The 113,802-nt window shown below is 68.0% G+C and carries 103 protein-coding genes, 1 tRNA gene and 1 pseudogene (1 of these 105 only partly in view); 58 read left to right on the top strand and 47 right to left on the bottom strand.

What is annotated here, in order from left to right:
- The 7 genes from AC1DZQ_RS00525 to manD form a co-directional block, all read left to right on the top strand.
- Positions 1–508 carry the final stretch of an ABC transporter substrate-binding protein gene (locus AC1DZQ_RS00525; protein ID WP_476961622.1) on the top strand. 788 nt of this gene lie to the left of the window's left edge, so 508 of the gene's 1,296 nt are visible here — the last part of the coding sequence; its start codon lies off the left edge, out of view; the stop codon is at positions 506–508.
- Between the two features lie 128 nt (positions 509–636).
- Complete coding sequence (locus AC1DZQ_RS00520) at positions 637–1,605, top strand: carbohydrate ABC transporter permease (protein WP_476961621.1); 969 nt, start codon at positions 637–639, stop codon at positions 1,603–1,605.
- Positions 1,602–2,519, top strand: a complete 918-nt coding sequence (locus AC1DZQ_RS00515) for a carbohydrate ABC transporter permease (RefSeq protein WP_476961620.1) — start codon at positions 1,602–1,604, stop codon at positions 2,517–2,519. Before AC1DZQ_RS00520 ends, AC1DZQ_RS00515 begins: the two co-directional genes overlap by 4 nt.
- Before the next feature lie 7 nt (positions 2,520–2,526).
- The gene (gene dgoD, locus AC1DZQ_RS00510; RefSeq protein ID WP_476961619.1) at positions 2,527–3,675 is read left to right on the top strand and encodes a galactonate dehydratase; all 1,149 of its coding nucleotides are present in this window, start codon (positions 2,527–2,529) and stop codon (positions 3,673–3,675) included.
- Positions 3,669–4,505 carry a bifunctional 4-hydroxy-2-oxoglutarate aldolase/2-dehydro-3-deoxy-phosphogluconate aldolase gene (locus AC1DZQ_RS00505; RefSeq protein WP_476961618.1) on the top strand — a complete coding sequence of 279 codons (837 nt, stop codon included), beginning with the start codon at positions 3,669–3,671 and terminating at the stop codon, positions 4,503–4,505. The genes dgoD and AC1DZQ_RS00505 overlap by 7 nt, the downstream gene beginning before the upstream one ends.
- Entirely contained in the window at positions 4,502–5,527 is a 1,026-nt protein-coding gene (locus AC1DZQ_RS00500; protein WP_476961617.1) for a sugar kinase, read from the top strand. Before AC1DZQ_RS00505 ends, AC1DZQ_RS00500 begins: the two co-directional genes overlap by 4 nt.
- Before the next feature lie 147 nt (positions 5,528–5,674).
- Positions 5,675–6,904, top strand: coding sequence for a D-mannonate dehydratase ManD (manD, locus tag AC1DZQ_RS00495; protein WP_476961616.1), 1,230 nt, complete (start codon positions 5,675–5,677; stop codon positions 6,902–6,904).
- A gap of 139 nt (positions 6,905–7,043) precedes the next feature.
- Here the strand turns inward: manD and AC1DZQ_RS00490 are convergent, their stop codons facing one another.
- From AC1DZQ_RS00490 to AC1DZQ_RS00480, 3 genes are all read right to left on the bottom strand, one after another.
- Positions 7,044–7,253: a hypothetical protein gene (locus tag AC1DZQ_RS00490; protein WP_476961615.1), complete on the bottom strand. Its 210-nt coding sequence runs from the start codon at positions 7,251–7,253 to the stop codon at positions 7,044–7,046.
- Between the two features lie 200 nt (positions 7,254–7,453).
- Positions 7,454–8,626 (bottom strand): cyclase family protein, encoded by a 1,173-nt coding sequence (locus AC1DZQ_RS00485; RefSeq protein ID WP_476961614.1) that lies wholly within the window; start codon positions 8,624–8,626, stop codon positions 7,454–7,456.
- A complete protein-coding gene (locus tag AC1DZQ_RS00480; RefSeq protein WP_476961613.1) occupies positions 8,623–10,284 on the bottom strand; it encodes a purine-cytosine permease family protein in 1,662 nt (553 codons plus the stop codon). Before AC1DZQ_RS00480 ends, AC1DZQ_RS00485 begins: the two co-directional genes overlap by 4 nt.
- A 232-nt stretch (positions 10,285–10,516) precedes the next feature.
- Here AC1DZQ_RS00480 and AC1DZQ_RS00475 point away from each other — a divergent pair, with 232 nt between their 5' ends.
- Entirely contained in the window at positions 10,517–11,299 is a 783-nt protein-coding gene (locus AC1DZQ_RS00475; RefSeq protein WP_476961612.1) for a phosphatase PAP2 family protein, read from the top strand.
- Between the two features lie 84 nt (positions 11,300–11,383).
- Here AC1DZQ_RS00475 and AC1DZQ_RS00470 read toward each other — a convergent pair whose 3' ends face one another.
- A complete protein-coding gene (locus AC1DZQ_RS00470; RefSeq protein ID WP_476961611.1) occupies positions 11,384–11,932 on the bottom strand; it encodes a TspO/MBR family protein in 549 nt (182 codons plus the stop codon).
- A 122-nt stretch (positions 11,933–12,054) separates the two neighbouring features.
- Here AC1DZQ_RS00470 and AC1DZQ_RS00465 point away from each other — a divergent pair, with 122 nt between their 5' ends.
- Positions 12,055–13,584 carry a glycoside hydrolase family 1 protein gene (locus tag AC1DZQ_RS00465; protein WP_476961610.1) on the top strand — a complete coding sequence of 510 codons (1,530 nt, stop codon included), beginning with the start codon at positions 12,055–12,057 and terminating at the stop codon, positions 13,582–13,584.
- Between the two features lie 21 nt (positions 13,585–13,605).
- On the opposite strand, the gene AC1DZQ_RS00460 is transcribed toward AC1DZQ_RS00465, so the two are convergent.
- Positions 13,606–14,673: an App1 family protein gene (locus AC1DZQ_RS00460; RefSeq protein WP_476961609.1), complete on the bottom strand. Its 1,068-nt coding sequence runs from the start codon at positions 14,671–14,673 to the stop codon at positions 13,606–13,608.
- A 73-nt stretch (positions 14,674–14,746) separates the two neighbouring features.
- Positions 14,747–15,517 (bottom strand): DUF72 domain-containing protein, encoded by a 771-nt coding sequence (locus tag AC1DZQ_RS00455; protein WP_476961608.1) that lies wholly within the window; start codon positions 15,515–15,517, stop codon positions 14,747–14,749.
- A 126-nt stretch (positions 15,518–15,643) separates the two neighbouring features.
- Between AC1DZQ_RS00455 and AC1DZQ_RS00450 the strand changes: the two genes are divergently transcribed.
- The 3 genes from AC1DZQ_RS00450 to AC1DZQ_RS00440 all read left to right on the top strand — a co-directional run bounded on the left by AC1DZQ_RS00450 (position 15,644) and on the right by AC1DZQ_RS00440 (position 18,873).
- Entirely contained in the window at positions 15,644–17,497 is a 1,854-nt protein-coding gene (locus tag AC1DZQ_RS00450) for a glycoside hydrolase family 15 protein (protein WP_476961607.1), read from the top strand.
- A gap of 154 nt (positions 17,498–17,651) precedes the next feature.
- Entirely contained in the window at positions 17,652–17,960 is a 309-nt protein-coding gene (locus AC1DZQ_RS00445) for a hypothetical protein (RefSeq protein ID WP_476961606.1), read from the top strand.
- Between the two features lie 151 nt (positions 17,961–18,111).
- Positions 18,112–18,873, top strand: coding sequence for an SDR family oxidoreductase (locus AC1DZQ_RS00440; protein ID WP_476961605.1), 762 nt, complete (start codon positions 18,112–18,114; stop codon positions 18,871–18,873).
- 45 nt (positions 18,874–18,918) lie between these two features.
- On the opposite strand, the gene AC1DZQ_RS00435 is transcribed toward AC1DZQ_RS00440, so the two are convergent.
- From AC1DZQ_RS00435 to AC1DZQ_RS00425, 3 genes are read right to left on the bottom strand one after another with little or no spacing between them, the layout of a single operon-like run.
- A complete protein-coding gene (locus AC1DZQ_RS00435) occupies positions 18,919–19,338 on the bottom strand; it encodes a sterol carrier family protein (protein WP_476961604.1) in 420 nt (139 codons plus the stop codon).
- 16 nt (positions 19,339–19,354) lie between these two features.
- A complete protein-coding gene (locus AC1DZQ_RS00430) occupies positions 19,355–20,371 on the bottom strand; it encodes an asparaginase (RefSeq protein WP_476961603.1) in 1,017 nt (338 codons plus the stop codon).
- 36 nt (positions 20,372–20,407) lie between these two features.
- A complete protein-coding gene (locus AC1DZQ_RS00425; RefSeq protein ID WP_476962025.1) occupies positions 20,408–22,006 on the bottom strand; it encodes a molybdopterin-dependent oxidoreductase in 1,599 nt (532 codons plus the stop codon).
- Between the two features lie 370 nt (positions 22,007–22,376).
- Here AC1DZQ_RS00425 and purD point away from each other — a divergent pair, with 370 nt between their 5' ends.
- Positions 22,377–23,687 carry a phosphoribosylamine--glycine ligase gene (gene purD / locus AC1DZQ_RS00420; protein WP_476962024.1) on the top strand — a complete coding sequence of 437 codons (1,311 nt, stop codon included), beginning with the start codon at positions 22,377–22,379 and terminating at the stop codon, positions 23,685–23,687.
- 47 nt (positions 23,688–23,734) lie between these two features.
- Positions 23,735–24,661, top strand: coding sequence for a phosphoribosylaminoimidazolesuccinocarboxamide synthase (locus tag AC1DZQ_RS00415; RefSeq protein WP_476962023.1), 927 nt, complete (start codon positions 23,735–23,737; stop codon positions 24,659–24,661).
- Between the two features lie 24 nt (positions 24,662–24,685).
- Here AC1DZQ_RS00415 and AC1DZQ_RS00410 read toward each other — a convergent pair whose 3' ends face one another.
- Positions 24,686–25,951, bottom strand: a complete 1,266-nt coding sequence (locus AC1DZQ_RS00410; protein WP_476961602.1) for a helix-turn-helix domain-containing protein — start codon at positions 25,949–25,951, stop codon at positions 24,686–24,688.
- A 130-nt stretch (positions 25,952–26,081) separates the two neighbouring features.
- On the opposite strand from AC1DZQ_RS00410, the gene AC1DZQ_RS00405 reads away from it, so the two are divergent.
- Entirely contained in the window at positions 26,082–26,300 is a 219-nt protein-coding gene (locus tag AC1DZQ_RS00405; protein ID WP_476961601.1) for a hypothetical protein, read from the top strand.
- Positions 26,301–26,466: 166 nt separating this feature from the next.
- On the opposite strand, the gene AC1DZQ_RS00400 is transcribed toward AC1DZQ_RS00405, so the two are convergent.
- The 5 genes from AC1DZQ_RS00400 to AC1DZQ_RS00380 all read right to left on the bottom strand — a co-directional run bounded on the left by AC1DZQ_RS00400 (position 26,467) and on the right by AC1DZQ_RS00380 (position 34,053).
- Positions 26,467–26,543, bottom strand: a tRNA-Pro gene (locus AC1DZQ_RS00400).
- 129 nt (positions 26,544–26,672) lie between these two features.
- Positions 26,673–28,577 carry an ABC transporter ATP-binding protein gene (locus AC1DZQ_RS00395; RefSeq protein ID WP_476961600.1) on the bottom strand — a complete coding sequence of 635 codons (1,905 nt, stop codon included), beginning with the start codon at positions 28,575–28,577 and terminating at the stop codon, positions 26,673–26,675.
- A complete protein-coding gene (locus AC1DZQ_RS00390) occupies positions 28,574–30,397 on the bottom strand; it encodes an ABC transporter ATP-binding protein (protein ID WP_476961599.1) in 1,824 nt (607 codons plus the stop codon). The genes AC1DZQ_RS00395 and AC1DZQ_RS00390 overlap by 4 nt, the downstream gene beginning before the upstream one ends.
- Positions 30,398–30,816: 419 nt before the next feature.
- Positions 30,817–31,764 carry a metallophosphoesterase gene (locus AC1DZQ_RS00385; protein ID WP_476961598.1) on the bottom strand — a complete coding sequence of 316 codons (948 nt, stop codon included), beginning with the start codon at positions 31,762–31,764 and terminating at the stop codon, positions 30,817–30,819.
- 3 nt (positions 31,765–31,767) lie between these two features.
- Positions 31,768–34,053 (bottom strand): transglycosylase domain-containing protein, encoded by a 2,286-nt coding sequence (locus AC1DZQ_RS00380; protein ID WP_476961597.1) that lies wholly within the window; start codon positions 34,051–34,053, stop codon positions 31,768–31,770.
- Between the two features lie 37 nt (positions 34,054–34,090).
- On the opposite strand from AC1DZQ_RS00380, the gene AC1DZQ_RS00375 reads away from it, so the two are divergent.
- Genes AC1DZQ_RS00375 through AC1DZQ_RS00365 form a run of 3 tightly spaced genes read left to right on the top strand, consistent with a single transcriptional unit; the run spans position 34,091 to position 35,767 of the window.
- A complete protein-coding gene (locus tag AC1DZQ_RS00375) occupies positions 34,091–34,246 on the top strand; it encodes a DUF4177 domain-containing protein (RefSeq protein ID WP_009359196.1) in 156 nt (51 codons plus the stop codon).
- A gap of 2 nt (positions 34,247–34,248) precedes the next feature.
- Positions 34,249–34,839 carry a RidA family protein gene (locus AC1DZQ_RS00370; protein ID WP_476961596.1) on the top strand — a complete coding sequence of 197 codons (591 nt, stop codon included), beginning with the start codon at positions 34,249–34,251 and terminating at the stop codon, positions 34,837–34,839.
- A 16-nt stretch (positions 34,840–34,855) separates the two neighbouring features.
- Positions 34,856–35,767 (top strand): NUDIX hydrolase, encoded by a 912-nt coding sequence (locus AC1DZQ_RS00365; RefSeq protein ID WP_476961595.1) that lies wholly within the window; start codon positions 34,856–34,858, stop codon positions 35,765–35,767.
- 382 nt (positions 35,768–36,149) lie between these two features.
- On the opposite strand, the gene AC1DZQ_RS00360 is transcribed toward AC1DZQ_RS00365, so the two are convergent.
- Positions 36,150–36,827, bottom strand: coding sequence for a Crp/Fnr family transcriptional regulator (locus AC1DZQ_RS00360; RefSeq protein ID WP_011693220.1), 678 nt, complete (start codon positions 36,825–36,827; stop codon positions 36,150–36,152).
- Between the two features lie 214 nt (positions 36,828–37,041).
- Here AC1DZQ_RS00360 and AC1DZQ_RS00355 point away from each other — a divergent pair, with 214 nt between their 5' ends.
- Positions 37,042–38,226 carry a MarP family serine protease gene (locus tag AC1DZQ_RS00355; RefSeq protein WP_476961594.1) on the top strand — a complete coding sequence of 395 codons (1,185 nt, stop codon included), beginning with the start codon at positions 37,042–37,044 and terminating at the stop codon, positions 38,224–38,226.
- Positions 38,227–38,277: 51 nt separating this feature from the next.
- On the opposite strand, the gene AC1DZQ_RS00350 is transcribed toward AC1DZQ_RS00355, so the two are convergent.
- The 3 genes from AC1DZQ_RS00350 to acs all read right to left on the bottom strand — a co-directional run bounded on the left by AC1DZQ_RS00350 (position 38,278) and on the right by acs (position 42,153).
- Positions 38,278–39,354: a DUF2332 domain-containing protein gene (locus tag AC1DZQ_RS00350; protein WP_476962022.1), complete on the bottom strand. Its 1,077-nt coding sequence runs from the start codon at positions 39,352–39,354 to the stop codon at positions 38,278–38,280.
- Positions 39,355–39,442: 88 nt separating this feature from the next.
- Positions 39,443–39,919, bottom strand: a complete 477-nt coding sequence (aroQ, locus tag AC1DZQ_RS00345) for a type II 3-dehydroquinate dehydratase (protein WP_476961593.1) — start codon at positions 39,917–39,919, stop codon at positions 39,443–39,445.
- Between the two features lie 203 nt (positions 39,920–40,122).
- On the bottom strand, positions 40,123–42,153 hold the full coding sequence (gene acs / locus AC1DZQ_RS00340; protein WP_476961592.1) for an acetate--CoA ligase: 2,031 nt from the start codon (positions 42,151–42,153) through the stop codon (positions 40,123–40,125).
- A gap of 431 nt (positions 42,154–42,584) precedes the next feature.
- Here acs and AC1DZQ_RS00335 point away from each other — a divergent pair, with 431 nt between their 5' ends.
- From AC1DZQ_RS00335 to AC1DZQ_RS00325, 3 genes are read left to right on the top strand one after another with little or no spacing between them, the layout of a single operon-like run.
- Complete coding sequence (locus AC1DZQ_RS00335) at positions 42,585–44,003, top strand: hypothetical protein (RefSeq protein WP_476961591.1); 1,419 nt, start codon at positions 42,585–42,587, stop codon at positions 44,001–44,003.
- A gap of 47 nt (positions 44,004–44,050) precedes the next feature.
- Positions 44,051–44,884, top strand: a complete 834-nt coding sequence (nth, locus tag AC1DZQ_RS00330) for an endonuclease III (protein ID WP_476962021.1) — start codon at positions 44,051–44,053, stop codon at positions 44,882–44,884.
- Entirely contained in the window at positions 44,881–45,561 is a 681-nt protein-coding gene (locus AC1DZQ_RS00325) for an NUDIX hydrolase (protein ID WP_476961590.1), read from the top strand. The genes nth and AC1DZQ_RS00325 overlap by 4 nt, the downstream gene beginning before the upstream one ends.
- 67 nt (positions 45,562–45,628) lie before the next feature.
- Here the strand turns inward: AC1DZQ_RS00325 and AC1DZQ_RS00320 are convergent, their stop codons facing one another.
- Together AC1DZQ_RS00320 and AC1DZQ_RS00315 are read right to left on the bottom strand one after the other, a co-directional pair.
- The gene (locus AC1DZQ_RS00320) at positions 45,629–45,889 is read right to left on the bottom strand and encodes a YegP family protein (protein WP_476961589.1); all 261 of its coding nucleotides are present in this window, start codon (positions 45,887–45,889) and stop codon (positions 45,629–45,631) included.
- Positions 45,890–46,032: 143 nt separating this feature from the next.
- Positions 46,033–47,775: a bifunctional 3'-5' exonuclease/DNA polymerase gene (locus AC1DZQ_RS00315; protein WP_476961588.1), complete on the bottom strand. Its 1,743-nt coding sequence runs from the start codon at positions 47,773–47,775 to the stop codon at positions 46,033–46,035.
- A gap of 135 nt (positions 47,776–47,910) precedes the next feature.
- Here AC1DZQ_RS00315 and ssd point away from each other — a divergent pair, with 135 nt between their 5' ends.
- From ssd to AC1DZQ_RS00275, 8 genes are all read left to right on the top strand, one after another.
- Entirely contained in the window at positions 47,911–49,020 is a 1,110-nt protein-coding gene (gene ssd, locus AC1DZQ_RS00310; protein WP_476961587.1) for a septum site-determining protein Ssd, read from the top strand.
- Entirely contained in the window at positions 49,017–50,357 is a 1,341-nt protein-coding gene (locus tag AC1DZQ_RS00305; protein ID WP_476961586.1) for a TadA family conjugal transfer-associated ATPase, read from the top strand. Before ssd ends, AC1DZQ_RS00305 begins: the two co-directional genes overlap by 4 nt.
- 209 nt (positions 50,358–50,566) lie before the next feature.
- Positions 50,567–51,250, top strand: a complete 684-nt coding sequence (locus AC1DZQ_RS00300) for a hypothetical protein (protein WP_476961585.1) — start codon at positions 50,567–50,569, stop codon at positions 51,248–51,250.
- A gap of 13 nt (positions 51,251–51,263) precedes the next feature.
- Positions 51,264–51,875, top strand: a complete 612-nt coding sequence (locus AC1DZQ_RS00295; RefSeq protein WP_476961584.1) for a type II secretion system F family protein — start codon at positions 51,264–51,266, stop codon at positions 51,873–51,875.
- A gap of 335 nt (positions 51,876–52,210) precedes the next feature.
- The gene (locus tag AC1DZQ_RS00290; RefSeq protein ID WP_476961583.1) at positions 52,211–53,917 is read left to right on the top strand and encodes a hypothetical protein; all 1,707 of its coding nucleotides are present in this window, start codon (positions 52,211–52,213) and stop codon (positions 53,915–53,917) included.
- Between the two features lie 282 nt (positions 53,918–54,199).
- Complete coding sequence (locus AC1DZQ_RS00285; protein ID WP_476961582.1) at positions 54,200–54,481, top strand: DUF4244 domain-containing protein; 282 nt, start codon at positions 54,200–54,202, stop codon at positions 54,479–54,481.
- Between the two features lie 89 nt (positions 54,482–54,570).
- Positions 54,571–54,948 (top strand): TadE family type IV pilus minor pilin, encoded by a 378-nt coding sequence (locus AC1DZQ_RS00280; RefSeq protein WP_476961581.1) that lies wholly within the window; start codon positions 54,571–54,573, stop codon positions 54,946–54,948.
- A complete protein-coding gene (locus AC1DZQ_RS00275; protein WP_476961580.1) occupies positions 54,945–55,400 on the top strand; it encodes an Rv3654c family TadE-like protein in 456 nt (151 codons plus the stop codon). The genes AC1DZQ_RS00280 and AC1DZQ_RS00275 overlap by 4 nt, the downstream gene beginning before the upstream one ends.
- 152 nt (positions 55,401–55,552) lie before the next feature.
- Here the strand turns inward: AC1DZQ_RS00275 and AC1DZQ_RS00270 are convergent, their stop codons facing one another.
- Both AC1DZQ_RS00270 and AC1DZQ_RS00265 read right to left on the bottom strand, forming a co-directional pair.
- Positions 55,553–57,979, bottom strand: coding sequence for a DEAD/DEAH box helicase (locus AC1DZQ_RS00270; RefSeq protein WP_476961579.1), 2,427 nt, complete (start codon positions 57,977–57,979; stop codon positions 55,553–55,555).
- 189 nt (positions 57,980–58,168) lie between these two features.
- Positions 58,169–58,861, bottom strand: coding sequence for a GNAT family N-acetyltransferase (locus AC1DZQ_RS00265; RefSeq protein ID WP_476961578.1), 693 nt, complete (start codon positions 58,859–58,861; stop codon positions 58,169–58,171).
- A gap of 117 nt (positions 58,862–58,978) precedes the next feature.
- On the opposite strand from AC1DZQ_RS00265, the gene trhO reads away from it, so the two are divergent.
- The gene (trhO, locus tag AC1DZQ_RS00260) at positions 58,979–59,872 is read left to right on the top strand and encodes an oxygen-dependent tRNA uridine(34) hydroxylase TrhO (RefSeq protein ID WP_476961577.1); all 894 of its coding nucleotides are present in this window, start codon (positions 58,979–58,981) and stop codon (positions 59,870–59,872) included.
- A gap of 5 nt (positions 59,873–59,877) precedes the next feature.
- On the opposite strand, the gene AC1DZQ_RS00255 is transcribed toward trhO, so the two are convergent.
- From AC1DZQ_RS00255 to AC1DZQ_RS00245, 3 genes are all read right to left on the bottom strand, one after another.
- Entirely contained in the window at positions 59,878–60,645 is a 768-nt protein-coding gene (locus AC1DZQ_RS00255; RefSeq protein ID WP_476961576.1) for a DUF6994 family protein, read from the bottom strand.
- A gap of 316 nt (positions 60,646–60,961) precedes the next feature.
- Entirely contained in the window at positions 60,962–61,507 is a 546-nt protein-coding gene (locus AC1DZQ_RS00250; RefSeq protein WP_476961575.1) for a DUF6023 family protein, read from the bottom strand.
- A gap of 112 nt (positions 61,508–61,619) precedes the next feature.
- Positions 61,620–62,078 (bottom strand): hypothetical protein, encoded by a 459-nt coding sequence (locus tag AC1DZQ_RS00245; RefSeq protein ID WP_476961574.1) that lies wholly within the window; start codon positions 62,076–62,078, stop codon positions 61,620–61,622.
- A gap of 190 nt (positions 62,079–62,268) precedes the next feature.
- On the opposite strand from AC1DZQ_RS00245, the gene AC1DZQ_RS00240 reads away from it, so the two are divergent.
- Positions 62,269–63,063, top strand: coding sequence for a MerR family transcriptional regulator (locus tag AC1DZQ_RS00240; RefSeq protein WP_476961573.1), 795 nt, complete (start codon positions 62,269–62,271; stop codon positions 63,061–63,063).
- 220 nt (positions 63,064–63,283) lie between these two features.
- Entirely contained in the window at positions 63,284–64,840 is a 1,557-nt protein-coding gene (locus tag AC1DZQ_RS00235) for a DUF7059 domain-containing protein (protein ID WP_476962020.1), read from the top strand.
- Between the two features lie 126 nt (positions 64,841–64,966).
- Here AC1DZQ_RS00235 and AC1DZQ_RS00230 read toward each other — a convergent pair.
- A pseudogene (locus AC1DZQ_RS00230) lies at positions 64,967–66,097 on the bottom strand (MFS transporter); the annotation flags it as partial.
- A 190-nt stretch (positions 66,098–66,287) separates the two neighbouring features.
- On the opposite strand from AC1DZQ_RS00230, the gene AC1DZQ_RS00225 reads away from it, so the two are divergent.
- From AC1DZQ_RS00225 to proC, 7 genes are all read left to right on the top strand, one after another.
- Complete coding sequence (locus AC1DZQ_RS00225) at positions 66,288–66,992, top strand: ArsR/SmtB family transcription factor (RefSeq protein WP_476961572.1); 705 nt, start codon at positions 66,288–66,290, stop codon at positions 66,990–66,992.
- Between the two features lie 193 nt (positions 66,993–67,185).
- Positions 67,186–69,924 (top strand): type I DNA topoisomerase, encoded by a 2,739-nt coding sequence (gene topA / locus AC1DZQ_RS00220; protein WP_476961571.1) that lies wholly within the window; start codon positions 67,186–67,188, stop codon positions 69,922–69,924.
- Positions 69,925–70,040: 116 nt separating this feature from the next.
- On the top strand, positions 70,041–70,541 hold the full coding sequence (locus AC1DZQ_RS00215; RefSeq protein WP_476961570.1) for an SseB family protein: 501 nt from the start codon (positions 70,041–70,043) through the stop codon (positions 70,539–70,541).
- 92 nt (positions 70,542–70,633) lie between these two features.
- Complete coding sequence (locus AC1DZQ_RS00210; RefSeq protein WP_476961569.1) at positions 70,634–71,638, top strand: Ppx/GppA phosphatase family protein; 1,005 nt, start codon at positions 70,634–70,636, stop codon at positions 71,636–71,638.
- 112 nt (positions 71,639–71,750) lie between these two features.
- Entirely contained in the window at positions 71,751–72,092 is a 342-nt protein-coding gene (locus AC1DZQ_RS00205; RefSeq protein ID WP_476961568.1) for a YciI family protein, read from the top strand.
- Between the two features lie 22 nt (positions 72,093–72,114).
- Positions 72,115–73,410, top strand: coding sequence for an RNA polymerase sigma factor (locus AC1DZQ_RS00200; protein WP_476961567.1), 1,296 nt, complete (start codon positions 72,115–72,117; stop codon positions 73,408–73,410).
- 423 nt (positions 73,411–73,833) lie between these two features.
- Complete coding sequence (proC, locus tag AC1DZQ_RS00195; RefSeq protein ID WP_476961566.1) at positions 73,834–74,667, top strand: pyrroline-5-carboxylate reductase; 834 nt, start codon at positions 73,834–73,836, stop codon at positions 74,665–74,667.
- Positions 74,668–74,715: 48 nt separating this feature from the next.
- Here the strand turns inward: proC and AC1DZQ_RS00190 are convergent, their stop codons facing one another.
- Together AC1DZQ_RS00190 and AC1DZQ_RS00185 are read right to left on the bottom strand one after the other, a co-directional pair.
- The gene (locus AC1DZQ_RS00190; RefSeq protein WP_028277721.1) at positions 74,716–75,354 is read right to left on the bottom strand and encodes a potassium channel family protein; all 639 of its coding nucleotides are present in this window, start codon (positions 75,352–75,354) and stop codon (positions 74,716–74,718) included.
- A gap of 40 nt (positions 75,355–75,394) precedes the next feature.
- Positions 75,395–76,825 (bottom strand): TrkH family potassium uptake protein, encoded by a 1,431-nt coding sequence (locus AC1DZQ_RS00185; RefSeq protein ID WP_476961565.1) that lies wholly within the window; start codon positions 76,823–76,825, stop codon positions 75,395–75,397.
- Positions 76,826–76,942: 117 nt separating this feature from the next.
- Between AC1DZQ_RS00185 and AC1DZQ_RS00180 the strand changes: the two genes are divergently transcribed.
- Together AC1DZQ_RS00180 and AC1DZQ_RS00175 are read left to right on the top strand one after the other, a co-directional pair.
- Entirely contained in the window at positions 76,943–78,166 is a 1,224-nt protein-coding gene (locus AC1DZQ_RS00180; RefSeq protein ID WP_476961564.1) for an acetoin utilization protein AcuC, read from the top strand.
- Between the two features lie 81 nt (positions 78,167–78,247).
- The gene (locus AC1DZQ_RS00175; protein WP_476961563.1) at positions 78,248–78,775 is read left to right on the top strand and encodes an ArsR/SmtB family transcription factor; all 528 of its coding nucleotides are present in this window, start codon (positions 78,248–78,250) and stop codon (positions 78,773–78,775) included.
- A 560-nt stretch (positions 78,776–79,335) separates the two neighbouring features.
- Here AC1DZQ_RS00175 and AC1DZQ_RS00170 read toward each other — a convergent pair.
- Entirely contained in the window at positions 79,336–80,685 is a 1,350-nt protein-coding gene (locus tag AC1DZQ_RS00170; RefSeq protein WP_476961562.1) for an alpha-hydroxy acid oxidase, read from the bottom strand.
- Positions 80,686–80,859: 174 nt separating this feature from the next.
- Here AC1DZQ_RS00170 and AC1DZQ_RS00165 point away from each other — a divergent pair, with 174 nt between their 5' ends.
- The 4 genes from AC1DZQ_RS00165 to AC1DZQ_RS00150 all read left to right on the top strand — a co-directional run bounded on the left by AC1DZQ_RS00165 (position 80,860) and on the right by AC1DZQ_RS00150 (position 84,060).
- Positions 80,860–81,936 (top strand): Ig-like domain-containing protein, encoded by a 1,077-nt coding sequence (locus AC1DZQ_RS00165; protein WP_476961561.1) that lies wholly within the window; start codon positions 80,860–80,862, stop codon positions 81,934–81,936.
- Between the two features lie 287 nt (positions 81,937–82,223).
- Positions 82,224–83,336, top strand: a complete 1,113-nt coding sequence (locus AC1DZQ_RS00160) for a 3-deoxy-7-phosphoheptulonate synthase (protein ID WP_476961560.1) — start codon at positions 82,224–82,226, stop codon at positions 83,334–83,336.
- 198 nt (positions 83,337–83,534) lie between these two features.
- Positions 83,535–83,756, top strand: a complete 222-nt coding sequence (locus tag AC1DZQ_RS00155; protein ID WP_018775046.1) for a helix-turn-helix domain-containing protein — start codon at positions 83,535–83,537, stop codon at positions 83,754–83,756.
- A 205-nt stretch (positions 83,757–83,961) separates the two neighbouring features.
- Positions 83,962–84,060: a 30S ribosomal protein bS22 gene (locus AC1DZQ_RS00150; protein ID WP_003792170.1), complete on the top strand. Its 99-nt coding sequence runs from the start codon at positions 83,962–83,964 to the stop codon at positions 84,058–84,060.
- A gap of 121 nt (positions 84,061–84,181) precedes the next feature.
- On the opposite strand, the gene AC1DZQ_RS00145 is transcribed toward AC1DZQ_RS00150, so the two are convergent.
- Positions 84,182–85,000, bottom strand: coding sequence for an HAD family hydrolase (locus AC1DZQ_RS00145; RefSeq protein WP_476961559.1), 819 nt, complete (start codon positions 84,998–85,000; stop codon positions 84,182–84,184).
- 131 nt (positions 85,001–85,131) lie between these two features.
- On the opposite strand from AC1DZQ_RS00145, the gene AC1DZQ_RS00140 reads away from it, so the two are divergent.
- On the top strand, positions 85,132–85,404 hold the full coding sequence (locus AC1DZQ_RS00140; protein ID WP_476961558.1) for a glutaredoxin family protein: 273 nt from the start codon (positions 85,132–85,134) through the stop codon (positions 85,402–85,404).
- Between the two features lie 74 nt (positions 85,405–85,478).
- Positions 85,479–86,174, top strand: a complete 696-nt coding sequence (locus AC1DZQ_RS00135; protein ID WP_018775049.1) for a redox-sensing transcriptional repressor Rex — start codon at positions 85,479–85,481, stop codon at positions 86,172–86,174.
- A gap of 80 nt (positions 86,175–86,254) precedes the next feature.
- Here AC1DZQ_RS00135 and AC1DZQ_RS00130 read toward each other — a convergent pair whose 3' ends face one another.
- The 3 genes from AC1DZQ_RS00130 to AC1DZQ_RS00120 form a co-directional block, all read right to left on the bottom strand.
- Positions 86,255–87,145, bottom strand: coding sequence for a Yip1 family protein (locus AC1DZQ_RS00130; protein WP_476961557.1), 891 nt, complete (start codon positions 87,143–87,145; stop codon positions 86,255–86,257).
- A 239-nt stretch (positions 87,146–87,384) separates the two neighbouring features.
- Positions 87,385–88,119 carry a hypothetical protein gene (locus AC1DZQ_RS00125; protein WP_476961556.1) on the bottom strand — a complete coding sequence of 245 codons (735 nt, stop codon included), beginning with the start codon at positions 88,117–88,119 and terminating at the stop codon, positions 87,385–87,387.
- A 210-nt stretch (positions 88,120–88,329) separates the two neighbouring features.
- On the bottom strand, positions 88,330–88,878 hold the full coding sequence (locus AC1DZQ_RS00120; RefSeq protein ID WP_476961555.1) for a YceI family protein: 549 nt from the start codon (positions 88,876–88,878) through the stop codon (positions 88,330–88,332).
- A gap of 213 nt (positions 88,879–89,091) precedes the next feature.
- Between AC1DZQ_RS00120 and AC1DZQ_RS00115 the strand changes: the two genes are divergently transcribed.
- The 5 genes from AC1DZQ_RS00115 to ccsB are packed head-to-tail and all read left to right on the top strand — an operon-like array spanning position 89,092 to position 94,037.
- On the top strand, positions 89,092–89,757 hold the full coding sequence (locus AC1DZQ_RS00115; RefSeq protein WP_476961554.1) for a histidine phosphatase family protein: 666 nt from the start codon (positions 89,092–89,094) through the stop codon (positions 89,755–89,757).
- 2 nt (positions 89,758–89,759) lie between these two features.
- Positions 89,760–90,380, top strand: coding sequence for a TlpA family protein disulfide reductase (locus AC1DZQ_RS00110; protein ID WP_476961553.1), 621 nt, complete (start codon positions 89,760–89,762; stop codon positions 90,378–90,380).
- Between the two features lie 11 nt (positions 90,381–90,391).
- The gene (locus AC1DZQ_RS00105) at positions 90,392–91,147 is read left to right on the top strand and encodes a cytochrome c biogenesis CcdA family protein (protein WP_476961552.1); all 756 of its coding nucleotides are present in this window, start codon (positions 90,392–90,394) and stop codon (positions 91,145–91,147) included.
- Positions 91,147–92,919: a cytochrome c biogenesis protein ResB gene (resB, locus tag AC1DZQ_RS00100; protein ID WP_476961551.1), complete on the top strand. Its 1,773-nt coding sequence runs from the start codon at positions 91,147–91,149 to the stop codon at positions 92,917–92,919. The genes AC1DZQ_RS00105 and resB overlap by 1 nt, the downstream gene beginning before the upstream one ends.
- The gene (gene ccsB, locus AC1DZQ_RS00095; protein ID WP_476961550.1) at positions 92,919–94,037 is read left to right on the top strand and encodes a c-type cytochrome biogenesis protein CcsB; all 1,119 of its coding nucleotides are present in this window, start codon (positions 92,919–92,921) and stop codon (positions 94,035–94,037) included. Before resB ends, ccsB begins: the two co-directional genes overlap by 1 nt.
- Positions 94,038–94,299: 262 nt before the next feature.
- Here ccsB and AC1DZQ_RS00090 read toward each other — a convergent pair whose 3' ends face one another.
- Together AC1DZQ_RS00090 and AC1DZQ_RS00085 are read right to left on the bottom strand one after the other, a co-directional pair.
- Positions 94,300–95,289 carry a hypothetical protein gene (locus AC1DZQ_RS00090; RefSeq protein ID WP_476961549.1) on the bottom strand — a complete coding sequence of 330 codons (990 nt, stop codon included), beginning with the start codon at positions 95,287–95,289 and terminating at the stop codon, positions 94,300–94,302.
- A 515-nt stretch (positions 95,290–95,804) separates the two neighbouring features.
- Positions 95,805–96,233, bottom strand: coding sequence for a PLD nuclease N-terminal domain-containing protein (locus AC1DZQ_RS00085; protein WP_476961548.1), 429 nt, complete (start codon positions 96,231–96,233; stop codon positions 95,805–95,807).
- Positions 96,234–96,385: 152 nt separating this feature from the next.
- On the opposite strand from AC1DZQ_RS00085, the gene AC1DZQ_RS00080 reads away from it, so the two are divergent.
- The gene (locus AC1DZQ_RS00080) at positions 96,386–96,709 is read left to right on the top strand and encodes a DUF4229 domain-containing protein (protein WP_476961547.1); all 324 of its coding nucleotides are present in this window, start codon (positions 96,386–96,388) and stop codon (positions 96,707–96,709) included.
- 83 nt (positions 96,710–96,792) lie between these two features.
- Here AC1DZQ_RS00080 and AC1DZQ_RS00075 read toward each other — a convergent pair whose 3' ends face one another.
- The 5 genes from AC1DZQ_RS00075 to AC1DZQ_RS00055 all read right to left on the bottom strand — a co-directional run bounded on the left by AC1DZQ_RS00075 (position 96,793) and on the right by AC1DZQ_RS00055 (position 101,157).
- Complete coding sequence (locus AC1DZQ_RS00075) at positions 96,793–97,674, bottom strand: 1,4-dihydroxy-2-naphthoate polyprenyltransferase (RefSeq protein WP_476961546.1); 882 nt, start codon at positions 97,672–97,674, stop codon at positions 96,793–96,795.
- A gap of 67 nt (positions 97,675–97,741) precedes the next feature.
- Positions 97,742–98,902 carry an AMP-binding protein gene (locus tag AC1DZQ_RS00070; RefSeq protein ID WP_476961545.1) on the bottom strand — a complete coding sequence of 387 codons (1,161 nt, stop codon included), beginning with the start codon at positions 98,900–98,902 and terminating at the stop codon, positions 97,742–97,744.
- An 8-nt stretch (positions 98,903–98,910) separates the two neighbouring features.
- A complete protein-coding gene (locus tag AC1DZQ_RS00065; RefSeq protein WP_476961544.1) occupies positions 98,911–99,864 on the bottom strand; it encodes a 1,4-dihydroxy-2-naphthoyl-CoA synthase in 954 nt (317 codons plus the stop codon).
- 21 nt (positions 99,865–99,885) lie between these two features.
- On the bottom strand, positions 99,886–100,326 hold the full coding sequence (locus tag AC1DZQ_RS00060; RefSeq protein ID WP_476961543.1) for a VOC family protein: 441 nt from the start codon (positions 100,324–100,326) through the stop codon (positions 99,886–99,888).
- A gap of 69 nt (positions 100,327–100,395) precedes the next feature.
- Positions 100,396–101,157 carry a lysostaphin resistance A-like protein gene (locus AC1DZQ_RS00055; RefSeq protein ID WP_476961542.1) on the bottom strand — a complete coding sequence of 254 codons (762 nt, stop codon included), beginning with the start codon at positions 101,155–101,157 and terminating at the stop codon, positions 100,396–100,398.
- 188 nt (positions 101,158–101,345) lie between these two features.
- Between AC1DZQ_RS00055 and AC1DZQ_RS00050 the strand changes: the two genes are divergently transcribed.
- Positions 101,346–102,998: an ABC-F family ATP-binding cassette domain-containing protein gene (locus tag AC1DZQ_RS00050; RefSeq protein ID WP_476961541.1), complete on the top strand. Its 1,653-nt coding sequence runs from the start codon at positions 101,346–101,348 to the stop codon at positions 102,996–102,998.
- Positions 102,999–103,256: 258 nt separating this feature from the next.
- Complete coding sequence (locus AC1DZQ_RS00045) at positions 103,257–104,714, top strand: amino acid permease (protein ID WP_476953032.1); 1,458 nt, start codon at positions 103,257–103,259, stop codon at positions 104,712–104,714.
- A gap of 107 nt (positions 104,715–104,821) precedes the next feature.
- On the opposite strand, the gene AC1DZQ_RS00040 is transcribed toward AC1DZQ_RS00045, so the two are convergent.
- From AC1DZQ_RS00040 to AC1DZQ_RS00015, 6 genes are read right to left on the bottom strand one after another with little or no spacing between them, the layout of a single operon-like run.
- Entirely contained in the window at positions 104,822–105,643 is an 822-nt protein-coding gene (locus AC1DZQ_RS00040; RefSeq protein WP_476961540.1) for an aldolase/citrate lyase family protein, read from the bottom strand.
- A complete protein-coding gene (hpaH, locus tag AC1DZQ_RS00035) occupies positions 105,628–106,413 on the bottom strand; it encodes a 2-oxo-hept-4-ene-1,7-dioate hydratase (protein WP_476961539.1) in 786 nt (261 codons plus the stop codon). Before hpaH ends, AC1DZQ_RS00040 begins: the two co-directional genes overlap by 16 nt.
- 1 nt (position 106,414) lies before the next feature.
- Positions 106,415–107,503, bottom strand: coding sequence for a 3,4-dihydroxyphenylacetate 2,3-dioxygenase (hpaD, locus tag AC1DZQ_RS00030; RefSeq protein ID WP_277526464.1), 1,089 nt, complete (start codon positions 107,501–107,503; stop codon positions 106,415–106,417).
- 48 nt (positions 107,504–107,551) lie between these two features.
- On the bottom strand, positions 107,552–109,066 hold the full coding sequence (hpaE, locus tag AC1DZQ_RS00025) for a 5-carboxymethyl-2-hydroxymuconate semialdehyde dehydrogenase (RefSeq protein WP_476961538.1): 1,515 nt from the start codon (positions 109,064–109,066) through the stop codon (positions 107,552–107,554).
- A gap of 56 nt (positions 109,067–109,122) precedes the next feature.
- Positions 109,123–109,830 carry a GntR family transcriptional regulator gene (locus AC1DZQ_RS00020; protein WP_476961537.1) on the bottom strand — a complete coding sequence of 236 codons (708 nt, stop codon included), beginning with the start codon at positions 109,828–109,830 and terminating at the stop codon, positions 109,123–109,125.
- The gene (locus tag AC1DZQ_RS00015) at positions 109,823–111,301 is read right to left on the bottom strand and encodes a fumarylacetoacetate hydrolase family protein (protein ID WP_476961536.1); all 1,479 of its coding nucleotides are present in this window, start codon (positions 111,299–111,301) and stop codon (positions 109,823–109,825) included. The genes AC1DZQ_RS00020 and AC1DZQ_RS00015 overlap by 8 nt, the downstream gene beginning before the upstream one ends.
- 236 nt (positions 111,302–111,537) lie before the next feature.
- Between AC1DZQ_RS00015 and AC1DZQ_RS00010 the strand changes: the two genes are divergently transcribed.
- Both AC1DZQ_RS00010 and AC1DZQ_RS00005 read left to right on the top strand, forming a co-directional pair.
- The gene (locus AC1DZQ_RS00010; RefSeq protein ID WP_476961535.1) at positions 111,538–113,469 is read left to right on the top strand and encodes an FAD-binding monooxygenase; all 1,932 of its coding nucleotides are present in this window, start codon (positions 111,538–111,540) and stop codon (positions 113,467–113,469) included.
- 146 nt (positions 113,470–113,615) lie between these two features.
- Positions 113,616–113,802 (top strand): hypothetical protein (locus tag AC1DZQ_RS00005; protein ID WP_476961534.1); only part of this gene is annotated, 187 nt, incomplete at its 3' end.

Below are 113,802 nucleotides of genomic sequence, written 5' to 3'. Positions count from 1 at the left end.
CACCCAGGGCAAGGCCGCTTTCTACACGGAGGCCGACTCGCTCTACAAGAACGCCACCGACCCGGCCAAGTCCAAGGTTGCCGACACCGTCGGCTTCGCCGCGCTGCCGGCAGGCCCCGCCGGTTCCAAGCCGTACAACATCCCGTCCTGGGGCCTCGCAGTCAACCAGGCCTCAAGCAACCAGGACAACGCCTGGAAGTTCATCCAGTGGGCCACCAGCAAGGAACGCACCCTCGAGGCACAGAAGGCCGGTGTCCCCGGACCGCGCACCTCGGTCTGGGCTGACCAGGCCGGAACCTCTACCTACCCGAAGGACCTCGCCGAGGCCATCTCCGCCAGCGCCAAGAACGGCGTCGGGCACGACCGTCCCCAGGTTGTCACCGTAGGCAAGGCCCGCGAAATCGTGGGCGGCCCGATCGTGGCCACCATCACCGGCTCTGACTCGTCCGCCGCAGCCGACACGGCGCACGACGCCTTCCAGAAGTTCCTGGACACCGAAAAGAAGTAGCGCGGCCGGCGCGATACGCGCCTGATGCACTACCCGCGTGACGCACCATCGAGCCCGGCGGGACGGCAGTCCGCTGCCGTCCCGCCGCGGCCAGCTCTTCACTTCACCCCCAACTCCTTAGGTGAACCATGTCTGTATTGACCCCACCCCGCAGCGCGCAGTCCCAGCCGCCGTCCGGCCGGAAGGCCCTCCGCACCCCCAATGCACGCGAGAACTTCTCCGGCTGGGCCAACCGGCACCGCAAGTGGCTCTTCGCCGCCCCCGCCATGATCTTCGTCGGCGTCCTGATCGTCTTCCCCCTGGCCTGGACCCTGTACCTGAGCCTGACCGATTCGCAGGGCTCTGTCCGGGCTGCCTCCGAGTTCGTCGGCCTGCAGAACTACCTCACGGTCCTGTCCGACGTCGAACGCTTCTGGCCCGCCGTCGGCCGCACGCTGAGCTTCACCGGCGTTGCCCTCGTCTGCGAAGTGGTGCTCGGCATGTGCATCGCGCTGCTGCTGTGGCGCCCGTTCCGCGGCGAAAAGTGGGTTCGCGTGGCCATCCTGCTCCCGCTCGTCGCCACCCCCGTGGCGGTCGGCATGATGTGGCGGCTGATCTTCGATCCCAACATCGGCTTCGTCAACCAGTTGCTCGGCATGGTCGGCATTCCCGCCCAGCCCTGGCTCTCCGGCCAGGACACGGCGCTCGGCACCACCATCTTCATGGACGTGTGGCAGTGGACCCCCATGGTGGTCCTGATCCTGCTGGCCGGCCTGACCTCCCTCTCCGAGGAGCCCGACGAGGCGGCCCGGATGGACGGCGCCAACGCCTTCCAGCGCTTCTTCTTCATCACGCTGCCCCTCATGATGCCGACCGTGATCGTCGCCATCCTGCTCCGGGGCATCGACGCCCTGAAGACCTTCGACATCCTCTACGCCACCAAGGGCAAAGGCGGCGGATCCTTCCACGAAGTCGAGACGCTCAACGTCTACGCCTACGGGCTGAGCTTCGACTACAACCAGTACGGGCTCTCCTCCGCGGTGCTGATCCTGTTCTTCATGATCATCATCGGCTCCATGTGGCTGCTGACCATGCGCAAGAAAGCGGTAAGCAAATGACCGTCCTGTCCCAAAACACCGAAGATACTGAAAACACCGCACCCCAAACCGCCACCGCCCAGCCCGGTCCGGCCAAGAGGGCGCCGCGCCCCCGGAAGCCGCTGGGCACCCGCGCGTACAAGGTGTTCCGCGTCGCCGCCCTGGTGGCCGTGGTGCTGTTCCTGATCGCCCCGCTGCTCTGGATGCTGCTGGCCTCCCTCAAGACCAACGTGGACATTTACGACACCGGCAAGTCGTTCTTCTTCACCCCCACGTTCGAGAACTACGCCAATGTGCTGCAGCGGAACAACTACTTGGTCTTCATCTTCAACAGCTTCTGGGTGGCCTTCGTCTCCACGGCCCTGTCCCTGGTCCTCGGCGTGCCCGCAGCCTACGCCATGAGCCGGTTCACGATGCACCGCTCGGCCCTCGTGGTCCTGATGGCCCGCGTCATCCCCGGCGTCTCCCTGTTGGTGCCCTGGTACTACGTCTTCTCCAACCTGAAGATGGTGGGCGGCTTCGAGGTCCTGATCCTCAGCCACATGTTCGTCGCGCTGCCGCTGATCGTGTACATCATGATGAGCTACTTCGATTCCCTGCCGCTGGAGCTGGAGGAATCGGCCCAGGTGGACGGCCTCACCCCGATTGGCGCGTTCCGCCGCATCACCCTGCCGCTCTCCGTCGCCGGCATGGCCACCGCCGGCATCCTGTCTTTCATTTTCTCGTGGAACAACTTCATGTTCGCCCTGGTGCTCTCCGGCTCCAAGACCAAGACCCTGCCGGTCGCGATCTTCGACTTCGTCTCCTACGCCAGCATCGACTGGGGCGGACTCATGGCGGCCGCCACCGTGGTCACCATCCCGATCATGATCATTGCGCTCTTCACGCAGAAGTACATCGTCTCCGGCATGACCGCCGGCGCGACCAAGGGCTAGGCAGCACATGACACTCATCAGCAGGGTTGAAACGTTCCTCGTCGCGCCGCGCTGGCTCTTCGTCCGGATCGAGACTGAGAGCGGGATCGTCGGCTGGGGCGAGGCGAGCTGCGAAGGCCGCAGCGAAACCGTGCGCACCGCCGTCGAGCAGCTCTCGGAGCTGCTTATCGGCAACGATGCGCTCCGGATCGAGGACCACTGGCAGGTCATGACCAAGGGGTCCTTCTACCGCGGTGGGCCCATCCTGGCCAGCGCCGTGTCCGGCCTGGACCAGGCGCTCTGGGACATCGCGGGCAAGCATTTCAACACTCCCGTGCACCAGCTCCTGGGCGGCCACGTCCGGGACCGGATCCGGATGTACGGCTGGGTGGGCGGGGATGAGCCCAATGAGGTGGCCGACCAGATCAGTGCACAGCTGGAGGTCGGGCTGACGGCCGTCAAGATGAACGCCAGCGGCCGGATGAGCCCCATCGCCTCCGTGGCCGAGCTCGACGGCGTCGTCCGCCGGGTGGCCGCGGCCCGTGAGGTCCTCGGAGACCACCGCGATGTCGCCGTCGACTTCCACGGCCGCTTCAGCCTCGCCAACGCCCGCCGGGTAGCGCCACTGCTGGAGCCGTACCGGCCCTTCTTCCTCGAAGAGCCGGTGGTTCCGGAAAACACGCACCTGCTGCGCGAGTTCACCTCCTCCACGACGACGCCGGTCTCCACCGGCGAGCGGCTCTACAGCCGGCAGGAATTTCTGCCCGCGCTGCAGGCCGGCATCGCCGTGGCCCAGCCCGACCTCTCCCACGCCGGCGGCATTACCGAGGTCCGCAAGATCGCCTCGCTCGCCGAAATCTACGAGGTCCAGCTCGCCCCGCACTGCCCGCTGGGCCCGCTGGCGCTCGCCGCCTGCCTGCAGGTGGGCTTCGCGACGCCCAACTTCCTGATCCAGGAACAAAGCATCGGCATCCACTACAACCAGGGCGCCGAAGTCCTGGACTACGTGGTGGACAAGTCCCCGCTGAAGTTCGTGGACGGACACATCGAACGGCTCACCGGCCCGGGCCTGGGCATCGAGATCGACGAGGCCGTGGTCCGTGCCGCGGACAAGCGCGGCCATGCCTGGCGGGGTCCCGTCTGGCGGCACCCCGACGGCGCCTTCGCCGAATGGTGAACGCCGGAACGGTAAACGGCGGAACGGAAAACGCCGGAACGGAAAACGCCGGAACGGAAAACGCCGGAACGGAAAACGCCGGAACGGAAAACGCCGGAACGGCGAACTCCGGAACGGAAAATGCTGCCCTGTTTGCCCCGACGAAGGAGAAACCTGACATGGAGAACACCCTGACGCCCGAACGGCTGCTGGCCGGCATCCAGGAAAGCCGGCTGGTGGCAATCGTGCGCGGCACGGACGGTGCGGCCGCCGCGAAGGCAGCCCTCGCGGCGATGGAGGAGGGCTTCCGGTACGTCGAAATCGCGCTCACCACGCCGCGGGCCCTCGAGGCGATCAGCGAAGTCCGCGCGGCCGCCCCTGCGGGCTGCTTCGTCGGCGCCGGAACGGTGCTGACGGCCCAGGACGTTGCCAGCGTCGCCGACGCGGGCGGCCAGTTCATGGTGACCCCGTCGCTGGCAGAATCGATCGCCGAATCGGCCCGGCTGGGACTGCCTGTGCTCGCGGGTGCGCTGACCCCCAGCGAGGCCCACGAAGCCATGCGCCGCGGCGCCACCGCGATCAAGCTCTTCCCAGCTTCCATCGGCGGGCCGGGCTACCTCAAGGCGCTCCGCGATCCGTTCCCCGGAATCCCTTTCATCGCCGTCGGCGGCGTCGGGTTGGAGGAAGCCGCGGGCTACTGGGAAGCCGGCGCCATTGCCGTGGGGCTCGGCGGACCGCTGTTCGGCGACGCCGGCTCCGGCGGCGACCTCGCCCCGATGCGGGAGCGGGCCCGCGGTTTCGTGGCGCTGGCCGCCGGGTTCGGCCGCCCGCGCGCGGAGAGCCTGCGGTGACGGCCGCCGTCGGCCCCGTTTTGGCCGCGGAGCCCGTTGACCTGCTGACTTTTGGCGAGTCCATGGTCTCGCTGCGGTCCGCCGGTCCGCTGTCCGCCGGCGGCAGCCTGGGCATGCACGTGGCCGGGGCCGAATCGAACGTCGCGGTCGGGGTCGCCCGGCTCGGTCACAGCGTCGCCTGGGCCGGGGTGGTCGGCGCCGACCCGCATGGGGAGTACATTCTGCGGCAGCTGCGCGCCGAGGGAATCAGGCTGCGGCACCGGATTGACGCCGCGCGGAACACCGGGGTGATGTTCCTCGAACAACGCACCGCGGACGTCACCCGTGCCTTCTACTACCGCGCCGGGTCCGCCGGGTCCACCCTTGGCCGGGAGGACCTGGACCGTGCCCTGACGGCCGGTGCCCGGATCCTGCATCTGACCGGCATCACTGCCGCCCTCAGCCCCGACGCCCGGAAGGCCGTGGAGTACGCGGCCGAGCGCGCCGCCGCTGAAGGCATGGAGGTCTCCCTCGACGTCAATTACCGCAGCAAGCTCTGGACCCGGGCGGAGGCCCGCGCTGCGCTCACGCCGCTCGCCCGGCACGCCAGCATCGTGATCGCCTCCGACGACGAGCTCGGGCTGGTCGCGGCCGCGGTGGGTGCCGGCCCGGAGAGAACGTCGCAGCCCGACGCCGGAACGGACGGCGCCGAAACAGCGATGGCCGCCGAACTGCTGGAGCGCGGGGTCCGTGAAGTCGTGGTCAAACGCGGCGCCGCCGGCGCCGGCGTCCACACCGCCGGCGGGCGCTGGGAAGTGCCCGCCGTGCCCGTGACCAGCATCGATACCGTGGGGGCCGGGGACGCCTTCACCGCCGGCTACCTTTCCGCCCTGCTCGACGGCGCCGACATCGCCGGCCGCCTGCAGCGCGGCGCCCTGGCGGGAGCCTTCGCCGTCAGCACCGCCGGGGACTGGGAAGGCCTGCCCGGCCGCGCGGAGCTGGCACTGCTCGGGACCACGCCGAGCGGAACCACCCAGCGCTGAGCCCCGGCTATACGTCCACCGCGGGCGGCCAGCCGGGCCGACGGCCGCTGTTTCCGCCCCCGCCCCCGCCCCCACTGTTTCGGCCGGCGCCGCGCCGTGGGCGCCGGGCAACTAAGACACCCCCGTAAGACCAGAAAAGGACCTGTTGTGAAAATCATTGCCGCTGAAGTGTTCGTCACCAGCCCCTCCCGGAACTTCGTGACCCTGCGGATCACCACCGAGGACGGCGTGACCGGGATCGGCGACGCGACCCTGAACGGCCGGGAGCTCGCGGTCGCGGCGTATTTGAAGGAGCACGTCGCGCAGCTGCTGATCGGCAAGGACCCGCACCGGATCGAGGACACCTGGCAGTTCCTCTACCGGTCCTCGTACTGGCGCCGCGGCCCGGTGACGATGGCCGCGATCGCCGCCGTCGACATGGCCCTGTGGGACATCAAGGGCAAGCTCGCCGGGATGCCGGTCTACCAGCTCCTGGGCGGGGCGTCCCGGAACGGGCTGCGCGCGTACGGGCACGCCTCCGGCGCGGACCTGCCCTCGCTCTTCGACTCGGTCCGCGAGCACCTGGAACTCGGCTACAAGTCGATCCGGATCCAGACCGCGGTCCCCGGGATCAAGGCCGTCTACGGCGTCGCGGCCCAGGCCCAGGCCTCCGGCGAACGCTACGACTACGAACCGGCCGGCCGGGGCGCGTTCCCGCAGGAGGAGGACTGGGACACCCGCGCCTACCTCCGCCACCTGCCCACCGTGTTCGAGGCGGTCCGGAACGAGTTCGGCCCGGAAATCCCTTTGCTGCACGACGGACACCACCGGATGACCCCGATCCAGGCCGCGAAGCTGGGCAAGGCGCTGGAACCCTACGACCTGTTCTGGCTCGAGGACTGCACCCCGGCCGAGAACCAGGAGGCGCTGCGCCTGGTCCGGGCCCACACCACCACCCCGCTGGCGATCGGGGAGATCTTCAACACCGTCTACGACTACCAGACCCTGATCAAGGAACAGCTGATCGACTACATCCGGGCCGCGTCCACCCACTTCGGCGGGATCAGCCCGCTGAAAAAGGTAATGGACTTCGCCGCGCAGTACCAGATCAAGTCCGGCTTCCACGGCCCCACCGACATCTCCCCGGTCGGCTTCGCCGCGCAGCTGCACGTCGGCCTGGCGATCCACAACTACGGCATCCAGGAATACATGCAGCACTCGGATAAGACCAACGAGGTCTTCGAACAATCCATGACCTTCGTCGACGGCTACCTCCACCCCGGCGACAAACCCGGCATCGGCGTCGAATTCAACGAAGAAGCCGCCGCCGCCTACCCCTACCAGCAGGCCTACCTGCCCTACAACCGCCTCGTCGACGGCACCGTCCATGACTGGTAAACCGGCCATGACTGGTGACCCGGCCATGGCTGGGGGCGGTTCCTGAAACACCAAAAAGGTCCCGGGCGGCGAGTCGATGCTCTGCCGCCCGGGACCTGGCTCTTTTGAGTCCGGCTCTCAGCGTCCGGTTTGCTGGTGGCTAGTGAACGAGCTCGCGGGTCATGCCGAAGGGGACCTGGTCGGAGAGGGCCGCGGTGTAGTGGCCCGGCTTGTGCCGCGTGAGCAGAATGCCGTGCGTCCCCGTGGTCATGGCGAGCTGCTGCAGCCCGCGGACGGCGTCGTTGAGTCGTTCGTCGAGGACGTGCCGGTTGTCGACTTGGATCTCAATGGACTCGGTAATCGTGGTCATCGCTCTGTCTTTCTTGGAGTACTTCTAGTCGGCCCCAATGGATTCAGGAACAGTAACGTCATATTTATTGACCCGTCAAATCACCACGCCGCCTCGGCGCGGGGGCCGTGCGGACGTCAAATGCCCTAACGTTGCGGCCCCGGCGGTTGACCTGCAGATCCATCCAGGCGCGGCGGTCCCCGTGAGTCTGGTCACCCGGATCACTGTGGGCAGGCCGAGAGGTGCTCGTGGACGCAAACGATGCCGCCGTCGGGGGCCCGGGAGAAGATGATGGTCTCCCGTTCATCGCTGCAATCGCGGCCACCGTCCCGGTCAACCTGGACTGTCGTGGCCACGCGGTGCGAAAACACCGCGGTAGCCCCCAGGAGCTGGATATCCTGCTCGCTGCTGCGGCATTCGAGCACACGCCAGCCGTCGGCGAGCCAGCTGTCCCAGAGAGTGCGGTAGGCGGAGCGGGAACCAAGGCGCTGGGCCTCTGGATGGAAGATGAAGGTCGCCTGGGGGCTGAAGGCTGCAAAGTAGGCCTCGGTGTCCGTGGCGGCGAAGGCGGCGACCAGGCGGTCTGCCGCATCCTGTACCTCTTCGCGGCTGAGGGCGCCGGGCATTGTGGACTGCAGCGCAGCCGGCTGCAGCGTTGTCGACTGCAGCTCCGGGGCCGCCAACGGCCGGCCCACGGCCCGGATCGGGGCACCGTCCGCCCCGGGGATATTGAGGGGAAAGAGGAAGAGCTCGACGTCGGAGCCTGTGTCCGTGGCCCGCTGGACCTGCTCCAGTCCGGTGAGGTTCTCTACGATGATGCAGCCGTTTCCAGCCAGGATGGCGTGGGCAGGAAAACCGCCGTCGGCCGGGCTGCCGTCCGCAGCGACCGGGGAGCTGGGATCCACGCTGAGGGCATCCAGGCCTACGGCGCGGTAGCCGCGGTCCACGATCAGTTGCGCCGCAGCAGCCTCGAGCCACGGGTGCTTGAGGTACTCCTCGGTTCCCCATGCCGCGGCGCAGCCGGTGTGCAGCAGCAGGATTTTCTCTGGATTGTCCTGATATCCAGGATTTCCGGGATCCCCGGCGGAGTCCGCCGGGGCGATCCCTGCCAGCTGCGCGGCGGTGATGGCGCCGCCGCGGGCCACACTCCGGACGTCCACGATTTCGGCGATGCCGCCGAAGAGGGACAGCGGCAGTTCGTCCAGGGCGGCCCAGCCGTCGCCCACATGCAGGGGTGCATCGGCGTGGGTGCCCGAATGGGAGCCCAGTCCGAGCGAGAGAACGTTGGCGCMGTCGGCCGCCGCGGTCAGTGCCGATGCGATCCGGACCTCAGGGTCTCCGGGGTAGACAGGCATTCCGGTGCGGAGCGGAACGCTGAGATCGAACCACGTCACCGCTGGCCCACCAGTTCGGTGTCCCGGTCCCCGGGCAGGCCCGGCGCGGCTGCCTCCGGCGTTCCGGCAGTGACGGTGTTTCCAGCCGCATCAATGACCGGCGGCACCGGGGTTTCCTTCGAGGGGATCCAGCGCGGCCCGGCGGCCGGGAACACTCCGCGCGGCTCGGGGAAGATCCAGAGCAGCCCGAGGTAGAGGACGGCTGCAAGCGCCAGCGATGCCGGCAGGCTGATGTCCACGCCGCCCGCCAGGTTGCCCAGGGGTCCCTGGAACTGGCCGGGCATGTTCACCAGACTCAGTCCGGCCGCGGCGCTGACCAGCCAGGCAGTCATGCCGCGCAGGTTCCAGCCGTGGTTGAACCAGTACCGTCCCCCGGTCTGGCGCCGGTTGAATACCTGGAGGGCATCGGCGTCGTACCAGCCGCGGCGGGTGATGAAACCGATCATCATCACCACCATCCACGGCGCGGTGCAGGTCACGATCAGGGTGGCGAACGTGGAAATGCTCTGGACGAGGTTGAAGGCGAAGCGGCCGGCGAAGATGAAGGCGATCGCCAGGATCCCGATGAACAGGGTGGCCTGGACCCGGTTGAACCTCGGGAAGACGCTGCTGAAGTCAAGGCCGGTCCCGTACAGCGATGACGCCCCGGTGGACATGCCGCCGATCAGGGCGATGGCGCAGAGCGGGATGAAGTACCAGGCGGGGGAGATCGCCAACAGCCCGCCGACGTAGTTCGGCGCCGCCGGGTCCATGAATTCCGGCGCCTTGGTGGCGATGATGGACGCCGTGGCCAGGCCGAAGACGAACGGAATCAGCGTGGCCAACTGGGCCAGCAGCGCCGCACCCATGACCTTGCGCTTCGGCGTGGCGGTGGGGATGTAGCGCGCCCAGTCGCCCAGGAACGCGCCGAAGGAGATGGGGTTGGACATGACGATCAGGGCCGCGCCGATGAACGCCGGGATGAATCCTGCGATGCCGACGCCGTCGAATCCGGTTCCGAAGGCTCCCGCAAAGTTCAGGTTGAGGTCGCCCGCGAAGGCGATGAAGCCGACAACGAACAGCAGGGTGGCCGCGGTGACGGCAATCTTGTTCACCAGCAGCATGAACTTGAACCCGTAGACGCAGACCACCAGGACGAGTCCACCGAAGAGACCGTAGGCGACGGCGAACGAGCCCATGTCCTGCGGCAGGCCAACCAGCCGGTTCAGCCCGCCGACCAGGGCATCGCCGGAGCTCCAGACCGAGATGGAGAAAAATGCCAACGCGGTCAGCAACGACAGGAACGATCCGACCACGCGGCCGTGCACGCCCAGGTGGGCGGAGGAGGACACTGCGTTGTTGGTCCCGTTCGTGGGGCCGAAGACGGCCATGGGTGCCAGCAGGAGGGCGCCGACAACCAGGCCCGTTACCGTTGCGGCGAGCCCCTGCCAGAATGACAGGCCGAACAGGATCGGGAATGCGCCCAGGAAGGCCGTGGCAAAAGTGTTGGCCCCGCCAAACGAAACCCTGAACAAGTCAAAGGCGCTGGCATTGCGGTCCTTCTCCGGTATCCGTTCAATGCCGTAGGTCTCTACGTCGGTGACCTTGCCGCGGTTCCGCCCCGCGCGGGCGCCGGCAGGCTGTTCCTCGACCATGTTGTTCTCCATCCAGCTCGTCATTGATTCCGCAAGAGTTGCTTAATAAGCATCACAAGTTGATTTGGAGGCTACCCTGTGAGGCGGCTCACAGCAAGGCCCCGCCCCCTCCAGCCGGCAGATTACGCAACCCGGCCGCCGGGCCGGACCCCCGCGCGGGACGCCCGGCCGCCCATGGGCCCACCGCCGCGCAGATAACAGGGGATAATCATCAGCGGGGACTATCCACAACACGGCGCAAAGGCGGCACGGAGACATGGCACAGGCTCAGACAGGCAAACCGCAGGGTCGGTGGCGGACCTTCCACGATAAATTCGTCGTGGAGGAGCGCTACATGAACGTGACGGCGCGCCGGAACCTCTACCGCACTGCCGTCGTCCTGATGATCGCGGGCGCCGTGCTGTTCGCGGTAATCCTGGCCGGTGTCCTGCAGCACGGCGGCATCTCGGCGGCGGACGAGCCCGTCCGGTCCTGGCTCCTGACCCTGCGCGGGGAACCCACCACCACCATCATGATCATCCTTGCGATCATCTTCGGTCCCATCGGCCTGCCAATCATCGTCCTCATCGTGACAGTGGCCTGGGGCCTGCTCGCCAAGCACGCCTGGCGGCCGATCCTGCTGGCCGGCGCCATGCTGACCGGCGTCATCCTGGCACAGGTCATCGGCCACATCGTCGAACGCCACCGGCCCCCGATAGACCTCATGCTCTTCGGTGCCGACACCACCTTCTCGTTTCCTTCCGGCCACGTCCTGGGCGCCTGCGATTTCCTGCTGGTCACCACGTACCTGGTCTTTTCGCGCCGGAAGAACCCCATGTCCGCCGTCATCGCCTTCATTGTGGCGGGGATCGGCATCTTCTTCGCCGCCGTCAGCCGGCTCTACCTCGGCTACCACTGGATGACCGACGCCCTGGGCGCCTTCTCGATCTCGCTCGTCATTCTGGGCGCCGTCATTGCGCTGGACACCTGGCGGACGGCCCGGATTCCGGGCGAACAGATCACCGGAACGCTGTCCGCCGCCGACGCCAGCCAGGACTAGCGCCCTCAGCGGCCGCACGCCCGATCAAGCCGTCCCGAACGGCCGGGACCGCCGGGGCGCGGAAACCGGATCGAGGTCAGGGGATCAGTTGCTGGCGGCCGCGTAGGCGTTCAAGCTCAGCGAGAACACGATCCAGGAGACGTACGGCAGCATGAGCAGGCCCGCCGCCCGGCTGATGAGGCCGAACCGGACCACGGTGGCGGCCGCGGCCACGGCATGGACGGCGATGAGCAGCAGGGCCAGCCAGAGCGCGGCCCCGCCGACCATGGGATACATGCCAAAGAACAGGGGCGCCCAGGCGAGGTTCACGAGCAGCAGGATGCCGTAGACGGTCATGGCTCCCCGGCTGCGCCCGGAGGGAAGTCCCGTTCCCCGGCGCCAGACCAGCCACGCCGCCACTGCCATGGTCGTATAGAGCACCGTCCAGACCGCTCCGAAGGCCCAGCCCGGTGGAGTCCAGGGTGCCTTGTCTGCCGCGGCGTACCAGCCGCCGGCGTTGTCGATGATGGCCAGCGACGCCACGAAGGACACCCCATGGGAGACCGCCAGGAAGCAGAGGAGGGCTGCCGCCTGCCGGCCGGGGCTGGGCGGCGCCGACGGCGGCCGGCGGTGGGCGCCTTGTTCAATTTTCACGTGCACCGACCAACAGTGGCCGTTGGCATCGCGTCCGTCAAACGGCCCGGTTCGTGGCGTTCACCCCCGCGGGAGCTTAAGATCAGTCAACCAACCGCCGAACTACATAGAGGTCCCCGTCGATGAACGCTTCCGCCAAGGATCTGGCTTCCCTTCTTCCGCCCGGCTTCACCCTGGGTGTGGCGACTTCGGCCTTCCAGATCGAGGGTGCGCTCGATGAAGACGRCCGGGGTCCCTCCGGATGGGATCTTTTCGCCGCGAAACCGGGTTCGATCGTGGAGGACCAGAGCCCGGCCGTTTCCTGCGACCACTACCACCGGATGCCCGAGGACGTGGCACTGATGAAGGACCTGGGGATCGATTCGTACCGGTTTTCGCTGTCCTGGTCGAGGATCCAGCCCGGCGGGAGCGGGCCCGCGAACCCCGCCGGACTGGACTTTTACGACCGGCTGATTGACCTGTTGCTCGCCAACGGCATTTCCCCCATGGCCACGCTGTACCACTGGGACACCCCGTTGCCCCTGGATGAGGCCGGCGGCTGGATGAACCGGGACACGGCCTACCGGCTGGGGGACTTCGCCGCCATCGCCGCGGCTGCTTTCGGGGACCGGGTGACCCGCTGGGTGACTGTCAACGAGCCCGCCACAGTGACCACTAACGGCTATGCCCTGGGCATGCACGCGCCCGGCGAGGCGCTCATGCTCAAGGCCCTCCCCACCGTGCACCACCAACTGCTGGGCCACGGCCTGGCGCTCCAGGCGCTGCGTGCAGCCAAGGTACCGGGCGAAATCGGCATCACCAACGTCTACTCACCGATGGTCCCGGCCACGGCGAACCCGCTGGACAAGGTCAGCGCCGGGCTCATGGACGTGGCGCAGAACCGGCTCTACTCCGATCCCGTGCTGCTCGGCAAGTATCCCGACGTGATCCGGGCAGCCACGTTCTTTTCATCTTCTTTCAGCCCCTCCAGCGAAGACATGGAGCTGATCTCCCAGCCCCTGGATTTCTATGGCCTGAACTATTACATGCCCACCCGCGTCGGGGCGGGTCCGGGTGAGGGGACCGTGCCGCCGGGCATGGCCGAGGCCATGGGCGATGACCTCAGCGGGACACCCGGTGCGCCCTTCCACATCGCGCCGTTCCCGGACACCGAGACCACGGCCTACGGCTGGCCGGTCAAGCCCGAATATATGTCCGTCGCCCTGGCCGAGATGGCCGACCGCTACCCGGATCTGCCCCCGGTCTACATCACCGAGGGCGGGGCCAGTTTCGAGGACGTCGTGGTCCAGCGTGTCGGGACGGAGAGCCGGATGATCCCGGACGAACGGCGCCTGCGTTACCTCGCGGACCATATCGGCACGGCCCTGGAAGCGACACGTCCCGGCGGTGCCGCCGAGGCCATCGACCTTCGCGGCTACTATGTGTGGTCCTTCATGGACAACTTCGAGTGGTCCGCCGGGTACAAGCAGCCGTTCGGTCTGGTGCACGTCGATTTCGATACCCAGGTCCGCACGCCGAAGGCCTCCTACTACTGGCTCCAGGAGGTCCTTGCGGCCCGGGGCGCGGCGCCCGCCGCGCAGCCCGACAGCGCCACCGGCGCAGCAGAGCAGGACGGAACCGCCGACGTCGGAGAGCCGCGTCCGGCAGGCTGACGCCCCTACAGCAGGGCCAACTTAGAGCAGATCCAGGTCCTGCAGGCCCTTGGCCAGTCCCGCGCCGTCGGGCGAATAGAACCACGGGACGGAGGACTCCGAGTGGTCTCCGGTGTCGGAGTGGCCGCCGGCGAAGACGGCCTCGCTGGCCGAGAGTTGCCGGATGCCGATCGCGGCGACCTGGTCCGGGTGCTTCTGCGCGAAGCCGGAGTAAATCTCCTCGTCGTGCTGACCGTTGTCGCCGAACAGCAGCCAGCGCATGTTCGGGAACTCCTGGGCCAGCAGCTCAAGGTTCCGCCGTTTGTGTTCCTGGCCGCTGCGGAACCAGCGGTCATGGGTCAGTCCCCAGTCCGTGAGCAGCAGCGCGCCCGAGGGATAGAGGTTCCGGGCGATGAAGCGGCCCAGGGTGGGCGCTGCGTTCCACGGCCCGGTGGACAGGTAGATCACCGGCGCCTCCGGGTGCTCCACCTTGAGCCGATCCATCAGGACGGCCATGCCAGGGGTCGCCATCCGGGCGCGTTCGTTCAGGACGAAGGTGTTCCACAGCGCCAGGAAAGGCCGGGGGAGGGCCGTGACCATGATGGTGTCGTCAATGTCCGAGACAATACCCAGTTTGGTGTCGGGGGAGATCACGAAGATCCTGGCCTCGACCGGTTCCGTTCCTTCGGCCCGCAGCACGGCCGTATGCCAGCCCGGGGTCAACGCCACGTGAACCAGGGTGTCTACCAGGCCGCCGCGGTCCGTATGCACGCGCGTCGTGACGCCGCCGATCTGGATTTCCACCTCGGTGAACTGGACTGGGACACTCGTGAAGGCGCGCCAGCCGCGGACGTTCTGGTTCCCGTTCAGGGCCAGCCGCTCCGCCTTGCTGCCGGGCACGGGCATGCTGGTGAGGACCACGCGGCCCAGGACCCTGACCCACTCGGTCGAGCCGTAGCCCTGATAGCCGACGGTCTGCGGGCTGAACTTCCAGCGCCGGGCCGTCTTGAGCCGGACCCCGTTGACGGTGTCCGACACCCAATGGGCGAGCCGGAAGGCCCTGTTGCCTGACACGGGCAGCTGCTGCGCTGGTTGCGACGCCAATTCCATGCCTCCACTCTCCCACAGTGCCGGGCTCCGGCAGTGCCGGCGGGGTCCCGGCAGAGGCGCCCGTGACACCGGATTACCAGGGCGGCGGCCCGTCCAGCAGCCGGCGCAGCGCGGTGGCGTTGCGGACGGCGTCGCCGCCGCCGTCGTTGTTGAAATAGGCGAAGACGTCCTTGCCGGCCGCCCGCCATTCACGGATCCGCGCGGCCCACCAGAGCAGGTCCTCGTCCGGATACGATCCGCCGTACAGGACATCGCGGTCCGGGCCGTGCAGCCGGACGTAGACGAACGGTGCGGTCGCGCGCAGGACGCATGGGAGCCCCGCGCCGCTCATGATGCAGTAGGCCGCGCCGTGACGTTCCAGCAGGGCGTACACGCCGGCGTCGCCCCAGCTCGGATGGCGGAACTCCACGCTGACACGGATCCACCCGGGCAGTGCCGCCAGGAAGTAGTCCAGCCGGGCGTCGTCCCGCGCGAAGTCCGGGGGCAGCTGGACGAGCAGCACGGCCCGCTTGTCGCCGAGTTCGTGCCAGCACCGGGTGATCCGGTCCACCCAGGCCTCCGGGGCGTAGAGCTTCTTGCCGTGGGTTAGGCCCCGGGGCGCCTTGACGGACAGGGCGAAACCTTCGGGCAGGCGGCGCCGCCATCCGGCAAACGAGTCCTCCCTGGGCCAGCGGTAGAAGCTGGCGTTTAGTTCCACGGTGTCGAAGCGTGCCGCGTAGTGTGCCAGCCTGTCCCGGGCCGGCAGCCCTGGCGGATAGAGGACCCCTTCCCAGTGGTCATAGCTCCAGCCTGATGTGCCGATCCGCAGAGCGGCTTCGTGGCCGGCGCCTGCGTGTTCTGCCATGCCCGGCCCCTTTCTCCCAATGATGGATCCTAGTCCTGCGGCCAGTCCCGTGCGCCGTCCCTGCGCGCCGCCTTCTCGGTGCCGTCCGCGTGCCGGGTGGGACGGTGCTGTGGCACTGTAAGTGTCATGGCACGCATCGAGGATTACGCAATGGTCGGGGATCTGCACACCGCGGCCCTGATCAGCACCGAAGGTTCCATCGACTGGCTATGCCTGCCACGCTTCGACTCACCGGCCTGTTTCAGCGCGCTCCTCGATACGCCCGCGGCCGGCCGGTGGCTGCTGGCGCCGGTAGGCGGCGGCGAATGCACGCGGCGCCGCTACCGCGAGGGCACGCTGATCCTGGAAACCGAGTGGGACCTGCCCGAGGGCACGGTCAGGATCATTGACTTCATGCCACCCCGCGACGAAGTGGCGGATATCGTGCGGATCGTGGTCGGTGTCCGCGGCACGGTGCGGATGCGCGGCGAACTGGCTCTCCGGTTCGACTACGGCCATATTGTGCCGTGGGTCCGCCACGATGAGCGCGGGATCCACGCCGTCGCCGGGCCCGACGCGGCCTATCTGGTGACCGAGGCGCCGCTGCGCGGCGAGCGGATGCACACCATCAGCGACTTCACGGTCACGGCCGGGGACCGTGTGCCCTTCGCGCTGACATGGAGCCCCAGCCACCTCCGCCGGCCCCGCTCCGTGAACCCGGAGGCGGTCCTGGCGTCCACCGAGGAGTTCTGGCTTGGCTGGTCGGCGAAGTGCACGGTCACCGGGCCGCACCGTGACGCGGTCCAGCGCTCGCTGATCACGCTCAAGGCCTTGACCTTCGCCCCCACCGGGGGCATCGTGGCCGCGGTCACGACGTCCTTGCCGGAGGAGATCGGCGGCACCCGGAACTGGGACTATCGCTTCTGCTGGCTGCGCGACGCCACCCTCACACTGCAGGCGCTGCTGGCCGCGGGCTACACGGAGGAAGCCGGCGCGTGGCGCGACTGGCTGCTCCGCGCCGTAGCCGGGGACCCGGCAGATCTGCAGATCATGTACGGCCTCCACGGCGAACGCCGGCTGCCGGAGCTTGAACTGCCGTGGCTGAAAGGCTATGAAAACTCCGCCCCGGTGCGTACCGGGAACGGCGCGGCCGGCCAGCTGCAGCTCGACGTCTGGGGCGAGGTGCTCGATTGCCTGTCCCTGACGCGGAATTCACTCCTCAAACACACCGACGGCGCCTGGGATGTCCAGGTGGCCCTCATGGAACATCTCGAGACAGCCTGGAGCCAGCCGGACAACGGGCTGTGGGAAATGCGCGGCCCGCAATGCCATTTCACTCACTCCAAGGTGATGGCCTGGGTGGCGGCGGATCGTATGGTCAAGGGGGTCCGGGACTTCGGCCTGACCGGCCCGGCGGACCGTTGGGAGGAGCTGCGCGACACCATCCACGCCGAGATCATGGCCAACGGGTTTGACGCCGAACGCAACACGTTCGTGCAGTCCTACGGGCGGCCCGAGCTGGACGCAAGCCTCCTGCTGCTGCCCAGGGTGGGCTTCCTCCCGCCGGATGATCCCCGCATCATCGGAACCATCGACGCTGTCCAGCGTGAGTTGACGCATGACGGCTTCCTGCGCCGCTACCTGCCGGCGCAGAGCGATGACGGGCTTCCCGGTGAGGAGGGGGTGTTCCTGGCATGCTCCTTCTGGCTGGTGGAGGCCCTGATCGGGGCGGGCCGGCGCCACGAGGCCGGGGAACTGTTCGAGCGCCTGCTGGCGCTGCGCAACGACGTCGGACTCCTCAGCGAGGAGTGGGGCGTCGAGGCCGGCCGGCAGCTGGGCAACACGCCGCAGGCCTTCAGCCACTTCGCCCTCGTGATGAGCGCGCTGGAACTGCATGAAGATGGCGTCCGCCGCAGCGACACCCCGCTGGCTGCGGGCGCGGGCGGGTTGCCTCCCCGGCCCGGCAGATCGCCCCGCCCAGGCCCCGCCCCGCGCCGGTAATGCGCGCCCCAGACCCCCGCCCGTGACTTGTCCCCGCGGCCCTGTCCCGGCCGCCGGCGGGCGAAGGGCGGGACCTTCAGCACTTTCGCGGCACCGTCAAGTAAGTACACTTACTAATATCCCGGCGGGGGATACGAGGAACGAGGAGTGTGCAATGGCGGGGTATTTTGAGCTCGTGGACGCGCCCGACGGCGGCTACCGCATTCGGATGATGGACGGGGCAGGGCAACTGATGGCGGTTTCAGTAACGTTTCCCAACAAGAAAGCAGCCGTTGCCGGCGTCGCCCAGGCGAGGGAGATCGCCGGAACCGGCCTGATCAGGGACCGCAGCGCCGATGGCCGGGCCGCCGTGCCCGGATCGTCCGCCCGGGTGATCAGGGGGCGGCTCGGCGGTGCCGGGCGCCCAACGTCCGCAACGGGGGGCTCATTGGCAGCGGGAAAGAGGGCGCGGGCCCGCCACTGACCCTCCGGGCGGCAGTTGCCCTGCCGATATTCCCGCGCCGGGCGCCTCCCGAGTTGAGAGTTCGCGGTGGTCCGGGCGCGAAACACTGCCGTGATGTGCCGTCTCGGCGGTACGCTGGCCGGGCAGCCGCGTAACCGTCGAGGAGGACCCCATGAGCCAGCACCACACCCCCGGAAGGGTGGCCGTCGTCACCGGAGCCGGTTCCGGCATCGGCCGTGCGGTGGCCCGGCTCATGCTGGCCGAGGGCTACCGGGTGGTCCTGGCGGGGAGGCGGGAAGAGCCGCTGCTCGAGACCGCGGCCGGCCACCGCCAGGCGCTCGCGGTCCCGTGCGATGTCACCGTCCCCGCCGACGTCGAGCGGCTCTTCGCCGCGGCGCTGGGGCAGTGGGAAAGGGTGGACTTGCTCTTCAACAACGCCGGCGTGTTTGGCCCCGCCGCCGCGGTGGACGAGATCACCATGGAGGACTGGGACGCGACCGTGGCCGTGAACCTCACAGGATCCCTCCTCTGCGCCGCGGCCGCCGTCCGGGCCATGAAGGCGCAGTCGCCCCAGGGCGGACGGATCATCAACAACGGTTCGATCGCTGCGCATTCGCCCCGGCCGCGGACGGTGGCCTACACGGTGACCAAGCACGCGATCACGGGGCTGACCAAAAGCATTGACCTGGACGGACGCGGGTTCGGCATCACCTGCGGACAAATCGACATCGGCAACGCGGCAACTGATCTCATGGAGGAGATCGGCGTCGGCTCCGGGGCCGTGCAGGCAGACGGGAGCCTGCGGGCCGAGCCGACATTTGCGGTGCAGGACGCCGCCCGGGCCGTGCTGCTGATGGCCGGGATGCCGGCGTCGGCCAACGTGGGATCCCTCGTGGTGACAGCTGCGGGCATGCCGTTCATCGGGCGCGGCTGAGGCGCCGCCCCGGCTGGTGGGACCTGCCTACGCGGCTAGGGGTTGCTAAAGGGGCAGTAGGGCGGACAGGTCCGCGCGCAGTCCCGAGGCGGCAACACGGCCGGCCGCGACGGCGTCTGCCCAGCTCAATGACCCGCTGACCATCGCCAGCCAGGTGGCGGCGTCGCACTCGATGACGTTCGGCGGGGTGCCGCGCGTGTGCCGCGGGCCCTCCACGCACTGCGTGACGCCGAACGGCGGGACGCGCACCTCCACGGAGTTGCCGGGCGCCCGCGCGGTGACTTCCTCCAGGGAGTAGCGCACCGCCGTCGCGATCGTGTTGCGCGGGACGGCGCTGGTTCCTCCGGCGCCGGGGCCTTCGGCAGCCGGCACTTCGGATCCTGGCGCAGGCGCGGTGGCGTCCTGCCATGCGGCGAGCGCCGCGCGGCCCTCGTCCACGGCGATTCGACGGCGCGATACAGCCACTTTCCTACCTCCAGCCCTAGTCCAGCAGTGCCGCGACGGGCCGCCCCAGCCGGATCTTGCCAACCGGGCGTCCCCCGCCCAGTACCGGGTCCACCACCTTGTCCAGGACACTGGACACTTCAGGGATTTCTACGGCGCCGGAGGCCGCGAGGAGCGTCAGCCCGACCAGCGTGGTGGCCCGGATGTTGCCGTCGAGCATCTTGATGGCAACCGAGACGCCCTGGCGGGTGGCCATGACCAGCACGCCCTCGGCGCCGATCTTGGCCAGGATGCCGAGTTCGTCCATGACGATCGTGTTGGCCTGCCCGCGCCCCTGGACGGCCCACGGGTAGTCGAGCATGGATGTGGCAATCGTGGCGGCCCGCGCGTTTGAGTTCTTGTCGCCCGGGGCCTTGGCCAGCTTCGAGTAGGCCCGGGCCAGGCCGATCAGGGAGACGGCGGCAACCGGCGCGCCGCAGCCGTCGATGCCCAAGTGGGTGATGCGTTCGCCGCAGTACTCCTCGATCACGGAGCGGATGCGCTGCTGCAGCGGGTGGTTGGGTTCAAGATAGCTGTTCTTGTCCCAGCCGTTTTCCGTGCACGCCCAAAGGAACGCTGCGTGTTTGCCCGAGCAGTTGAAGGCAAGCCGGGACTTGCCGCGCTCGGTCTGGACCAGCCAGTTCCGGGCGGTCTCATCCTGGGGCCAGTCGGCCGGGCACTGCAGCTGGTCTTCCTTGGCCCCGGCCGCCTTGAGCATGCCCTCGACCACGTCCATGTGGTCCAGGGATCCGACGTGGCTGCCGCACGCGATGGCCACCTGGGCGCCGCGCAGGGGCACGCCGGACTGCATCGAGGCCAGGGCCTGCAAGGGTTTGAGCGTGGACCGGGCAAAGATCGGGGCGTTCACATCGCCGAGCTCGATCACTACTGTGCCGTCCGCGGCCAGCACCACGGCCGAGCCGATGTGGCGGGACTCCACGAAGCCGCTGCGTTCGATGACTGCCAGTTCGACGGCGGAGTCGACTGTGAATGTTGCATGCGGGTTCAAAGCCATGCAGCAAGTCTATGGTGCCCGGTGCGGATACCCCGGTTATTCCACGGTCACCATCACCGACTGCCAGCCGGAGGCGCCGTCCGGGACCGGATCCGCCCGCTTGTCCGTCTGGACCTCGCCGGTGCCGTCCGTGGCGCGGACCTTGATGTAGTGCGGGCCCGGCGTGGCATCCCAGTCGAGGGACCACTGCCGCCACGTGATGAGGGAGGCCTCGTCGGAGAGCACTGCCTCGGTCCAAGGGCCGCTGTCGATCTGCACCTCGACCTTGGTGATCCCGCGGGTCTGGGCCCACGCGGTGCCGCCGATTGCGACCTTCCCGGCGGGGACCTTGGCGAAGGACTTGGGCACCTCAACCCGCGCCATGGTCTTGATCGGGCCGCGTTCGGACCAGCCGCGCTGGGTCCAGTACGACTTGCTGTCCGCGAACCGGGTCACCTCGAGGTCCACCACCCACTTGGTGGCGGAGACGAAGCCGTACAGGCCGGGAACCACCATCCGCACCGGGTAGCCGTGTTCGAGCGGGAGCGGCTCGCCGTTCATGCCGATCGCCAGAATCGCGTCCCGGCCGTCCTGGAGGACCTCCAGGGGCGTGGAGGCGCTGAAGCCGTCAATGGAGGTGGAGAGCACCATGTCCGCGCCCTGGGTGGGGCGGGCCAGCTTCAGGGCATCGCGGATGGGCATGCCCAGCCATTTGGCGTTGCCGGCCAAGTTGCCGCCGACCGGGTTGGACACGCAGGTCAGGGACACATGGGATTCGATGAGCTGGGCGTCGAGCAAGTCCTGGAAGGTGAGCCGAACCTCCTGTTCCACCAAGCCGTGGATGCGCAGTTCCCAGTCCTGGGCGCTGATCTCCGGCACACTCAGGGCCGTGTCGATCCGGTAAAAGTCCTTGTTCGGGGTCAGCCACGGCGTGACGCCGGGCGCGCTGGACTGGACACCGGCCGGGACCGCGGGGGCGGGCCTGGCGGGCGCGGGCAGCTGCAGCGATTCGCGGGCCGCAGCCACGTTGCTGCGGGCCGCGCTGAGCAGACGCCCGCCGGTGGCGGCAACGGCCGAGGCGGCCGCGGTGATGCCGGCGGCGGCGAAGAACGCGCGCCGGGTGGTCGCCGGGCGCTCGGGTTCCTTCGCGGCGACGTCGGCCGCCCGGTCCGGCCATTCCTGCATCCGCCACAGCCGGGTGACCAGGAGCCGCAGCACCACCAGCCCGGCCACGGTACCGATCAGGGAAGGAATGGCGTCGACCGGCTTGACGCTGGCCCGGGTCACTACACTGCCGACGATCACGACTCCCATCAGCACCACGCCGGCCACACCCAGGGCCCATCTCCGGTACGCGACGATGCCGAGCACGCACGCGAGGAGCAGGATCGTGACCGCCATGCCGACGAACAGCGCGGCCTTGTCGTTGGTGCCGAACGTTTCAACGGCAAAGTTCTTCATCCATAGCGGCGTGAAGTCGATGAACGTGGAGCCCAGCGCAATCAGGGGGGTGGCCCGCGTGGTGAAGAAGGCGCCGATCAGTTCCGCGACGGACAGGACGACGGCGGCCGCAGCCACTCCGGCCACCGCGGCCAGGGCTGTGGCGCCGCGGGACCGCTTGCTGGGCTTCATGCTGGGCTTGTTCATACAGGCCATTCGTAGCCGCACGCCCGGCGGATTGTCCGGCGCCGGGGCCGATCCCCACGTGGACATGCTCTCCGCCGGAACCCAGGAGTGGACATGCTCCGCGTGCCCAGGGGACATGCCCAGCCTTGGGACCCGGGCATGGACATGTTCCGCGTGCCCAGGGGACATGTCCAGCCTTGGGGCGCAGGCATGGACATGATGGCATTGTGTCCAGTGGCCGCGGCCGGGACTGGGCATGTCCCGCGGATTCCCCGGCGCCCGGGAGTGCCGAGCCGCGGATTGCCCGGCGCCCGCGACTGCCCCGCCGCGAAAATTGAGCATGTCCAGCGGCCGACACAGCTTAGGAGCCTGCGGGGTGCACCACGTACCCTTGGAGACTGTGAAGGTACTTGTCATCGGCCCCGGCGGCCGCGAACACGCCATTGTCCGATCCTTGCTTGCAGACCCCAACGTTTCCGAGGTCCACGCGGCCCCGGGCAACGCGGGCATCAGCGCGCTGGTCCCCACATATGCGATCGACGCGAACGATCCCGACGCCGTCGCCGCGCTCGCCGTCAAGCTCACCGCGGACCTGGTGGTGGTCGGTCCGGAGGCGCCCCTCGCCGCGGGCGTGTCCGACGCCGTCCGCGCCGCCGGCGTCCCGGTCTTCGGCCCCAGCAAGGCCGCGGCCCAGCTGGAAGCGTCCAAGGCCTTCGCCAAGGAAGTCATGGCCGAGGCCGGCGTGCCCACGGCAATGGCCCGCGTTGCCTCCAACGCCGGGGAAGCCGCCGACGCCCTCGATACCTTCGGCGCCCCCTACGTCGTCAAGGACGACGGGCTCGCCGCCGGCAAGGGCGTCGTCGTCACCAACCACCGCGACGAGGCCCTGGCGCACGCCCAGACGTGCTTCGACGCGGGCGGCACCGTGGTGATCGAGGAGTTCCTGGACGGACCCGAGGTCTCCATGTTCGTCCTTTGCGACGGCAGCAACACCGTGGCCCTGTCCCCGGCGCAGGACTTCAAGCGCATCTTCGACAACGACGAAGGCCCCAACACCGGCGGCATGGGCGCGTACACACCCCTGGAATGGGCCCCCGAAGGCCTCGTGCAGGAAGTGATCGACCGCGTCGCCCAGCCCACGGTCAACCAGATGGCGCACCGCGGCACCCCGTTCGTCGGCGTCCTCTTCGTCGGCCTCGCCCTGACCTCGCGTGGCACGCGGGTCATCGAATTCAACGTCCGGTTCGGCGACCCCGAAACCCAGGCCGTCCTCGCCCGGCTCAAAACCCCCCTCGGCGGGCTCCTCATGGCCGCCGCCAAAGGCGAACTGGACAAGGTGGAGCCGCTGCGCTGGTCCAAGGACACGGCGGTCGCCGTCGTCGTGGCAGCAGAAAACTACCCCGACACCCCGCGCACGGGCGACCGCATCCGGGGCCTGAAGAAGGTCGACGCCCTGGACGGCGTCCACGTGATCCACGCCGGCACCAAGCTCGACGGCGAAGGCAAGGTGGTCTCGGCCGGCGGCCGCGTCCTGGCCGTCGTGGCGCTCGGAACGGACCTCGTGGAGGCCCGTGAGCGGGCGTACGACGGCGTCGAACTCGTCCAGCTGGACGGCAGCCAGTTCCGCACCGACATCGGCGGCAAGGCCGCCCGCGGTCAAATCCGGGTAGCCTCGCCGGGAACCCCCGCCGCGTCGAAAGCGAAGGCGTGAACGTGACCGAACCCGCAGCCCCGACTCCCGACACCACGCCGGAGACCCTGCCCAAGGGCGGACTCGACACCGCCACGCAGGACCTGCCGGGCTGGCGGCACGTCTACTCCGGCAAGGTCCGCGACCTCTACGTCCCCGCGGACCCGGCCGTCACGGAACGCTTCGGCCAGGACTGCGTCCTGGTGGTGGCCAGCGACCGGATCAGCGCCTTCGACCACGTCCTGGCCAGCGAGATCCCGGACAAGGGCCGCATCCTCACCCAGCTGAGCCTGTGGTGGTTCGACCAGCTCGGCGTCGCACACCACGTCCTCGCCTCCACGGCCGACGGCGGCGTTCCCGCCGCCGTCGAGGGCCGGGCGATGATCTGCAAGAAACTGGACATGTTCCCGGTCGAATGCATCGCGCGCGGCTACCTCACCGGCACCGGGCTCCTGGAGTACCGCGAGTCGGGCACCGTGTGCGGCATCCCGCTGCCCGCCGGCCTCGTTGACGGGTCGCGGCTGCAGGAAGCCATCTTCACGCCGTCGGCGAAGGCCGAGGTGGGCGAGCACGACGAGAACATCACTTACGACGCCGTCGTGGGCCTCGTGGGTGACGACGTTGCGGCGGATTTGAGCAGGCTGACCCTGGCGATCTACACCAAGGCCGAGGAAATCGCACGCGGCCGCGGCATCATCCTGGCCGACACCAAGGTGGAGTTCGGCCTCGACGCGGCCACCGGCATCATCACCCTGGGCGACGAGGTGCTGACCCCGGATTCCTCACGCTTTTGGGATGCGGCCACGTACCGGCCCGGCCAGGCCCAGCCGTCCTACGACAAGCAGTATGTCCGCGACTGGCTGACCTCGCCCGAATCGGGCTGGGACAAGGCCTCCGACACGCCCCCGCCCGCCCTGCCGGCAGACGTCGTGGCGCGCACGCGCAGCCGCTACGTGGAGGCCTACGAGAAGCTCACCGGCCGCACGTTCGCCTAGCCCGGCCGCACGGCCCGGCCGGGGCTAGGCTTCCGCGGAAGCGGCCTCGGCCCGCCGCTGGGCCAGCTTGATCTCGAGCACGGCGTCCAGGGCCTGCTGGACCCGGTCCGAGGCGCCCGCCGCGCTGAACTCCTTCTGGGCTTCCTCGAGGTACACCAGGGCCTCCGCGGACTCCCCGGCGGCCTTGAGCGCCTTCCCCAGCAGCAGGGAGACCTCGCCGGCGGTGTGCCGGGCCAGCGCCTCCCGCTCGGCATGGATCTCGCGCAGCTTCTGGACGGCGGCCACGATGTCGCCGGTGAGGTAGAGCCAGCGGGCCCGGATGAAGGCGACTTCGAGCTGGTCCGTCTTGTTGCCGCCGACAATCGAGAGGGCCAGTTCGGCGCGCTCGATCGATGACAGCGTCTCGGGTTCGACGATTCCCGAGGACAGGCGGACGGCGGCGGAGGCTTTGTTGAACCGGGCCCACAGGTCGATGTCGTTGGCCGGGGAGAGCAGCCGGCCGGCCCGCTCGTGGTACTTGATCCCCTCGGGGTAGTCGTGGCGCATGAAGGCCACGTTGCCGATCACCCAGGCCACCTCGCCGGCGAGCTGGGACATGGAGTGGTCGTCCATCTGGTCGTTCATGGCCTGGCAGTACGCCCAGGCCTCATCGAGCCGGCCGCTCTCGGCCAGGGCGCCGATCAGGGCGCGGAGGGCGCCGATGATCATGGTGGAGCCCTTGGGCAGCTGGGCGCAGAGCCGCACCGCTTCCTGCGCATGCTCGACGGCGGCGGTCAGCTGGCCCTGCCCCTGCGAGGCGGCGGCGAGCATCTGCTGGGCCCGGACGCCGAGCCCGGCCGACTCCGCGGCCATCGGGTGCTCCAGGAGATTCTGGACCACGTCCTTGCACTCCTGCCACAGGCCCTGCTTGATCAGGCACTCGGCCTGCATGTAGGTCATGTTCCACCACGCGCTGGTGTTCTTGGCCTCCAGGGCGATCTTGGCGGCGGCGGCGGCGTGAGTGGCGGCCACGGGGTAGTCCCGGAGGTCCCAGGCCTGCCGGGCATACAGCCCCGCGAGCACGTATTCGGCGTCGCTGACGGACACCGGCTGGCTCCAGGCCTCAAGCGCCTTCGGGGCCAGTTCAAGCCGGCGGGCCAGCTCTTCGATGACATCGGCGGTCGGCTCGCGGCGTCCGGTTTCCAGCAGAGAAATGTAGCTGGGGGAGTACAGGTCACGGCCCAACTCCGCCTGCGTCAGGCCCCGTTCGAGCCGTTCCGCGCGGAGCTTCTCCCCAAATCCGTTCCCCACGGATACCTCCTAATTCCGGACATTCTTTGTACTAAATGCTTGACAGTCTCTGTAGAAACCATTTTACAATGTGTGTCAACAAGGGTAGTGCTGACTTGGTTAAGGACCCCAACCGATATTGAGGAACTCTATGTTGAAGAAGATTGCAGCCGGCGCCGTTTTGGCGGGCGCACTGGCATTTACCGCCGCGGCCCCGGCCGTGCTGTCCGCTGCTTCACTTACCGATGTCTCAGATGTTGCCGCCGTCGGCAACTGGCCCGACCCCATGCGCGCCGCCCAGGCGGTGGGCAACTGGCCCGACCCGATGACCCACTCGCTGAACGTCGGCAACTGGCCCGACCCGATGTAACAATCTCGATRTAGCAGGTCCAGCACAGCCCCGGGAGATTTCTCCCGGGGCTGTGCTGTGTCCGGGCCGGTGCTCCGCGCCGGGGGGATCGCCGGTGCCGGGACCGTGGAATCGCGCCGAACACACAAAAAAAGGACCCTCCGTGTGGAGGGCCCTCTTTTGTGTTTGGTCGGGATGACAGGATTTGAACCTGCGACCTCGTCGTCCCGAACGACGCGCGCTACCAAGCTGCGCCACATCCCGATCCGCTGCTTCAAAAGCAACTTCACAAGAGTATCCGATTATGGCCCCGGATGTGAAATCGGGCGCCAGGCGGGACGGGTCGGGCCGTCATCCCGGCCCGCGGGCGCAACCGGTCGCCGCAGGAGCTGTTCAGACCAGCGAGTCTTTCCAGGCGCCGTGGAGCCGGGCGAAGGCGCCGCCGTCGCCGATCAGCTGCTCCGGGGTGCCGTCCTCGACGACGCGTCCGTCGTGCACCACCAGGACCCGGTCCGCCGTCTCCACGGTGGAGAGCCGGTGGGCAATGATCAGCGCTGTCCGCCCGGCGCCGGGGGCAGCGTCCGGGCCGGGGGCCGCGGCGGGCTGCCCGCCGGCCGCCTGCCCACCGGGCGGCCGCTGGCCGGCCTCCCGCGTGCCCCGCAGGAGCCCCGCAAGGCCCTGCTGGACCATGCGCTCCGACGGGATGTCCAGCGAGGACGTTGCCTCGTCCAGGATCAGGACGGCCGGGCGGGCCAGGAATGCCCGGGCGAAGCTGATCAGCTGGCGCTGCCCGGCGGAGACCCGGCCGCCGCGCTTGTTGACGTCGGTGTCGTAGCCGTCCGGAAGTTCCATGATGAAGGCGTGCGCCCCCACTGCCCGGGCCGCGTCCTCGATCTCCTCGCGCGAGGCTTCGGGCCGGCCCAGGGCGATGTTGTCGGCCACGGAACCGCTGAACAGGAAGGCCTCCTGGGTGACCATGACAACGTTCCGGCGCAGATCCTCGGTGGTCAGCTGGCGCAGGTCCACGCCGTCGAGGGTCAGGGACCCGGCGGAGACGTCGTAGAAGCGGGCAATCAGCTTCGCGAGGGTGGACTTGCCGGCGCCGGTCTGCCCGACGAGCGCGACCGTCTGGCCGGCGGGGATGTGCAGGTCCAGCCGCGGGATGACCACCGGGCCGTCGCCGTAACGGAACTCGACACCGTTGAAGTCGATGCTGCCCCGCGCGTCGGGCAGGGCCACCGGCGTCTTCGGCGGCCGCACGGTGGGAACCTCCTCGAGCAGGCCCGAGACCTTTTCCAGGGCCGCCTGGGCGCTTTGGAAGGAGTTGTAGAACATCGCCATCTGGTCCACCGGCTGGAAGAAGCGCTTGGTGGACAGGATCAGGGCCAGGAGCACACCCACCTCGAGTTCGCCGCTGAGGACCCGGAAACCGCCGGTGAGCAGCACGAGGGCCACGCACACGTTCCCGATCAGCACCAGCCCGGGCTGGAAAATGCCGTTGAGGTTGATGGAGCGGACGGTCGCGCGCCGGTAGTCCTCGGACAGTTCGGCGTAGCGCGCGGCGTTCTCGGGTTCCTTCCGGAACGCCTTCACCGCGCGGATCCCGGTCATGGTCTCCACGAAGTGCACGATCAGCCGGGCCGAGACCACCCGGGATTCGCGGAAGGCGGTCTGCGAGTGCTTCTGGTACCAGCGGGCCAGGAAATACATCGGCACACCGGCCGCCAGCACCAGCACGCCGCTGCGCCAGTCCAGGGCGAATACCGTCACGGCGGTAAACGCCATGAACAGCATTCCCGAGGCCAGCGAGCTCACGCCGGAATCCAGGAGTTCGCGCAGGGCCTCCAGGTCCGAGGTCTGCCGGGCGATGATGCGACCGGAGGTGTATTTCTCGTGGAATTCCAGGCTCAGCCGCTGCGTGTGGCGGAAGACCCGGACGCGGAGGTCCAGCAGCATCGCCTGGCTGAGCCGCGCCGTCGAGGTCACGTACAGGGCCGTCAGGCCGGCCGCCACGACGGCCGCGGCAAGGTAGGCGACGCCGGTGAGCATCAGGGGAAGGTTGTCGCCGGCGCGCACGGCCGGCAGGGCGTGGTCGATGCCGAAGGCGATCAGCGCCGGCCCGGCCACGCGGGCGGCCTGGGACAGGACGACGGCGCCGATCGTCAGCCAGAATCGGGCCCGGACGGGGCGGATCAGGGAGCCCAGAAGGGTCAGGGAGCGCCGCCGGACGGCCTTGCTCTCGTTCCTGCTGAGGTGCGCGTTGTCCTCATTGGCGGTGCCGAATGTTGCGCTGCTCATCGGGAAATCTCCTCGGACTGGTCCTCGAGGGCGGACAATTCTGAATCCAGGTCCCGCGGTTCCGGGTCCAGGCTGGCGATCACGTAGCGGTAGTGGCTGTTCTGGGCGAGCAGTTCCGCGTGGGTTCCGACGGCGGCGATCCGGCCGTCCTCGAGCAGGGCCACCCGGTCGGCCAACGCCACGGTCGAGGGCCGGTGGGCCACGATCAGCGTGGTGGTGTCCGCGAGGACCTTGCGCAGCCGGGCCTCGACGAGCACCTCGGTGTTCACGTCCAGCGCCGACAGCGGGTCGTCCAGGACCAGCACAGCCGGTTTCGCGGCGATGGCGCGGGCCAGGGCAATGCGCTGGCGCTGGCCGCCGGAGAGGCTGAGGCCCTCCTCGCCGATCAGGGTGTCCACCCCGTTCGGCAGGGAATAGGCGAAGTGGGCCTGGGCGACGTCGAGGGCTTCCTCCAGGGCCGCGTCGCGGCCTTCCGCCGATCCGGCGTCGGGCGCGCCGAGCAGGACGTTGTCCCGGACGGAGCTGGAGAACAAGGTGGTGTCCTCGAACGCGACGGCGACCGCGGTGCGCAGGTCCTCCACGCCGAACTCGCGCAGGTCCACGCCGTCGATGGTGATGGCGCCGCCGGTGACGTCATAGAGGCGGGGGACCAGTTGGAGCAGGGCGCTCTTGCCGCCGCCCGTGATGCCCACGAGGGCCATGGTTTCCCCGGGCCGGATGTCCAGGGTGATGTTCTTGAGGATCGGCTTGTCCGGAGCGTCCTCGAACGCGAACGAGGCATTGCGGAAGCTGAGGGCACCCTTGAGTCCGGCCGGCCGGCGGGGCTGGTCCGGGCTGGTGATCGTGTTCTGCGCGTCCATCACCTCGAAGTGCCGGTCCACAGCGGACTTCGCGGTGAGGGCCATCGCCAGCAGCATGCCGCAGAACTCGACCGGCGCGGCAACCACGGCTGCGGTGGCGAAGAAGGCCACGAGGGAACCGATGGAGAGCTGATCCGTGGAGGCCAGCAGGATGCCGACGACGAGGCCGGCGCCGAGCGCGAGTTCGGGCAGCAGCGTCACCACCAGGCTGAAGGTGGCCAGGTGCTTGGCCTTGGCGATCTCCGTCTGCCGGAGTTCCTCGGCCTGTTCGTTGAAGTTCTCCAGCGCCTCGCGGCTGCGGCCGAAGGCCTTCAGGACGCGGATGCCGTGCACGGATTCCTCGACCGTCGTGGCGAGGTCCCCGGCCTGGTCCTGGCTGCGGCGGGCCACCTTGCTGAACCGGGTGCGGAAGCGGAATCCGTAGATCATGATCGGCACGGCGGCGGCCAGGAAGATCAGGGCCAGCTGCCAGCTCATGGCGAACATCACCGCGACGCCGATCACCACGGTGAGCGTGGTGACCACCAGCATGATGGCGCCGAAGGCCATCCAGCGGCGCAGGAAGTTCAGATCCGTCATGGCCCGGGAGAGCAGCTGCCCGGAGCCCCAGCGGTCATGGAAGGAGACCGTGAGGTCCTGAAGGTGCCCGTAGAGGGAGACCCGCATCCGGGTCTCGACGGTGGTGGCGGGATTGATGACGAACTGCCGGCGCAGGGCCACCAGGCCTGCCTCGGCGATGCCCAGGACCAGGATGAGGAGCGAGGCGGTCCAGACGGCTTCGGCGCTGCCGCCGGGCGTCAGGGATTCGTTGACCAGCACGCGCAGCACCTGCGGGATGGCCAGTGCCATGACGCTGGCCAGCAGCGCGCAGAGCAGGCCCATGACCAGCCGGGGCAGGATTGGCCTGACATGCGGGTAAAGACGGCTGATGGAGGTGAAGAATGAACTCTGCTTGGCCATGCCTGCTTCTTAAGACGCCCGTGCATAGATCGCACCGTTGAATGTAGTTTCCTGTAGCAACTACCCTAGGCCATCGGGTGACCGGATTCACACGTTGCTCAGCGCTCCCAGCATCTCGCCCAGTCATTACGATCCGCAATGGTGTGCGGGCGGCGGGCGCGTGGCCGGGGGACATGCCCAGTCGTGGCAACGAGCCCGGTGGGACATGTCCAGTGCTGGCCGCGAGCCGGGGAGGACATACCCAGTCCTGGCCGCGACCACGGCGGGACATGTCCAGTCTTGGCCGCAGCAGGTGGGCATGGTGGGTCTATGCCCAGTGCTCGCGACCGGGGGAGGGCATGTCCCTTGGGTGCGGGCGCGAGGGGAGGGCATGTCCACCCGTCAGGCCGGAGGGCGGGCAGGCGTGGCTGCGGCCAGGCCTAGGCGCGGGAGGTCAGCGTGAGGAGAACGGCTTCGGGCCGGCAGGCGATGCGGACCGGGGCGAAGCGGGACGTGCCGATGCCGCCCGAGACGTTCACCGGCGTCGTACTGCCGTTGCTTTCCCAGGTGTGCAGGCCCCGGGCCCGCCAGGTGGGCAGGTCGCAGTTGGTGACCAGGGCCCCGTAGCCCGGGACGCAGATCTGGCCGCCGTGGGTGTGGCCGGCCAGGAGGAGGTGGGCGCCGGCTTCGGTGAATCGGTCGAGGACGCGCTGGTAGGGGGCGTGCGCGACGGCGATGCGCAGGTGCGGGTCGCCGTCCCGGCCCTTGGTGCCGCGCGGCCAGCCCGCGTACCGATCGAGGCGCAGGTGGGGATCGTCGACGCCGGAGAAATCGAAGCGCATGCCCTTGAGCACGACGGACTGGCAGCGGTTGGTCAGGTCCACCCAGCCGGACATGCCGAACTCGGAACGCAGCCGGGGCCAGTCGAGTTTTTCCGGGTCTTTGCGCTCGCCCGATGGCCCGAGCAGATATGACGCGGGGTTCTTCAGGCTCGGGCCGAAGTAGTCGTTCGAGCCGGGGACAAAGACGCCCGGGAAGTCCAGCAAGGGTCGCAGGGCCGCCAAGAGTGGGTCCACGCCCTTGGCATGGCTGAGGTTGTCGCCCGTGTTCACCACGAGGTCCGGCTGCAATTGCGCAAGCGAGGACAGCCACCGCGCCTTCCGGTGCTGGCCCGGAACGAAGTGGATATCGGACAGGTGCAGTATCCGGAACGGGCCGAACCCGGCCGGCAGGATGGGGAGGGTTTCCTCCCTGAGCACGAACTGGTTCTTCTCCCACAGCCCGTAGCCGGTAGCGGCCGCCCCCGCCGCCGTCCCGATCGCGGCGGTCACGGCAAAGCCGCGTCCGATGCTTCGAACGCGGCTCGCCAGATCATTCCCCCGGGTCATCGGCTACTTCTTGCCGGACGACTTCGTGGGTGCCGGCTTCGGCTCGGCGGACGGTTCCGTGGACGGTTCCGCGGCCGGCTCGGTGCTCTGGCTGGTCGGGAAGGAGGTCCGCGGCGGTGCTACCGGGGCCGGGGAGTTCAGCATGTCCGACGGCGGAGCCGGGAACGGATCGGTGCCGTAGGCCGGCGCCACCTGGGCCATGTAGTTCGAGAACTGCGGACCGGCGATCATGTAACCGTCGATGCCCTTGTAGAAGTTGCCGTTGATCGTGACATTCTGCCCGGCGCGCTGCTGGTCACCCAGGGGATCCCCAAACCACGTGGCCGTCGCCAGGCCGCTGGTGTAGCCCGCCACCCAGGTGGAGCTGTTGTTGTCGTTGGTACCGGTCTTCGCCGCGATGGGGAAGGTGGTCCGGGTCGATATCCGGGGCACGATGAGCGCGCCCGAACCGCGGTTGAGCACTTCTTGCATAGCGTAGGCGACGCCGTGGGCCACCTCGGGCTTGACCGCGTCCCTGCAGTTCGGTGACTGGGCCGGCAGCTGGGCGCCGGTTGCGTCCGTTACCGACTCAATGGCCATCGGTTCGCAGTACTTGCCGTTGTTGGCGAAGGTGGCGAACGCGCTGGCCATGGTCAGCGGCGCCGTCTGGGTGGCCCCGATGAGGTTGGACAAACGCGTCATGTTCACCTGGGGGTTGGGGCTGTCGGGGCTGGGCAGACCGCCGTGGATCCCGACGGCGTCCACGACCTTCTGGATCCCGCAGAGGTCCACCTGGGCGGCAGAGGCGAAAGTGATGGTGTTGATGGAGTTCGCCAGACCGTCAAGGACAGACATGTACTTGTAGTGGTTTTCGTCGGCGTTCTGCAGGTCGGTCGTGCCCGCGGTGCTATCGTACGAGTCGGTCGTCGGTGTGGGGCAGGTGTTCTTCCACGGGAAGCCGGGGGAGTATCGGCGGACGGCGCCGTTGAGCTGCGTGCTCATCGTCTTGCCCTCATTGAGCCACTCCGCGAACGTGAACGGCTTCATGGTGGAGCCCGGCTGGAAGCCGCCGAGGCCGTTGAGGTCATTGCCCTTGGCGTCCTGCACGTCCACGTTGAAGTTCTGGGTCTGGTCGAACTTGCCGGCTGCCGGGAACCAGACGGTGTTCTGGGCCATGGAGACGATCTTGCCCGAGCCCGGTTGCACCGACACCAGCGAGGCGCCCCACTTGTCCGGGTTCGCGCCGGCCGATCCGTCCACCTGGGCCTGGGCCACGGCCTGGGCCTTCGGATCCAGCGTGGTCTTGATGGTCAGGCCGCCGCGGAAGATCTTCCGCTCACGCTCGGCAGCGTCGGCCCCGTAGGCCGGATTGTTCAGGAGCAGGTGGAGCACGTAGTCGCAGAAGTACGGCGCCGTCTGCGAATAGGCGCAGCCCTGGCGGGGCTGGGTGACCTTGGTCTGCACCGGCGTGGCGACCGCGGCATCGTAGTCGGCCTGCTTGATCTTGCCCTGGGTCAGCATCGCATGGAGCACGAGGTCGCGGCGGACCTTGGCGTTCTCCGGATTGGTGATCGGGTCATAGTAGGACGGGCTGTTCACGACGCCGGCGAGCAGGGCCGCCTGCGGCAGGGTCAGGTCCTTGGCCGTGGTGCTGAAGAAGAACTTGGACGCGGCTTCGATGCCGTAGGCGTCCCGGTTGAAGAACACGATGTTCAGGTAGCCCTCGAGGATCTGCTCCTTGGTGAACTTCTTCTCCAGCGCGATGGCCAGCTTCATTTCACGGAGCTTGTCCCCGACGCCCTTGTTGACGCCGTTGAGGAGGACCTCGTCGCCCTTGCCTTCGGCTTCCAGCGAGGAGTTGATGACGTTGTTCACGTATTGCTGCGTAATCGTGGACGCACCCTGCTTGTTGCCGCGCGCGGTGCTCACGAGGGCGCGCAAGATGCCGGTGGTGTCCACACCGCCGTGCTCGTAGAAGCGGCTGTCCTCGATGGCGATGATCGCGTCCTTGATGTGCGGAGACATCTGGTCCAGCGAAACACGGGTGCGGTTTTCCGCGTAGAGGTTGGCGATCGGGCTGCCGTCGGACGCCAGGATCGTGGTCGACTGGCTCGGCGGATCGACCTTCAACTCTGCGGGGAGCGTGTCAAAGAACTGGATCGAACCGCTCGCCGCGCTGCCCGAAACGGCCGCCGCGGGGACCAAGAGGCCCGCCACCAGGACGCCGCAAATAGCGCTCACGCCCAGGAAAAGAAAGATCTTTCCGAGGGTGGTGGCCGTGTCGAATAAAGGGTTCTTGCCAGTCGCCATGTTTTCCACTTTACCGGCAACGACTAGGCTTTATGTCATGACCAAATGGGAGTACGCCACGATTCCGCTCATTATCCACGCCACAAAGCAGATCCTGGACCAGTGGGGCGAGGATGGCTGGGAGCTCGTCCAGGTTGTTCCAGGCCCTGACGGAAACGGCCTGGTTGCCTACCTGAAGCGGGAGAAGCAGTAGCCATGAGCACCCCCTCAGAAGCCGTTCCGGCCACGCCGGCGGGCGCGGAAAACATCTCCGACAGCACAGCCCCCGCAGCGAGCCAGGCCGCCGGCGCGGGCGCGTCGTCCGCCGTCGAACAGCGCCTCGCGGAGCTGGGCCTGACCCTCCCCGAGGTCGCGGCCCCGGTTGCGGCGTATGTTCCGGCCGTCATCTCCGGCAACCACGTCTACACCTCCGGGCAGCTGCCGTTCATCAACGGCAAGCTCGAGGCCACCGGCAAGGTTTCCACCGGTTCAGCGGGCGCCTCCGACGAGTCCACGGTGTCGCCGGAAGACGCGAAGGCCTACGCTGCCGTCTGCGCCGTCAACGCCCTGGCTGCCGTCAAGAGCGTGATCGGCGACCTCGACCGCATCACGCGGATCGTCAAGGTTGTCGGGTTTGTTTCCTCCGACCCTTCCTTCACCGGCCAGCCCGGTGTCATCAACGGCGCCTCGGAGTTGCTGGGCCAGGTCCTCGGCGACGCCGGCCAGCACGCACGTTCCGCCGTCGGCGTATCCGTCCTGCCGCTCGACTCGCCCGTCGAGGTCGAACTGATCGCCGAATTCGCCTAGAAGACCGGTTACTTCGTTGCCACAGTTAGAACGTCGCCTGTTCGTCCTGCCCCCAGATCTTGAGGGAGCAGCCCGGAGCTGGATTGAACACGGTGAGCGGACGCCCCGCGCCCCCCGTTTTGCCTCGTCGGTTATCCTCCTGCGGGATTCCCCCACAGGGCTGGAGACCTGGCTCGGCTACCGGACGGGGTCCTCCCCGCTCGGTGTCCTCGCTTTCCCCGGCGGATCGCTGGAAGCCACCGACGACGACGCCGTCGGCTGGCTGGGCCCCTCACCCCAGCACTGGGCCGAGCAGATGGGGACCGCCGACGTCGGGCTGGCGCGCCGGCACGTCGTCGGCGCCATCCGAGAACTGTTTGAGGAAACGGGCATCCTGCTGGCCGGCCCCGACCTGTCCACTACGGTGGAGCTGACCTCCAGCGCTGAATGGATGCGCGCCCGCGAAGCTGTGGCGGACCAGGAGAAATCCTTCACCGACCTGCTCGCCAAGCGCGGACTCTCCCTGCGCACTGACCTGCTCAAGCCCCTGGTGAACTGGCTCAGCCCCGATTTTGCGCACCGCCGGTTCAACACCCGCTACTTCGCCGCCACCGTGCCCGTAAACCAGCAGCCCTCGCTGCTGGCCAGCAAGGGCGTCTGGGGCCGCTGGGTGTGCGTCCGGAGCGTCGTGAACGAGCGGGACACCACCGTGCTTGGCGACGAGGTGGGACAGGAGAACACCGTCGGCCGGACCCTGGGCGAACTCCTGGTGCCCGGTTCGGAGATCATGCTCGAGAAGATGGCCAAGGCCAACGGCTGCATCGCCTACCTCAGCTACAAGCGCAAGGCCCACGTCTACCAGCCGAAGCTGGTCGAGGAAGAGGGCCGACTCATGCTCGAAGTCGAAGCCGCCAAGACGATCGCCGGCGAACCCCAGCGGGAACGCTAGGTCCCGGGAACGCCGGGTTCACGGAATCCTGGCTCCACGCGGGCGACCCGGGGGGATATGCCCAACCTTCTTCCGCACCATTGGACATGTCCCTTCTTGCCGCGGGCTGGCCAGGGGCAGGTCCATTCCTGGTCCGTAACGTAACGCTGGACATGTCCTTTCTTGCCGCGTGCCGGCGCAGGACATGCCCTTTCCTGCCCCGTGCCGGGCCGGGACATGCCCTCCGTTGGCTCTGGCCGTTGGACATAGTGGCATTATGTCCAGTCCTCGCGGCCGGGGCTGGGCATGTCCCGCGGACAACCAGGCCGGGAACTCCGAGTGTTAACGGCAGAAGGCCGGTCCCGTTTCCGGGGCCGGCCTTCGTGGTTGCTGCAGGGGATCCCTAGCGGGAACGCTGGCGCAGGCGCTGCATGTCAAGAATGACGACGGCGCGGGCTTCCAGGCGCAGCCAGCCGCGCTGCACGAATTCCGCGAGGGCCTTGTTGACCGTCTCACGGGAGGCGCCGACCAGCTGGGCGAGCTCTTCCTGCGTCAGTTCGTGGGCGACCAGGACGCCGTCGGTCGCCGGGCGGCCGAAGCGGTCGGCCAGATCCAGCAGCGCCTTGGCCACACGGCCCGGCACGTCGGAGAAGACGAGGTCGGAGAGGGAATCGTTGGTGCGGCGCAGGCGGCGTGCCAGGGCCTGCAGCAGCTGGGCCGAAACCTCAGGGCGGGTGCGCAGCAGCGCGTTGAGGCTCTCGTTCTTCAGTCCGGCGAGACGCGTCTCGGAAACGGCAGTTGCCGTGGCCGTGCGCGGGCTGGGGTCGAACAGTGCCATTTCGCCGAAAAGTTCGCCCGGGCCGAGGATGGCCAGCAGTGATTCGCGGCCGTCCGGCGACGTGCGGCCGAGTTTCACCTTGCCGGAGACGATGAAGTAAAGCTGGTCACCCTGATCGCCTTCCCGGAATACCGAGGCACCGCGTGAAAGGTCCACCTCGGTAAGTTCGTCCGTCAGCAGACGGAACGCCTCGTCGTCGAGCGTGGCGAAAAGGGGTGCGCGGCGCAATACCTCGATATCCATGAAATCTCCTGATTAGCTGTGTCGGCTGGGGCGCTTCAGCCATTCTTTCAGAATTTTGGAGCTTCTGTGACGTAGTTGGCACGGAAACGCCCGATGGGCCGAAAGCGCACGACTGGGGAAGTCCGCGCAGATCCCTGTGCAGGCTGGCGGCCGGTCGGCAAACGTTCAGCTTACACCGGTACAATCGTCGCTGAACTGTCTGTGAGGAGCCCCGGTGTTTGGCTTGACCATTTTGGACCTGGCGTTGGTAGTGGCGCTCTTGTCCTACCTGATCCACGGTCTTCGCAACGGTTTCCTTGTGACGCTCGGAGGCATCGCGGGATTCGCGGCAGGCGCCGTCGCCGCATTCGTCTCCGTTCCCATCGTCAGCGGCCTCGTGGAGGACAGCGGCTGGCGCCTGACTGCAATCGTTGCCACGGCGGTCCTTCTGATGATTGTGGGCAACGGACTCGGCACCATGATCGGGCGGCGAATTCGCAGCGTGGTCCCGTTCAGCCCCCTGCGGGCAGCGGACCGCCTCGTGGGCGGAGGCGTGAACGTGGTGGTGTCCGCCCTCGTGATGTCGATGCTGGCGTTCAGCATCGGCGCCCTGGGCGTGCCGTTCGTTTCCCAGCAGCTCGCCGAGTCCAAGGTCATCGGATTCATCGACGGCGTGACGCCGACACCGGTCAAAGCATCAATGGCGCAGCTGCGCTCTGCCGTGATCGGCGAGGGTATACCCACCTTGCTGGACGGACTCGGCCACGGCCAGCCCGTCGCAGTCCCGGACACCAATACGGATACTCCGGCGCTGAACAAGGCCGCCGCGTCGGTGCTCAAGATCGCCGGTACCGCTTACCAGTGCGGCCAAAACCAGACCGGAACCGGCTTCGTGGTCGCCCCCGGGCGCGTGGTGACCAACGCCCACGTGGTCGCCGGGGTCGACGAGCCGGTGGTGGAGACGCCCGGCGGCGGCGCCCTGCCCGGACGCATTGTGTACTTTGACACCCAGCATGACCTCGCAGTCGTGGCGGTCGACGGTCTGCGGTCGACGCCACTTCCCCTGACGTCCGACCTGCCGTCCGGCAGCGCCGCGGCCTTCGCCGGCTATCCGCACGGCGGCCCCTTCCAGTCCAAGCCGGCCACGGTGCAGGACATCACCACCGTGCTCGTGCCCGATATTTACGGCAACAATGCTGCCCCCGAGGACGTCTACCGGCTTGCCGGGGACGTGCAGCCGGGCAATTCCGGAGGCCCGCTGCTGACCATGGACGGACAGGTGGCCGGGGTTGTCTTTGCCAAGGCCACCACCGAGTCCTCTCTCGGGTTTGCCATCACCATGCATGACCTCGGCCCCGTGGCGGCGCAGGCGCCGGGTCTGGGCAGTGCCGTCTCGTCCGGACAGTGCGTCAAGAAATAGCCGGACTGCCGGCCCGGCTATAGCCACAGCCGGGCTGTAGCCACACCCAGGCTAGAGCCACTCCAGGCTTTGCCCGTGCGGGCCCGTGATGGCCGCCGGCTGGCCGTCCTGCAGCAACAGGAACCGGCCGCGGAGCCGGGCGCCATCCATTTCCGGGACCACACTGGACCCGTCCGCCTGCGCAATCACCGTGTGGCCTTCGTTTGAGAGCCAGTGACAGCCCCGCTCCGCCGCAAGATCCGCCATGGTGCGCCGGAACCGGGAGCGGCCGCCGGCATCCAGATACGCCATGACGGCGCTGTGGAATACCACCAGGGCGGCGTCCGCCGGGGCGCGGCCGGCGAGTGCCACAAGTTGTTCGTTGAGGTCGCCGGCCACCAGCAGCGGTGGCCGTTCCTTGGCAATGGCGATCGCCTGGCGCAGCCGTTCGAGCCGGAACCCCTGCTCCGGCCAGACCAAGGCTTCGAGCCAGGCGATGTCGTCCGGGTTGCGCACATCCAGGGGGTTGAGGTCGATCCCGGCACGCCATGCCACCCGGGGAATTTCCGCCGGCAGCGGCACCGGGCCCGAAGTGACGCAGCGCAGGACCGGAAACGTGCCAGGCGGGGCGCCGTCCGGAACCAGCCGCGTCGTCCTTGCTTCCGCGGCCCCCGACAGGTTGGCCCCCGATTCATCGTGTCCGCCGTCGGCCCGTGCGCCGACAAACTCGTAGCCGTAGCGGTCAGGGAACAAGGCCAGCCCGGCCGAGGCGCCCACTTCGAGGAGGGCCAGCGGCCGGCCCTCCACCGCGGAAATGTGCGCGAGTGAGGGCAGCAGGGTGGCGCAGCGTCCGGCCTCGTTCGTCTGCGTGGACCGGGACAGCACGATTTCCGAGACCGCCGCCCAGTGATTGTCCAGGAACTTCCGTAAGTCGCGGTAGGGGCTGACCTGCGCGCCGAGGAACCGTGCTGCGGCGAGGATCAGCAGCGGCTGGCGCTTGTTGTGCGGCCACTGATCGATCCGCCGGATCAGCCCGGCGTCCCCGGCGATCCCCACGGCCCACTCGGCATAGCACGGGGAGGAACCGGGCGCGTCGACCGTACCGAAGTGCCGGTACCACTGCGCTGTGCCCGGAGCCGGGGCCCGCAGCCAGGCCCCCCGCTGTGCCCGTAGCCGTGCCCGGATCCGCGGCCTTAACCCTGACAGTTCCGCCGCCGCGTGCTCCGCGGGGGAATGGTCAGTCTTGGTCCGCGTGCAGCCCGGCGAGGTATTCCACCGCGAAGCGGTAGCCCAGGATCCCGGCGCCGGCGATCACGGCCTTGCTGATGTCCGAAAGGTAGGAATGGTGCCGGAAGGGCTCGCGGGCGTGAACATTGGTGATGTGCACCTCGACCGTCGGCAGGGCAACAGCGGATATCGCGTCCCGGATGGCCACGGACGTGTGCGTGTAGGCGCCGGCGTTGAGTACGATTCCCACCGCCTTCCCGCGTGCGGCGTGGATGGCGTCCACCAGGGCGCCCTCGTGGTTGGACTGGAAGCACTCGACGTCCAGGCCGTGCGACGCACCGGCGTCTTTGGCGAGCTGCTCGACGTCGGCGAGCGTCGCCGTCCCGTATTTCTCCGGCTCGCGGGTGCCGAGCAGGTTCAAATTGGGTCCGTTGAGGACCAGAATGGTGCCGCGGCCTGCGCCGCTGGCGGGAGTGGCTTCAGTCATGTCTGCAAATCTATCGCGCCCGCGGGCCGCACGCGCTGTTCGTTACTGCAGCACCGTCCGCCACCGGTCGCGGTGCCCGCACCTGCGGCGTCGGCCGGCAGGAGCAACGACGACGGCGGCGCCACCCACCAGGGCGGCACCGCCGCAAGGCGGCAACACCGGCGGCCAAACGCCGCCGGTGAACCCGTCTCGAAGCGCGTCGGCTATTTCTTCAGCGACTGGGCGATCTGCGCCATGACCGTGTTGTCCGCCAGCGTGGTCGCGTCGCCCACCTCGCGGCCTTCGGCGACGTCCTTGAGCAGGCGGCGCATGATCTTGCCGGACCGGGTCTTGGGCAGTTCGGGGACCACGAGGATGGTCTTGGGTTTGGCGATCGGACCGATTTCCTTGCCCACGTGGTTGCGGAGCTCCTGGACGGTGGCGTCGCCGGAGTCCACGGCATCCCCGCGAAGGATCACGAAGGCGACGACGGCCTGGCCGGTGGTCTCGTCCGCGGCTCCGACAACGGCGGCTTCCGCCACCGCGGGGTGGCTGACCAGCGCGGACTCGATTTCGGTGGTGGAGAGCCGGTGGCCGGAAATGTTCATCACGTCATCCACCCGGCCCAGCAGCCAGATATCGCCGTCCTCGTCCTTCTTGGCGCCGTCGCCGGCGAAGTACATGGTCTCGAAGCGGGACCAGTACGTTTCCTTGAACCGCTCCGGGTCGCCCCAGATCCCACGCAGCATGGCCGGCCACGGTTCGCGGATCACCAGGAAGCCGCCATGGCCGTTGGGCACCGATTCGCCGAGCTCGTCCACGACGTCCACGGCGATGCCGGGCAGCGGGACCTGGGCCGAGCCGGGCTTGGTGGCCGTGATGCCGGGCAGCGGGGCGATCATTTGCGCCCCGGTCTCGGTCTGCCACCAGGTGTCCACGATCGGTGCGGGGTGCTGCTTGCGTTCGCCGTTCTTGCCGGCGTTGGCGCCGATGACCTCGCGGTACCACATCCAGGCTTCCGGGTTGATGGGTTCCCCGACGGAACCGAGGACGCGGATCGAGGAGAGGTCGAACTTGGCCGGGATGTCCTTGCCCCACTTCATGAACGTGCGGATCGCGGTGGGGGCGGTGTAGAGGATGGAGACCTTGTACTTCTCCACGATCTCCCACCAGCGGCCCTGGTGCGGGGAGTCCGGGGTGCCTTCGTACATGACCTGGGTCGCGCCGTTGATCAGCGGGGCGTAGGCGACATAGGAGTGCCCGGTGACCCAGCCGACGTCGGCGGTGCACCAGTAGACGTCGGTCTCGGGGTGGAGGTCGAAGACCGCCCTGTGCGTGTAGGCGGTCTGGGTGAGGTAGCCGCCGGTGGTGTGCAGGATGCCCTTGGGCTTTCCGGTGGTGCCGGAGGTGTAGAGGATGAAGAGCGGGTGTTCGGCGTCGTGGCCGACGGCGGTGTGCTCGGCGGACGCGGCGCCGACGGTGTCCGCCCACCAGTGGTCCCGGCCCTCGTGCCAGTCCACGTCCTGGCCGTTGCGCTTGACCACCACGACGTTCTGTACGGTGGGGCCGTCACCGTCCCCCGCGCGGGAGAGGGCGTCGTCGACGGAGGCCTTCAGGGCGCTGGGCTTGCCGCGGCGGTAGGTGCCGTCGGCCGTGACCACGAGCTTGGCCTCGGCGTCGTCAATCCGGGAACGCAGGGCATCGGCGGAGAAGCCGCCGAAGACCACGGAGTGGATCGCGCCGATCCTGGCGCAGGCCAGCAGCGTGATGACGGCCTCGGGAATCATGGGCAGGTAGACCGCGACGCGGTCGCCCTTGGCCACGCCGAGGGACTCGAAGGCGTTCGCGGCCCTCTTCACTTCCTCGGTGAGCTGGGCGTACGTGTACGTGCGGGTGTCGCCGGGCTCACCCTCGAAGTAGATGGCCACCCGGTCCCCGTGTCCGGCCTCGACGTGGCGGTCCAGGGCGTTGTAGGCCGCGTTGACCTCCCCGCCGACGAACCACTTAGCGAACGGCGGGTTGGACCAGTCCAGCGCCTGGGTGAAGTCCTTGCTCCAGCTCAGCAGTTCACGGGCCTGCTTCGCCCAGAACGCGGGGCGGTCGGCGTCGGCCTCGGCGTACTCCCCGGCGGAGACCACCGCATTCGCCGCGAACTCGGCCGAAGGCGCGAAACGGCGGTTCTCCTGGGACAGGTTTTCGAAGGCGTCGCCGTGGGGTGCCTGCGTGGCCATGGAGCCGGGTGTCTGCTGGGACATGGTGAACCTCATCATTCATCGATCCGGGCTGCGCGGCCGTGCGCGTCGCCTCCACGCCGGGCCGCATGCGCGACGTCGGGCGGCGGCAGACCGCGGCAGTGCCGCTAGCGCTGTCTGGAACCAACACTAATACTTGGGTCCGACCAAACGTGCGCCCCGTCACAAACAGCGCCGTGAGCGGTGTTTGTTAAGCGCCGAGTGGTCTGTTGGCGTGGCCGGGCGGCGGCCCGGGGCAAGCGTCCGGGATTCGGAAAGCCGCAGAATTCTGCTGCGTCCGCCCTCGGCTTGTCAGCTAGTGATCGGCCATTCACTTGGCTAGGCTGAGATGAAGTTGTGACATCCGATGGAGGCGACAGGACCGCTGGCGGTTCTGTCCTTGCCTGCCGTTAGACGGTGCTGTCCAGGGTGCCGCCATGCTAAGGAGATACGGAATGAACGAGCAAGACAACGGGCAGCTCCGGGCGCCCGCTCAGAACCAGGGTGGAACGGCGCAGCCGGGGCCGGCCAGTTTCGGGGATGCGCCACGCTTCACGGTGGACAAGAAGACCGCGAAGAAGCACGAAGCTGTCCTCGGCCCCTTCACCATCCGTGACCTCACCGTTTTCGGCTCCACGCTGCTTCTTTTCATCGCTTCGCTGATTCCGATGTTTGCCTTCGCCTACAACCTGTGGAACCTGGGCAGCCTGTTCTTCCTGGGCCTGGGCATCGTGCTGCCGCTCATTGTCACCGCGTTGTTTGTGGCGCGCCGCCTCAGCCCGTCGACCAAGATCCGGATCGGATCCCTGTCGGTCGACCAGTTCGCGTCCGTCGTGGCGTCATTCACGCTGGCCTTCTTTTTCCTCGCCGCGGCCGGGGCTTTCGTGCCGAGCATGCTGATCTCGCTCCTTGGCGCTTTGGGGCTCTTCGCCGCCACGGTGCTGGCCCGCTGGATTCCGTTCTTTGCCGGCGACTTCCTGGGCCGGGAGGAAGCGCCTGCCCACGTGGTTGCCCGTGAAGCTGTTGTCCCGGTGCGAAAGCCCCGTGCGCCCAAGACGCCGAAGACGCCGAAGCAACCCAAAAAGGCCAAGGAGTCCGCCGGTGCAGGCACAGCCGGGGTAGCGGCCTCCACGGCGGCAGGCGCGGCAGCATCCGGGGCGGCTGCGTCCGGCGCGGCTGCGTCCGGGGCGGCCGCGGGCTGGGCCAAGCGCCCGGCCACCGGAAGCCAGGAGGCCGCGCAGGCGGCAACCTCACCGGCCGTTCCGTCTGCCGGGGCACCTTTGGCGGGCGCGGCGTCCGCCGCGGCGCCGAGCGCTGCGGCTCCCAGTGCCCCGGAGACCCAGATCTCGGGCGTCGTGCCGGCAGCCGGCGCGGCTGCCTCGGCGCCATCGGCATCGTCGACGCCGGCCCCTTCCTCGGAGGCGGAGGCTCCCGCCGCGGAAAAGACCCGGACTGCCGGCGTCCCGGCGGCCGCCGCCGCCGGCGCCGCGGCCGGCCCTGCGCAGACCGCTTCCTCCGCGGAACAGACCCAGGCCGCCGGCGTTCCGGCAGCCACCGGCGGCAGTGCTCCCACCACGGTCAACCCCCAGGTCCGGCCGCAGGAACAGGTCCGGCCGCAGGAGCCCATCGGCGCCACCGTTGATCCCGCCAGCCGGCCGGCGGAGGACGATGTCCACCCTGTGCACGAGGCCTTCTGGTTCGCCGTCGCACAGCCCCGCACCGCCGTCGATGAGCGCACCGGCGCCCCGGCGTTCGTCATCGAACCCGGCGGCTGGGTCCTTGCCCTGGAGGACCGCGGCAACGAGTTCCTGGTCCAGCACACCGACGGCAGGCTCGGCGTTTTGCGGGACCTCAGCAACATCGAACGCGGTTAGCCGACCCCGTGACCACGGAATCGGGCGCCACGGAATCCGGCAGCACGGTGCCTGGCACCCCGAACCCGCGGAGCGCCAAACCGGGTGCGCCGCGGGCATCGGGGGAGTCTGTGCTGGCGCTCAAGCGCCGCGCACGCCGGATCAACCGGGAACTCGCGGAAGAGTACCCCTACGCCCACGCGGAACTGGACTTCCGCAGCCCGTTCGAGCTCGTGATAGCCACTGTGCTGTCCGCACAGACCACGGACGTGCTGGTAAACCAGATCACGCCCCTCCTGTTCGCGCGCTACCCGGATGCGCGGCGGATGGCGGAGGCGGATCCGGCCGAGCTGGAGGCCATCATCAAGCCCACCGGCTTCTTTCGCGCCAAGGCCAGAAATCTTCTGGCGCTGTGCACCCGGCTGGTGGACGAGTACGACGGCGAGGTGCCCGGCCGGCTCGCGGACCTGGTGACGCTGCCCGGCGTCGGGCGGAAAACCGCGAACGTCGTGCTGGGCAATGCCTTCGGCATTCCGGGCATCACGGTGGACACGCACTTCGGCCGCCTGGCCCGGCGCTTTGGCTGGACGGAGTCGGATGATCCGGTCCGGATCGAGTCCGACGTCGCCGAGCTGTTCGAGCCGAAGGACTGGACCATGCTCTCGCACCGCGTCGTCTTTCACGGACGCCGCGTCTGCCACGCCCGCAAGCCGGCCTGCGGCGCCTGCGCCGTGGCCAACTGGTGTCCCAGCTACGGTGCCGGCGAGACCGACCCGGAGAAGGCCAGGAAGCTGCTGAAGTACGAACTCGCTCCGGGGCAGGAGGAACTGCTGGCCCGGCTGCTGGCCGAGACGCACCGCGCCGCCGAAATCCGGATGGAATCGCAAAGGAAACAGCCGTGACCGCGCGCCAGGACCTCGTTGACCTCGTTGCCGCGGTGGAGGCGGGCACGGCGCCGGCTCCGGATCCGCGCTGGCGGGAACTCGCCGTCGAACCCGGCGAGCGGGTCCGCAGGGCCGCGGTGCTGATGCTTTTTGGTGCGCTGGACACCGTCCCGGCGGTGTCCGAGAAGTTGCTCGCTCCGGCCGGTCTGGACGTGCTGCTGCTGCAGCGGGCCCAAACGCTGGAGGACCACCCCGGGCAGGTGGCGTTTCCCGGCGGCGGCATCGACCCGGGTGAGTCCGTGGTGGCCGCCGCCCTCCGCGAGGCGGAGGAGGAGACCGGCCTGAACCCTGCGGGCGTGGACGTGCTCGGCGTGATGCCTGAACTGGCGCTGCCCCGGGGCAATTTCCTGGTGACTCCGGTCCTGGCCTGGTGGGCCGCGCAGTCGCCGGTCCGGGTGGTGGACTACGGCGAATCCGCGCAGGTGTTCCGTGTTCCGGTCCGGGACCTGCTGGATCCGGACAACCGGGTGATGGCCACGGTCAGCCGGGCCGGCCAGACGTTCCAGAGCCCCGCTTTCACTGTCAACGGCGTGGTGGTGTGGGGGTTTACCGGGATGATCCTGAACCAGCTCTTTGAACAGCTGGGCTGGGCAGTGCCGTGGGACCGCGAGCGGCTCTATGGGATCGATGTGTGAAGCCCGCAGGGCACCGGCGCGCTAGCCGGCGGCCGGTCCGCTAGCCGGCGGCAGGGCTGGCTACCACCTAGCCGGCGGCGACCGGGGTGCCTGCCCGGGGAGCCAGTGCCCGTCCCCCCGACCTGCTGGTGGCGACTCGCCTGTGAGCGCCGGAGCGATCCACAATCAGGCCGGTCGCGGCGTTCTCGCGCACGGCGTTGATGCCCGCCGCCGCGCTCTTGATGGAGCTGAAGAGCGGGGACACGGCCACTACCGTGCCATCCGCCGCCGTCAGCCTGAAGAAATAAGCCTTATCGCCAGCCTGCGCGATCTCAAAAATGCCAGCCAAACCTGTGCCTCCCCAATATCCTTGCGTCGTTGCAATAGCCGGCGGATCGTACGGGAAATTCACCGGCCTTTCCGAGGGTAGCCCGGTGACGGAGCGCACACAACGCTACCGACGGGTACGTTACAGGCGGTGACTTCGGTCACTCATTTGGCGTTGTCGTACGAGTCGACGACGGCCACGCTGACCGGAAATTCCACCGGAATGCGGCCGAACAGCAGCTCTTTCGCGGCATTTGCGGAGTCTTCGATCGCCTTGATGCAATCCCCGACGGCGGATTCGGGACAGTGGACCATGACTTCGTCGTGGAGGAAGAACACCAGTTCGCCGGCGGCTGCGCCGTCCGACCGCAGGGCGCGCAAGCGGCGTCGCAGTTCCGCGAGCCAGCACGCCGCCCAGTCAGCCGCCGAGCCCTGGACCACGAAGTTTCGGGTGAAGCGGCCGCGCGAGCGCGCGATCGAGTCCGCCCGGCGTTGTTCTTCCGCCGTGGTGGAGTGCTGGCTCTGCAGCCAGCGCTCCGACGGCGGCGGGCTGCTCCGGCCCAGCCGTGACGTGACGGTCCTGCCCGCTTCGCCGTCGCGCGCAGCCTGCTCGACGAAGCCCACGGCGCGGGGGTACGTGCGGGCCAGTTGGGGCATCAGTCGGCCGGACTCGCCCGTGGTCGCCCCGTAGATTGCCCCGAGGAGGGCCACCTTCGCCTTTGCCCGGTCGCCGCCGAAGCCCTGGGCGGCAATGCCGGCATAGAGGTCCTTGTCCCGGGCGGCCTCGGCCATTTTGGAATCCTGGGCCAGCGCCACGAGCACCCGCGGTTCCAGCTGCGAGGCGTCGGCAACGATCAGTTTGTGGCCGGGATCGGCGTGGACCGCGCCGCGGATCTGGCGCGGGATTTGCAGCGCCCCGCCACCTCGCGACGCCCACCGTCCCGAGACCACGCCACCCACCACGTACTCGGGCTGGAACCTGCCGTCCTTCACCCAGGTATCAAGCCACGCCCAGCCGTTGGCCGCGTGGAGACGGGCCAGCTTCTTGTAGGCCAGCAGCGGCACGATCGCGGGGTGGCTGGATTCCTTCAGCTCCCATTGGCGGGTGGTTTTCACTTCGATGCCGTTGCGGTGCAGGGCGCGCATGAGCTCCTGCGGGGAGTCCGGGTTCAGTGCCGGCGATTTCAGCAGCAGCCTCAGTTCGGCCGTGAGCGATTCGAGTTTGGCCGGCCGCTGGCCGGGAGCCGGGCGGGGTCCGAGGTGCTCCGCGAGAATCTGCTCGTGCAGTTCCTCCCGCCACGGGACGCCGGTGTGCTGCATTTCGGCGGCGATCATGGCCCCGGCGGATTCGGCCGCCAGCAGCAGCTGGAGCCGCTGGCGCCGGCCGGGGTCAGTGACGACGTCCGCGCCGGAGGCCGTTCCAGAGGCCGTTCCAGCCTGGCGAAGCGCCTTCTGCTGCGCGGCGTACTCGGCGCGAAGAGCCTCAATGGATTGGCCGGGACGCTGACCGGGGGCCGGGGCATCGAACAGGGCCCCTTGTTCCGGCGGCGGGGCAGGGGGCTGCAAGCCCCGCGGTGGCTGGTGCAGCTCGTCGTCCTGCGTCAGCTTCTCCGCCGCCTGCGCATAGGCGGTGTGGGCGGTGAACTCCGAGTGGGCCAGGATCGAACCGCACAACGTGAGGTCGTAGCAGCGCTCAAGCTCCACCCCGGCGCGCAGCAGCGCGGGATACCAATCCTGCGTGCGGTGCCAGATCCAGCGCGGGTGCCGCTCCTCAAGCCCGCGCACAACTCCGGCGAGGTCGCCGGCTCTGACAACCCGTGGTTCCGGATTGGACTGTTCGGGGAGGCCATCGGCGGTGAGTTGCTGCAGTGCCGCGCCGTCGGCGTGGGCGGCAAGCAGCAGGTACATAGGGTCAATTCTGCCCTGCTCCGGGACGTGGTCTGTGCTCATTCCCCGGCGGCCGGTGCGGGAAAGCCGCCGGGCTTGTCCACATAGCCCACGACGGCGGTTATGCTGCGCCTCCCGCCCGGGCACAGTGGCAGCATGAACAGGCACCAGCAACGCGGTCCCGACTCGCCGCCACCGCGGGCACACGAGCCCTGGATCCCCGGAGATTCCGCGGAGACCCTGCTCGTCACCGGGGTTGATGTGCTGCGCAGCGAGGTGGAGCGCATCGTGGCAGCGGCCGGGGGCCAGCTGCGGACGGTGCAGGACGTTGCCGAGGCCGCGCCATTCTGGGACGCCGCGGCCGCCGTGCTCGTGGGCAGCGACATCCGCGGGTTGCCGCCCCGGCGGAGGGCCCCTGCCGTGCTGCTCGGTCTCAACGGTGATGGAGAAGGGCTGTGGCATCTGGCCGCCGCCGTCGGGGCCGAACGTGTCGCGGTGCTGCCGGACGCGGCCGCCTGGCTGGCGGAATACCTGAGCCGGTCCCGCGCGCCGGAAGCCGGCGGAGTCGTGCTGGGTCTCACCGGCGGCTGCGGCGGTGCCGGGGCCACGACGGCCGCCATCTGGATCGCGCAGGCCGCCGCGGGGGCCGGGGTCCGCGTGCTGCTGATCGACGGCGACCCTTGGGGCGGGGGTCTGGAACTGGCGCTGGCCGCCGAGGACGCCCACGGGCTCCGCTGGCCGGATCTGGCCGGGGTGAGCGGCAGTATCGACCCCGCCCAGCTGGAGGAGGCGCTGCCGGTCACCGGTGGATTCTCCTTCCTGTCGTGGCCGGGAATCCGGGACCGTGCCGCCGGCGTGGACGCGAGCACCGTGGCCGCGGTCCTCGACGCCGCCCGCCGCGCCTGCGAATTGGTGGTGCTGGATATCGGCCGGGAACGGGGAGCCTTACGGGCCTTCGCCGGCGAATGCGACCGGATCATCGTCGTGGCGCCCGCCCGGCTGCGGGCCGCCGTCGCCACGGCCTGGCTGCTGCAGGAGCTTCCCCCCGTGGAAACCGCCCTCGTGGTCCGGGCCAGTCGCGGCGCCGCCCTGGATGCGCCGCTGATCGCCGGCTCCGTGGGGCTAGTCCTTCAGGGCATCATGCCGGACATCAAGGATCTGGCCGGGGCCACGGAACTCGGCCGCCTACTCGAAGCTGGCCGGCACCGCTCCGTCCGCCGGTTCGCCGCCGGACTCCTTGATCTGAACGGCGGGGATGACTCATGAGTGCCCATGCGGCCGTAGAACCGGCCGAACCGGAACGTCCCGCCCGGCGGGCGCCGGGCCGCCGCCGCTCGCAGGGATTTCTCGACCAGACGCTGCTGGAGTCCGTGCGCGAGTCCGTCATGGCCGATGCCTCCCCGGTGACCCCGTCGAGGGTCGCGGCGGCGGTCCAGGCGAGCGGACGGCTGCTCGGCACGGCCGGTGCCCTGGCCGCGGTGGAGAGCATCAGCGCCGAACTGAACGGTCTGGGCCCCCTGCAGCCGCTCACCCGGGATCCCGCTGTGACGGACATCTTTGTCAACGGGCCGGACTCTGTCTGGCTGGACCGCGGCCGCGGTCTGGAAAAGGCGCCGGTCGTCTTTTCCGGGGAGCCGCAGATCCGGGCCCTCGCCGCGAGGCTCGTGGCAGCCGGCGGCCGCCGCCTCGACGACGGTTCGCCCTGCGTCGATGTCCGGCTCGACGGCGGCTACCGCGTACACGCGGTGCTGCCGCCTATTTCCACGGCAGGAACCCTCCTGAGCGTGCGGATCCGCCGGGCCACGGTCTTCTCCATGCCCGAGCTGAAGCGCGCCGGCATGTTCGGGACCGGGACGTTCGGGAGCCTGGTCCAGTCCGTGCTCGAACGCATGGTGGCGTCCAGGCTGAGCTTCCTCATCAGCGGGTCCACCGGCTCGGGGAAGACCACGCTACTGGCGACGCTGCTGGGATTGTGCCACCCCGGGGAGAGACTCGTCCTGATTGAGGATGCCGCAGAACTAAATCCCGTCCACCCGCACGTCGTCTCGCTGGAATCCCGGCACGGAAACCTGGAAGGCGGCGGTGCCGTGGACCTCGGCGAACTGGTCCGGCAGGCCCTCAGGATGCGGCCGGACCGGCTGGTGGTGGGCGAATGCCGCGGCGCTGAGGTCCGCGAGCTGCTCTCGGCCATGAACACCGGACATACCGGCGGCGGCGGGACCATCCACGCGAATGAGGCGGCGGCCGTGCCTGCCCGGCTGGCGGCCCTGGGCGCGCTCGCCGGCATGGGCCAGGACGCGGTGCGGCTGCAGGTCGCCAGCGCGATCGACGCCGTCGTGCATGTCGAGCGGACCGAAACGGGGCGCCAGGTCGCGAGCATTGGAATCATGGAGGTCCAAGACTCGGGCCTGGCTGTCGCCGCCGCACTGGAGATCCAACAGGGCGAGCTCCGCTTCGGCGGGGCCTGGCCGCAGCTGGCCCATCGTCTCGGCTTGGATCCCGGGTTGGCCGGGGCGGGACCCGCCGGGCTGCAGGCGGCGCGGCCGGCAAGGCGCCAACCGGGTCCCGGCCACGAATCCCTACAGCCAGGGTCGCTGCGATGACCGTCCCCCTGATCATCGTTTTGGTCCTGGCCGTCTGGCTGGCATTTCCCTCCCCGCGCGCGGCCGGTCATCGTACCCGCAGGGCGCTGGAAAGCGCTCGCACGCGAGGTCCCGTGCCCTATGGGCCGCCGCGCTCCCGCCCGGGAAGAGCCGTCGGGGGATTCGGCCGCTGGCGCGGTGGGGGATCCGCCGGTGCCGGGCCCGTCCCCATGACCGTCCTGGTTCAACAGTTGGCCGCGCTGCTCAAGGGAGGGCGCATCCCCGCCCGGCTGTGGGACGAACTGTGGGCCCTGCACGGCGGGGAGGCCGCACGGGACTGGTCCGCGGGCCAGGACGCGGTTCACGGCGCCCGACGCGACCGCACCCCGGACGGCGCCGGAACGGTGCTCGGCCCGGAGTCCCGCAGGATTCTTGCGGCCGCCCGTTCGGCCGCCCTGCGCGGGTCCTCCGTGGCCGCGGCCATCCGCCGCGAGGTCGCCGCGGGGTCTGCCGGTGAGGGCAGCGTCGCTGTCGCTATGGGGGGCGTCGGCATCCGGGCCGGCCGCGACGTGCGCGTGTGGGGCGAACTCGCCGCTTGCTTTGACACCGCTGAGGCCAGCGGTTGCCCGCTGGCCGATGTCCTGGCGCGCTTTGCCGCCCACCTTGAGACGGAGGACGACGCCGAGGCCGCCCGGCAGACCGCCTTGGCGGGGCCCCGGGCGACGGTCCGTCTACTGACCTGGCTGCCGCTGTCGGGCCTGGGTCTCGGACTGCTGCTCGGCGTGGACCCGGTGGCGACACTGCTGGGAAACCCCTGGGGCCTCGCGGCGTTGGCCGCAGGTGTGGCGCTGACCGCCGTCGGYCGGTTGTGGTCCGCAAAGCTCGTCCGGGCCGCGGCGGAAGCTCCAACGTGAGGCCGCGGCCGCCGTGAGGCCCGAACTTGCCGGATTCGTGCTGGCAACGAGCCTTGCCGGGGTAGCCGTCGTGGTCCTCGCACGCCCGGGCGGTGTCCGCCGGCGGCTCCGGCGCCAGCTTCGGGCCCCGGCCGACGTGGCCGCCCGACGCCCGACGGTCCACGACGCCGGCCGGCACGGACGTCGCGGCCCCCCGGGTCTGCGGGACACCGCCATGATGCTGGAACTGATCGGCGCCATGCTGGATGCGGGAGCCGGACTTGGCCGGTCCCTCGAACTCGTGGCCGCCCTAATGCCACCGGAACTCGGGCGGCAGCTGCGGCCGGTTGTGTCAGCCCTCGCAATCGGTGCGGACTGGGGCACGGCATGGCGCAGTTCCGGTGCCCGGGCGCCCCAACTTCTGGCCCTGCGCGACGCGCTTTCCTTCGCCGCGCTCACCGGCGCCCCCTCCTCAGCGCTGCTCTATGCCCAGGCGGGCCGGCTTCGCCGCGAACGCAACAGGGCCGCGGAGCAGCGTGCGGCGGCGCTCGGCGTAAAGCTCGTTGTGCCGCTGGGCCTGTGCTCCCTGCCGGCGTTCGTCTGCCTCGGCGTCGTGCCCGTGCTCCTGGGGCTGCTCCCGACGTGATGCCGCCGGACAATCACCCCGGGCCCAAGGTTTATTCAAGTTGTTGGGGGATACCTTTGGGGCAGGCACCGTCGAAGTATGAGCGGTCTCGTGCGTCGGCTACTCACAGCACTTCCTTGGCGCCTCGAATCCCGGAGTATCTGGGGTCTCGTACTAACTGGGAGCCATGCCAGGGGGGCAGATCAATGATTCGACTGTATAAAGCGGGCGTGATTGCAGCGCTCAACCTACTAGTGTTGACCGGTTTGGCGGTCGGTGCCAGTCCGGCGTCCGCCGCCGTACCGACCTGTCAGCCGGGAACACCTCAACCGACCAACCAGTACCCTGGCACGACGGTGATTGCCACGAACTTCGAGTCCGGAAGCCTCACTGCCTCCGGCTTCAACGCGCCAGCCACGGCCGGGACCGGCACGGCCGATGTCTCCTCTGCAGAGCAACACTCGGGCCGCTGCTCGGCCCATGTTCACGTCACGACAGCGGCCGGTTCCCTGGCCAATTTCTCCGCACCGCTTCCTGCCGGCAGCGACGACGTCTACGCCGACGGCTGGTTCAACGTCACGAAGCCCGGCGTCGCGGGCAACAACGTCCCCTACTTCCGTTTCTTCAACGGGAACACCCGGTTCGTGGACGTCTTCCGCGATAACGGCGCTGCCGGCGCCCTGTGGCTGCGCGTGGCGGCGCCCGACGGAACCCTCCACTACACCGCGATGAAGGTCAACGTCCCGCTCGGCACCTGGCACCATCTCGTCATGCACGTCGTCGCCAACGGATCCTCCTCCACGGTCGAGGTAACGTTCGACGGCAAGCTCCTGTATTCCAGCAAGCAGGTCGCCACGGGCTTTACCGCTGTCACCAAGATGCAGCTCGGTGCCGAGCACAGGCGGCAGGCCGGCGACAGCTTCATTGACGACGTCGTCATCAAGGCCGGAAAGGCGGGTGGCCAGCTTCCCGGAACATTTAGCCCCATCTCGCCGACCCGGCTCCTGGATACCAGGAACGGCTCTCCCGTCGCTAGGGATTCTGCCGTGTCGTTCCAGGTCGCGGGCGTCAACGGCATTCCTGCCAAGGTGTCCGCCGTCGTCTTCAACCTCACGGTCACCCAACCAAAGTCCTTCGGATTCATCACCGCCTATGCTGCTGGCACTGCGCGTCCCAACGCTTCGAACCTGAATTTCGCCAAGGGCCAAACGGTGCCGAACTTGGTCACGGTCCCCGTGGGCGCTAACGGAAAAGTCACCCTGTTCAACCGGTCCTCGGGATCGTCCCAGCTGATCGCGGACGTCACCGGCTACTACGTCACCGGCGCAGCGACGACGCCGGGAGCCTTCAAGAGCCTTTCGCCCTCCCGGCTTCTGGACACCAGGAACACTTCGGCGGTGCCCGCAAATACTCCGGTGTCCTTCCAGGTCGCGGGCGTCAACGGCATTCCCGCATCCGTTGCGGCAGTGGTGTTCAACCTCACGGTGACCCAGGCGCGGTCCCTGGGCTTCGTGACCGCGTACGCTTCCGGCGCCGCCCGGCCCAACGCGTCCAACCTGAACTTCTCCACCGGCCAGACTGTGCCGAATTTGGTCACGGTCCCCGTCGGCGCCAACGGAAAGGTCGCGTTGTTCAACGCGTCCTCGGGCTCCTCCCACCTGATCGCCGACGTCGCGGGCTACTACCTGCCAGGGACTCCCACCGCTACCGGTGCGTTCAAGGCCGTCGGCCCCATCCGGATCCTGGACACCCGGAACACCTTCTCGGTAGCGGCGGATTCACCAGTGTCCGTCCAGGTCGCCGGTGCCAACGGAGTACCGGCCGGCGCGCTGGCAGCTGTCTTCAACCTGACGGTCACCGCTCCGCGGTCCTTCGGTTTCGCCACCGCGTTTCCGGCCGGCTCGCTACGGCCGAATGCGTCCAACCTGAACTTCGCGACCGGACAGACCATTCCGAACCTGGTCTCGGTCCCGCTCGGCCCTGACGGAAAGGTAACGCTGTTCAACCGGTCCGGAGGTTCCGCCCAGTTCATCGCCGACCTCGCGGGGTACTTCCTCCCGTAGGAACGCGGGGGTGACCCGCACCAACTGAACCCGAGGGGCTGTCGTCGCAGTACGGACCACAGCCCCTCGGGTTCAGTGCTGTGGCGGAGCAGGGGCTTGGGTACGGGCCTGTCACTCCGTTGGCGGTCTGGACGGCCTGTGAGTTCTCCTCCACAGGCCGCCAGAACCGCACCTTCGGGCAGGTTTTCCACTTGGCTGCTATCGGGGCTTATGGCGCGACTTACAAGCCGGGAGAGTCGAATCAGCCGGCGATCACGCCGGTGTCCCGTGGAAGGAAAGCAGATGTCAATAAATCAGGACACTCCCGCTGCAAGTCGCATTGACGCAGGGGAGGGCGGCGTTGCCGAGGTCTATGAGATCTACCCTGGCGCCAGCTCGGTTGTTCCCGTTCAGCACGGACGCAGCAGGCCGCCAGCGGCGCAGGCCGGAATGGCTACCGCTGAATATGCCATCGCAACCCTCGCCGCCGTGGGGTTCGCCGGGGTCCTCGTGTTCATCATGCGCAGCGATGAGGTCCGCGGGTTCCTCCTGAACCTCATCCGGACAGCGCTCACGTTGCCATGAACGGACTCTGGCGCGCCCGGGGGAGCGGCGGCCGGAGGGAGCCGCCGCCAACCGCGGGGAGCCGCGGGGCCGTTACCGCAGAGTTCGCCGTGGCGTTGCCCTCGGTCGTCCTCCTGCTCGCCGTGCTGCTCGCGGGCTCGGCGGCCGGGGTGACGCAACTCCGTTTCGAGGAAGCGGCCCGCGGTGGTGCCCGGGCACTGGCGAGGGGATCCGCGGCTGGCGAAGTCGGCGAGATTGTCCGCCGTCTCGCCGGCGAAACGGCAGGGGCAGAGGTGACGCTCGACGGCGAATGGCACAGGGTCGCCGTTTCCGGCCGCGTCCCCGGGGCCGTTGGGTCTCTGATTCCCTGGGCCCTCAGCGCCAGCGCGTGGGCCCGTTCGGAGACCCCCGGCGCGGCACAGCAGCTCGGGCAGGATGAGCCCGCGCTGGATGACACCTCCCGCTCCCCGCGGCAGGGCGGCAAATGATGTCGCCTGCACGGGCACGTGTCCGGGCCCAGGGCCAGGGGCAGCGTCCCCGGAGTCCGGCTCCTGCCCATGCCCGACCCCGCTGCACGTCTTCAGAGCGGGGGTCGGGGACCGTCCTGGCTCTGGGACTCGGGCTGGTGGTCATCATGGCGGTGGCCTTGCTGCTGCTTCTGGCCCAATCGGCCGTCGCTGCGTCGAGGGCTGCGGCGGCTGCCGATCTCGCGGCGCTGGCTGCCGCGGATGCCGCTCGGGGAATCACGTCCGGCGAGCCATGCGCCGTGGCTCGAGAGGTCGCGCTGAAGAACAACGCAACGTTGGCTGCCTGTGCTGAAGGCCCGGACGCCACAGTTCAAGTGCGCACCGAGATCAGCGCCGGACCGTTCCCCGGGGCGGCCACAGGCCTGGCCAGAGCGGGACCGCCCCCTGTGGCCGGGACCGGGTCCACACCGTGAACGATGCTCATTCCGCGGGTCGCCACTAGCCGCGCATCTATCTGCGGTTTGGCTTGCGGACGCGCCGCCTCCCGGCCACGGACCTGTCGCCCTGCCGGCGCCTGGCCACGGTCCTGCCGGCGCCCGGCCACGGACCGGCCGCTGAGATGCGTTCAGGCGCGGAGCGGCTGGGCGGGCTTTTCTTCCGATGTTCCGGCCGCGGCGGGCGTTGTGCCGGAGTTGCCGGTGTGCATGAGTTCGCTGGCGTCGTTGAGCAGCACATCGATCAGTGTGACAGCAGCGTCCTTGTCGAGCGGGTTGTTCTTGTTGCCGCACTTGGGTGACTGGACGCAGGAGGGGCAGCCGGACTCGCATTCGCAGGCCTTGATGGCGTCGCGCGTGGCGGTCAGCCACAACCTGGCCTTGTCGTAGCCGCGCTCCGCGAAGCCGGCCCCGCCGGGATGGCCGTCGTAGACAAAGATGGTGGGCACTCCAGTGTCGGCATGAATGGCCGTGGACACCCCGCCGATATCCCAGCGGTCGCTGGAAGCCACTAGCGGAAGGAGGCCGATGGCCGCGTGCTCGGCAGCATGCAGCGCTCCGGGGAACTGTGCCTCGATCAGCCCCGCGCCGGTCAGCGAGCGGTTGTCCACGACAAACCAGACCGCCTTGGTAAACAGGTCCCTGGCACCCAATTCCAGGGGTTCTTCGCCGAGGATCTCATTCGAAATCAACGCTTTGCGCTGGAAGGAGACCACCTGGGTTGTAACTTTCACATCGCCAAAATGCACGGCCACGTCGCCCCACTGGGTGGTGCGTTGCGTTTCAAGGACCTCGATCTGGGTCACGTCCCGGGCGGTGGTGTAGTAATCGGGGTTCGCGCGGCGCACCACCACACAGTGATCGTCCTCATTCAGGTCCTCCACCACGTAACTGTCGCCCTGGTGGACATAGATGGCGCCGGTGTGGGCCTGGTAATGGGTCTGCGGCGAATCCATGGTGCCCAGCAAGGAGCCCGTGTCGGCATCAACGATGCTCACCGGGCCCCCGCCGTCGGCCCGGAGGTTCACCATGGCGGCGGCACTCTGCGGATGCGTCCAAAACCATCCTGCCGGCCGCTTGCGCAGGTAGCCCTGCAGGACCAGCCGCTCCAGCAGCTTCTCAGCGGTGGCCCCGAAGAGCTCCAGTTCGGCGAACCCGAGCGGCAGTTCCGCGGCGGCCGCGCACAGGTGCGGGCCCAGGACATATGGATTGGAGGGATCGAAGACCGTGGCTTCCACCGAGACGTCGAAAATGGCCTCGGGGTGGTTCACCAAGTAGGTGTCCAGCGGGTCGTCGCTGGCCACGAAGGCCGCGATCGCGTCCTGGCCGGCGCGGCCCGCCCGGCCGATCTGTTGGAACAACGACGCGCGGGTGCCCGGCCAGCCTGCGACGAGGACGGCGTCGAGACCCGAAATGTCAATGCCCAGCTCCAGCGCGGACGTGCTCGAGACGCCCAGCAGTTCACCCGAGCGCAGCGCCTTTTCCAGGGCCCGTCGCTCCTCCGGCAGGTAGCCCGAACGGTAGGCGGCCACTCGCTGCGGCAGGCTGGGGTCCACCTCGTCGAGGAGGCGCTTGGCGATGGAGGAAATCGTCTCTGCCCCGCGCCTGGACTTGATGAACGCAATGGTCCGGGTCCGGGAGGACACCAGGTTGGCCAGCAGCTCGGCGGTCTCGGCGACGGCGGTCCGGCGCTCTTTGGCACCGTTTTCGCCCCGGAGTTCGGTCAGTGCCGGCTCCCAAAACGCCACGGTAGTGGACCCGTGGGGTGAACTGTCTTCGGAAACGGCACGCACCGGTGCGCCGATCAGCCGGCCGAAGGACTGTCCGGGTTCAGACGCCGTGGCGGACGCCGCGATGAACACAGGTCCGGGATGCGAGCCGCCGGGGCTGTAGTAGGCACAGATCCGGCGCAGCCGGCGCATGAGGTTTGCCACATGGGAGCCGAAGACGCCGCGGTAGCTGTGGGCCTCATCGACGATCACATAGCGGAGGCGCCGGAAGAAACTGGCCCACCAGGCATGGTTCGGGAGAATGCCGAAGTGCAGCATGTCCGGGTTGGCGAGGATGAAGTTCGCATGGTCCCGGATCCAGCGCCGGGAAGCGGGATCGGTGTCGCCGTCGTACGTTTCGGCCCGGACGGTGGGGAGCCGCAGCGCCCGGATCGCGGCCAGCTGGTCGGCGGCGAGCGCCTTGGTGGGGGACAGGTAGAGGGTCACGGCCCCGTCGTCGTGGATTTTTCCGGGTTCGGACAGGACCCTGAGCTCGGAACGGTGGATCGCGTCCAGGGCCGGCAGTTGATACGCCAGGGACTTGCCGGACGCCGTGCCGGTGGCAATGACCACGTGCTCTCCGGCGTGGGCCAGTTCGGCGGCCTGGACCTGGTGACGGTAGGGCTCGTGGATGCCCAGGGAACCGTAGGCTGCCACGAGATCCGGGTGGCACCACTCCGGCCACGGCGCATTGACGGCCTGGCGGGCGGGGATCGTCCGCACATGACGCAGCTGTTCCGGGTCCGGGCCTCGGCCCAGCAACGGAATCAAGGACTCATGCGGGTTCACTCACATATTCTTTCATCCGGCCTCAAATCGCCCGCCCGGCAGGCGCGCAGCACCGCACGAAGGCAACCCGGCCGCCCGGCGGGCGCTGCGGCGTCGGCGCGGCGAACGGCCAACGGGACGGCACGAGCGGCAGGCGCGCACGGCACATTGCCCCGGGCCCGTGCCCGGGCGGCAAGCGCTAGCAGCGCCTCATTCGACGGACAGGTCCGCCCCTTCGTCCGAGGTCGACAACATCAGAACGTGGCATACCATGCGCCAGCCGAGGTGCGAATAGAGTTTTTGGCCGTCCAATGAGGCGAGCAGAAGCCCGGAGTCGACGTCGTGTTCGAACGCCTGGGCCGCCAGGGCCTTCATGATGAAGCTCCCCAGCCCCCGCCGCTGGTAGGCCGGTGAGGTCACGATGTTGTCGAAGATGGCGGTGTGTCCCACCACAAACACGCGTCCGCTCGCGGCTACCTCCGCGCCGGCACTGACCACCGCATGGTGGACGCCGTCCGTCCGGGACGTCTCAAGCTTGAGGTCGTCGTCCGAAAGCCACGGGTCTTCCGAATCCTGAGTCTCCATGTCCACGATCATCATGGTCTGGGAGGCCGAGGTGATATGGAGGCCGTTCCGCTGTCCCAGGAGCGTGTACCGGGCCGCATCGTTGGTGAGGATTGTGAGGACTCTGGCCGGCACTTCAGCCGTCTTCGCCGCCAGCGCCTCGAACTCCGCATCGGAGGGATCGTAGGCGAAATACTCCCATTCGTGGGTGGTGTCCGCACGAAAGGCCGCGGGGAACCGTCCCTCCCTGCGCGTCTCATATCCGCGGCAACCGGCCCATCCGGCAACCCAGATTTCCAGCAGGTGAGTGGTGTCTTCAACCATGGCGTCAAGACTCATGTGATGAGCGTATTCCAGCCGTGCCACAAGCAACAGTGGCCGGGTCGGCGGAAGCTGCTTGCATATCCAATTGTGACTGTGGCTGGGCCGTCCGCCCCACCAAGTACCCTTAAAAGCGTGGCTTTGAACAGGATTGTGCTCTTTTACGGATTCACCCCCCTCGCTGACCCGGACGCTGTCCGGCTCTGGCAGCGCGCCCTCTGCGAAAAACTCGGACTGACGGGCCGCATCATCCTGTCCAAGGACGGCATCAACGCCACGGTCGGCGGAGAACTGAACGCCGTGAAGCAATACGTCAAGACCACGCGGGAGTACAAGGGATTCCAGGGCATCGACGTGAAGTGGTCCGACGGCGGCGCCGCAGACTTCCCGCGGCTCAGCGTGAAGGTGCGGGACGAAATCGTCTCCTTCGGCGCCCCGGGCGAGCTCAAAGTCGACGCCGGCGGAGTGGTGGGCGGCGGAACCCACCTCAAGCCCGAGGAACTCCATGAACTCATAGAAGCCAAGAAACAGCAGGGCGACGAGGTCGTGTTCTTCGACGGCCGCAACGGCTTCGAGGCCCAGATCGGCAAGTTCAAAGACGCGGTGGTCCCCGACGTCGCCACTACCCATGACTTCATCAAGGAACTCGACTCCGGCAAGTACGACGCCCTCAAGGACAAGCCGGTTGTCACCTACTGCACCGGAGGCATCCGTTGCGAGGTGCTTTCGAGCCTCATGGTGAACCGCGGGTTCAAGGAGGTCTACCAGCTCGACGGTGGCATTGTCCGCTACGGCGAGGCCTTCAAGGACCAGGGCCTGTGGGAGGGCTCCCTGTATGTGTTCGACAAGCGCATGCACGTCGAGTTCAGCGGGGACGCCAAGACCATCGGCGAGTGCGTCCGCTGCTCGGCACCCACGAGCAAGTTCGAGAACTGCTCGAATCCGAGTTGCCGGACTCTCACGCTCTACTGCGCCGAGTGCGCCGCGAGCCCCGACACCCTGCGGTGCCCCGAGGGCTGCGCCGCCTAAAGGCGCTACTGGCGAACCTCAATCTCGGGGTGATAGTCCGGGACCCATTTGGCCATCCGACGGTTCCGTGCCGCGATGAACTCCAGCGTTGATTCCCGGTACGTCACGTACTCCTGGGTTGTGGCTGGTGTTCCGGGACGCTCAAAGTTGTCCAACGGCAGGTGGAAGTCGACGTTGCCATAGTCGGGCGTCACGAGGTCTTGCAGGTGAAAGAAGTCAACAAACTCCTTGAAACCGTCGAAGAGCTTGAAGAAGTCCGCGTAGGCGTTGATGACATCGGCGAGGGGGCTCTCTGGCTCTCCTGCGTAGTGACGCCGGATGCACTCAAGGGTGAGGTCCATGCGGTCACCGATCAGCCGACCTGAGCGACCGAACCCTCGTGCCTGGTTCATGGTGGGTCGGTCCTTCGACCTGACGGGCCAAATCATCGAACTGCCGATGGTGTACGGCTGGTTAAGGTAGCGGGACCGCTGGTCCTCGTTCAGCGAGGCGATGGCGTCGGCCAGAGCCTTCGGACGTGACCAGCCGGTGTAGGAGTTGGTGATGGCGTCGCTGCCGTACCAATGCCTCCCCCCGGAGGTGTCAGTGAAGATGAGGTAGCCGTCCCGAGGAGGTGATGGCGGGGTCGGGGCGAAAACGACGCCGGAGTTCAGCTTCTTGGTCCACAGCAGCTCATGGTCCAACCGGAGCCGCGGGCTGTCCCTGTCCGCGTCGGGCCTGGTCCTCGCAGGACTGTCGGTCTTGTAGTCGAATGAAGTATCAAAGACGCCCATGTTGGAAGTGTATGCGCACGTCAAGCCGTTGAGACGGTTTCATCGTTTGTTTTTCGGTTACGCGGCCAGGGCTCCTGGCCGCAAGCTTGACGGGCGGCCGGGGCGGCCGGGGCGGCCGCCGGGGTACGCTGCCGGGGCGGCCGCCTTGTCATTGGGACGTTTGGGTTCTACCAGGCCTCGATGTGGTCCATGACCCCGGTTCTGGACAAACACATGTTTTCTCAGGGCTTGGGCCTGCATCGTTAGATCCAGTGCGGCCTCATCTAACGGCGGAACCTCTATGGCACGATCCGGACTTTCGGCCGGCCGGGAACCCTCAGATCCGGCTTACCCGGTAGGCGAAGTTCGCCGGCCCGACCGCATCCACTTTGATGGAGAGCGAGGCATCTGCGGCCAGCTGCACCACGTTCACCCTGGACGTCCCGCACCGGAGACTCAGGTCCACGAGTTCGTTCTCACCGTTCTCGATGGAAAAGGACACCCGGCGGGTGCTCCGGCAAGCCAAGGTCAGGGCGTAGGTACCCTTGGGCAGCTGGGCTGTGGTCTCTTTCCGCTCCTCGTCGGCCTCCAGCGTCCCGAAACGCGTATCGAAGACCTGCCCCTCGGTGTCGGGCAGCACGTCGTCGACCCAGTCAGCCAGTTCGTCGCCGGTCACCGGCTCGTTGAGGTGGGGGTCCTGGGGCAGGGCAGCGTCAGTGGTCGGCGCAGGGGCAGCGGAGGTCGATTCATCGTCCCAGTGGTCGGCGCTGTATTCATACTCGCAGCCGGACAGGACTGCCCCGAGAAACACCGCAACTGACAGCACCACGGCGGCCGCCGGGGTGCGCCGTCGCGGCACCCTGCTGGCCGGCACAGTTGGCATACCCTGAGATTAGGGCTGCCCGGGATCAAACGCCAGAGGTCAAAGGTCCGGGTCGGACAGGCCCGTCAGCGGGCGCTGCGCTGGGCGCCGGGGACCGGGCTGTGGGCGGGTCCTACCCCGACGCCGCCAGGTGGTAGGCGTAGAGAAGCGGGGCATCCACGCTGGACGTGCTGAGCGTGATCTCGCCCGCGGCGGGCACTTTGATCCGGGCGGTTTCGCGGCTGCCGTTGCAGGCGGCCCCGGCTTCGGCCAGCTGGCTGCCGTCCAGGCTGACGGCGAAGAACGCCTTGCCGCCGCCGTCGCAGGTCATGGTCAGGGTGTACGTGCCGGCGGGCACGCCGGAAGCTGCCCGGACGATCGGATTCCGGTTCAGGATTTTGCCGGCATCCTCCAGCACGGTCCCGGGGGCCGAGGGCAGGGCGGTGGCCTTCCACGCCGGGACGTCGGCGCTCTCAACCGAGCCGGCCGGGGAACATGCCGCTGCGGCCAGTACGACGGCGGCGGCGGCCGCGCCGCTGAGCGTCCGCCGGGCCAGGCGGGCGGCAGGGGCGGAGGAGGAAGGGAAAACCATGCCTCAAACTTACCGTCTTGCACGCTGCCCACCGGCCACGCCGACGGTCCCGGCACCTTCTCCCGCGGACCCTTGACTTTGACGCTGCGTCAAAGTTTAGAGTCGAAGGGACGGGCCGGCACCGGCCGGTCGGCACGGGAACAGTGGGGCCCGGGGAACGGGGGCCTCGAGGGAGCAGAAAGGTGACGGCATGGACTGGTCCGTTCAGCAGATCGCGAAATTGGCCGGCACCACCGGCCGGACTTTGCGTCACTACGACGACATCGGCCTGCTCAGGCCCAGTCGGACCGGCAATAACGGCTACCGGTACTACGGCCACGAGTCCCTGGTCCGACTGCAGCGGATCCTGCTATTGCGCGACTTGGGACTCGGGCTGCCGGCGATCGCGGACGTGCTTGGCAACGAGGCGGACGCCGAGCACGCACTGGGCCGGCACTTGGCGTGGCTGCTGCAGGAACAGGACAGGCTGGGGCGGCAGATAGCTTCGGTCCGTCACACCATTGAGGCATTGCAAACGGGAGGAAAGATCATGGCGGAGGAAATGTTCGACGGTTTCGACCACACCAAGTACCAGGAGGAGGTCCAGCAGCGGTGGGGCAAGGATGCCTATGCGACGTCGGACGCCTGGTGGCGCGGCATGGGCGCCGCGGAGAAGGCTGCCTGGAGGGAACAGTCCAAGCGGCTTGGCGCCGACTGGGCGGCCGCTGCGGCGTCGGGGGTTCCGGCGGACAGCGCACAGGCGCAGGAGCTGGCCCGGCGCCACGTCGAATGGCTCAGGGATATCCCCGGCACGCCCGCGGCGCCACCCGCCGCGGGCGGCCCCGCCGATGGCAACAACGTCGCAAGTGGCGACATCAAGGGCTACGTGACGGGGCTCGGCGAGATGTATGTGGCCGATCCCAGGTTCGCCGCGAACTACGGCGACGCCGACGGCGCGGCCTTCGTCCGGGACGCCCTGAAAATCTATGCGGAGACCGAGCTCTAGCCGGATCCGCACAGCGCGGGACCAGCCCCCGGGACTCAACCGGGACCAGCCCCCGGCCAAACCCGGGGACTAAACTTGTCCGGTGACTTCCTCAGCGCAAGGCCCCACCGCACCGGCTCGTTCAACCCAGGCTCGTTCAACGCAGGTTCCCGCCACCCCGTTCACAGCAGGCAACACCCCGGACGCCCCGCGGAGCGACCTCCCCGGCCTCCTCGAGGCCCTGGCCGCGGACCTGCGTGCCGTCGGCTACACCGTGGACGGGGTCGCGGAACTGCTTGGCGAGGCTGCGCACTCCGCCCTCGGCCGGGACCAGCTCATCCCTGCACTGATCGTCACCGGGCGATCCCTCGGCGAGCCGGCAACGGCGGCGCTCGCCGGCGTCGTGCGTCTCTGGCTGCTCTCCGAACCGCAGCGCGCGGAGACCCTCGACGCCGCCCTCCCCGGCATCCGCACCCAGGGGCTGACGGAACTCGGGCTCGTGGAGCCCTCGGGCGGGGACCTGATCCAGGCGAAGGTGGACCTCAGGCCCTACGGCTGGGACCCGACCGTGGGGGAGGACGGGGTCAGTGCGGGCGGAGCAGACCTCTGCGTGGCCAGCGACCTCGCAGCCCACCAGCGCGCCGGCGTCCTCCGCCATGACCACGTCCTGGGGATTGGGCAGGCCTCCACCACCCTGGTCCAGGTCACCGCCCGCCGCCATGTTGCCAAGGCCCTCGATCTCGGCACCGGCTGCGGCATCCAGACCTTCCACCTGCTGCACCACGCCGAGCACGTGACCGCCACGGACATCTCCGAACGCGCACTGGCGTTCACCCGGTTCAACCTGCTGCTCAACGCCGCCGCACTGCACCTGGACCCGGCCGACCTTGACGCCCGCGTCAGCCTGAGGCTCGGGTCCCTGCTGGATCCCGTCGCGGGGCAGGAGTTCGAGCTGGTGGTGTCCAACCCGCCGTTCGTCATCACGCCGCGCAGCCTCGGCGAGACCGCCACGGACCAGTTCACGTACCGCGACGGCGGCCTGCCGGGGGACGAGATTGTGTCCTCCCTGGTCCGCGCACTGCCCTCGGTCCTTGCCCCGGGCGGAACGGCCCAGCTGCTGGGCAACTGGGAGATCACCGCAGGCGCCGGCTGGGCCGAACGGCCCCAGGGCTGGGCCAGTCCGGCCGCCGACGTCTGGTTCATCCAGCGCGAGCAGGTGGGCCCCGAGCAGTATGCCGAGACCTGGCTCCAGGACGCCTCGGAAAGCCGCGACCGCCGGCTGTACGAGGACTCGTACGCGGCGTACCTTGATGACTTCGCCGCGCGCAATGTGGCGGGAATCGGCTTCGGCATGATCTGGCTGCGGCGCCCCGCCGACGGCGCCGGGCGGGTGCTGTCCCGCTTTGAGGAGATCACCTACCCGATCGAGCAGCCGGTAGGGCCACACCTGGGCGCCGCCGTCGAGCGTGCCGACTGGCTGGCCGGCCACGATCTGGCCGCCGCCCACCTGCTGGTCGCGGAGGACGTCACCGAAGAACGGCACCAGCGTCCGGGTGCGGAACACCCCGGCGTCATCCTGCTGCGGCAGGGAGCCGGGCTGCGCCGCACCAACCTACTCAGCACCGAGCTGGCCGGCCTGGTCTCAGCGTGCGACGGCGACCTGTCCGTCGGGCAGATCATCGGCGCCCTCGAGGCGCTGCTGGGCGGCTACGAGGGGTTTGACGGCGCGGAGTTCCGCACCGGCCTGCTCGAGGAAGTCGGGAACCTGGTTCGCGACGGCTTCCTGCTGCCTGCCTGACACGGTAGCGCCCGCCCCGGCCAGCACTGCCGCCTCCGCCTCGGCTGGCAATGCAGCCTCGGCCGCCGCGGGATCGCCGGAGCCCGAGCCGGAGCCCGAGACGGAGTCCTCCTGGCCGAATCGCGGCAGGACGTACGCCGTGAGGGCGAGGGCTACCAGGGCCCCGGCGACCCCGGTGAAGATGAAGCTGGCGCGCACCGGCACCAGAACGCCCAAGAGCCCGCCCAGGGCCAGCGCGCCAATGGAGACGGCACGCGTCATCCCGCCAACAATCGCCATCGCCTGGCCGCGCCCGCTTTCCGGAATCCGCAGGATCGCGATGGCCCCGAAACAGGCGTTCAGGACGCCGCAGGCCATTCCCGTCCCCGTGTAGGCGGCAAAGAGCAGTTCCACGCTGGGGACCATCCCCGTCAGGACCAGGAACGCCGAAGCTCCGGTCATGGAGGCCAGCAGCACGCGCAGCCGGACCCGGGGCGTCCTGATCCTCCCGGCCATCGCGGCCCCCGCCGCCATGCCGAGGCCGAAGGCTGCGGACAGGAGGCCGTACTGCGTCTCGGTGGCGCCAAGTTCGTCGCGGGCCAGGAACACCTCGAGCACGTTGGTGGCCTCGCCGACAATAATGAAGAACATCGCCCCCAGGACCAGGGCCCAGACCAGGCTGTCCCGGCGGATCAGGCGCAGTCCATCCAGCAGCGCCGGCTTTGCCTGGCCGGCCCGTTCGGCCGCCGTGCCGCGGCGGGTACGGATCAGCAGGGCGCCCAGCGCCATGGCGACGTAGCAGCCGCTGGCCACGGCGAACACCAGTCCGGTCCCGCCCCAGCCGCTGAGCAGGCCGCCCGCGGCGGGACCTGCCATGCCCGCAATCATGATGGTCGCCTGCATGGTCCCCATGGCCCGCGGTGTGCGGTCCTCGCCGACGATCCGCGGCAGCAGGGCCTGCCAGGTGGGGCTGGCCACGGCCTGGGCCGCGTCGAGCAGGAACGTCATGGCAAACAGCACGGGCAGATAGTTCTCCAGGTACTGCATGCCCAGCCCCATGCCGGCGACGGCGGCGGCGCTGACCGCGGAGCTCGCCGTCGCCAGCGTGCGCGAATCCATGGTGTCGGCGAGCCGGCCGGCCCACGGGGCCAGCAGGACCAGCGGCAGCGCTGAGCACAGCAGGTACGCGGCCACGAGCCAGGGCCCCGCGACAGGAGTTTCGCCGGCGGCGGCCGCGTTCTGCAGGTGCAGCATGACGCTGACGACGACGGCGCCCATCCCCGCCGTCGCAACGAACCGGGCGGTGCCGGCAATGAGGAAGTCGCGGTTGCGCCATAGGGGCTGCGCGCCGGTTGTAGGGGCCGGCAATTTATGAAGTGTCTGTTTCATAAATAGGAACATAGCCCGGCCGCGGAATAGGTGTCAAGCATTTCTTTCATAGTTTGGCGGGGCTGGATACACTGGAGGAGTGAACGCAGAAACCCCGACGGCAGGGTCAACGGCTCCGCCGGCCGCCAAGCGCCGGCATCGTCCGGAAAAGCAAGTGGAAATCACCGACCCGAAGGCGATCCGGGCCCTGGCCCACGCCGCCCGGCTGGAGGTCATTTCCGAACTGTATTCCACCCAGGTGAGCCGGACGGCCACCGAGCTTGCCGCGCAGACCGGACTGACTCCCAGTGCCATGAGCTACCACCTGCGGGCGCTGCAGAAATGGGGCATTGTGGTGCCCGCGGCCACCGCCGGGGATGCCCGGGAGCGGCGCTGGATGGCCGCCGGCACAGATTTCACCATCCACTCGCTGGGCGGGGTGGCCAGCCCGGAACTCGCCGTCCTGGACCTCGAGCTCGACGCCTACCGCCGCCGGGTCCTGGCGTACGCCAAGGCCCGCAACGAGCGGCGCGAGAGCGGCGACACCGCCGACGGCCCGTCCTCGGTAGTCCTGGCCAGCAACCTGCTGTACCTGACGCCGGACCAGCGGGCCGAACTGACGCGGCGGGTCTTCGACCTGCTGCGGGACTACGAACTGGAGGATCCGGACCACGTGCCCGAGGGCGCCGAACGCATGGCCACGATGTGGTCGATGATTCCGGATGACCGCGGACCGGCCGCCGCAAAACCCGCTGCCGGCAGCCCGCCACCGGCAAGGGCCGAGCCTGCCGCCGGCAAGGCCTGAGCCGGCCGCGGGCACGGCGCGGGACTGCATCCGGAGCGCCCTCAGGGGCCGCCCGACACCCGGTCCCATTGCGGCCGGAAGCCGCGTCCGCCGGGCCGTCATTTCCGGCCGGATGCGCGGGATTCTGCAAAATATGGTGAACTAGGCGGGTATGKGCGCATCTGCCCGAGCCACCTTTTTCTGTAGGAGCACCGTGCCAAGCAAGGCCAAAACCGGCAAGAAACTCGTGATCGTGGAGTCTCCCGCCAAGAGCAAAACCATCGCCAAGTACCTCGGCGAAGGCTTCATCGTGGAGGCCTCTATCGGTCACATCCGCGACCTTCCGCAGCCCTCGGAGCTCCCCGCGGAACTGAAGAAGACCCCGCTGGGCAAGTTCGCCGTCGACATCGACAACGACTTCAAGCCCTACTACGTGGTGTCCTCGGACAAGAAGAAGAAGGTCGCCGAGCTCAAGGCCCAGCTCAAAGACGCCGACGCTCTCTATCTCGCAACCGATGGGGACCGCGAGGGCGAGGCCATCGCGTGGCACCTGCTCGAAGTGCTCAAGCCCAAGGTTCCCGTCTACCGGATGACCTTCGGCGAAATCACCAAAGAAGCCATCCACCGCGCCATGGACAACCTCCGCGATGTCGACCAGGACCTGGTGGACGCCCAGGAGACCCGGCGCGTCCTGGACCGTCTCTACGGCTATGAAATCTCCCCGGTGCTCTGGCGCAAGGTGGCCCGCGGCCTCTCCGCCGGCCGCGTGCAGTCCGTCGTGACCCGCATGGTGGTGGACCGCGAACGCGAGCGGATGGCCTTCAAGGCCGCTTCCTACTGGGACCTCACCGGCCAGTTCGGCGCCGGTTCCGGCTCCTTCAAGGCCAAGCTCGCCGCCGTCGACGGCGCCAAGGTCGCCAGCGGCCGGGACTTCAACGACAACGGCGAGCTCACCTCCCGCAACGCCGTCCACCTCAACGAGGAACTCGCCGCCTCGCTCGCGGCGGGGCTGCAGGACGCCGAATTCCGGGTCCGCTCCGTCGACACCAAGCCGTACACCCGCCGGCCGGCCGCGCCGTTCACCACCTCCACCCTGCAGCAGGAAGCCGGCCGCAAGCTGCGCTTCTCCTCGAAGAGCACGATGCAGGTGGCCCAGCGGCTCTACGAAAACGGCTACATCACCTATATGCGTACGGACTCGTCCGCGCTGAGCAACGAGGCCGTCACGGCCGCCCGGCGCCAGGCCTCCGAGCTGTACGGCCCCGAGTACGTGCCGCAGGCGCCGCGGGTCTACAGCGGCAAGGCAGCGAACGCGCAGGAGGCCCACGAGGCCATCCGTCCTGCCGGTGACTCCTTCCGCACCCCGGCCCAGGTGGCCAAGCAGCTCTCCGGTGACGAATTCCGCCTCTACGAGCTCATCTGGAAGCGCACGGTCGCCTCGCAGATGGCTGACGCCAAGGGCTCCACCGCCACGATCCGCCTCGGCGCCGTCACCGTTGGTGACCCGGCCGATCGCCGCGACGCCGAATTCTCGGCGTCGGGCACCGTGATCACCTTCCCCGGCTTCCTCGCCGCCTACGAAGAAGGCAAGGACGAAAGCCGCGGGGACGACGAGTCCGAGGAAGCACGCCGGCTGCCCAACGTGGCCAAGGACGACGCGCTCACCGCCACCGACATTGTCGCCGTCGGCCACGAGACCTCGCCGCCGCCGCGCTACACCGAAGCCTCGCTGACCGCGGAGCTGGAAAAGAAGGGCATCGGCCGCCCGTCGACCTATGCCTCCACCATCTCCACGATCCAGGACCGCGGCTACGTGCGGAAGCAGGGCTCCGCGCTGGTTCCGAGCTGGATTGCGTTCTCCGTGATCCGGCTCCTCGAGCAGCACTTCCACGACTACGTGGACTATGAGTTCACGGCGGACATGGAAGCCGACCTGGACAAGATCGCCAACGGCCAGGCCGCCGGACCGGCCTGGCTCAAGCACTTCTACTTCGGTGAAGACTCCGAGCCTGGCCTGCTGAGCATCGTGAACAACCTCGGCGAGATCGATGCCCGCGAGATCAACTCCATCCCCATCACGGACGCGATCACACTCCGGGTCGGCAAGTTCGGCCCGTACCTGGAAAGCTCCACCGCGACGGTGGATCCCGAGACCGGCGAAGTGGTCGAAGCGGCCCGCGCCAACGTCCCGGAGGACCTGGCCCCGGATGAGCTCACGGCCGCCAAGGCCGTTGAACTCATGGAGACCGCTGCCCCGGAGGAGCGCGTGCTCGGCGCGGACCCGCACACCGGGCACACCATCGTGGCCAAGAACGGCCGCTACGGCGCCTACGTCACCGAGATCATCCCGGAGATGACCGAGGAACAACTGGCCAACCAGCCCGTTGAGTACTACAAGAACGGCAAGCCCAAGCCGCCGAAGAAGCCCGTCAAGGCCAAGCCCCGCACCGGATCCCTGTTCGCGTCCATGGGCGTGGACACCATCACGCTGGACGAGGCCTTGCAGCTCATGAGCCTGCCGCGCGTGCTCGGCCAGGACGCCGACGGCAACCCCATCACGGTGCAGAACGGCCGGTTCGGCCCGTACCTGAAGAAGGGCACGGACTCCCGCTCCATCGGCTCCGAGGAGGAGATCTTTACGATCACGCTCGAGGCGGCGCTGGAGATCTACTCGCAGCCCAAGCAGCGCGGCGCCCGTGCCGCGGTGCCGCCGCTGGCCGAATTCGGACCGGACCCGGTCTCGGAGAAGAACATCGTGGTTAAGGAAGGCCGGTTCGGCCCGTACATCACCGACGGCATCACCAACATCACCGTGCCGCGCAGCACCTCGGTCGAGGAGCTGACCCGGGAACAGGCCGTCGAACTCCTGGCGGAAAAGCGGGCCAAGGGCCCGGTCAAGCGCACGACGACGGCCCGCAAGGCCCCCGCCCGGAAGGCCCCGGCCAAGAAGTAGGACAGCACGCCGAATTCGCCGGAAACGCGCGGGTTCGCCGGAAATTACCGGCGAATCCGCAGGTTTCCGGCGATTTCGCGTTTGCGGACCGGCCGTGGACGTGATCGAGTAGGAATATGACTGAACAGCCCGCACACCTGGACAACCAGCCGCTGAACGAACTCGAAGAGCAGCTCGCCCGGGGGGAGCAGCCGGACGCCAACCCGGTGGACGTGATCCTGGCCTTCCTCAACAACGAGGTCTACGTGGTCAGCTCCGACGCCCTGGAGGGCCCCGACTCGCAAGTGGAGCCGCTGGTCCTCGCGAACTCCTCCGGCAAGCCCGTCCTGGCCGTTTTCTCGCACCCGAGCCGCGTCACCGAGCAGTATCTCGCCGCCGCCCCGAACGTGCTGGGCACGCAGGGCGCCGCGATCATCGGCAACCTCGGCGCAGAACTCGGCATGGTGATCAACCCCGGCGCCGCCTACGGCTTTGAGATCGACCCGGAGGGCGTGGCGAATATCCGCCGCGACTTCAAGCCAACGGACGAGTCCGCTGATGGTGCTGCCGCCGAGCCCACCGCCCAGCCCAGTGACTTGGCCGCGGACCGTCCGGCGCAGGGCAGCGACCCGGCCTAAGCCCGTGACCGGCCCGGCTGCGACGCCGGGATTCTTCGCGAATACCGCCGTCGCAGCTAGGCCAGCCGCCCCGTGGGGGGAATAATGGCACCATGCGTCTAGGCGTCCTCGACATCGGGTCCAACACCGTCCACCTCCTGCTGGTCGACGCCCATCCCGGCGCCCGCCCGGTCCCCTACGCCTCGCACAAGCGGCGGCTGTCGCTCGTGCAGTTCCTCGACGACGACGGCAACATCAACGACGCCGGGCAGCATGAACTGGTCGAGTTCGTCCTCGAGGCGTGGGAATTCGCGGCCAAGCACAAAGCCGACGACCTCCTCGCGTTCTGCACCTCGGCCATCCGCGAGGCCACCAACGGCGCTGACGTCCTGGCCCGCGTGAAGGACGAAACCACCGTCACCCTCCGGGAGCTCACCGGCAGCGAAGAGGCGTCCATGACGTTCTTCGCCGTCCGGCGCTGGTACGGCTGGGGCGCCGGGTCCATCCTGAACCTGGATATCGGCGGCGGCTCCTTCGAGATGGCCCTCGGACAGGACGAGCTGCCCGAGCTGGCGATGTCCGTTCCGCTCGGCGCCAGCCGGCTGACGCGCGACTGGCTGCCGGAGAACCCGCCGTCGGCCAAGAGCATCAAGGAGCTGCGCCGCTACATCCGCTCCACGCTCAAACCTGCGGTGCGCAAATTCGAGAAGCTGGGCCGGCCCAACCTTGTCGCGGGCACGTCCAAGACGTTCCGGTCGCTCGCCAGGATTGCCGGTGCCGCCCCGAGCGCCGCCGGGCCTTACGTCAAGCGGGAGCTGCTGTCCCTGGACCTGGGGCTCTGGGCGCAGCGGATCTCGGCCATGGAGGTAGGGGACCGGCTCCACCTGCCCGGCGTCTCCGAGGCCCGCGCGGCGCAGATCCTCGCCGGCGCCCTCGTCGCGGAAGCGGCCCTGGAAATGTTCGAGTTCGACAGCATGGTGACGTGCCCGTGGGCCCTGCGTGAGGGACTCATCCTCCGCCGCCTGGACCAGTTGGTGTTTGAGGGTCCGCTCGATCCCGCGCCGCATGTGACAGAGCAACCGCCGGCGCGGCTCCAGTCGCCGGAAAAAGCTTCCTGAGGCCGCCCGGGCGGCGATGGTGTCGAGTCGGTGTCGATCCGGAGCGTCCTCGATCGTGTAATTGCTGAGAGGCCGGCACACCGCCGGCCGATTCGCCAAGGAGGCACCCGAAATGACGCAGTACCTGCTCAGCATTTACCAGCCGGACGGCCCAGCCCCGGACCCTGAGTTCCTCGAACCGATCATGCATGACCTGGCGGCCCTGAACCATGAAATGCAGGCGGCGGGTGCCTGGGTGTTCGCCGCGGGGCTCCACCCGGCGGAGTCCGCGACCGTCCTCCGGCCCAATGGCGAAGAGATCCTCGTGACCGACGGGCCGTTCACCGAAGGCAAAGAGCACCTCGGCGGATTCACCGTGATCGAGGCCGAGGATCTGGACGCGGCCCTTGGCTGGGCGCGGAAGCTGGCCGGCGCCACGACACTTCCGGTTGAAGTCCGTCCGTTCCAGCACTAGCCGCCGGGCCGGGAGTGCTGCTGTGGGCGACCGTGGTGCAAATGAGGCCGCGACCGAGGCTGACATTGCCCGGGTGTTCCGGCGCGAATACGGCCGCGCCGTAGCCGTCCTGACGCGGACGTTCGGGAACATCGATATTGCCGAGGACGCCGTCCAGGATGCCTTTGCTGCGGCGGTCCAGCACTGGCCGTCAACAGGCGTCCCGCCCAGTCCGGCCGGCTGGATCATCACGACGGCACGGCACCGGGCGATCGACCGGCTGCGGAGGGAGGCCTCACGCGAGGACAAACATGCGCAGGCGGCCTTGCTGGCGGCGGCGCGGTCCGGTCCCGGACCCGCGCCGGCCGCCGAAGAGCAGTTCCTGGCGGAACAGTCAGAGGTCGAGGACGTGGACGACGACACTTTGCGGCTGATTTTCACGTGCTGCCACCCCGCCCTGGCCAGGTCCGCCCAGGTGGCGCTGACGCTACGGCTTCTGGGTGGATTGACGACGGCGGAGATCGCCCGGGCCTTCCTGGTGCCGGAGGCGACCATGGCACAGCGGCTGGTCCGGGCCAAGGCGAAAATCCGGGATGCGAAAGTTCCGTACCGGGTCCCACAGGGCGCCGAACTGCCCGAACGGCTGCAACCGGTGCTGGCGGTGGTCTACCTCATCTTCAATGAGGGCTACACCGCGGGCCCCGCCGACGGCCCGGAACGCACGGAGCTCTGCGCGGAAGGCATCCGGCTCGGCAGATTGTTGGCGGCGCTGATGCCGGACGAGCCGGAAGCGGCGGGACTGCTGGCACTGATGCTGCTCATCGAGTCCCGCCGCGGCGCGCGGTTCACCCCCGACGGGGGACTGGTGCTGCTCGCGGCCCAGGACCGAGGGCGCTGGGACAGCGCCCTGGCCGCCGAAGGCCGGGACCTGGTGCGCCGGTGCCTGCGCCGGAACCGCCCCGGGCCGTATCAGCTCCAGGCGGCAATCAACGCCGTCCACAGCGACGCCGCGACCGCCGGGGACACCGACTGGACGCAGATCCTGCAGCTGTACGACCAACTCCTGGCCGTCGCGCCGGGACCGGTGGTGGAGTTGAACCGCGCCGTCGCCCTCGCAGAACTGCACGGCCCCGTTGCCGCACTGGCGGCGATAGAGGGCCTGGGCCTGGACAACTACTACCTCTTCCACGCCGTCCGCGCCGACTTCCTGGCGCGCCTGCGCCGCTATCCGGAGGCGGCAGAAAGCTACAGGCGGGCCCTGGCTTTGGCCGGAAGTGCAGCGGAACGCCGGTTCCTGGAAGGCAAGCTCCGCAGCCCAGCGTTCGGCGGAGCCGGTTAAATGAGTAGCGCCGGGCGATCGGAGCAGGACTTGGGGGAACTCTGCTGCAAATCGCCCGGCGCACCGCCGGCTCCGGGGGAACCGGCTATCATCACTCGCACCTGTTGAGGCACTTTCCAAGGTAGTGGCCGATCATGGGCGCGAAGCGAGATTTCCCTGTGCATTCGCTGGCAATCCGACGGCGCCCCGGGGTTGTGGCCGGCTCCGCCACTGGTGTCTTAAACGGCAAAGGCACCGGCGGTGCGCTGCGGGAAAATGGGAAAACCCGCCGCAGACCACCGGTGCCGCGCAGGCATCCGCATGCCTGCTGCATCACTCGCACCCTCAATGAGGTACCTACTACGTTAGGGTCCAAAGTTGTGCACAGACTGCGCTGAAGGTGTGAGCTGGCTGGGAATCACGTCAGACTGCAATGATGGGGACATGAGCAACCGAATCGCATTCCTGGGCTGTGGGTCAATGAACGAGGCAATTTTGGGCGGGCTGATCGACGGCGGCGTCGACCCGGCCGATATTGTCGCTACGGTCCGCCGGGCCGAGCGCGCGGCCGAGCTGGCGCAGCGCCACCACGGGATCACGGCCATTGCGGGTGAAGAAGAGCCCGACAACAACAGACAGGCCGCCACCGGCTCCGGCGTCGTGATCCTCGGCGTCAAGCCCGTGGGGATCGCGGACCTGGCCCGGGAAATCAGCGGCTCCCTGGCGCCGGACACGATCGTCATCAGCGTTGCCGCCGCCGTGTCCCTGGAGCAGCTGGAGGCGGCGCTGCCGGCAGGTCAGCCGGTCATCCGCACGATGCCGAACACACCGGCGAAGCTGGGCCGCGGCGTCGTCTCCGTCTCTCCCGGGACCAACTGTTCCGCCCGGCAGCTCCAGCACGCCAAAGACATCCTCGCGGCCGTCGGCACGGTCGTAGAGATCCCCGAGGACCAGGTGGACGCCCTCTCCGCGATCAGCGGCTCGGGCCCGGCCTACGCCTTCTACCTGGCGGAGGCCATGGCCGAGGCCGGGGCAAAACTGGGCCTGGATCCGGAGCTGTCGCTGTTGCTGGCCCGCGAGACCGTCGCCGGGGCGGGCTTCATGCTGGCCGAGCCGGGCGCCGATCCTGCCGCGCTGCGCAAGGCGGTCACGAGCCCGAACGGCACCACGGAACGGGCCATCGCCACGTTTGACGAGCGGGGACTGCCGGCCATCATCGCCGACGGCGCCCGCGCGGCGGCCGAGCGCGCGGCAGAAATCACCCGCCAGCTCGCCTGAGCCGGCCCGTGCGGACACCGGAGCCGGCCCGGCGGCTCCGGTTGCGGCCTAAGGGCGTGCGGCGAACCGTTCGAGCAGGTCCACGTGGCCCGAAACGATGAGCATGTCCCGCGAGGAAACCTTGGTTTCTGGCCGCGCGTAGGTGAAGTCCTCGCCCGGGGACTTCACGCCCACAATCGTGACGCCGTACTTGGACCGGACCTTGGACTCATCGAGCGTGAAGCCCACGGTTTCGCGCGGCGGGTACATCTTGACGATCGCGAAGTCATCGTCAAACTCGATGAAGTCCAGCATGCGCCCGGAGACCAGGTGCGCGGCACGGACGCCGGCGTCAGCCTCCGGGTAGATGACATGGTTGGCGCCGATCCGGGTCAAGATCTTGCCGTGCGAGGGCGTGATCGCCTTGACCCAGAGGTGTTCGATCCCGAGGTCCACGAGGTTCACGGTGATCAGCACCGAGGATTCGATCGAGGTGCCCACGCCCACGACGGCGGAACTGAATTCCTGGGCGCCGAGCTGGCGGAGGGCGTCGATGTTGGTGGCGTCGGCTTCCACGACGTGCGTCAGGACGCTCGCCCACTTCTGGACGAGGCTGCGGTCGCGCTCAATGGCCAGGACCTCCCGGCCCTGCTTGACCAGCTGCTCTGCGGTGGATGCGCCAAAACGGCCCAGCCCGATCACCAGCACGGGGGCATTGTGGGCGGGGCGGTTGACGGCGCCTGAGGAACTAGCCAATGATCGGTCTCTCTTCCGGGTAGTGGTACAGCTGGCTGCGCTGACGCAGGGCCAGGCCTGCGGCAAGGGTGACCGTCCCGACGCGCCCGGCAAACATGAGCAAAGCGAGGACGTAGACGCCCGACGGCGGCAACTCTGCACTGAGGTTGGTGCTGAGGCCCACCGTGGCGAAGGCGGAAATGGTTTCAAACAGGACCCGGTCCAGGGAGGCATGGCTGATGTGCAGGAGCAGGAGGGCCGAGACCGAGACGAGGGTGGCGCCGGCGACGATCACCGAGATGGCCACGCGCATGGTGCCTTCGGGGATGGTCCGGCCGTAGATCTTCACGTCGGCGTCGCCGCGGGCCTCGGCGGTGATGGCCAGGAACATCACGGCGATGGTCGTGACCTTGATGCCGCCGGCCGTGGATGCCGAACCGCCGCCGGCGAACATGAGGGCATCGGAGAGCAACATGGTGGTGGACTCCATGTGGTTCTGGTCCACAAGGTTGAAGCCGCCGGACCGCAGCATAACGGAGGCAAACAGCGCATGCGTGATCTTCTCGCCGAGGTCCATGTCGCCGATGGTGCGCAGGTTGTCCCACTCCAGGAAGCCCCAGAGGACCGTCCCGGCGGCGAGGAGGATGAAGGAGACCTGGATGGTCAGCTTGGTGTGAAGGTTCCATTTCTTCCACCGCAGCCCGTTCTGGTGCAGCACCATGACGACGGGGAAGCCCAAGCTGCCCAGGAACACGCCGAGCATGAGCGGGACGAGGATCCACAGATCGGTTTCGTAGGGGACGATTCCGTCCGAATGCGGGGTGAAACCGGCGTTGTTGAACGATGAAATTGCGTAGAAGACACCGTGCCAGAGGGCCTGCGGGAAACTCTCCCCAAGGAGCAGGAACCGGGGGATGAGGACCAGTGCCAGGGCGGCCTCGATCACGACGGAGGTCACGATCACGATCCGGAGCAGCGTGCCGACTTCGCCGAGCCGGCCGGCGTTCATGGCCTCCTGGGCGATCAGCTTGCCGCGGACGCCAAGTCTCTTGCTGACCATGAGCGCCAGCAGCGAAGCGAGGGTCAAGGTGCCCAAGCCGCCCACGAAAATGCCGACCAGGATCACGAGCTGGCCGAAGAAGGACCAGTGCACAGCCGTGGAGACCACGGTCAGGCCCGTGACGCAGACAGCGGACGACGCGGTGAAGAACGCCTGATGCAGTGGTGTGACCTGTCCCGTGGCGGAAGCTAAGGGCAGCGAGAGCAAGGCGGTGAAGACCAGGATCACGACGCCGAACGCCGAGAGCGCCAAGCGGGCCGGCGAGCTGTTTGCGATGCTGTCAATGAAGTCGCGCAGGCGTGTGAAGATCCACAGGCCTTCCCGCTCCGGCATGCCTGGCTGCCAGCTGGCCGGGCTCGTGGACCTCGACTGGCTTTGCGTCATGTTTTTCCTCGGTTGAAACTGCTTCCCCAAGTAGTAAACCACTAAAGTTCGGTAATGGCCGGGGGAGCACCCGTGCACGCGCGGGAAGCTGGGGACCGCTCGGGTAGCCTGTGATTGATGACATTCCTGCCCGGACTCGCTCAGACCGCGCTGCCAACGACGGTGGTGTGGGCTCCTGCCATGACCGCCTACAACTTTGGCCACTCCCACCCGATGGCGCCGGAGCGGATGGAGCTCACGGCGAAGCTGGCCGGCAGCCTGGGCCTGCTGGATCTTGACCACGTCACTGTGGCGGCCCCGGATGTCGCCACCGACGCCGAGCTGTGCGCGGTCCACAGCCCGGAATTTGTGGCCGCCGTGCGGCGTGTGAGCGAAAACCCGGAGATCCCCGACCAGGCCAGGGGCCTGGGAACCGAGGATGACCCGGCGTTTGCCGGCATGCACGAAGCCAGCGCCCGGCTGGCCGGCGGCTCCCTGCTGGCGGCCGCAGCCGTCCTGGACGGCAGCGCGGTGCGGGCCGTGAACTTCGGCGGCGGGATGCACCACGCCTCCCGGGACCGCGCGAGCGGCTTCTGCATCTACAACGACGCCGCCCTCGCGGTCCAGCGGCTGCTCGACGGCGGCGTCCGCCGCGTGGCCTACGTCGACGTCGATGCGCACCACGGCGACGGCACGCAAAGCATCTTCTGGGACGATCCGCGGGTGCTGACCATTTCGCTGCACGAATCCGGGCTGACCCTCTTCCCGGGCACCGGGTTTGCCAACGAGATCGGCGGCCCGGACGCGCTAGGCAGCGCCGTGAACGTCGCCCTCCCGGCCGGCACCGCGGACGCCGGGTGGCTGCGGGCCTTCCACGCCGTCGTGCCCCAGCTCATTGGCGCGTTCGAACCGGAAGTCATCGTCAGCCAGCACGGCTGCGACTCGCACCGCCTCGACCCGCTCACCCACCTGAACATCAGCGTGGACGGCCAGCGCGAGGCCGCCACGGCCATCGGCAACCTCGCCGCCCGCTACTGCGACAACCGGTGGATTTCCACCGGGGGCGGCGGCTACAACGTGGTCAGCGTGGTGCCGCGGTCCTGGAGTCACCTCATAGCCATCGCCGCCGGCCGCCCGGTGCCGCTGCGCACCCCGGTTCCGGAGGACTGGCGCAACTACGTCAAGGACAAGTACGGGGCCAGGTTCGGTGTGGAGCCCCCTGAGGCGATGGGCGACGACGTGGACCTCTGGTGGCGGTCCTGGGAAGTGGGTTTCGACCCCAACGACGAGGTGGACCGCACCATCATGGCCACGCGCAAGGAAGTGTTCCCCCTGCACGGGCTGGACCCCTGGTTCGACTAAATCCAGGCCTGGCTGGAGGCCCTGCACCCAGGCAGCAATAGGTGGATGCCATCTGGCGTATATGTCGCTAGTGTGGAGGGCATGGTGACAGACGACGTATTTGCCGTCATTGCTGAGGCAACCAGGCGTGACATTCTGATAGCCCTCCGCAAGGGGGACAAAGCGGTGGGGGAACTGGTCCAGGAGCTTGAAGCAAGCCAGCCCACCATTTCCAAGCATCTCAAAGTCCTCCGCGAAGCGGACCTGGTGAGCATGCGCGCCCAGGGCCAGAAGCGGTACTACACACTCAACCCCAAGCCGCTCGCTGGGATCGCCAGCTGGCTGCAGGCGTTCGACGTCGTCCCCGCCGCCCTCCACGCCGAAACCAGCCCCGCCGCCGTCCCGGATGGCCTGGCCGCCGCGGCCGTCCCGCAACCGGTCGCCGCGCAACCCGCCGCAGCACTGGCGGGCCGCCCTGCCGGCAGCCCACTGAGCCCCGCCGTCGTCATCCCGGTGGGAACGGCCGGGGAGGACAAGATGCCCCAGCAGATCGGGCGGACCGTGGGCCGGGCCGCCACCAAAGCCGCCGATCTCCTGGCCAACCTGCCCAAGTTCGGCCGCAAGAAGTAACCCTCCGGCTTTAGAGTCCTGTCCGCTTCGCCGTTGGCGTTTGTGGGTGCCACTTTCACGAAGACTGAAGTTGCCACTTCTTTGCTTTCCCGGCTGCCCTTTTAGACGTCAGATGCCATCCCTTGCATCCCGCGCATGGGTAGACCGCCGCTGGCACCTTGCCGCGCAGTGACGAGCCGTTGCGGACGATTGCTTGGAGCGCACGGTTCGCATGCCAGAGGCTCGAATAAGTGATCTTGGTGCAGTTTGCCATCGGGCGAAACCCTTCTTGGAAGAGTGCGCGCGTGGCTCATATCCACACTTGGCCGCCACCTAACAGCGCCGGCCCAAGTTCCACATGAATGTGTCGTTCAGGGCATACGCTAGCGCAGCCAAACATGCGGTGCAATCGTGAATCTTCGGCCCAGGATTCTCTGAGACATTGGCCCCGCTCTTAGGGGCACGCCAGCAATTTGTCGCGTTGCCTACCCCCTGCGCCCACCCTGCCGAGATGGCACGTCGCGGCCGGGTTCGTCGCAAGCGTGGTCGCGAAATGCCATCTCGAGGGATTTCTGGGCGTGCTAGGTGCCGAGGAGCCGGACGTGGTCGGGGGTGAGGTCTGCGATCCGGTTGACGCCGAGCAGGGCCATGGTGCGTTGCATGTCTTTTTCCAGGATTTGGAGGGCGCGGTCGACGCCGGCGCGTCCGCCGGCCATGAGTCCGTAGAGGTAGGCGCGGCCGATCAGGGTGAAGTCGGCGCCGAGTGCGAGGGCGGCGATGATGTCCGCGCCGCTCATGATGCCGGTGTCCAGGATGATCGCCGCCTCGCTGCGGTCTGCCTTCAGCGCGGCGGAGACCTCGGGGAGCAGGTGGAACGGGATCGGTGCCCGGTCCAGCTGGCGGCCGCCGTGGTTGGAGAGCACGATCCCGTCGGCGCCGTGGTCCACGACTTTGCGGGCGTCGTCGACGGTCTGGATGCCCTTGACTACGAGTTTGCCTTTCCAGGTCTCGCGCAGCCAGTCGAGGTCGGCATAGGTCAGGGTGGGGTCGAACATGGAGTTGATGAGGTCCGCGACGGTGCCCGTGTAGCGGGAGAGGGATGCGAAGGTCAGGGGTTCGTGGGTGAGGAAGTTGAACCACCAGGCGGGTCGGTAGGACGCATCCAGGACGGTCTTGAGCGTCAGGGCCGGCGGGATGGTCATGCCGTTGCGGACGTCGCGGAGCCTGGCGCCGGCGACGGTGGTGTCGACGGTGACCATGAGGGTGTCGTTGCCGGCCGCGGCGGCGCGTTGGATCAGTTCCAGCGACCGGTCCCGGTCCGTCCACAGGTAGAGCTGGAACCAGTTGCGGCCCGTGGGTGCGGCGGCGGCGACGTCCTCGAGGGACGCCGTGCCCATGGTGGAGAGGGTGTACGGGATGCCGGCGGCTTCGGCGGCCTGGGAGCCGGCGTATTCGCCCTCGGACTGCATCATCCGGGTGAAGCCGGTGGGCGCGATCCCCACCGGTAGGCGGGAGGGCCCGCCCAGGATGTCGGTGCTGAGGTCGATGCTGGAAACGTCCCGCAGGACCCCGGGCCGGAATTCGATGTCCAGGAACGCCTGGCGGGCGCGGCGGAGGGAGATTTCGGCCTCGGCGGCGCCGTCGGTGTAGTCGAAGGGCGCCTGGGGCGTGCGGCGCTTGGCCATGTCCCGCAGGTCCCAGATGGTGCTGGCACGGCGCAGCCTGGCGGCCCGGCCGAACTCCGGCTTCTTGAACTGCATCAGCGGGGCGAGGTCGGCGTATTTGGGCAGGCGGCGCTTCAACGCGGCAGGGAGCCCGCGGGCGGCCGCTGCCGCTGTGTCTTGCCCGGATGCGGAGGCCGCAGGGTCCGTGCCGGTGGACTCGGGAGTGGTCGGAGCCTCGGGGTTGCCGGGCGGGACGGTATGCGTCATGGCTGCCTCCGGTTCTGCAGGATCTTCAGCGTGTGCTCCAGAACACTCTAGCGGTCAAATTTTGGGCCCCCGCGTGCATGGCCCAGTTCGTCCCAAGGTGCCAGGGGGACACTAGCCTGCGGAGGCCCTCGGTTGCATGAGGCGTTTCCGTCATACGGAAGGGGAATCGAGACTGTGGAGAAAACCAGCAAAACCCGCGCGCCGGCGTACGGACCGAGATCGCGGCTGGCACTGCTGGCACCGCTGCTGGCTGCCATGGTCCTCTTGTTGGCCGGAATAGCGGGCCCGGCCAACGGCGCGGACGCTGCCTTGACTTCGCCATACCCCCGGGCGGATGTCACCGTTACGGCCAACGGAAATTTCCAGCTGGTCTTCGCCGGCGACTCCGCCCAGGTGGCCGGACAGGTCCTCCCGGCGTCACCGTCCAGCAAGGTACCCACGGGAACCGTTGACCTGCTGCCCGACTACGGCAGTACGGTGCTCTCCACGAGCGAACTGAGCAACAACATCCTGCCGGGACTCTTCGTACTCATTGCGCCACCGCTGCCGTTGGGCACCCACTTCTTTCGCGCGGCCTACCGGGGTGACAGCAATTTCGCGCCTAAGACCATTAGATTCCCGATCAACGTCCTCAGCGGCCCCCAGACCCGGACCTCCGTGACAGTGAGCCCTGCCGGTTCCTCTCCCCAGGGACAAGCGGTTACCGTCAACGCCCAGGTTTCCGCGCTGACAGGGCCCCTGACCGGCACGCCGCTCGGGGCTGTCCACCTGGTGGTCGACGGAATCGAAGTCGCCGCCAAACCCGTGGGTGCCGGCTGGACCGCGGTCTTCACCCTTAGCGGCCTGGCCGTGGGGCAGCACGTAATCACCGCTGACTACAGCCACGATGCCGGCGACTACTTCCCGTCTGCGTCTCCACCCGTGACGCACACCGTCACCGGCCCCCTGCAGGCGGCCATAAGCACCGAATTCCATTCCTCCCACCACGGAGACATCCCACTGGGGCAGGCAGTCGCTGTCCAGGCTGTCATCGGCCCGCGGGCCCCGACCGGCGCAATCCCGACCGGGATGGTCCAGTTCTATGACTGGAACACCAGGATCGGCGTACCCGTCAAGCTGGTCAACGGCAAAGCCGGCTTCACCTACACCTCGCTCAGTCCGGGCAAGCACGTGCTCCAGGCAAAGTACCTCGGATCAAGCGCGTACCTGGCCGGCTTCACACCTGCCCGGACGGTCAACCTCATGGGCTGACAGCGGCGCAGCGATCCGGGCCGCCACTGGGCCGCATGCCTGACCCGGTGCGACGGCGGATTGTTACGCCCGACGTTTGCCCCGGCCGCGGCCCCGGGGCTATGGTCGAGGCTATGACTAACCGTTGGTATGCGTATTTTTCGTTGGCTCTGGAGGGGCCCGCGTCTAACTGACACGCATCCAACTTTCCTTCAGAGCCAACAGGGCAGAGATCATTCTCTGCCCTTCGCCATTTCTCCGGCGGGTTCTGATCAGGGCCCGCTCCGCATCCGGAACAGGACCCGAACATGAGCATCGAAGCAGCCACCGGCACCCAGCACCCCACCTCGAACCTGCGCGTCAGCGAGTTCACCCCGCTGCCCACCCCGCAGGACCTCATGGCGGAACTGCCGCTGGAGGCCCGCCTGGCCGAGGTGGTCGGGCGGGGCCGGGACGAGGTCCGGGCCATCATGGACGGCGTGGACGACCGGCTGCTCGTCATCGTGGGCCCCTGCTCCATCCACGACCCCAAGGCGGGGCTGGAATACGCCCGCCGGCTGGTCAGCCAGGCCGAGAAGCACCGCGAGGACCTGCTGATCGTCATGCGCACCTACTTCGAAAAGCCGCGCACCACGGTGGGCTGGAAGGGCCTGATCAACGACCCCCGGCTGGACGGCAGCCACGACATCGCCGCGGGCCTGCGCGCGGCCCGGGCATTCCTGCGGCAGGTCACCGCCCTCGGCCTCCCCACCGCCACCGAGTTCCTTGAGCCCATCAGCCCCCAGTACGTCGCGGACCTGGTGGCCTGGGGCGCAATCGGTGCCCGCACCACGGAGAGCCAGATCCACCGACAGCTGGCCTCCGGGCTATCGATGCCGATCGGCTTCAAAAACGGGACCGACGGCGACCTCCAGGTGGCGCTGGACGCGTGCAGCGCCGCCGCTGCCGCCCAGGCGTTCCTCGGGATCGACGACGACGGCAGGGCGGCGCTTGTGGCAACTGCCGGCAACCCGGACACCCACGTCATTCTCCGCGGCGGACGCAAGGGCCCCAACTACTCAGCCGCCGACGTAGAAGCGGCCTCCGCGAAACTCGCCGCGAAGCAGTTGAACCCCCGCCTGATTGTCGATGCCAGCCACGCCAACAGCGGCAAGAACCACCACCGCCAGGCCGAGGTCGCCCTCGAAATTGGTGCGCAGCTGGAAAACGCCGGAGCCGCCGCCGGGGCCATCGCCGGCGTCATGCTGGAGAGCTTCCTGGTGGGCGGGGCCCAGAACCTTGACGTCACCGCCACAGGCGACGGCCGGGACGAGCTGGTCTACGGCCAGAGCGTCACGGATGCCTGCATGGACTGGGATGTGACGGCGTCGGTACTTGGCCAGCTGGCGGCGTCGGCCCGCACGCGGCGGAGCCGTGCCTAAGGGAGCAAGAGGAGGTGCCGGTGCCGCGAGTTTTTCGAGATTCCTGCGGAAATCGTGTGGGGATTCTTGAGGAAGTCTTTCACTTTGGCACCATGAGCAACTAGTGTTGCTAACACATGGTTGTTTGATGGCTCAGCATCGGCACACCGCCATGTCAACAGGTGGGGCTGCCGTTCGCTTGAGCAAAGGAATAGGGAAATGTCTACGGAGGCCAACTTCTCCAAGGCCCGTTTTTTGACCGTGGCCGAAGTCGCGGAACTTATGCGGGTATCAAAAATGACTGTGTACCGTCTTGTGCATTCGGGGGAGATGCCGGCCGTGCGGTTCGGCCGCTCCTACCGCGTGCCGGAAAACGCCGTCGAACAGTACCTCAAGGGTGCCGTCGTCGACCGGAACGACGGCCACGCCGGAACTGGCTGAACAGTCGGCGGCAACATTCACAGCGTGAATCGACTGCTTTGGGTCCCGCATGGGGCCCGCGGTCGTGGGGTGCCTCGCAGAGGCGGTACCCTGTTAAGGAACGTTTTACGTCATTGTAAGAACCTGTCAGTTGCTTCAGTCTGCTGCTTAGCCCGCGGACCCTTCCCAACAGGCAGGTACTGCATCTAGCCGGTAAGGAACTTTCGTGGGTTCAGTTATTAAGAAGCGTCGCAAGCGTATGGCCAAGAAGAAGCACCGCAAGCTGCTTCGCAAGACGCGCCACCAGCGTCGCAATAAGAAGTAGCAATACTTCGAAATGCATGAAATGCCCGTTGCCTTCCAGGCGGCGGGCATTTTTCTTGCTCGGGCGTCGGCCCTGATCCGCAGCGCGCGGGTCCGGAACCGTAGCGGTAAGCCGGGGTCGCCTAGCGGCTGGGGCCGCGGAAGCGGGAGAACCCCCGCCACAGGCCGTAGATGGCCCCTCCGACCGTCGCGGCCTTGAAGCCCAACGTGGCGGCGCGCCGGCCCGCACGGAAGTCGTAGACCGGCCAGTTGTGCTCGCGGGCGTAGCGTCGCAGCTTGGAGTCGGGGTTGATGGCAACGGGGTGCCCCACCATGCTCAGCAACGGGATGTCGTTGTGGGAATCGCTGTAGGCCCAGCAACGGCTGAGGTCCAGGTCCTGCTCCTCGGCAATTTGCTGGACTGCGACCGCCTTGGCCGGGCCATGGAGGATTTCGCCCACAAGCCGGCCCGTGTAGGAGCCGTCCATGATCTCGCCCACCGTGCCCAGCGCCCCGGTCAGGCCCAGCCGGGTGGCAATAACGGTGGCCACCTCGATCGGCGTCGCCGTGACGAGCCAGACTTTGCGCCCGACCCGGAGGTGCTGCTCCGCCAGGGCCTTGGTCCCCGGCCAGATCCGCGACTCAATCATCTCGTCGTAGACCTCTTCGCCCAAAGCCTCGATGTCCTTCGCGGTGATGCCGGCGGCCAGCGTCAGGGCGGAATCGCGGACGGCATGGACGTCATCCATGTTTTCGCCGCGCAGTACGAACATGAACTGCTTCCAGGCGAACCCGGCAGCCTGCGGCAGGGTGAAGGCGCCACGCTGGTGAAGCTTGCGGGCGACATGGAAAAGGCTTGCGCCCTTCATGAGGGTGTTGTCGACGTCGAAAAATGCAGCCTCGCCGTGCTGCGTCGATGCAGCAGGCTCACTGGCCACAATGACGTATTTCTCCTCGGGCATGCCACGAGTCTAGTCAATGACCGGCCCCCGACCGCCCGCAGGGCGCGCGACCCGACGGCAGGGCGGCCCCGGACCCAGGCGGACTGCCCCGCGCGTCGACGCCCAAGCGGCCGCCGGGCTACGGTGGAAGCATGGCCAAACCCGCGCACGTCCCCGATGTAGTTCTGATCACCAAAGCTGACTGTCACCTGTGCGCGGAGGCCCGCGCCGCAGTCGGCCGCGTCACCGCTGCGCTCGGAATCGATTGGTCGGAGAAATCGGTGGACGACGACGCCGGGCTGCGCGAACGCTTCGCCGAAGAGATCCCGGTGGTGCTGGTCAATGGTGTCCAGCGGGATTTCTGGAAGATCGACGAGGCCCGCCTGACCCGGACCCTGCAACGGGTCCTCGACCAGCCCTCCTGACGGCGGGGTGCTTTGTTGCGTGATGTGCGGGGGCTCTAGAGTGGGAAGCACAACGCGACGCAATGGAGCAGATAGTGACTTCGCTGGATTCATCTCCCGGGGCTGTCCCCGGCGGAGCCGGGACTGCGGCCAAACAGATTCCACCCGCGGCCGTGGCCCGGCTGACCATCTATCTGCGCGCCCTGACCACGCTGCTGGCTGAGGGGGTGGACCGGGTTTCATCCGAGTCCCTGGCCGAGGCTTCCGGGGTCAGCTCCTCGACGCTGCGCAAGGACCTCTCCTATGTCGGCTCCTACGGAACCCGGGGTGTCGGTTACGAAGTCCAGTACCTTAACCGCAACATCGCCGCTGCCCTCGGGCTGACGCATGACTGGAAAGTCGCGATCGTCGGTGCGGGCAACCTGGGGAAAGCTCTGGCCCGGTACGGCGGATTCGAGTCGCGGGGCTTTGACATTGTGGCAATTTTCGACGCCGACCAGATGGTGGTGGGCAGCGAGGTCGGCTGGCTGCGGGTCAGCGACGCCGCCGACCTTGAGCCGGTACTGCAACGGACGGGTGCCAACATGGTGGTCCTTGCCTTGCCCGCCGCAGTGGCCCAGGACGTCTGCGACCGGGTGATTGCCGCCGGCGTGCGGAGCATCCTCAGCTTCGCGCCGGTCATGCTCCAGGTCCCCCCGGGGGTCAACCTGCGCAAGGTGGACATGGCAACGGAACTGCAGATTCTGGCCTACCACGCACAAAGGGCGCAGGACCCGGAGGACGCCGACTAGGTTCGGCGAAGCCCTCCGGCTCCCGCGCCGCTGGACAGTTCTCTGCTGGGTGGTTCTTGGCTGGGTAGTTCTTGGCGCAGCTACTTCCCGAAGGGAGCTCCCGGCTGCCCGTAGGGGTTGGCAAAGGACTGCCGCTTCTGGAAATACGGCGAGGCCGCGGGCAGGTAAAGCAACACGATGGCCGCGATGCCGACCAGTGCCGCCAGCGTGGCGAGGCTAAGCGGGATGATGTTGAAGATCGACAAGGCCGCGAACACAGTGCCCAGGATGCGGGCCCAGTTCTTGCCCTTGCGGACATTGAATGCGACCAGGGCGTACAGCCCGGCGCTGATCACGGCAAACACCACGATGGTGCCGATCAGGACACCCTTGATGGATTCGAAATCGACGCTCGTGCCGCTCGCTGCCATCTGCTGCTCGAACATGTCCCTGACCGCAGGGGTGTCCAGTGTTCCCAGCGATACCAGCATCGAGATGACCCAAAGGGCTCCGGCCGCGATGATCAGCCAGAACGATGTATTGACCAACTGGGGAACTGCACCCGCAGCCTGCGGCTGTTCGGACGGGTACTGGGCGTAGGGGGATTGCCCGTACTGCGGTGCCTGCGGGGCGTTCTGGCCGTAGGCCGGCGGCGTCTGCTGGCCGTACTGCGGTGCGTTCTGGCCGTAGGCCGGGGGTGCCTGCTGGCCGTATTGCGGTGTCTGCGGGGCGTTCTGGCCGTAGGCCGGCGGCGTCTGCTGGCCGTACTGCGGTGTCTGCGGTGCGTTCTGGCCGTAGGCCGGGGGTGCCTGCTGGCCGTATTGCGGTGTCTGCGGTACGTTCTGGCCGTAGGCCGGGGGTGTCTGCGGGGCGTTTTGGCCGTAGGCCGGGGGCGTCTGGCCGTTGGCCGGGGGTGTCTGCGGGGCCGGAGTGGATTCCCCGCCCGGCTCGGAGCCGTTGGGCGGTGAGGGCTGGACTGGCGGGTTGCTCATGAAGCGGTCCTTTGCGTGTCGATCGATTGAATCGGCCACCGGGATCAGAGATCCTGCCCTGCCCCCAGCATGGTTTAGCTCAACCGTACCGCGGGCCGGCCGCCGTGTGGATCATTCCGGAGAGGTATTCTCAACCCTCATTCGATGGCCCGTACGGCGGCGTTGGCGGAGCCGCCAGACTGGCGGCGGACAAGCCTGACGCTGCCACGATCCGGCGGATTCCCTGTGCGGCGGCAGGCCTAGATTCGGCCCCGATTGGCGACAAACCAGACCTGTGCGTTCGGCAGCCACATGAGCACGGTCGCCACCAGGCTGATGAGGAAGCCCGGCAGGCCCCCGCCCCCGCGGCCGTCCGCGACGCCGGAACTGATCAGTGTCAGCACCAAGGAGATGCCGACAAGGATGGTAAGGGCGAAGCGGGCCCATTCCCGGCCTTCCTTCATCTTCATGGCCAGGATGATCTGAGCGGTTGCCAATGCAAGAGCCACGATTACGAGCAGCAGCACCAGGAGTCCGATAGGCGGCGCGAAGGCGATCAGAACGAAAGACCCGAACAACCCGATAACTCCACCGAGGAGTCCCAGCAGTCCGCCGATAAGCCAGATCCAGTACGAGACCTTCAGCTCGGTGGGCATCGCAGCGACCTTGAACATGCCGGAGAGGCCGCCTATAGGCAGCGCATCGCTGAAGTTCCTGGGACGGTCAATGGGCATCTCAAAGCGGAATCCGCCCTTAGACGCCGGCTGGCCCTGGTACCCCGGTGGCGGAGCCTGATAGCCGGGCGGCGGTGCCTGGTACCCCGGCGGTGGAACCTGATAGCCGGGCTCACCCTGGTACCCCGGCGGCGGTGCCTGGTGTCCGGGAGGAATCGGCGGGTTGGCCGGGGGCTGCTGTGGGCCGGCTGGCGGGACGTTGCCCGACGCCGGAGGCTGGGCGCCCGGCTGCTGCGGCGGTACATCACTCGGGTTGCTCATGGCTCTCACTGTAGACCGCCGTATCCCTGTTATCTAGGGAATCTACAGCCCCGTCGCGGTGCCCGACGGCGGCGCCAAATAGAGGCAAATAGCAGCGGCGCAAACAACAGCGCCCTGCTTCATCGCGAAGATGAAGCAGGGCGCTGGAACCGGCTGGCCGGCGTCGGCCGCCCGGCCCGAGCGGTACTGACCGGGCCCGGACGGTAGTGACTACGCTGCGGGAGCGATGAAGGCCAGTTCCAGGTTGATCGCAACCTTGTCGCTGACCAGCACGCCGCCGGCTTCGAGGACTGCGTTCCAGGTCAGGCCGAAGTCCTTGCGGCTGATGGTGGTTTCGGCGCTGAGCCCGGCGCGGGTGTTGCCGAAGGGATCGACGGCCACGCCGTTGAATTCGGTCTCGAGGGCCACGGGGCGGGTGACGCCCTTGATGGTCAGGTCGCCCTGGAGCTCGTAGGCGTCGCCCTTGGGGACGATGGTGTTGGAGACAAACGAGATCTCCGGGAACGTCGCGACGTCGAAGAAGTCTTCGCCGCGGACGTGGCCGTCGCGGTTGGCATCGCCGGAGTCGAAGCTTGCGGTCTTGATCGAGGCGTTGACCTTCGAGTCGGTGACGTTCTCGGCGAGATCCAGGGTGGCTGCGGCGTCGGTGAACTGACCGCGGACCTTGCTGATGCCGGCGTGGCGGACGGTAAAGCCGATCTCGCTGTGCGACGGGTCGAGGGTCCAGGTGCCGGTGGTGACGTTTGCGGGAAGTGCCATGGTGGTTCTCCTTGAGTCGGGTTGGTGCTGCGGTGATTCGTCTGATCGTTAGTTGAAGCATCATTGGTTGAACTCTCAACTAACTGCTTCACCCAGTATAAACATGCATTTGCATCTTTTATTCCAACTCCGGGGAACATTTTTCCAAACTCATCAGTTCTACCTCCTGTAGAAGATTTCAGATCGACCGGCATCTTTGAGAAACTGGTAGACATGCCCCAAGCCACTGTTCATTTGCTCCGCCACGGCGAGGTCCACAATCCCGATGGTGTCCTGTACGGCAGGCTGCCGGAATTCCACCTCTCCGAACTCGGCCGTGAGATGGCCCGCACCCTGGCCGAGCACTTCAGGGAGCGTTCCGCACAAGGGGCCCGGATCGTCCACCTCGCCGCGTCCCCCCTGACCCGCGCGCAGGAGACGGCACAGCCGATCGCCGACGCCCTGGGCCTGGAGATTGCCACCGAAGCCCGCGTCATCGAGGCCGCCAACTACTTTGAGGGTCTCCACGTCTCCAAGGCGGAGCTGCTGCGGCCCAAGCACTGGGCGCGGCTCTACAACCCGTTCCGGCCCTCCTGGGGAGAGCCGTACAAAGAGCAGGCCGCGCGGGTCATCGCGGCGGTCCAGGACGCGCGCGTCCGGGCCATCGAGCTGGGCGGCAACGGGGCCGAGGCCATCCTTGTCAGCCACCAGCTGCCCATTTGGGCCACGCGGCTCAGCGCCGAAGGCCGGCCGTTGTGGCACGACCCGCGCAAGCGCGAGTGCACGCTGACGTCCCTGACGTCCCTGGTGTTCGACGACGCCGGCGGCCTCGTGCGCGTCGACTACAGCGAGCCCGCTGCCGCCCTGCTGCCCGGTGCCGCCAGCACCCCGGGAGCCTGACGATGGCCGCGAACCGCCGCGAAGAAACTCCGCTGTCCCGCCGCCGCGTCCTGACCGCCGGCGGCGCCGCGCTGGCCGCAGTGTTCGGGCTGTCCGGCTGCGCCCAGGACGATGCCCTCGCCAAGCAGGCCAAGGCCGGGGACAACAAGAATTACGTGGCCGGCGACGGGTCCGTGACCGAGTTCGCCGTCGCGGACCGGAAGAGTCCCGTGGCGCTCAAAGGGACGCTGTTCGACGGCACGGCCGTCTCCTCGGCGGACTTCCCCGGCAAGGTCACCGTGCTGAACTTCTGGTTTGCCGCCTGCGCCCCCTGCCGGGTCGAGGCGCCCTCCCTCGAGGCGCTGAACCAGGAATTCAAGACCAAGGGCGTGCAGTTCTTCGGCGTCAACCTGCGCGATGAGAAGGCCACGGCCGACGCGTTCGACAAGACCTTCAACCTGACGTACCCGAGCTTCAATGACAAGGACGGCGCCGTGCTGCTGGCCGTCTCCGGACTCGTGCCGCCCGGCGCCGTGCCCACCACCCTCGTGCTGGACAAGCAGGGCCGCGTCGCCTCCCGGGTCCTGGGCGAAATCCAGCAGGGCACCCTGAAGTCCCTCATCGCCGCCGCCGTGGCCGAGTAGCGCGGTCGGCCGTGAACAGCCCCTTCGCCGAAGCCATCCTGAACGGCTCGCTCCTGCTGGCCATTCCCGTCGCACTGCTGGCCGGACTGGTCTCCTTCCTCTCGCCCTGCGTCCTCCCGCTGGTGCCCGGATACCTGGGCTACGTCACGGGACTGACCGGCGTGGACCTGCAGAAGCAAAGGCGCGGGCGCATGCTGGCCGGCATCGGGCTGTTCGTCCTCGGCTTCTCCGTGATCTTCGTGCTGCTCGGCGGCGCCTTCGGGCAGCTGGGCAGCTTCATCACGGGCTCGCAGAACAAATGGATCACCCAGCTGCTGGGCATCCTGGTGATTGTCATGGGCGTGGTGTTCATGGGCGGCTTCGGCTGGCTCCAGCGTGATGCCAAGATCCACGCCAGGCCACCGGCCGGGCTCTGGGGGGCGCCCTTGCTGGGCATCACCTTCGGGCTGGGCTGGGCACCGTGCATCGGTCCCACGTATTCGGCCGTCCAGCTGCTCAGCCTCTCCGGCGGCTCGTCGGCAGCCAAGGGGGCGTTCCTGGCGTTCGTGTATAGCCTGGGGCTGGGCATCCCGTTCCTGCTGATCGCCCTGGCCGTGCGCCGCGGCATCGGCGTGATGTCCTTCTTCCGCACGCACCGGCTCGCCATCCAGCGCACCGGCGGCGGGATCCTGATCCTGCTCGGCATCCTGATGGCCAGCGGCGTGTGGGGCACCTGGGTCTCCGAGTTGCAGTACTGGTTCCAAACCGATGTGAATTTGCCAATCTGATGAGCGAGCGCGTGAACGAAAAAAAGAAGTCCCCGAAGCCCGAGGCCGTCCTGCCCACACTGGGTCCGCTGGGCATGCTCCGGTGGGCGTGGACCCAGCTGACCAGCATGCGCACGGCCCTGTTCCTGCTCTTGCTGCTGGCCGTCGCCGCCGTGCCCGGCTCGCTGTTCCCGCAGCGCCCGGCCAACCCGGCCATTGTCACGCAGTACATCAAGGACCACCCGGACTACGGCGCGATCCTGGACTCGGTGCAGCTCTACGACGTCTACTCCTCGGCCTGGTTTTCCGCGATCTACATCCTGCTGTTCGTCTCGCTGATCGGCTGCGTGATCCCGCGCGCCATCGCGCACTACAAGGCGATGCGCTCCCAGCCCCCGCGCACCCCCGCCCGCCTGTCCAGGCTCCCCGAATACGGCACGCTGGTAATTCCGGCCGACGCCGGGATCCCGGCGTCGGCCGCCATCTCCGACGCCGCTGAGCTGCTCAAGAAGCGCGGATACCGCGTCGACGTCCGGGACCGCGGCGACGCCCGCCCGTCTTTGGGTGCCGAGCGCGGGTTCCTGAAGGAAGTCGGCAACCTCGTCTTCCACACCTCGCTGATCGGAGTGCTGGTCTCGGTGGCGGCCGGCGGCCTCTTCGGCTACAGCGGGCAGCGGATCCTGGTGGAGGGTGACACGTTCGTCAACACCCTCGTCGGCTACGACCAGTTCACGCCCGGCACCAATTTCCAGAGCAGCCAGCTCCAGCCGTATTCGGTCCAGCTGGACAAGTTCGACATCACCTTCGACCGTGAATCGAAGGGCAAGTTCGGCCAGCCCATCGACTTCACGGCCGCCGTGACCACCAAGGAAAACCCGGACGCACCCGCCAAGAAAGAGGTGCTCAAGGTCAACGACCCCCTCAGCCTCGGCGGCACCAGCGTGTACCTCACCGGCAACGGCTACGCTCCCGTGGTCACCATCCGCGACGCCGCCGGCAATGTTGCCATGCAGGGTCCCGTGGTGGCCAAGCTCCAGGGCGAGAACTATTACTCCTCCGTGGTCATCAAGGTCCCGGACGCCAAGCCGGAACAGCTCGCCTTCGCCGGGTTCTTCCTGCCGACGGCCTTCGTCACGGACAAGGGCGTGTCCTTCAGCGGTGATCCGGAGCTCATCAACCCGCAGCTGACCCTGAACTCCTACTTCGGCGACCTCGGCCTCAACGCGGGCTCCCCGCAGAACGTCTTCGAACTCGACGTCAAGAAACTCACGCCGCTGAACGCCCGCAACCTGGCCACGAAGGGCATCGTCCTGGCGCCCGGGAGCAGCTACACGCTGCCGAACGGTAAGGGTTCCATCAGCTTCGACGGCGTCAAGCGCTACATCGGCGTGGACATCCACCACAACCCCGGCCAGCTCTACGCCCTGATCTTCGCGCTCCTGGCCGTGGGCGGGCTGGTGACATCGCTCTACGTGAACCGCCGCCGCGTCTGGGTCCGCACCGGCACCCACGCGGACGGCCGCACCATGGTGGAGTACGGTCTCCTGGCCCGCGGCGAAGACCACCGACTGGCCGGGGAGGCCACAGCCATCCGCAAGCTCCTCTCCGACGAATGGCTGGTGGGCGACGACGCCACGACCGGTTCCCAGCCCGCTCCCAGCACAACAGCGGATAATGACCGGGCGGATACCGCCGCGAACGGTGAAAGCGGCACACACGCCACCCCTGAACAACCCGCAGAAGACTTCATCCAGTCAACAGCCGGCTCCTCCGAGTCGAAGAAGGATCAGTAATGCCGTTCTCGATCAACGAAACCATGGGCCAGTACAGCGAGCTCTTCATGCTGCTGGCCGCCGGCACTTACACGGTGGCGTTCATCGCCTTCGCCTGGGACCTGGCCAAGAGCAGCAAGACGCTGCGCGCGGTGGACCTCAAGGCCGCGGAAATCGCCGCGCAGGCGACGACAACCGAGACCGCGCGGGTGCCCGTCGGCGTTGGTGCGGGGACCGCCGAAGGCGACGTTGACCGCGCCGATGCTGACGTCAGCGGCCCTGCAGGCCGTGCCGAGCGTCCGACGTCGGCCGTCTCCGGGCGCGGCACCGCGGCAGGTGCGGGCCAGACCGCCGACGGCAGCATGCGCTACGCCGGTGAGCGGCGAGCCCCCGCCCGGGTGGCCGTCGCGCTGACCGTCCTCGGGGCCGCGATTCATGCGGCCGGCGTGATCACCCGCGCGCTGGGTGCCGGCCGGGTGCCGTGGGGCAACATGTACGAGTTCCTCACCACCGGCGCGTTCGTGGCCGTGGCCGTCTTCCTGCTGGTGCTGATCCGCCGCGACCTGCGCTTCCTGGGCACGTTCGTGATCGGCCTGGCCATCATCATGCTCGTTGCCGCCTCCATCGCCTTCTGGACGCCCGTGGGCCACCTCGTGCCGGCGCTGCAGAGCTACTGGCTGATCATCCACGTTTCCATCGCCGTGATGTCCTCGGCGCTGTTCACCCTGACGTTCGCGATGTCCGCGCTGCAGCTCGTGCAGTCGCACCGGCAGAAGTCCATCGCCGCCGGGGGTGCCGACAAGCTCGGGTTCATGCGCCTCGTCCCGAACGCCCTGAGCCTGGAGAACCTGTCCTACCGCATCAACGCGATCGCGTTCGTCGGCTGGACGTTTACGCTCATGTTCGGCGCCATCTGGGCAGAGAAGGCCTGGGGCCGGTTCTGGGGCTGGGACACGAAGGAAGTCTGGACGTTCGTGATCTGGGTGGTCTACGCCGGGTATCTGCACGCCCGCGCCACCCGCGGCTGGACCGGAACCCGGGCCGCCTGGCTCTCGATCGTCGGCTACCTGTGCGTGGTCTTCAACTTCACGATCGTGAACCAGTTCTTCAACGGCCTGCACTCCTACTCGGGACTGTAGGCACCCAAGTCCACGATTTGCCACGAATGGCCGCTAAGCTACCCCGCTCGGCGGCCATTCGTGTCAAATGAGTGGGGCGGTTGGGACGGGTCGGCATGGCGTTGGCGTGACGGGTCATGGCTCGGCGGTCATGGCGTTGGCGTGGCGGGCACTCCGTTGCGGCGGCCTCGGCCGCGACCGCGGACCTGCGGCGAGTTCTTTCCGGGGCTGCGCGGACCCGCACTCCGTCGATTCGCCACAGATGGCCGCAATGCCACCGTGCTTAGCGGCCATTCGTGTCAGGTGGGAGCTGGGCGGTGCGGGCACTCTTACGACGACCAGGCCTCGGAACCGGGTCGGGAGTCCAGCCGCGCTCCGTCAGGGCCGCACGCACGCGGGTAACCGCAGCCGGCTCCATCCCAGGAGCGAATGGGGTCAAATGCCATTGGGTCAATACGACGACGCGCCATCCGGCATCCCTGGCGTTCTCGTCCCGGAAGATGTCGCTGCGACGCTGGGCCGGACTGGCATGATGCCCGCCGTCGTATTGAATCGCGATCTTTTCCTGCTCGTAGGAGAGATCCGGGTCCTGGATCCAACCGCCGGTCTCGTCGAACATGGGGACGTTGACCCCGGGCTCGGGCAAGCCATGCCGAATCAAAAGCAGCCGGAGTTCGGTCTCCTTGGGGGAGTCCGTATCGGCGCGCATCAGGGAACGGGCAAGCATAGCGCGCCGGTAGCCCGCCCCGCCCTGCTTCCCGGCGAGGTAGGCGTCCAGCGCGTCGATGGTGGTCAGTGGGTTTCTCCGCCGTAACAGGAAGTCCCCGGCAATCACCAATTCATCGAGGCACAGTATGCCGGCGAGATCGAACCACGTCCGCAACGGGGAAGTGCAGCTCACCCGGACCCCGGGCACGATCTCCTCCCGTTCGAGTGACTGCTGATGGCCCACCACATGCTTGTGGCGCACAGCCCGCTGGCCCGGCCGACTCGTCAGATGGACGACAGACAGGTTCGCCAAGGCCTGCGGCAGGGGGAAGCCCCACAGCACTGCCGCAGACAGATGGCTCACGACTGCGTCCGTCACCGCAGTCAGGGCATGCACGCGTTCCAGCAAACTATCCGGGGTGGCGGCCATGGCGCGCACTCCGTAGCAGGGGCTGACGAGATCCCGGGCCCGGGTCCGGTGTCGGCTCAGCCCGGCAGTGCGGGCCTCAGCCACGGTGAAGGGCCGGTTTCGAAGGTGCGGGGGAAGCTCACTGGGCTTGCGCATACGCGCATTCTGCTCCCGCGCCGAGGGGGCTCGGAGGTTATCCACAGAGCTGGCAGGGTGTGGGGGAGGAGTGGATCGAGTGAGCAGCAGGCGCGGGTGCGGATGAGTGGCGGCCATTTGCCGGAGATGGCCGCTTAGAGGCGGGATTCCGGCCATACGTGGTGAATGGCAGCAATTGGGTGCCCGGGGATATGCAGTTGGTGTCCCAGGGCCATGGGGACGGCCGAAGAGGGTAAGGGGACGCCGGGGCCCGGCGCGGCGACACACTGGCCAGAGCTGGAGGGAATGAGCGGATGAGTGGCGGCCATTCGCCGGACATGGCGGCTTGGAGGCGGGGATTCCGGCCATCCGTGGTGAATGGCCGCAATGGGATGCCCGGGGGCACCACCAGCGAAACTCAGCGCCCGTTCAGCCTTCCGCAGGAACGACGAAACGGCCATTCGAGGCCGTGAACTATCCGCCGCGCTCTGCGAAAAGTCACAGGAATGCCGACCGGAGATCGGGTCGGATTGCTGCTACTTAACTTCGTCAGTGCCGGGCGTTCCGGCGTCGCCGGGTTCGTGGGCATCCCCGGCGCCTTCGGTGCCGCCGGCGTCGGCGTTGTCGGCGTCGAGCTTGCGTTCCTTGGCGTCGAATTCTTCCTTGAGCTTCTTTAGCTTGTCGGCCTCTGCCTGGTTGCGGTGGCGGATTTCAAGGTTGCGCAGGAACTCGGGGTCGTCATCGGGCGCTACCGGGTGGCTGTAGGCGACCGGTGCGGTGTCCGTGGCGCGGGGGCGTCCAATGAGGAACCAGATGAGGGCGCCGACCACGGGGAGCAGGATCTGCACGAAGATCCAGGCGGTCTTCGAGATGCCCCTGGTCAGCCGCGCGTCAGTGCGGATGAGGTCGACCAGTCCATAGACAAATACGGCCAGTATGACGATCGGAACCACTACACGGAGCATACGTTTAGTCTAGCGGTCGGGCGCCTCGACGGCGCCGGTCACTGTGCCGGTGACTGTGCCGGTCACGTGTCCTGGGGCAGGCCGCCGGCACCGCAGTCGCGGGGAGCGGGATGGCCGGAGCAGCGCGCCGTCCTGGCGGCTAAACTTGAGGGGTGGCTTTCCTCAAATACACCCTGATTCGGCTGGCGCTGTTTGCGCCCTTGTTTGCGCTTTTCCTCTACCTGCAGTTGGGGGTGCTCCTGGCCGCCCTGTGCGCCGGGATGATGTCCTTCGCCGTCAGCTTCCTGTTCTTCCAGAAGCAGCGCGACGCTGCCACCGCGACGCTCCACCACCGGTTCTCGGGCAAGGCCAAGCCGATGCGCAGCGCCGGCGAGGTGGCCGACGCCGAGGCCGAAGACCGCCTCGTGGACGCGAACCCCGACATTGCCGTCCGCACGGATAACCGCCCCAAAGATTCCAGGGATCCCGGGGCCTGAGCCCCGGGCTGATTCCCGGCAGCACTGGGAAGCGGGAGCCCGGGGAAGCCGCGGCTCAGAGCTTCTGGCTGAGAACTCCCGGCTTAGAACCCGTGGCTGAGGACGAGCCCGAGTGAAAACAGTGTGGCGAAGCCGAGGTTGATTAGTCCGGTCTGTTTCAGGACGGGGATCAGGCTCTTGCGCCGCCGCCCGGCGATCATCAGCCAGGACGGCATGAGGCTGGCGGGGATCAGCAGGAGCACGATCAGCATCCACGGTCGTGCCGGGGCCAGGACGATGACCAGCAGGATCGCGACGGCGAGCATCAGCACATAGCTTTCGCGCGCATGCTTGTCCCCGAGCCGGACGGCCAGGGTCTTCTTTCCCGCCTTTCGGTCGGTCGGGATATCGCGGACGTTGTTGGCCATCAGCAGGGCGCACGCGATCAGCCCGGTGCCGATCGCACCGATGATGGCGGCGAGGCTTAGCTGCCCAGCCTGCGTGTACGTGGTGCCTAGCGTTGCCACGAGCCCGAAGAACACAAACACGAAGACGTCGCCCAGGCCGAGGTAGCCGTACGGGTTCTTGCCGCCGGTATAGCCCCAGGCGGCCAGCACGCAGCCGACGCCGACCAGAATGAGCCACCAGGCCTGCGTGATGATCACCAGGATCAGGCCGAACAGCATCGCCAGCCCGAACGCCGCGAAGGCGGCCCGTTTGACGTGCTCCGGGCTGGCGGCACCCGAGCCCACCAGCCGGAGGGGACCCACCCGGTCCTCATCCGTGCCTCGGATGCCGTCCGAGTAGTCGTTGGCGTAGTTGACGCCGATCTGCAGGAGCAGGGCGACCAGGGCGGCCAGTACGGCGTTCAGCAGGATGAACGAATCCATCTCGTAGGCGGCTGCGCTGCCGATCAGCACCGGTGCGATCGCAGCCGGCAGCGTGCGCAGTCGGGCGCCTTGGATCCATTGTGCGGCTGTGGCCACGGTCAGTACCTCGTTGGTTGGTTGAATACTCGTTGGTTGGTTGAAGCGCCGGCCGGAGGCGGCTTGTCTATTTTCCCTGATGGAGTGCCTCCAGCAGGACCGTCATCCCCATGCGGTCCGGTTTGCCGTTGGGCAGCATGAGCAGTTCCGCGGCAGGCAGGACCGTTTTCGGGACCAGGGCGCCCAGCGCCGGTGCCCAGGTCCCGTTCCGGCGGTCGGCGAACGCCGCCAGGCCTTCGGGGGAACTGTCGGCGACGGCGACGTACGCAGCCAGGGCGTGGCCCCATTCGGCGGACGGCACACCGGTGACAAAAGCCGCCAGCACGCCGTCGAGCTTTTCCAGCTCAGCCTGGACATGGGCGGCGGAAACTTTGACGCCACCGGTGATGACGACGTCGTCGGCCCGGCCGAGTACGGTGAGCCGGCCGTCAGCGTCCAGTTCACCGAGGTCGTTGGTCCGGTACCAGCGGACGCCGTCCGCTTCGCTGAAAGTCGCTGCCGAGAGTTCGGGGGCCTGGAGATAGCCGGCGGCGATGGTTGCCCCGCCCAGCAGGATGCGGCCGTCGTCCTCCACCCGGACCAGGACGTCCTCGAGCGGGAAGCCGTCGTACACGCACCCGCCGCAGGTCTCGGACGAGCCGTAGGTGGTCACCACCCGCACTCCGGCGTCCCGGGCCGCTGCGAGTAGCTCCGCGGACGCGGGACCGCCGCCGAGCAGGATGGCGTTGAAGCGCCGCAGCACCGCCAGCGTCCCGTCGGAGGGCGCTTCCAGCAGCCTCTGGAGCTGGGTGGGCACCAGCGAGGTGAAACGGAGCTTGTCCGTGAGCTCCAGCGCCGCGGCGGTGAAGGCCTCCGGCGTAAAACCGCCGGACAGGTCCATGACCCACGGTCGGGTCCCCGCAAAGAGCGAGCGGACCAGCACCTGGACGCCGGCCACATACTGGACGGGAAGGGCCAGCAGCCACTGCCCCTCGCCCTTCAGGGCAAAGGCGGTCGCCATGGACGACGCAGCCAGGGCATCGACGGTCAGGACGGTCGCCTTCGGTGTGCCGGTGGACCCGGAGGTCCGGACCACGACCGCCGCGTCCTCGATGCCCGACGTTTCAGGGAATCCCAGCACCGGCGAGCCGTCCGGCCCGGCGGAGAGCTCGACGGCGGGTCCCTCGCCGTGGAGGGCAGCAGCCAGCGCCTTGAGGGCAGGCTCGATGTTTATGGCTCCGGAAGTCACAGCGCGCCTTAGAAGTAGTACGGGAATGCGGACCAGTCGGGATCGCGCTTCTCGAGGAAGGCCTCCTTGCCCTCCACGGCCTCGTCGGTCATGTACGCCAGGCGGGTCGCCTCGCCGGCGAAGACCTGCTGGCCGGCCAGGCCGTCGTCGGCCAGGTTGAAGGCGAACTTGAGCATGCGGATGGCCTGCGGGGACTGCCGGGCAATGTCCGCGGCGTACTCCAGGGCGACCTCCTCGAGGCGCGCGTGGTCCACGGCCTCGTTCACGGCGCCCATCCGGACCATGTCCTCGGCGGAATATTCGCGGGCCAGGAAGAAGATTTCCCGGGCGGCTTTCTGGCCGATCTGGCGGGCCAGGAGGGCCGAGCCGTAGCCGGCGTCGAAACTTCCCACGGTGGCATCGGTCTGCTTGAACTTGCCGTGCTCGCGGGAGGCGATCGTCAGGTCCGAGACGACGTGGAGGGAGTGCCCGCCGCCGGCTGCCCAGCCGTTGACGACGGCGATGACCACCTTGGGCATGGTGCGCATGAGCCGCTGGACTTCCAGGATGTGGAGCCGGCCGGCGCGGGCCGGGTCGATGGTTTCCGTCGTTTCCCCATTGGCGTACCGGTAACCATCACGGCCGCGGATCCGCTGGTCCCCGCCGGAGCAGAACGAGTGCCCGCCGTCCTTGGGGGAGGGGCCGTTTCCGGTGAGCAGGACGGCGGCCACGTCCGGGGTCATCCGGGCGTGGTCCATGGCGCGGTAGAGCTCGTCCACGGTGCCGGGCCTGAAGGCATTGCGGACGTCGGGCCGGTCGAAGGCGATGCGGACGGTGGGCAGGTCCCGGACCACTTCTCCGTCGGCGGAGCGCTCCACCTGCCGGTGGTAGGTCATGTCCTGGAAGTCGTCGAAACCGGACACGGTGCGCCACCGGGAGGGGTCAAAGACGTCGGATACCTTGGCGGGGATTTCGTTGCTCACAGTCCGAGTCTAGTAATCGCGTCAGCTGATGCAGAACTCGTTGCCTTCCGGGTCCGCCATGGTGTGCCAGGAATGCGGCCCCTGGCTGGCGGACCAGAGGAACGTGGCGCCGCGGGCTTCGAGCGCGGCCCGCACGGCGTCCTTGTCCGCGCCCGCGAGCCGCACGTCCCAATGGACCCGGTTTTTGACCGCTTTTTCCTCCGGGACAATTTGGAACAAGACGCGGTGCGCGGGCGCTTTGGCGTCGAGTTCCGCGGGCGGGCGGATGGCGGCGCCCTCGCGCCACACGAGCCTGCCGTGGTGTGTGGTGGTCTCTGCCTCCGTGGCGAAGCCCTGCTCGATCATGGAGCGGATGAAACCCTCATCCTGCGGCTCCACGGCCCATTCCAGGGTTTCGGCCCACCAGTCGGCTAGCTCGTGCGGGTTCTTGCAGTCGACGACGATCTGGATGTTCAGTGTCATGGAAAGAACCTACGGGGTGGCCGCCCTCACCGGAAGTACCCGGCCCGCAGACCTCCCGCGTTGCTTCGGCTAGCCCTGGACCTGCTGGAGCTGTTCGAGGACCTCCGGCGGAATCGCGTAGATGAAGATCACCGCGAGGAGGTTCTTGGAGGCGTGGACGAAGTAGGAGAACATCACGTTCTTCCCGGTCCAGACGTACACGAACACCAGGACGGCGCCCATGGCGAGGTACGGCATCAGCACCTGCAGGGTCATTTGCTCCTGGCCCACGATGTGCAGAGCTGCGAAGAGGATCACGGACAGGGCGCAGCAGACCCAGAGGTTGACCCGGCGGCTCAGTTTGCCGATCAACAGATGGCGGAAAATGTATTCCTCGACGAACGGACCGACCAGCACCAGCAGGGGCACCATGAGCCAGACCGGGACCTGCTGCATGAGCGCTTGGAGCCCGGCCTGGTTGGCGGAGGTCTGCACCGGTCCGCTGATGGCCACGAGAATCGCGGTGAGGATGAGCATCGCCACGACGGTCAGCGGCACCATGAGCGCCGTGAACCAGGGCCTTGTGGCAAGGACGCGGAGGTCGCGGGCGGCTACACGCCGCGCGGCGGTCAGGGCAAGGACGCCGATGGTCGCGTAAAAGATCAGGTTCACCGCGTAGGACGCCACCGCAGGATTGGGCGAAATCCCCAGCAGCAGCGGCTCCAGCAACCCGCCCGCCACGGCGAATAAGCCGGCCACGGCAACGTAGAGTCCAACCGTGATGAAATCGAGCCGCGAGAACCGGTAAAGCTCCGGCTGCGGCGCGGGTGGTGTGCGGAGAGCTGTGCCCATGTCCCCAGCCTAGCGCCGAGGCAAGGGGACGCGGTCCAGTACAACGTCCGGCAGGCGCCTCAGCCCTCAGTGCCAGTTCCCAGTGCCAGTTCCCAGTGCCAGTGCGAGTGCCTCAGCGACGGCCCCCGGTGCCATACTGGGGACGCAAGCCGCCGTCGGGCAGGCTGGCACCTACTTGCGAGGACTCCTTGAGCGAACATCTCCGCCTTTCGGGCGTATCCCACGGCTATGGGGACCGCCAGCTCTTTGCCGGCGTCGACATTGCCATCACGGCCGGTGAACATGTGGCGATCGTCGGCGAAAACGGCGCGGGCAAATCCACGCTGCTGCGGATCCTGGCCGGATTCGAGGCCCCGGACGAGGGTACGTCCGTCAGCCACGGCCGCGTGGGCTACCTGGCCCAGACCCATGGCCTGCCGGATCAGTTCACTGTCAGCAACGCGATCGACGCAGCCCTGGAATCACTCCGCGCGCTGGAGGCCGAGCTGGACCGGCTGGAGGACGGGCTGGCGGGCGCGGAAGCGGACGAACTGGAGCGATACGGGAACCTGCAGACGCAGTACCAGCTCAGGGAAGGCTACGCCGCGGAATCCCGGGTGGAGGCGGCGCTGGACAGGCTCGGCCTGGGCGGGCTGGACCGGATGCGGACACTTGGCTCGCTGTCCGGCGGGGAACAGGAACGGGTGGCACTGGCCTGCGTACTCGCCGACCCCGCGGACATCCTGCTTCTGGACGAGCCCACCAACCACCTGGACGCCAGCGGCACGGCCTGGCTGGAGGCGCGGCTGGCGGCGCACCGCGGCACCGTGGTGGTGGTCTCCCACGACCGCGTGCTGCTGCGCAAAGTGGCGTCAACCGTGATTGAGGTGGATGCCGAACGCCGGTCGGTCAGCCGGTATGGGAACGGCTATGAAGGCTACCTGCGGGAGAAAGCTGCCGAACGCCAGCGCTGGGCGCAGCAGTACCACGGGTGGCTGGACGCGATGGCAGCCGAACGGCTCCAGGCGGACACGGTCGCGGGGAAGATGGGCTACGCCCGCCAGCGCGACGGCGACAAAATGGGGTTCGACTTCAAGGCCGGCACGTGGCAAAAGGCGGCCACCAGCAAGGTCCGCAATGCCCAGGAGCGTCTGCGCAGGCTGGAGGCGAACCCCATTGACCGTCCCCCCGTGCCCCTGAAGCTGGCGGCGGATCTGCGGGCGGACGTGGCGGAAGGCCCGGCTCTTGAAGCGAAGGGGGTCGCGGTGCCCGGCCGCCTGGAACGCACGGACTTCCGGGTGGAAGCGGGCCAGAAAATCCTCATCACGGGCCCCAACGGTGCCGGCAAATCCACGCTGCTCTCCGTCCTCGCCGGCACGCTGGACCCGGCCCAGGGCAAAGTGGTGAGGCACGGCCGGATCGGCTACCTGCAGCAGGAACTGGAACTCCCAAAGCGCCCGGGACTGCGGCTCCTGCCCGCTTTTGCCGCGGGCCTGGGCGGCAACATCGATGAGCACGCCGAGGCGCTGCTGCGCCTGGGGCTCTTCCGGACCAGCGAATTCCACGTGCCGGTGGGCAGCCTTTCCGCGGGGCAGCAACGCAGGCTGGCGCTGGCCCGGCTCCTGCTCGGCGGGTTCGGGACGATGCTGGTGGATGAGCCCACCAACCACCTGGCGCCCGTGCTGGTGGAACAGCTTGAAGCGGCCCTGTCCGATTTCGCAGGGACACTGGTCATGGTCAGCCACGACCGCGCGCTGGGGGAGTGGTTCAGCACCTGCGCCAAGCGAAGCGGGGCAGGCGCCGGGCAAAACGGCACCGGGAACTGGCTCCGGTACGCCATGCGGGACGGCGCACTGGCGTAGTGGAACGATTCGCCGGGATTTTCGAAGCCCAAATAGAACATTGTTCGGCCATTCCACAGATCAAGCGTCACTAATTAGGCATAGTGCCTGACTGGTGTTGCCCGCGTCACGGCCAGGCCGGGAATTCTAGTACGATGGATGAGCCGCGCGAGGGTTTGACTCCTTGTGAGGTTCGGTACATGTTGCTGCCCCCCGGGCAGAACCGGTAACCGAATCCCGGTCCCGTCCCGGCCATAATCCGACCTACAAGGAACCGTTGTGCCATCAATTACCCCCACAGAACTCAAGAGCGCGCCCGCGGAATCCGCCGTCGACTCGACCCTCAGCGCCGAGGGCTATAAGAAGACCCTGAGCGGGCGCCACGTGACGATGATCTCGATGGGCGGCGCGATCGGCGTCGGCCTGTTCATGGGCGCCGGCGGACGCCTGGCCTCCACGGGCCCGGCGCTGATCTTCTCCTACGCCATCGCCGGCGTGATCGCCTACCTGCTCATGCGGGCACTGGGCGAGCTCATCATGTACCGCCAGACCTCGGGCTCCTTTGTCAGCTACGCCGGCGAAATGTTCGGCAAGAAGGGCGCCTTCCTCTCCGGCTGGATGTACTTCATCAACTGGGGCATGACCGGGATCGCGGAACTGATCGCGATCGGGCTGTACTTCCAGTTCTTCTTCCCCAACGTCCCGGTGGAAGCCTCCGCGATTGCCGCCCTCGCGCTGCTCGTGGCCGTCAACCTGCTCAGCGTCAAGGCGTTCGGCGAGTTTGAATTCTGGGCGTCCTGCCTCAAGGTCGGCGCCATCCTGATCTTCCTGGCCGTCGGCACCTTCATGGTGGTCACCAACGCCAAGGTCGGCACGGGCCATGCCTCTGTGGCCAACCTCTTTGCCGACGACGGCGGGATGTTCCCCAAGGGCGCCCTGGTGATGGTCCTCGTGCTCAACGCCGTGATCTTCGCCTACAACGGCATCGAACTCGTCGGCATCACCGCCGGCGAGATGGAAAACGCCAAGCGCGAAGTGCCCAAGGCCATCCGCGCCGTCGTTCTGCGCATTGTGGTCTTCTACGTTGGTTCCGTGCTGCTGCTGGCCATGCTGCTGCCCTCGGACCAGTACAAGGCCGGCGTGTCCCCGTTCGTCACCGTGTTTGGCCAGATGGGCCTCGGCTGGGTGGGCGACGTCATGAACATGATCGTCATCACCGCCGCGCTGTCCTCCTGCAACTCGGGCCTGTACTCGATCGGCCGCGTCTTCCGCACCATGGCCAACAACGGGCATGCCCCGCAGTGGCTCACCCGGATGTCCAAGCGCCACGTGCCGTACGCGGCCATCCTGGCGATCGCTGCCTTCTACCTCGTGGGCATCCTGCTGAACATCTGGCTGGGCGGCTCGCACGCCTTCGACCTGGCGCTGAACACCGCCTCGATCGGCGTGATCTTCACGTGGGGCGCCATCTTCGCCAGCCAGATCGCGCTGCGCCACCAGAAGGGCCGCGTCTCCAGCCTGCCCATGCCGGGCTCGCCGTGGACCAGCTGGGCCGGACTGGTCGCGCTGCTGGCCATCACCGTGCTGATCGGCTTCGACACCATGACCAGCAAGACCGGCGAGGTCTTCCACCTGGGCCTCTGGACCCTGGCCACCGTTCCGTTCTTCGCGCTGGTGCTGTGGCTGGGCTGGCAGAAGGTCAAGAACAACGCGCCCAAGAGCGAGCTCTACAGCTAGGACCCACCGGTCCGACGCGCGGCACGCTGTACTGCGACGACGGCGGCAGCCACCTTCAGGAGGTGGCTGCCGCCGTCGCGTTTAACCGCGTTTAAAGCGGAGAGCCTTCAGTAGCTGGCGGGGGTGCCGCCGGGTTCAACCACCGGGTCCGGTGGGATGAAGTCGGCGGCGAGTGCCTCGGAGCCGCGGGCCAAGATGGACACGTCGGCCCCGACCAGCACGAAGGCAGCGCCGGCTGCCAGGTAGGCGCGGGCCGTTGCGGGATTGAAGGCGTTCACGCCGGCAGGTTTGCCGGCCGCTGTGGCGGCGGCAAGGCAGTGTTCGACGGCGGCGCGCACCCGGGGGTGTTCCTGCTGGCCCAGCAGCCCCATGGAGGCGGCGAGGTCGGAGGGCCCCAGGAAGATCGCGTCGACGCCGTCCACCGCCAGGATGTTCTCCACCGCGGCAACCGCGGCAACGGACTCGATCTGCACGGTGACGCTGACGGTTTCGGAAGCGCGGGAGAGGTAGTCCGGGATGCGGTTCCAGCGCGCGGCCCGGGCCAGGGCAGAACCGACGCCGCGGACGCCGTGCGGCGGGTAGCGGGTGGCGGCCACGGCGGCCTCCGCCTCGGCTGCCGAGTTCACCATGGGGATCAGCAGGTTCTGGACGCCCAGGTCCAGGTACTGCTTGATGAGCACCGTGTCGTTCACCGGCGGCCGGACCACCGGAAGAACCGGGTAGCCGTGCACGGCCTGCATCTGGGCCAGGATCGATTCGAGGCCGTTGGGGCTGTGCTCGGCATCGATCAGGAGCCAGTCCAGGCCGGCCCCGGCGCACAGCTCGGCGACCAGCGGGCTGCCGGAGCACACCCACATCCCGGCCAGCGGGCGGTCCGCCGCGGCCAGGGCGTGCTTGAAGGTTGCGTCGGGTTCTACTCGAAGCGGCATGTGATGCTCCCCAGCGGTCCGTAGTCGGCGTGCACGGTGTCACCTTTGTACACCCAAAGGGGCCGGGTGAAGGAGCCGGCGAGGATGATGTCGCCGGCCTTCATGCCGTCGCCGTGGGCGGCGATCTTGTTGGCGAGCCAGTGCACGCCGTTGGCCGGGTGGTCAAGGACCCCTGCCGCGACGCCGGTTTCCTCCACGGTCTGGTTCTTGTAGAGGATGGCGGAGACCCAGCGGAGGTCCACGGCGTCGGGACGGACGGGGTTTCCGCCCACCACCATGGCGCCCATTGCGGCGTTGTCGGCGATGGTGTCCACGATGGTCCGGCCCTCCATTTCGATCCGGGAGTCCAGGATCTCGAGGGCCGGGACCACGTAATCGGTGGCGTTCAGGACGTCGAAGATGGTGCAGCCGGGGCCGGCCAGGTCCTTCTTCAGCACGAACGCCAGTTCCACTTCGACCCGCGGGTGGGTGTATTGGTCCCACCGCACCGCGCAGCCGGTTTCCAGCACCATGTCATCGAAGATCGCGCCGTAGTCCGGCTCGGTGATGCCGGTGGCGGCCTGCATCGCCCTGGACGTGAGGCCGATCTTGCGGCCCACGAGCCGGCGTCCGGCGTCCTCGTTGCGGCGCCGCCACAGCTGCTGGACGGCGTAGGAGTCCTCCACCGTCATCTCCGGGTAGCGGGCGGTCAGGCGGGGGACCGGTGTCCGGCTGCGGCCGGCTTCCAGCAGTTCGTCTGCGATGGCCTCGATCGTCGCGGGATCCAGCACGCTAAACCTGCGCTCCGAGCTTGAAGCCCGTCTTCTCCCCGGCGGGGCCGTCCTCTTCCTTGCGGGTGTAGGAGAAGCCGTCGGCGCCCACGGTGACAGCCATTTCGCTTTTTTCCTCACGGACGATCACGGGCTGCGGGTTGCCGTCGAGGTCCAGGACCAGGGAGGCCTCGGTGTACCAGGAGGGGACCACGGGGTTGCCCCACCAGTCGCGGCGCTGGTTGTCGTGGACGTCCCAGGTGATGGTGGGGTTGTCCGGGTCGCCGGTGTAGTAATCCTGGGTGTAGATCTCGATGCGGTGGCCGTCCGGGTCCAGGATGTAGAGGTAGAACGCATTGGAGACACCGTGCCGGCCGGGGCCTCGTTCGATCCGGTCCGAGATGCGCAGGGCGCCCATCTTGTCGCAGATCTGGATGATGTTGTGCTTCTCGTGCGTGGCGAAGGCAATGTGGTGCAGCCGCGGGCCGTTGCCGCCGGTCAGGGCGGTGTCGTGCACGGTCTGCTTGCGGTGCATCCACGCGGCGTACGTGACGCCGTCGGAGTCCTTGATGTCCTCGGAGACGCGGAAGCCCAGGTCTTCAAGGTACTTGCGGCCGCGCGGGACGTCCGGGGTGACCTGGTTGAAGTGGTCCAGCCGCACCAGCTCGCCGGCGGAGTAGAGGTCGTAGCGCTGCGTGAGGCGCTCGACGTGTTCGGTCTCGTAGAAGAATTCGTAGGGGAAACCGAGCGGATCCTCGACGCGGACGGCGTCGCCGATGCCTTTGGTGAAGCCTTCCTTGCGGCGCTCGGTGCGGCAGCCCAGTTCCTTGTAGTAGGCCTCGGCGGCGTCCACCTCGGCCGGGGATTTCACCCGGTAGGCGAAGGCGGCCGCAGCGGCCACGGGACCCTTACGCAGCACCAGGTTATGGTGGATGAACTCTTCCAGGGACCGCAGGTAGATGGTGTTCTCGTCTTCCTCGGTGACGTGCAGGCCCAGCAGGTCCACATAGAACTCGCGGGACTTGGCGAGGTCCGTGACCACGAGTTCGAGGTAGGCGCAGCGGACGATGTCCGGAGCCGGGACTGTGGGTGTGGGGACGAAGTTGGTCATGGCGTTCTCTCTTCTTTGAAAGGGGTCTGGTTGGCGCCGGCTGGAAAATTAGGCGCCGAATTTAGGCGTATGAACAGCGCCGAGGCTGATGTGGACGGCCTGTTGGTCGGTGTAGAAGTCGATGGACCGGTACCCGCCCTCATGGCCCAGGCCGGAGGCCTTGACGCCGCCGAACGGGGTGCGGAGGTCGCGGACGTTGTGGCTGTTGAGCCAGACCATGCCGGCCTCGACATTCTGGGAGAAGTTGTGGGCCCGGGTCAGGTTCTGGGTCCAGATGTACGCCGCGAGCCCGTACCGGGTGTTGTTCGCGAGGGCGAGGGCCTCCTCGTCATTATCGAACGGGGTGATGGCGACCACGGGGCCGAAGATCTCCTCCTGGAAGATCCGCGCGTCCGGGGCGACGTCGGCGAACACCGTCGGGGCGATGTAGTTGCCCTCCGGGAGGTGGTCAGGGCGGCCGCCGCCGGCCAGCAGTCGGCCTTCGGACTTGCCGATCTCCACGTAGGAGGCCACTTTGGCGTAGTGCTCGGGGTGGACCAGCGCGCCGACCTCGGTCTTGGGGTCGTGCGGGTCCCCGACCACGATGTTCTTGGCGCGGGCGGCGTACTTGTCGCAGAATTCCTCGTACACGGCGCGCTCCACCAGGATCCGGGAGCCGGCGGTGCAGCGCTCGCCGTTGAGCGAGAAGACGCCGAACAGGGCGGAGTCGATCGCGGCGTCGAGGTCGGCGTCGGCGAACACGACGCACGGGGACTTGCCGCCGAGCTCCATGGAGAGGCCCTTGAGGTTGGCCGCGGCGTTGCGGAAAATCGTCTGGCCCGTGGTGGTCTCGCCGGTGAAGGAGATCAGCGGCACGTCCGGGTGCTTGACCAGGGCATCGCCGGCTTCCTCGCCGAGGCCGTTGACCAGGTTGAACACGCCGTCGGGGAGGCCGGCGTCCTTGAAGATCGTCGCCCACAGCGAGGCGGACAAGGGCGTGAATTCGGCCGGTTTGAGGACCACGGTGTTGCCGGTGGCCAGGGCCGGGGCGAGCTTCCAGGACTCGAGCATGAACGGGGTGTTCCACGGGGTGATGAGCCCGGCGACGCCGATCGGCTTGCGGTTGACGTAATTGATCTGGGCGCCGGGGACCTTCATGGCGTCGTCGAACTGGGCCACGATCAAGTCCGCGAAGAAGCGGAAGTTCTCGGCCGCGCGCAGCGCCTGGCCCTTTGCCTGGGTGATGGGCAGGCCGGTGTCGAAGGTCTCGAGCTCGGCCAGGCGTGCCTCCTGGGCTTCGACGGCGTCGGCGATCTTGTTCAGGACGCGGGCCCGCTCGCGCGGCTTCATCTTCGGCCACGGGCCGTTGACGAACGCCTCGCGGGCGGCGGCGACGGCGAGGTCGATGTCTTCCTTCTGGCCGGCGGCGGCGGTGGCGTAGTTGGTGTTGGAGACCGGGTCCAGGACATCGAAGGTTGCCCCGCCCACGGAATCAACGAATTCGCCGTTGATGTAGTGCTGGATGTGGGTGGGAAGACCCTGCGGAACGTAGTGGGTGGTGGTTTCTGCGGCTGTAAACGTCATTGTTTTTCCTAACTGATGGTGCAACGCGGGGTCACTTACGGCCCATGCCGGGCGCCTCAATGGGCGCTAAGTGACCCCGTGTTGGTTTGGGCGAGGTACGCGTCAAGGGTGGCGCTGCGGTGCCGGCGGGCGGCCTTTTCGATGTCATCCGGGCTGGCGCCGGTCTCGATGAGCTGCAGCAGCGCCTCATGCTCGTCCACCGACTCGTGGGCCCGTCCCGGGACGAAGCGGAACGTGGAGGACCGCAGCGATGCCAGCCGGTTCCAGCCGCGGTGAACGAGGTCCAGGATGTGCGGATTGGGGCAGTGCTCGAACAGGACGCTGTGGAAGTCCTGGTTCAGCCGGGTGAACCGGACGGGGTCGAAGTGCTGCAGGCACTCGCGCATCTCCGCGTTGACGGCCCGGGCGCGGGCCACGTCCGCCGCCCCGATCAGCGGGGCCGAGAGTGCCGTGGCGGCGCCCTCGACGATGCTGAGGGTCTGCATCGTGTAGAGGTATTCGGTGGGGTCGATGCCGGACACCGTGGCGCCGACGTTCCGCTCGAACTTGACCAGGCCCTCGGCCTCGAGCCGGCGGATGGCTTCACGGACCGGCACCACGCTGACGCCCAGGTCCTCGGCGATCTTGGCCAGCACCAGCCGGTAGCCGGGGGAGTAGGTCCCGTCCACGATCCGGGACTTGACGGCCGCATAGGCCTGCTCGGACTTGCTGCCGGAGGTCCCCGTTCCGGCCGGCGTGGCTGCGGCACTGGCCGTGTCAGTCATTGGCTTTGCCTGCTTCCCATTCCTGGTACCGGGTCCGCCATGCGGCGTTGAGCGGGTAGAGGCCGTCCACACTGTGGCCCTGCTGCACCATCTCGGCGATGAAGGTTTCCTCGCGTTCCTGGGCGATGGAGTCGTCCGCGAGCTCTTCGGCGAGGGCCGGCGGGATCACCAGGATGCCGTCGGCGTCGGCGACGATGATGTCCCCGGGCTGCACGGTGGTGCCGCCACAGGCGATGGTGATGTCCGTGTCCCACGGGATGTGCCGGCGGCCCAGGACGGCCGGGTGGGGGTTGGCATAGTAGGTGGGCATGTCCATGGCTGCCACGGCGGAGAAGTCGCGCACGCCGCCGTCGGTGATGATGGCCGCGGCGCCGCGGACCTGGGCGCGGAGGGCCAGGATGTCGCCGATGGTGCCGGTGCCCTTTTCGCCGCGGGCCTCCATGACGAGGATCTCGCCCTCGTTGACGGAGTCGATGGCCTTCTTCTGGGCGTTGAAGCCGCCGCCGTGGGTCTTGAACAGGTCCTCGCGGTTGGGCACGTAGCGCAGGGTCCGGGCCAGCCCCACGATCCGCCGCTCCGGCCGCGTGGAGGTCAGGCCGTCGATGCTGACGTTGTTCAGGCCGCGCTTGCGCAGCTGGGAGGACAGGGTGGCCGTGCAGACGGACTCCAGTTTGGCCTTCAGCTCCGGTGGCAGGATCGCCCCGACGGCGGCGAGGCCGGCCGCTTCACGGGAACCGTAGGCTTCCTCCCGCTGCAGGTCATCGGTCTTGGGCCGGGCGCCGAAGTCCGCGAACGGCGTCGTACCTTCCCCCACCCGGGTGACCAGCCGGCCGGTGGTGAGGGCGCCGCCGTCATTGTCCACCTCCACCTCGACGACGTCGCCCGGCTTGGCCACCGACGCCCCGGCGGGGGTGCCGGTGAGGATGATGTCGCCCTCTTCGAGGGTGAGCAGCTGGGACAGATCGGCCACGAGCCGGGCGAACGGGAAGAGCAGGTCCTCCGTGGTGTCGTCCTGGACCAGCTCGCCGTTGTGCCACGTGCGGATCCGCAGTTTTGCGGGATCGACGGCGTCTGCCGGGATCAGGCCCGGGCCTACAGGTGTGAAGCCGTCGCCGCCTTTGGAGCGGAGGTTGGAGCCCTTATCCGCGTAGCGGAGGTCGTAGACGCCGAGGTCGTTGCTGGCGGTGACCGACTCGACATGGCTCCACGCGTCCTCGATGCCCACGCGGCGGGCGGGCTTGCCGATGATCAGGGCGATCTCGCCCTCGAAGCCGAGGAGTTCGCAGCCGGCGGGCCGTTCCACGGTTGAAGGGGCCTGTGCCGAACCGAGAGCCAGGGAGGACGACGGCTTCAGGAAGTAGGAGGGCTGCCCGGGTGTGCGGCCGCGCTGGGCTGCCCGGCTGGGGTAGTTGATATGCACCGCGATGACCTTGCGGGCCGCGGCCAGGGTGTGGTCGGTGACCTGTTCCAAGTGCTACTCCTCATCGAGTACGAAATCGTATACGAAATACTATGGCCCGGGAAGCGTGGAGCGTCAACCTCTTTTGCGGGACTTTCGCCGGGGCTCTTCGGGGCGCTTGTAACCTGCGTCATATCTGCCGTACAGTTTTGGATCAGGAACCAAAATTCTATTATCGAACGTGCAGTTCTATTATCGAACACGCTACGACGGTGAGAGACCGCCACACAACGAAGTGAGGAAACCCCGTGCATTTCCACCACAACGGTTACGTATCCGGTGACCCGCGAGTCCAGCCGGCCGCCGGCGTCGGCATCGACAGGCCCACGCAGCTTCCCGACGAGGTTGATGTGCTGATCGTGGGCTCCGGCCCCGCAGGCATGCTCGCCGCGGCCCAGCTGTCCCAGTTCCCGGGCGTCACCACGCGGATCGTGGAGCGCCGGCCGGGCCGGCTCGCCATCGGCCAGGCCGACGGCATCCAGGCCCGCAGCGTCGAGACCTTCCAGGCCTTCGGCTTCGCCGAGCGCATCATCGCCGAGGCGTACCGCATCACCGAGATGGCGTTCTGGAAGCCGGACCCCGCGGCCCCCTCGAACATCGTCCGCAGCGCCCGCACCCTCGACGACGCGGGCGGGATCAGCGAGTTCCCGCACCTGATCGTCAACCAGGCCCGCGTGCTCGATTACTTCTCCGAGTTCATGGCCATGTCCCCCACCCGAATGACCCCCGACTACGGACTGGAGTTCCGCGGCCTGCAGGTCACCGGCGAGGGCGAGTACCCGGTCGCCGTGACTCTGACGCACACCGCCGGTCCCGACGAAGGCCGGGAGCGCATTGTGCGGGCCAAGTACGTGGTCGGCGCGGACGGCGCCCGCAGCAAGGTGCGCGAGTCGATCGGCTGCACCATGGCCGGAGACCAGGCCAACCACGCGTGGGGCGTCATGGACGTGCTCGCCACCACGGACTTCCCCGACATCCGCCTCAAATGCGCCATCCAGTCCCACGACGGCGGCAGCATCCTGCTGATCCCGCGCGAGGGCGGACACCTCTTCCGCATGTATGTCGATCTCGGCGAGGTCGCCGCGGACGACCACGGGGCCGTCCGCAAGACCACCATCGAGCAGATCATCGCGAAGGCCAACGCGATCATCCACCCCTACGCGCTCGACGTGCGCAACGTGGCCTGGCACAGCGTCTACGAGGTGGGCCACCGCCTGACCGACAGGTTCGACGACGTCCTCCCGGAGGAGCTCGGCACCCGAACACCGCGGGTGTTCATCACCGGCGACGCGTGCCACACGCACAGCGCCAAGGCCGGCCAGGGCATGAACGTCTCCATGCAGGACGGCTTCAACATCGGCTGGAAGCTCGGCCACGTGCTGGAGGGCCGCAGCCCGGAGAGCCTGCTGTCCACGTACTCGGCCGAGCGGCAGGTGGTCGCGAAGAACCTCATCGACTTCGACAAGGTGTGGTCGACGCTCATGGCGAAGAAGCCCGAGGAGTTCGAGAACCCCTCCGAACTCGAGGACTTCTACGTGCGCACCGCCGAGTTCCCCGCGGGCTTCATGACCGAGTACTCGCCGTCGATGGTCGTCGCCGAGGCGACGCACCAGGAGCTGGCCACCGGCTTTCCTGTCGGCAAGCGCTTCAAGTCCGCGCCCGTCGTGCGGGTCTGCGACACCAATCCGGTCCAGCTCGGCCACCAGGCCACGGCGGACGGCCGCTGGCGCATCTATGTCTTCGCGGACGGGGCAGCGCCGGGACAACAGGCGGCAGCGCCGTCGCCGGCCACGGACTTTGCCGCGTGGCTGGCCGGCGCGCCGGACTCACCTCTGGCCGCCACCCCCGCGGGGGCAGACCGCGATGCCTGGTTCGACGTGAAGGTGATCTACCAGCAGGACCACACGGGCATCGATATCTGCACCGTCCCTGCGGTGTTCAAGCCGGAGGTCGGCCCGTTCAAGCTCACCCACCTGGAGAAGGTCTACGGCACCGACCCGGCGGCGGACATCTTTGAGCTGCGCGGAATCGACCGCGGCGGCGTCGTCGTGGTGGTGCGCCCGGACCAGTACGTGGCCAACGTCCTGCCGCTGACGGCGACGGCGGAGCTCGCCGCGTTCTTCGCGCCCCTCCTGCGAGCAGGCAACGGCGCCCGTGAATTCCAGCACCACGCGGGCTAAGCGCCGGCACACGGGCACCCTTCCGATGGCGCACTGACGCTACGGAAAGCGTCCCGTGACACGGCAATGGCCCGGCGCTACGGTATACCCTCTCTGTCAGCCTGTCGTGAGACAGATTGTCTTCGCGACAGGCGGGCGGGTTGGGCATGACGAAGTCGACTGGGAAGGTGCCGTTCCGGACTCTTGAGGAGAAGCTTTCGATCCTGGAGAAGTACGAGGCTGCCCCGCGTGGTCAAAAGGGTGCGGTGTTGCGTGAGTATGGGATTTCGGGGCATGCGGTCGGGATTTGGGCTTACGCTCGGGATCATGATGAGTTTGCTGCGACTCCCACGG

The organism is Arthrobacter sp. P1_C12_2 (genome assembly GCF_056406415.1).
The sequence above is the reverse complement of the archived record's forward strand: the minus strand, read 5'-3'. Positions and strand labels throughout refer to the sequence as shown.

What these genes read in the sequence shown, in the direction of transcription:
- AC1DZQ_RS00520 (WP_476961621.1), top strand. Translation starts at nt 637, where the DNA reads ATGTCTGTATTGACCCCACCCCGCAGCGCGCAGTCCCAGCCGCCGTCC.
- AC1DZQ_RS00515 (WP_476961620.1), top strand. Translation starts at nt 1,602, where the DNA reads ATGACCGTCCTGTCCCAAAACACCGAAGATACTGAAAACACCGCACCC.
- dgoD (WP_476961619.1), top strand. Translation starts at nt 2,527, where the DNA reads ATGACACTCATCAGCAGGGTTGAAACGTTCCTCGTCGCGCCGCGCTGG.
- AC1DZQ_RS00505 (WP_476961618.1), top strand. Translation starts at nt 3,669, where the DNA reads ATGGTGAACGCCGGAACGGTAAACGGCGGAACGGAAAACGCCGGAACG.
- AC1DZQ_RS00490 (WP_476961615.1), bottom strand. Translation starts at nt 7,253, where the DNA reads ATGACCACGATTACCGAGTCCATTGAGATCCAAGTCGACAACCGGCAC.
- AC1DZQ_RS00480 (WP_476961613.1), bottom strand. Translation starts at nt 10,284, where the DNA reads ATGACGAGCTGGATGGAGAACAACATGGTCGAGGAACAGCCTGCCGGC.
- AC1DZQ_RS00475 (WP_476961612.1), top strand. Translation starts at nt 10,517, where the DNA reads ATGGCACAGGCTCAGACAGGCAAACCGCAGGGTCGGTGGCGGACCTTC.
- AC1DZQ_RS00460 (WP_476961609.1), bottom strand. Translation starts at nt 14,673, where the DNA reads ATGGAATTGGCGTCGCAACCAGCGCAGCAGCTGCCCGTGTCAGGCAAC.
- AC1DZQ_RS00455 (WP_476961608.1), bottom strand. Translation starts at nt 15,517, where the DNA reads ATGGCAGAACACGCAGGCGCCGGCCACGAAGCCGCTCTGCGGATCGGC.
- AC1DZQ_RS00450 (WP_476961607.1), top strand. Translation starts at nt 15,644, where the DNA reads ATGGCACGCATCGAGGATTACGCAATGGTCGGGGATCTGCACACCGCG.
- AC1DZQ_RS00445 (WP_476961606.1), top strand. Translation starts at nt 17,652, where the DNA reads ATGGCGGGGTATTTTGAGCTCGTGGACGCGCCCGACGGCGGCTACCGC.
- AC1DZQ_RS00440 (WP_476961605.1), top strand. Translation starts at nt 18,112, where the DNA reads ATGAGCCAGCACCACACCCCCGGAAGGGTGGCCGTCGTCACCGGAGCC.
- AC1DZQ_RS00430 (WP_476961603.1), bottom strand. Translation starts at nt 20,371, where the DNA reads ATGGCTTTGAACCCGCATGCAACATTCACAGTCGACTCCGCCGTCGAA.
- AC1DZQ_RS00425 (WP_476962025.1), bottom strand. Translation starts at nt 22,006, where the DNA reads ATGGCCTGTATGAACAAGCCCAGCATGAAGCCCAGCAAGCGGTCCCGC.
- AC1DZQ_RS00405 (WP_476961601.1), top strand. Translation starts at nt 26,082, where the DNA reads ATGTTGAAGAAGATTGCAGCCGGCGCCGTTTTGGCGGGCGCACTGGCA.
- AC1DZQ_RS00395 (WP_476961600.1), bottom strand. Translation starts at nt 28,577, where the DNA reads ATGAGCAGCGCAACATTCGGCACCGCCAATGAGGACAACGCGCACCTC.
- AC1DZQ_RS00390 (WP_476961599.1), bottom strand. Translation starts at nt 30,397, where the DNA reads ATGGCCAAGCAGAGTTCATTCTTCACCTCCATCAGCCGTCTTTACCCG.
- AC1DZQ_RS00385 (WP_476961598.1), bottom strand. Translation starts at nt 31,764, where the DNA reads ATGACCCGGGGGAATGATCTGGCGAGCCGCGTTCGAAGCATCGGACGC.
- AC1DZQ_RS00380 (WP_476961597.1), bottom strand. Translation starts at nt 34,053, where the DNA reads ATGGCGACTGGCAAGAACCCTTTATTCGACACGGCCACCACCCTCGGA.
- AC1DZQ_RS00375 (WP_009359196.1), top strand. Translation starts at nt 34,091, where the DNA reads ATGACCAAATGGGAGTACGCCACGATTCCGCTCATTATCCACGCCACA.
- AC1DZQ_RS00370 (WP_476961596.1), top strand. Translation starts at nt 34,249, where the DNA reads ATGAGCACCCCCTCAGAAGCCGTTCCGGCCACGCCGGCGGGCGCGGAA.
- AC1DZQ_RS00360 (WP_011693220.1), bottom strand. Translation starts at nt 36,827, where the DNA reads ATGGATATCGAGGTATTGCGCCGCGCACCCCTTTTCGCCACGCTCGAC.
- aroQ (WP_476961593.1), bottom strand. Translation starts at nt 39,919, where the DNA reads ATGACTGAAGCCACTCCCGCCAGCGGCGCAGGCCGCGGCACCATTCTG.
- acs (WP_476961592.1), bottom strand. Translation starts at nt 42,153, where the DNA reads ATGTCCCAGCAGACACCCGGCTCCATGGCCACGCAGGCACCCCACGGC.
- AC1DZQ_RS00335 (WP_476961591.1), top strand. Translation starts at nt 42,585, where the DNA reads ATGAACGAGCAAGACAACGGGCAGCTCCGGGCGCCCGCTCAGAACCAG.
- AC1DZQ_RS00315 (WP_476961588.1), bottom strand. Translation starts at nt 47,775, where the DNA reads ATGTACCTGCTGCTTGCCGCCCACGCCGACGGCGCGGCACTGCAGCAA.
- ssd (WP_476961587.1), top strand. Translation starts at nt 47,911, where the DNA reads ATGAACAGGCACCAGCAACGCGGTCCCGACTCGCCGCCACCGCGGGCA.
- AC1DZQ_RS00305 (WP_476961586.1), top strand. Translation starts at nt 49,017, where the DNA reads ATGAGTGCCCATGCGGCCGTAGAACCGGCCGAACCGGAACGTCCCGCC.
- AC1DZQ_RS00285 (WP_476961582.1), top strand. Translation starts at nt 54,200, where the DNA reads ATGTCAATAAATCAGGACACTCCCGCTGCAAGTCGCATTGACGCAGGG.
- AC1DZQ_RS00275 (WP_476961580.1), top strand. Translation starts at nt 54,945, where the DNA reads ATGATGTCGCCTGCACGGGCACGTGTCCGGGCCCAGGGCCAGGGGCAG.
- AC1DZQ_RS00265 (WP_476961578.1), bottom strand. Translation starts at nt 58,861, where the DNA reads ATGAGTCTTGACGCCATGGTTGAAGACACCACTCACCTGCTGGAAATC.
- AC1DZQ_RS00255 (WP_476961576.1), bottom strand. Translation starts at nt 60,645, where the DNA reads ATGGGCGTCTTTGATACTTCATTCGACTACAAGACCGACAGTCCTGCG.
- AC1DZQ_RS00250 (WP_476961575.1), bottom strand. Translation starts at nt 61,507, where the DNA reads ATGCCAACTGTGCCGGCCAGCAGGGTGCCGCGACGGCGCACCCCGGCG.
- AC1DZQ_RS00245 (WP_476961574.1), bottom strand. Translation starts at nt 62,078, where the DNA reads ATGGTTTTCCCTTCCTCCTCCGCCCCTGCCGCCCGCCTGGCCCGGCGG.
- AC1DZQ_RS00240 (WP_476961573.1), top strand. Translation starts at nt 62,269, where the DNA reads ATGGACTGGTCCGTTCAGCAGATCGCGAAATTGGCCGGCACCACCGGC.
- AC1DZQ_RS00215 (WP_476961570.1), top strand. Translation starts at nt 70,041, where the DNA reads ATGACTGAACAGCCCGCACACCTGGACAACCAGCCGCTGAACGAACTC.
- AC1DZQ_RS00210 (WP_476961569.1), top strand. Translation starts at nt 70,634, where the DNA reads ATGCGTCTAGGCGTCCTCGACATCGGGTCCAACACCGTCCACCTCCTG.
- AC1DZQ_RS00205 (WP_476961568.1), top strand. Translation starts at nt 71,751, where the DNA reads ATGACGCAGTACCTGCTCAGCATTTACCAGCCGGACGGCCCAGCCCCG.
- proC (WP_476961566.1), top strand. Translation starts at nt 73,834, where the DNA reads ATGAGCAACCGAATCGCATTCCTGGGCTGTGGGTCAATGAACGAGGCA.
- AC1DZQ_RS00185 (WP_476961565.1), bottom strand. Translation starts at nt 76,825, where the DNA reads ATGACGCAAAGCCAGTCGAGGTCCACGAGCCCGGCCAGCTGGCAGCCA.
- AC1DZQ_RS00180 (WP_476961564.1), top strand. Translation starts at nt 76,943, where the DNA reads ATGACATTCCTGCCCGGACTCGCTCAGACCGCGCTGCCAACGACGGTG.
- AC1DZQ_RS00175 (WP_476961563.1), top strand. Translation starts at nt 78,248, where the DNA reads ATGGTGACAGACGACGTATTTGCCGTCATTGCTGAGGCAACCAGGCGT.
- AC1DZQ_RS00170 (WP_476961562.1), bottom strand. Translation starts at nt 80,685, where the DNA reads ATGACGCATACCGTCCCGCCCGGCAACCCCGAGGCTCCGACCACTCCC.
- AC1DZQ_RS00160 (WP_476961560.1), top strand. Translation starts at nt 82,224, where the DNA reads ATGAGCATCGAAGCAGCCACCGGCACCCAGCACCCCACCTCGAACCTG.
- AC1DZQ_RS00155 (WP_018775046.1), top strand. Translation starts at nt 83,535, where the DNA reads ATGTCTACGGAGGCCAACTTCTCCAAGGCCCGTTTTTTGACCGTGGCC.
- AC1DZQ_RS00145 (WP_476961559.1), bottom strand. Translation starts at nt 85,000, where the DNA reads ATGCCCGAGGAGAAATACGTCATTGTGGCCAGTGAGCCTGCTGCATCG.
- AC1DZQ_RS00140 (WP_476961558.1), top strand. Translation starts at nt 85,132, where the DNA reads ATGGCCAAACCCGCGCACGTCCCCGATGTAGTTCTGATCACCAAAGCT.
- AC1DZQ_RS00130 (WP_476961557.1), bottom strand. Translation starts at nt 87,145, where the DNA reads ATGAGCAACCCGCCAGTCCAGCCCTCACCGCCCAACGGCTCCGAGCCG.
- AC1DZQ_RS00125 (WP_476961556.1), bottom strand. Translation starts at nt 88,119, where the DNA reads ATGAGCAACCCGAGTGATGTACCGCCGCAGCAGCCGGGCGCCCAGCCT.
- AC1DZQ_RS00120 (WP_476961555.1), bottom strand. Translation starts at nt 88,878, where the DNA reads ATGGCACTTCCCGCAAACGTCACCACCGGCACCTGGACCCTCGACCCG.
- AC1DZQ_RS00115 (WP_476961554.1), top strand. Translation starts at nt 89,092, where the DNA reads ATGCCCCAAGCCACTGTTCATTTGCTCCGCCACGGCGAGGTCCACAAT.
- AC1DZQ_RS00110 (WP_476961553.1), top strand. Translation starts at nt 89,760, where the DNA reads ATGGCCGCGAACCGCCGCGAAGAAACTCCGCTGTCCCGCCGCCGCGTC.
- resB (WP_476961551.1), top strand. Translation starts at nt 91,147, where the DNA reads ATGAGCGAGCGCGTGAACGAAAAAAAGAAGTCCCCGAAGCCCGAGGCC.
- ccsB (WP_476961550.1), top strand. Translation starts at nt 92,919, where the DNA reads ATGCCGTTCTCGATCAACGAAACCATGGGCCAGTACAGCGAGCTCTTC.
- AC1DZQ_RS00090 (WP_476961549.1), bottom strand. Translation starts at nt 95,289, where the DNA reads ATGCGCAAGCCCAGTGAGCTTCCCCCGCACCTTCGAAACCGGCCCTTC.
- AC1DZQ_RS00085 (WP_476961548.1), bottom strand. Translation starts at nt 96,233, where the DNA reads ATGCTCCGTGTAGTGGTTCCGATCGTCATACTGGCCGTATTTGTCTAT.
- AC1DZQ_RS00060 (WP_476961543.1), bottom strand. Translation starts at nt 100,326, where the DNA reads ATGACACTGAACATCCAGATCGTCGTCGACTGCAAGAACCCGCACGAG.
- AC1DZQ_RS00055 (WP_476961542.1), bottom strand. Translation starts at nt 101,157, where the DNA reads ATGGGCACAGCTCTCCGCACACCACCCGCGCCGCAGCCGGAGCTTTAC.
- AC1DZQ_RS00040 (WP_476961540.1), bottom strand. Translation starts at nt 105,643, where the DNA reads ATGCCGCTTCGAGTAGAACCCGACGCAACCTTCAAGCACGCCCTGGCC.
- hpaD (WP_277526464.1), bottom strand. Translation starts at nt 107,503, where the DNA reads ATGACCAACTTCGTCCCCACACCCACAGTCCCGGCTCCGGACATCGTC.
- hpaE (WP_476961538.1), bottom strand. Translation starts at nt 109,066, where the DNA reads ATGACGTTTACAGCCGCAGAAACCACCACCCACTACGTTCCGCAGGGT.
- AC1DZQ_RS00020 (WP_476961537.1), bottom strand. Translation starts at nt 109,830, where the DNA reads ATGACTGACACGGCCAGTGCCGCAGCCACGCCGGCCGGAACGGGGACC.